Raw genomic sequence first — 111,343 nt, 5'->3', positions numbered from 1 at the left:
CGGAAGGGATGAACAGCGTGAGTGAGGAAGAAACCCGCACCCGCTTGACGGCGTGGGTGCGCGGCCGGGTTCAGGGCGTCGGTTTCCGCTGGTGGACGCGCAGCCGTGCGCTGGAACTCGGGCTCGTCGGGAGCGCCAGCAACCTGGCGGACGGGCGTGTCGAGGTGATAGCGGAGGGTAGTCGTGACCACTGTCAGCGGCTGTTGGCCGCGTTACGATCGGGAGAATCACCCGGAAGTGTGGAGCACGTCGCCGAGCGCTGGTCCGACCCGAAAGGGGGACTCAGCGGGTTCGTCGAGCGGTAGGCCGTCCGGGGCCGGTGTGGCTCGTGGTGTTGCTGAGGCCGCCGGGAGTGTGCTAGGCGCGCCGAGGAGGGGGCGCGTCCGGCGGACCCCGGAGGCCCCCAGGTAGCCTGGGACGATTGAACCGCCCGTACCCGCGGCCAGAGGGGTCAGCAGCACGTGCACCTGAAAAGCCTGACGCTCAAGGGCTTCAAGTCCTTCGCCTCGGCCACCACGCTGCGCTTCGAGCCGGGTATCACCTGCGTGGTCGGGCCGAACGGCTCGGGCAAGTCCAACGTGCTCGACGCACTGCGCTGGGTCATGGGCACCCAGGGCGCCAAGGACCTGCGCGGCGGCAAGATGGAGGACGTCATCTTCGCCGGCACCGCGGGCCGCGCCCCGCTCGGCCGCGCCGAGGTCACCCTCACCATCGACAACGCCGACGGCGCGCTCCCGATCGAGTACTCCGAGGTCTCGATCACCCGCCGGATGTTCCGCGACGGCGCGAGCGAGTACGAGATCAACGGCGACCGTTGCCGCCTGATGGACGTCCAGGAACTGCTGTCGGACTCCGGTATCGGCCGCGAGATGCACGTCATCGTCGGGCAGGGCCAGCTCTCGGCGATCCTCGAGTCGAAGCCCGAGGAGCGCCGCGCCTTCATCGAAGAGGCCGCCGGCGTCCTCAAGCACCGCAAGCGCAAGGAACAGACCCTGCGCAAGCTGGCCAACATGCAGGGCAACCTCGACCGCCTCGGCGACCTGACGACCGAGCTGCGCCGCCAGCTCAAGCCCCTGGGCAAGCAGGCCGAGATCGCCCGCAAGGCCCAGTCGGTGCAGTCCGAGCTGCGCGACTCCCGGCTGCGCCTGCTCGCCGACGACCTGGTCACCCAGCGGGAAGCCATCGCGCGCGAAGAAGCCGACGAGAAGACAGCTCGCGCGCGCCGCGCCGAGGTCGAGCAGACCCTCGAGATCGTCTCCGCCGAAGAAGCCGAGCTGGAGGCCTCGCTCGCCGAGGACGCGCCGCTCCTGCAGACCGCCCAGGAGACCTGGTACAAGCTGTCCGCGCTGGCCGAGCGGCTGCGCGGCACCGTCCGGCTCGCCATCGAGCGCCAGCGCCACCTCTCCGCCGACGTCGCGACGAACACCGGCGGCCGCGACCCCGAAGAGCTCCTCGAAGAGGCCGAGCGCGTCGCCGAGCAGGAAGAAGAGCTCAACGAGGCCGTCATGGAGGCCCGGGAGCTGCTCGCCCAGACCGTGCTGCGCCGCGAGGACCTCGAACAACGCGTCCAGGCCGCCGAGCGGGCGCACTGGGCTGCCGTCCGCGCCATCGCCGACCGCCGCGAGGGCATGGCCAAGCTGACCGGCCAGGTCGAGGCGCTGCGCAGCAAGAACGGCGCCACGACCGACGAGATCGACCGGCTCAGCGTCTCCATCGAGGAAGCCGCCGAGCGCGCCGAGATCGCCGTCGAAGAGCTGGAGCTGGCCAAGGCCGAGGGCGGCGCGGAGGAATCCGACGACGCCGGCCTGATGGACCGCCACGACCGCGCGGTCGAGGCGAACAACGCGGCCAAGGCGCGCGTCGAAGAGCTGGTCAAGGCCGAGCGCGCCGCCGAGCGCGAGATCGCGTCGGAGAAGGCGCGCGTCGAGGCGCTGTCCATGGGCCTGCGGCGCAAGGACGGCGCGGGCGCGCTGCTCGGCGCGTCCCACGAGCTGCCGGGCCTGCTCGGCTCGGTCGCCGCGCTGCTGACCGTCGAGCCGGGGCACGAAGTCGCGCTCGCCGCGGCGCTCGGCCCGGTCGCCGACGCGATCGCCGTCGCGGGCGGCGAAGACGCCTTGCGTGCCCTGAAGTACTTGAAGGACACCGACTCCGGCCGCGCGGGCATCCTGCTCGGCGGGCCCGAGTCCACTGTGGACACCCTCTCGTGGCCGTCGCTGCCGGAAGGCGCGCGCTGGGCCCGTGAGGTCGTCACGGCGCCCGCGCAGCTGCGGCCCGCCGTCGAGCAGGCCCTCGACAGGCTGGCCATCGTCCGCGACCTCGACGCGGCCCGGCACCTGGTCGCGGTGCACCCCGAGGTCCGCGCGGTCACCGCCGAGGGCGACGTCTTCGGCGCCCGCTGGGCGATCGGCGGCTCCGGCAAGCGCGAGAGCGTGATCGAGGTCCAGGCCGCCGTCGACGAGGCGGGGGAGCGGCTCCGCCTGGCCGAACGCTCTCTGGAGCGGTACGCGGCCGAGCTGGAAGGCGCCCGCGCCGAGCAGCAGGCGCGTCGCGAAGAGGTCTCCCAGGCCAAGGACGCCCTCGGCGAGGCCAAGGTCCGGCGCGCCCGGTCCTCGGAGCGGCTCAACCGGCTGCAGCAGGCCGCCCGCCAGGCGCAGGCCGAGGTCGAACGGCTGTCCGGGCAGCGCGCGAAGGTCGAACAGAGCCGCGTCCAGGCGCTCGCCCAGCTCGCCGAGCTGGAGGAACGGCTCGCCGCCGTCGCCGAGCAGCCCGTCGAGGACGACCCGGACACCGCCGAGCGCGACCAGGCCGTCGAAGAACTGGCCGTCGTGCGGCAGGAGGAGATGGAGGCGCGGCTCGCGCAGCGCACCTCCGAAGAGCGCGCCCGCAGCATCGCCGGCAAGGCCGAGGGCCTTCGTCGCGCCGCGCACGCCGAGCAGCAGGCCCGTGAACGCGCCGAGCGTGCCGCCGCGGCCCGCAAACGCGGCGCCGAGATCGCCAACGCCGTCGTCAACGCCGGCGAGATCGCGCTGGAGCGCATCGAGCACTCGGTGCAGCGCGCCGCCACCGAACGCGACCAGGTCCAGGCCCGCCGCCAGAGCCGCGAGCAGGCGCTGACCGGTGTCCGCGCGAAGGTCCGCGAGCTGACCGGCGAGCTGGAGAAGCTGACCGACGCCGTCCACCGCGACGAGGTCCTGCGCGCCGAGCAGCGGCTGCGGCTGGAGACCCTCGAAGCCAAGATCGCCGAGGACTTCGGCATGGGCCTGGAGGACCTCGTCCGCGAGTACGGCCCGGACGTCCCGGTGCCGCCGAGCGCGGGTGAGATGGCCGAGTACGAGGCGGCCAAGGACCGCGGCGAGGACGTGACCCCGCCGCCGCCGATGCCCTACGACCGCGACACCCAGGCCCGCCGCGCCAAGCGCGCCGAGAAGGACCTGTCGCTGCTGGGCAAGGTCAACCCGCTCGCCCTCGAGGAGTTCGCGGCGCTGGAGGAGCGGTACAAGTTCCTCTCCACGCAGCTGGAGGACCTCAAGGACACCCGCAAGGACCTCGAAGCCGTCATCAAGCAGGTCGACGAGAAGATCCTCGAGGTCTTCGCCTCGGCGTACGCGGACGTGGCCCGCGAGTTCGAGACGGTGTTCGGCGTGCTCTTCCCGGGCGGCGAAGGCCGGATGGTCCTCACCGAGCCGGACGACCTGCTGGCCACCGGCGTCGACGTCGAAGCGCGGCCGCCGGGCAAGAAGGTCAAGCGGCTGTCGCTGCTGTCCGGTGGCGAGAAGTCGCTGGTCGCGGTGGGCATGCTGGTGGCGATCTTCCGCGCCCGCCCCTCACCCTTCTACGTCATGGACGAGGTCGAGGCGGCGCTCGACGACACGAACATGCGCCGGCTGATCGGGCTGCTGGAGCAGCTGCGCGACTCGTCGCAGCTGATCATCATCACCCACCAGAAGCCGACCATGGAGATCGCCGACGCCCTCTACGGCGTGAGCATGCAGGGCGACGGCATCACGAAGGTGATCTCGCAGCGGCTGCGCTCGACCGAGGAAGAGCCGGTTCCGGTCAGTTGATCTCGTCCTCGCGCGGTGCGCGGCGGTCTTCGCCGTGCGCGCGGGGCTCGTAGTGGCGCAGGTCGTTGCCCATCCACTGGGCGTCGCCGATCCGCGGCCGGCGTCCGCGTGGCGTGAGCATGCCGCGCTGGACGCCCCGCTTGCGGTCGGACCGGTCCATGGCCAGTGCGATGACGAGCACGACCAGCAGCACCGCGCCGAGACCGATGAAGAACCCCATGTGACCCCCCTGTCCCGCTCCCAGGCTACGGGAGCGGGCGGGGCGTCACATCCGCTTATCCGGCGACCCAGAAGGCGTAGTCCGCCGAGTACCGGACCGCCGTCTGCGCGCCCGCCGTGCACGTCCCGGCCGGGGCGACGCCGCCGCGGGTGTTGAGGCGCTGGACGTAGGTCACCTTGCCGAAGATCCCGTCGCCGGTGTTGAGGTTCGCCTTGAGCAGCAGTTCCGGGATCGCGTCCGTCCGCGGCGAGGAAGCGGCCGCCGCCGCGCCGACCGTGCTGCCGTCCACGATGGACGTCCAGACCGGGCCCTTGCTGTGCAGCGCCACCGGTTTCCCGTGCTTCGACAGCACGGCGGCGGGCTGGATCAGCGTCCACGCGCCGTTCGTGCAGCCGTAGATCTGCACGCCCTCGGCCGCGTAGGCGGCCACCGGCCGGTTGCCCGCGGGGACCTTGATCGCGTCCGGCACCTTGGCGGCCGCCGGGGTGGCCGAAGCCGTCGCCGCGCCGCCGACCAGCAGGGCACCCACCGCGAGCGCCACCGTCATCCGCTTCATGGAATCCACCTTCGAAATCCTCCCGCCGCTTCTCGGCGGGCTCCCGCCCCTCCACACGGGAGCCCGCCGGAAACGGTTCAGGAGGATCAGGCGGCGCGCACCTCGGCGGTCGCGGCTTCCGCTTCGGCCGCCTTCGGGTCCGGCGTCCGGTGCCGCAGTGCCAGCAGGCCGCCGACGACCAGGGTGATGAGCACGCCCATCAGCGTGTACCACGGGTAGGCCAGCGCCACCTTGTCCCCGGCCGCCTTGCTGAAGTCGACGCCGATCAGGCCGCCGGTCTTCGCGTTGAACTTCACCCCGAGGATGACGAACGCCATCACCACGACCGTGACCACGAACGCGACGATCGCGTCCGCCTGCCGCGCCTTCTTGATCAGCAGGCCGAGCAGGAACGACCCCAGCAGCGCACCGTAGGTGTAGCCGGTGATGGCCAGGCCGAGCTCGATCACCGAGTTCTTCGTGGTGGAGAACAGCGACGCGAACACCGCGAACACGACGGCCCAGATCAGGGTCCACATGCGACCGTGCTGCAGGAGCTTCGAGTCTTCCGGCGAGCGCTTGGTGAACCGCTGGTAGAGGTCGGCCACGGTGGACGTCGACAGGGCGTTGAGCGCCGAAGCCAGCGCGCCCATGGTCGAGGCCAGGACACCGGCGATGAGCAGGCCCGAGACACCGACCGGCAGGTCGTCGATGATGAACCGCGAGAACACGTCGTCCGGGCTCTGCAACCCCAGCTGCGCCACGGACTTGCGGCCGTTGAACACCCACAGCATGGCGCCGACCAGCAGGAACAGCGCGAACTGCACGGTGACGATGACGCCGCTGCCGATCAGCGCCTTCTGGCCGTCGCGCAGGCTGCGCGTGGCCAGGAGCCGCTGCGCGATCAGCTGGTCGGCGCCGTGGGACGCCATCGAGAGCGCCGCGCCGCCGAGCACCGCCGTGATGAAGGCGTACGGGCTGGTCAGCAGGTTCTTCGTGAAGTCGACGAGCATGAACTTGCCGTCCGCGGACGCCTGCGTGGCCCAGTCGGCCGGCAGCTTGTTCAGCAGCACGATCGCGGCCACCGCGGCGCCGCCGAGGTAGAGCGACAGCTGGATGACGTCGACCCAGACCACCGCCTTGATCCCGCCGATGTAGGCGTAGACCAGCGTCAGGGCGGTGAGGATGACGACGATCACCCAGTAGTCCAGGTGGATGCCGTAGTGGCCGAGGATCACCTTGATCGGGATCGCGCCGGCGAACAGGCGCACGCCCTCGGCGAGCAGCCGCGTGATCACGAACGTCACCGACGCCGTGCCCTGCAGCCCCGAGCCGAACCGCTTCCCGAGGAACGCGTACGCGCTGACGAGGTTGCCCCGGAAGTACCGCGGCAGCAGCACGAACGCGGCGATCGTCCGGCCGATGATGTAGCCGAAGGCCAGCTGCAGGAACAGGAAGGCGTTGCCGAAGACCAGTCCGGGCGTGCTGATCACGGTGAGCGTCGAGGTCTCCGTGGCCACCACGGACAGCATCACCGCACCCCACGGGAGGCTGCGCTCGCCGACGAAGTAGTCCGCCGCCGACCGTTGTCTCCGGCCGACCAGCACGCCGATCAGCGGCATCGCCGCCAGGTAGATCACGATGATGGCGAGGTCAACACCGCGCATGGATCACTCCTACCGTTCTCCGGCCTTCTCCGCGACTCGCAACCGGGTCACGGTGCCCCCCAGCGGGGCGGGAAGGGTCAGGGGACCGCGGCCCGGGACCAGCGCGCCGAGCACGCGCGGCCCGCGGGCACCGGTCGCCGACGGCACCGTACCGGGCACGCCGCACCAGCTGAGCCAGCCCAGCAACGCGGTCAGGTACGCCTCTTTGCCGGCGCCGGGCAGGCCGAGGTCGTCACTGGTCTTGACCACCGCCGAACCCACGGCGCGGACCAGCGCGGCCATCAGCGCCGGGTTGGCGACGCCCCCGCCGGAGGCGATGACGGTCGTGACACCGTGGCGGCGGCACTGGTCGGCCACGGTGACGGCGGTCAGCTCGGTCAGCGTCGCGAGCAGGTCGCCGGGTTCGACGCCCTCCAGGCCGGCCAGTGCGGTGTCGAGGTAGTCCGCGTTGAAGTGCTCCTTGCCGGTCGACTTCGGCGGCGCGGCGGTGAAGTACGGGTCGGCCAGCAGCCGGCCGAGCAGGTCGGCGCGCACCGACCCGCCGAGGGCGAGCCGGCCGTCGACGTCGCTGCGCTGCCCCGAGACGCGGTGGGCGGCGACGTCGAGCAGGGCGTTGGCGGGCCCGGTGTCGTAGGCGATCACCGGCCGCCCCTCGGCGACGACGGTGATGTTCGCGATGCCGCCGAGGTTCAGCGCGGCGACCGGCCGTCCGGTGTCCTCGGCGAGGCCGCACAGCCACAGCCGGTCGAGCGTGCTCGCCAGGGGCGCGCCGTGGCCGCCCGCGGCGACGTCGCGCGCCCGAAGGTCGGCGACCACCGGCAGCCCGGTGCGTTCGGCGATCCACGCGGGCTGGCCGAGCTGGAGGGTGCCGCGGACGTGGTTGTCCTCGACCCAGTGGAACACCGTCTGGCCGAGCGAGGCGACCAGGTCCGCGCTGCCGCCGAGCTCTTCGACACCGCGCGCGGCCGCGTCGGCGAACGCCTGGCCCACGCCGGTGTCCAGCCGCGTCAGCTCGCCGGCGGTGCACGGGTTCGGCGGCAGCGCGGCGAGCAGGCCCTCGCGCAGGTGATCGGGATAGGGGACGTCGAGCTCGCCGAGCGGCGTCAGCACGACCGTGTCCTCTTCGGCGTGCAGGTCGGCGGCGGCCACGTCGATCCCGTCGAGCGACGTGCCCGAAATCAGGCCGATCACCCGATAGCCGTGACTCGCTCGCATCCCCATCCGGAGGGGTTTAGTGGAGCGTTGCCTGTGACGCAACCCACTTGGTGAAGTCTTGGCCCAATCGGGACCTAGGTGGTGACGAATTGCCTGTGCGGACGGGGTGTCCGGCGCGGGGGAGCGCGGATGAAAGGATGGGCCCGTGTCGAGCACCTGGTTCCTGTTCGTAGTCGTCGCCGTCGTCGTCCTGGTCGCCCTGCTGGTGACCGGCCTGCTGATCGCACGCAGGCGGCGGATCAGCCTGGACGCCCAGCGCGAGGTCGAGGCGAAACCGAAGGGCGGGTCGTACGCGGCCAGCGGGGGCATCGCGCTCGCGCCCGGCGGCACGGCCGAGGCCGAAGCCCCCGAGCACCCGGTCGGGGACCGGCCGGAGACCGACGGCCAGCCCGCGGTGGGCGACGACGCGGCGGTCCCACGCGACTCGGCGCAGCGCACGGTCCGCGACGTCGAGCTGCCGGACGCCGAGGTCGTCGAACCGGCCCCGGTCGCCGAGGAGATCGAGCCGGCGACCGGCCGCATGGAGCGGCTGCGCGGCCGGCTGTCGAAGTCCCGCTCGGTGTTCGGGACGAGCCTGCTGGGCCTGCTCGGCGCGGGTGACCTCGACGAGGACTCCTGGCAGGACGTCGAAGACACGCTGCTGCTGGCCGACCTCGGTGCGGCCACGACGAACCAGATCGTCGAGCGCCTGCGCGACGAGCTGTCCCGGCGCGCGGTGCGGTCGTCGGCCGAGGCGCGCGAGGTGCTGCACGAGGTGCTGACGGCGCAGCTGTCCACCGACGGCCACCGCGCGGTCCGGGCGCTGCCGCACACGGTCGACGGCAAGAAGCAGCCGGCGGTGGTGCTGGTGGCGGGCGTCAACGGCACGGGCAAGACGACGACCACGGGCAAGCTCGCCCGCGTCCTGGTGGCCCAGGGCGGCACGGTCCTGCTGGGCGCGGCGGACACGTTCCGCGCGGCGGCCGCCGACCAGCTCCAGACATGGGCCGAGCGCGTGGGCGCGGAGGTCGTCCGCGGCAAGGAGGGCGCGGACCCGGCGGCGGTGGCGTTCGACGCGGTCAAGCGCGGCGTGGACACCGGTGTCGACGCGGTCCTGGTCGACACGGCGGGCCGCCTGCACACGAAGACGGGCCTGATGGACGAGCTGGGCAAGGTCAAGCGCGTCGTGGAGAAGCAGGCCAAGGTCGACGAGGTCCTGCTGGTCCTGGACGCGACGACGGGCCAGAACGGGCTCATGCAGGCCCGTGTGTTCGCCGAGGTCATCGACGTGACGGGCATCGTGCTGACCAAGCTGGACGGGACGGCCAAGGGCGGGATCGTGTTCCAGGTCCAGAAGGAGCTGGGGGTCCCGGTGAAGCTGGTCGGCCTGGGCGAGGGGCCGGACGACCTGGCCCCGTTCGAGCCGGGCGCCTTCGTGGACGCCCTGCTCGGCTAGGTGATCGGCTGGCGGGCGCAGCTCGGACGGGCTGCTGCCGTCCGGCGTCTTCAGGCCGAGCGCGGTTTCGGCGAGCACCATCGGCACGGTCACACCCGCTGCCCGCTCGCCTTCGCGCGGCGCGGTCCGGAACCCGGGCAGCGCCGCCCGCTGCCCGCGTATCGCACGGTGATGTCGAGGTCGCTCGGTCAGCGGACCTTCGCCGGCGGCTCCAGCCGGAACAACGGCGTCCCGTCCGCCTTCCGCAACCCCAGCTGCAGGATCACCGGCGCCGACGGGCGGTTCGCCGGGATGAGGCACGGGGACGTCCCGCGGGCCGGCACGGTCAGGTGGGACCAGCCGATGCCCTGCAGCGTGCGGCGCGCCGGGTCGAGCACCATCGCCGCGCTGAAGTAGCGGCCGCTGGGGACCGCGATGCGGGCCGTGTGGCCGAGGATCGCCGAGAACGCCGTGCCGGTGCGGCCGCCGTCCTCCTGCATCGTGAGGATCACCGGTGTCCGGCCCTTCGCGGCACCGTGGTGCCGCACGGTGATCTCGACAGTGCCCGCGGCGGTCTTCGCCGGGCCCGGCCAGGCGGGCGACGCGGGCGAGCCGTCGAGCGCGCGGTCGACGAGCCGGTCCAGGAGGTTCGAAGCGGCGCCCTGCGCGAGCCAGGCCAAGGCGCCCGCGTGCGTGTTCATGCGGCCTCCGGCGATATTCGGATGACGGCGGCGGTGCACCCGGCGCAGAATCCGGGAATGCCCGGTTGACGCACGCGTGCCCCTCCTCGTGGAAGACGCCCCGAAGCCGTCATTCGCTACGAGAGAGGACCCATTGTGACCGCCATTCACGGCGATCGAGTGCACTTGCGCCCGATCGGCCCAGCCGACCGCGTCCGGGTGCGCGAAATCCTGGCCACCCCGGAGGTCGCCCGCTGGTGGGGCGACCCGGACCGCGAAACCGAAGGCCTGTACGAAGTCGAAGAGGGCTACACGGTCTACGTGATCGAGTTCGACGGTGACGTCGTCGGCCTGATCCAGAGCTGCGAGGAGCTGGACCCGCAGTACCGCCACGCGGGCATCGACATCTCGCTGCACCCGGACTTCCACGGCCGCGGCCTCGGCACGGACGCGATCCGCGCCCTGGCCCGCCACCTGTTCGAGACCGGCCACCACCGGCTGACGATCGACCCGGCGGCGTCCAACGAGACGGCGATCCGGGTGTACACCAAGGTGGGCTTCCGGCCGGTCGGGATCCTGCGGAACTACGAACGCGCCCCGGACGGCACCTGGCACGACGGGCTGCTGATGGACTTGCTGGAAGGGGAGCTGAGCTGAGTCAGTCCTTGTCGATGACCTGCTGAAGCAACCGGCTCATCTGCTCCATGCCGACGTTGATCTTGGTGAACCCGCTGCGCATCTCGGCCCGGAGGTCGGTGACGTCGGTCTTGAGGTCGGTGACGTCGGTCTTGAGGCCGGTGACGTCGGTCTTGAGGCCGGAGATGTCTTGCCCGTGCTCGATCTGCGTCTCGCGTATCGCGTTGAGCACCTTGGTGTGGCCGTTCAAGGTCTGCTTGAACTCGGAGACGTCGCGGTCTGCCGTGCCAGCGAGTATGCGAGCCGCTGCGGCGTCCTGCCGGGTGTACTGCACCTGCTCCTCCAAGGCGGTCACGCGGGCTTCGAGGTCTTCGAGGCTTGCCATGTCGCCGACTTTACCGGCGCCGGATTCGCCCCCCTCACGGGGGTTACTTTGTGTCACCTTAATTTCACCCACTGTCACACTTGTGCGACGGCCTGGGACAGGCTAGCGCCGAGGGCGTCGGCGACCCGCTGCACCGCCGGGGCGATGTGCGCCACCGCCTCGGCGGTCAGTCGACCGGACGGCCCGGACACCGAAACCGCCGCCGGCACCGGTGCGCCCGGCACCGCCACCGCCACGCACCGCACCCCCAGCTCCTGCTCGGCCTCGTCCAGCGCGTACCCCTGCGAAGCGATCCGCGACAGCTCCACCGCCAGCGCGTCCGGGTCGGTGTACGTGTGCTCCGTGTACGCCGGCATCCCCGTCCGGTCCAGCAGTGACCGGACCTCGGACGACGGCAGGTGGGCCAGCATCGCCTTCCCGACCCCGGTCCCGTGCGGCAGCAACCGCCGTCCGACCTCGGTGAACATGCGCATCGAGTGCTTCGAGGGCACCTGGGCCACGTACACGACCTCGTCGCGCTCCAGGACCGCCAGGTTCGCCGTCTCGCCGACCTCTTCCACCAGCTCGGCCAGCAACGGCCGCGCCCAGGCGCCGAACTGCATGCTCGCGTTCTCGCCCAGCCTGATGAGCCGCGCCCCCAGCGCGTAGCGGCGGTTCGTGTTCTGGCGGACGTACCCCAGGTCGACCAGCGTGCGGATGAGCCGGTGGATCGTCGGCATCGGCAGCCCGGACAGCGTCGCCAGCTCCGACAGGCTCGCCTCGCCGCCGGTGTCCGCGAGGTGTTCCAGCAGCTCGAAGGCACGCTGCAGGGACTGGACGCCGCCGTCGCGACCGTTCTTCTCCGCCGGCACGGTGGCCCTCCTTACGTCGGCGTTGAGCTTCCGCTATGCAGAAACTATAGTCCGGCTGGTAGAAAACCGTAGGGCCGTTATCCAAAGATCCGAACCCTCGAGGTGTTTCCCCATGTCTTCTGAAGTCCAGGTGCTGGGCGACCCGGTCGAGCGCGGCGACGAGATCCTCACGCCGGAGGCGCTCGCCTTCCTCGCCGGCCTCCACGACGCCTTCGCCGGCCGCCGCGACGAGCTGCTCCAGGCGCGCGGCAAGCGCCGCGAGGAGGCCCGGACCACCGGCCGGCTCGACTTCCTGCCGGAGACCAAGGAGATCCGCGAAGGCGACTGGCAGGTCGCCGGCGCGCCGCCCGCGCTCCGCGACCGCCGCGTCGAGATCACCGGGCCGACCGACCGCAAGATGACCATCAACGCGCTCAACTCCGGCGCGAAGGTGTGGCTCGCCGACCTCGAAGACGCCAACACGCCGCACTGGCACAACGTGGTCTCCGGTCAGGTCAACCTCTACGACGCCATCCGCGAGACGATCACCCTGGAGAGCGGCGGCAAGAGCTACGCGCTCTCCGGCGACGTCGAGCACGCCACCATCGTGGTCCGCCCGCGCGGCTGGCACCTGCCCGAGAGCCACCTGAAGTTCGGCGACCGTGAAGGCGTCGGCGCGCTCGTCGACTTCGGCCTGCACTTCTTCCACAACGCCGCCGAACTGCTCAAGCGCGGCAAGGGCCCGTACTACTACCTGCCGAAGATGGAGAGCCACCTCGAAGCGCGGCTCTGGAACGACGTCTTCACCCACGCCGAGAAGGCCCTCGGGATCGAGCACGGCACCGTCCGCGCCACCGTGCTGATCGAGACCATCCCGGCCGCGTTCGAGATGGAAGAGATCCTCTACGAGCTGCGCGAGCACGCCTCCGGCCTCAACGCCGGCCGCTGGGACTACCTGTTCAGCGTCATCAAGTACTTCCGCGACGCGGGCGAGAAGTTCGTGCTGCCGGACCGCAACTCCGTCACCATGACCGCGCCCTTCATGCGCGCCTACACCGAGCTGCTGGTGCGCACCTGCCACAAGCGCGGCGCCTTCGCGATCGGCGGCATGGCCGCGTTCATCCCGAGCAAGGACCCCGAGACCAACAAGGGCGCCTTCGAAAAGGTGCACGCGGACAAGTCCCGCGAGGCCGGCGACGGCTTCGACGGCTCCTGGGTGGCCCACCCGGGCATGGTCGAGCTCTGCAAGGAGGAGTTCGACAAGGTGCTCGGCGACCAGCCCAACCAGCTCGGCCGCACCCGCGACGAGGTCAGCGTCACCGCCGATCAGCTGCTGGACGTCGCTTCGACGCCGGGCAGCGCGACCGCGGCCGGCCTGCGCGCGGCGGTCGACGTCGGTGTCCGCTACATCGCCTCCTGGCTGGGCGGCAACGGCGCGGCGGCCATCCACAACCTGATGGAAGACGCCGCCACCGCCGAGATCTCCCGCTCGCAGATCTGGCAGTGGGTCAAGAACGGGACCACTTTGGACAGTGGCGACACGGTCACGGCGGAGCTGGTCCGCGGTGTGCTGGCCGACGTCCGCGGCGAACTGGCCGGCGAGCTCAAGCCGGAGCTGCTGGAGCCCGCGGTGGAGCTGTTCGAGCAGGTCGCGCTGGCCGACGAGTTCCCGGACTTCCTCACGCTGCCCGCGTACGAGAAGATCAAGTAGTGCGGCTTTCCGAGGACGTCTACGACGCCGCCGACGCGCGCCTGGCTGCGGCCGACGCGCGCGTCGCGGCGTCGTACCCGGGGGAGCGGCCGGGACGCCAGCCCGTGCACACGGTCTACGTCCCGGCGTCGCAGTACAAGACGCGCCTGGTGGCCGACTGGGGCAAGCAGGCGATGCGGGTCTTCATCGAGCACGGCGACCTCCTCGGCGCCGACGCGGACGTCTTCGAACGCGTCCGCGCGAAGCTGCTCACCGAGCCGATCGAGGACCTGCGGATCGACTTCGAGGACGGCTTCGGCCGCGTGCCCGACGACGTCGAGGACGCGGCGGCGGTGGCGGCCGGGCAAACCCTGGCGACGACGGGCGGGACGCCGTTCTGCGGCATCCGCTTCAAGAGCTTCGAAGCGGCGACCCGCCGGCGTGGCATTCGCACCCTGGACCTGTTCCTCGGGTCGTTGCTGGACAACGGGCCGTTGCCGCCCGGTTTCGTCGTCACCCTGCCGAAGGTGACGGCCGTCGAGCAGGTCGCGGTGGCCGCGGAGGTCCTCGCTCGCCTGGAAACCGCGTACGATCTGCCCGAGGCCACGCTGCGCTTCGAGGTCCAGATCGAAACGGCGCAGTCCATTGTGGACGTCGACGGGACGCTGTCGGTGGCGCGGATCGTGCAGGCGGCCGAGGGCCGCTGCTCGGGACTGCACTACGGAACGTACGACTACAGCGCGGGCCTCGGCATCGCGGCGGCGTACCAGAGCATGGAGCACCCGGCGGCCGACCTGGCCAAGGGCCTGATGCAGATCGCGGCGGCGGGCACCGGCGTCCGCCTCTCGGACGGCTCGACGAACCGGCTCCCGATCGGCGACGCCCTGCCCGCGGCGTGGGCTGAACACCTCCGGCTGGTCCGCAGGTCCTTGGAGCGCGGCTTCTACCAGGGCTGGGACCTGCACCCCCACCAGCTGCCGACCCGCTTCGCGGCGACGTACACGTTCTACCGGGCGGGGTTCCCGGAGGCGGTGGCGCGATTGCGCGCGTACGCGGAGAAGACGGCCGGGGGAGTGCTGGACGAACCGGCGACGGCCCAGGCGCTGGCGGTGTACCTGCTGCGCGGGCTGGACTGCGGGGCCTTGGACGAGGGCGAGCTGCCGTTCGGGCGGCCGGAACTGGAGAAATACGCGCGGCGCGAGGTGTAGGAGTCACTCGCCGAGCTGGGCGCGGTCGGCGGCCTCCCGCCCCGCGCCCCACCCTTCGTGGCTGCGCACGGTCACCGATTTGCTCACCACCTCGGGAAACAGCTCGGTGAACGCCGCCGCCACCTGCGCCTCGCGTGATGCCAGTACCGGCACCAGGCCCGGCGCCTCGGCGATCGTCGCCTTCGCCGCCTGCTCGAGCCGCTCGCCGATTCGGGTGGCGTAGGAAACGAGGAACGACTTCCGGAAATCCCGGGACCGGCCCGCCGGGTCGGCGATCATCGCCCGGTTCGCCTGGACGAGCAGCGAAGTCGTGAGCAGCTCGACGGAATCCAGTTCGTCGCCGACGACGGTGACGAAGTCCCAGCGTGCGTCGAAGATCGCCCGGCAGCGGTTGGCCTTCGCCACCACGTGGACCAGCAGCGACTTCGCGTCGGTGTAGGGCGTGTCGAGCCAGATGCGGCGGGCCGCGGGCCGGTCCGGCGCACCGGTGCCCGCCTCCACCAGTGCCCGGTCGAGGGCGTGGCGGGTCATCAGCTCCTGCGCCTTCGCCGAAAGAGCCTCGGCCTCCTCCGGGAATGAGCTCGACTCGGCCTTCGCGAGCAGCGCGCGGACCCGGCTCAGCTTCTTGTCGTCGACGGGGTGGCGTGCCGGTCGCGGCAGCGGGGTGCCCGGCGCGGGCAGCACCACAGTCACCGGGGGCAGCGTCTTCAGCAGGCCGACCGCGTCGATGACCGCCGCCACCGCTTCGGACGGCGTGAGGATGTGCTTCGCCGCCCACTGCGGCAGGTGCGGCTCGGTTTCGTTCCACCAGCGGACCGCGTCGAGCTGGGCCAGCCAGTCCGGGTGCACCGCGGGGAACTGCCCGGCGTAGGCGGCGAGGGCGTCGAGCAGGTACGAGCCGGCGAACTCGTCCAGGCGGCGCCGGGCCACCTGGCGGAGGTCTTCGGGCAGCCAGCCACCCCGGCACGCGCGGCCGATCAGCTGCCCGGCGATCAGATCGGCAGCCGCGGCGAGAGCGGGCGGCAGGGTGAAGTCCGGCGCCAGCCAGTCCGCGTCGCCCGGTACGGCGGCGAACAGCGCCTCGCCGAACTCCTCGGCCGTCGTCGGCGGCGGGCCGACGCGGACCTGCTTCCGCTTGCCCACCCGGTCAGTCTGCCGCAGCGCCCGACGCGGGCGTCGGGTACGTCACTGCGAGCGTTAACACCGCAGGAACATCCGATGCTTAGGGTCCGGCCATGGCCGAGAAGAAGAAGCGCTGGTGGACGTCTGATCATCGCGCCGCTGATCTTCTGCGCCGTGATGACCGGGATCGCCGCCGTCGGCGACCTCAGAGCGGTCGGACGAATCGGACTCAAAGCCGTCTACTTCGGGGTCGTCACGACGTTCGCGCTGCTGTTCACGCTCGTCCTCGCCGCGATTTCCCGGTGCTACGCCGGGGTTTCGGTCTGGAAGTTCCTCCGCTACGCGCGTGAAGAGTTCCTCCTGGCGCTGGGCACGGCCTCGACGGAGTCGGTGATGCCGCGGATCATGGCCAAGCTCACCGACGCCGGCTGCTCCCGCGCGGCGACCGGCCTGGCTCGGCCAGCAGCTGCTGGCGGTACTGATCCTGATGCTGACGTCGAAGGGCATGGCGGGCCTGGCCTGCTGCTGGGAGCGGACCGCCTGATGGACTCGATGCGCGTGTTCGTCAACCTGCTGGGCAACTGCGTGGCGACGTTCGTCGTGGCGAAGTCCGAAGGGCAGCTGGACCGGGCCGAGCTGCGGGAGACCCTCGAAGGGGCGACGCCGGTCGCGGCTTAACGCAGCCGCGGGAGGGCGTCACGCGCGAAGTGGCTCAACGTCCGCAGGTCGTCGACGAACCGCGCCCGGTGGTCCTCGGGCAGCGGCCGGAAGAAGAACTGCTCGACGTTCTCCACGTGCAGCCGGCTGGCCCGCACGGTCGTCTCCTCGCCGAACGAGGTCAGCCGGACGAGCTGGACCCGCTTGTCGCTCGGTGACGCCGTGCGGGTCACCAGCCCGAGCGCCTCCATCCGGTCGACCAGGCGGGTCGCGCCGCCGGTGGTGAGCACCTGCTCCTGGGCGATGGAGCGCATGGTCAGCCCGTCCGCGCCGGTGCGGCCCACGATCAGCAGGACCTCGTACATCAGGTGCGTGATCCCGCATTCGCGTTCCAACGCCCGCCCGAGCAGGTACCCGAGCCGGTGCGCCGCGCCTTGCAGCCGCCCGAAGGCCAGCACGCGGGCGTCGTCCGCCGCCTGCCGGGCCGAGGTGATTTCGGGGTCCACCCGCTCATCCTCCCCCTTGCCCCCGGTCACGCAACGCGAGACGGCGGCCGGTGGGGTGCGAGGTCTTCCCCCTGCGCCGAGCGGGCGAGCGGGCGTTCTAGTCGCCGGCGCGCAAGGCCAGGTACACGTCCAGCTGGTCGGTGAACTCCGTCAGGTCCGCGCCCAGCAGCTCACCCGCCCGCCCGATCCGGTAGCGCAGCGTGTTCACGTGGACGTGCAACGCCTTCGCCGCCCGGGTCGGGGAGCCCGAGCACTCCAGGAACACGCGGACCGTGTGCACCAGGTCCGTGTGCTGCTCCGCGTCGTAGGCCAGCAACGGCCCGAGCACCCGACGGCGCACCGCCGCGCGCACCCCGTCCGGCGCCCCGGCCAGCAGCAGCTCGTGCACCGCCACGTCACCGGTCCGGACCACCGCCACCCGGCCCGGCCGCCGCGCCGCCACCGCCACGGCGTACCGCGCACTTTCCACGGCCTCGTCCACCCGGCCCGGATCGCTGACCCCGCACAGGATCCGCGAAGCCCGCAGCAGCGGCTCCACAATGGACAGGCCGGCCAGCGAAGGCGTGGCCACCGCCGCATACGACGTGTCGCCCGGCGAGTCGAGCAGCGTCGCGTCCGGCAGCAACTCGTCCAGGACGTCCCGGCTCTCGTCGCTGCCTTCGGTCCGCAACCCGACAACGCACACGTCCTCGGGCAGCGACACCTCCGGGCGGGTCATGCGGGCCCGCGTGACCCCGACCAGCCCCGCCACCTCTTCGGCCAGCTCGGCCTGTGCGGTGCTCAACGGCCCTCCGGCCGCGATCAGCCACGGCACCGCGTGCCGCCCCTCGACCGGGAGCACCGTCAGCGGCCCCGGCTCGCGGGCCGCGTACCGGCGGACGACGTCCTCCGGCGGCATCGGCAGCGGGGCCGTCCCCGCGATCAGCCGGCCCAGGCCGGACAGCACCCAGCACGGCAGTCCCAGTTCCGCCGAAGCCCGCTCGACCAGCGTCTCGACCGGCGCCTCCGCCGCGGCCTGCAAACGTTTGCGGGCACTGTCGGACGCGGCCGCCAACGCCAGCACCACCTGCTCGGTGATCACCGAAAAGGACAGGTCGGCGGGCACCTCGAGGAGCGGGATCCGGTGCCGGACGCAGGCGTCGACGACGTCGTCCGGGATGCCGCCCGAGTCCGCGCCGGACGCGGCCAGCGCCGCCGCGCCCGAGCGGGCCAGCGCCGCGACGAACGGCTCGGCGTCACCCGGCTCGTGCCACCAGAGCAGGCCGGACAGCACCAGCTCACCGGCCGAAAGGTACCGTCCGGGGTCGGACAGCTCCGTGACGTAGATGCGCGTCACCGGCCGGTCGAGCAGGTCGGTCCCGGCGCGCGGGCGCAGCCGCAGCCCCGGCAGCCCCAGCAGAGTTTTCACGGTCGTCATGAGGCTTGTAGGAAAGCACAACCGGCCCCGCGTCCGCTGCGGTGCGTTTCATGCGTGGTGCCGTTGCCGCCCGGCCGTGATCCGTCGTCTACTGGTCTATCGCCCTCACGAAGGAGCAGCCCGTGGAGTTCCTGCGTCCCGCGACGCTCGCCGAGGCCCTCGCCCTGAAGGCCGAGCGGCCCGGCGCCGTGCCGATCGCCGGCGGCACCGACGTCATGGTCGAACTCAACTTCGACCACCGGCGCCCGGACGCCCTCCTGGACCTGACCGCGGTCGGGGAGCTGACGGAGTGGTCCACTATGGACGACACGGTCCGGCTCGGCGCCGGCGTCCCGTACTCCCGCGTCATCGCCGAACTGGGTGAATCCGTCCCGGCGCTGGCCATGGCGTCGCGCACGGTCGGGTCCCCGCAGATCCGCAACCGCGGCACGGTCGGCGGCAACCTCGGGGCCGCCTCGCCCGCCGGCGACACCCACCCGGTGCTGCTCGCCCTGGACGCGCGGATCGAGGTGGCCTCCGTCCGGGGGACCCGTGTCCTCCGCGCGGAGGATTTCTACGTCGGCGTGAAACGCCACGCCCTCGAGCCGGACGAGCTGATCACCGCCGTCCACCTGCCCGCGCACGCCGGGCCGCAGCAGTTCGCCAAGGTCGGCACGCGCAACGCCATGGTCATCGCGGTCTGCTCCTTCGCGCTCTCGCTCCGGCAGGGGGAGGTCGGCGCCGCGATCGGGTCCGCCGCCCCGACCCCGCGCCGCGCCCGCGAGGCCGAGGACTTCCTGGCCGCCGAGCTGCCGTGGGGCTCGTCGGAAGCCTTGCCCGACTCGCTGAAGCGGCGCTTCGGCGACCTGGTGGCCGCGGCGACGTCCCCGATCGACGACGTCCGGGGCAGCGCCGCGTATCGGAAGCACGCTCTCGGGGTACTAGCGCGGCGTACGTTGACCTGGGCCTGGGACGAACACCGGACGGGGGAGCGCGCATGCGCCTGAATGTCACGATCAACGGCGAGCCGCGGCAGGCGGACGACGTCTGGGAAGGCGAGAGCCTGCTCTACGTGCTGCGCGAGCGGCTCGGCCTCCCGGGCTCGAAGAACGCCTGCGAGCAGGGCGAATGTGGCTCCTGCACGGTCTACCTCGACGACCTCCCGGTGTGCGCCTGCCTGGTCGCGGCCGGGCAGGCCGAGGGCCGCGTGGTCCGCACGGTCGAGGGACTGGCCGACGGCGACACCCTCCACCCGGTCCAGCAGTCCTTTGTGGACGCGGGCGCGGTCCAGTGCGGATTCTGCACGCCGGGCCTGGTCGTCGCCGCCCACGACCTGCTGAACCGCGTCCCCGACCCGTCCGACGAGGAGATCCGCGAGGCACTGGCCGGCAACCTCTGCCGGTGCACCGGCTACGAAAAAATCCTCGACGCGGTCCGCGCGGCCGCGAAGGGAGGCGTGGCGTGAGGACACTCATCGCGAACGCGGCCATCGCCACGGTCGCCGGCGAGGAGTATGCGAGCGGGCACGTCGTCGTCGAGAACGACCGGATCGCCGCGGTCGGCGAAGGCGTGTATACCGGCGAGTTCGACGAGCGCGTCGACGCCGCGGGCTGCCTGGTCACGCCGGGTTTGATCAACACCCACCACCACCTCTACCAGTGGGCGACCCGCGGCATGGCCGCCGACCACACGCTCTTCGAATGGCTGGTCGCGCTCTACCCGGTCTGGAGCCGCCTCGACGACGAGATCACGCACGCCGCGGGCACCGCAGGGATGGCCCGGCTGGCCCTGACCGGCTGCACCACGGTCGCCGACCACCACTACGTCTTCCCGCGCGACGGCGGCGACCAGGTCGCGGCGCTGGCCGCGGCTCGCCAGCGCATCGGCGTCCGGCTGCACGTGGTCCGCGGGTCGATGGACCGCGGCGAGTCCGACGGCGGCCTGCCGCCGGACAACCTGGTCGAGTCGACCGAGGACGCGCTGGCCGGCACCGAAGCGGCGATCGACCGCTTCCACGACGACTCCGCGGGCGCCCACCTGCAGATCGCCGCGGGTCCCTGCTCGCCGTTCTCGGTCACCGAACGGCTGATGTCCGGTGCGGCCGAGCTGGCCCGGCGCAAGGGCGTCCGCCTGCACACCCACCTCGCCGAAACCATCGACGAGGAGAAGCAGTGCCTCGCCGAGGCCGGCTGCACCCCGGCCGAGTACGCCGACAAGCTCGGCTGGCTCGCCGACGACGTCTGGCTCGCGCACACGATCCACCTCGCGCCCGAGGCGATCCGCCGCTTCGGTGCGACCGGCACCGGCTCGGCGCACTGCCCGACGTCCAACGGCCGCATCGGCGCCGGCATCGCCCCGGTCCGCGACCTCCTCGACGCCGGGGTCGCGGTCGGCCTGGGTGCCGACGGCGCCGCGTCCAACGAATCCGGCGGCCTCGGCGAAGAGCTCCACCAGTCGCTGCTGCAGGCCCGCCAGCGCGGCGGCCCGCGCGGGCTGACCACGCGCGAAGCGCTGTGGATGGGCACGATGGGCGGCGCCCGCTGCCTCGGCCGCGGGGACGACCTCGGCTCGATCGAGCCCGGCAAGCTCGCCGACCTCGCCGTCTGGGACCTGACCGGGCTCAACTACGCCGGCATCGCCGACCCGGTCGCGGCGCTGGTGCTCGGCACCACGCCGCCGCTGCGCCGCCTGTTCGTCGGCGGCAAGGCCGTCGTCGAGGACGGCACCCTGCGCGAAGCCGACGAGTCCGCCATCGCCCGCGAGCTGGCCGCCGCGAGCGCCCGGTTGCGGGAGGGCCGATGACCAGCACGACCTCGGTCACGACGACGACCGCGAACGGCGTCGGCACGTCGCCGCGGCGCCCCGACGGCACGGTGAAGGTCCGCGGCGAGTTCGCCTACTCCTCGGACCTCTGGCACGAGGACATGGTGTGGGGCGTGACGCTGCGCAGCCCGCACCCGTACGCCCGGATCACCGGCATCGACATCGCGGAAGCCCTGGCCGTGCCGGGCGTGTACGCGGTCCTCACCCACGACGACGTCCCGGGCGTGAACCGCTACGGCCTCGAGCACGCCGACCAGCCGGTGCTCGCCTCCGACGTCGTCCGCTACCAGGGCGAACCGGTGGCGCTGGTCGCCGCCGACCACCCGGAGACCGCGCGCCGCGCGATGAAGCGGATCAAGGTCGCCTACGAGGAACTGGAGCCGGTGACGGACTCCGAAGCCGCCGTCGCGGGCGAAGGGCCTTCGCTGCACGGAGGCGGCAACGTCGTCCGGCACGTGAAGATCCGCCGCGGCCCGCAGGACCTCGACGCCGACGTCGTCGTCTCCGGCGTCTACGAGGTCGGCATGCAGGACCAGGCGTTCCTCGGCCCCGAGTCCGGGCTCGCCGTGCCGGACACCGAAGGCGGCGTCGACCTCTACGTCGCCACGCAGTGGCTGCACGTCGACCAGCAGCAGATCGTCGCCGCGCTGGGGTTGCCGCCCGAGAAGGTGCGGCTGACCCTCGGTGGCGTCGGCGGCGCGTTCGGCGGCCGGGAAGACCTGTCGATGCAGGTGCACGCCTGCCTCCTCGCGCTGCACACCGGCAAGCCGGTGAAGATGGTCTACAACCGCGAAGAGTCGTTCTACGGCCACGTCCACCGCCATCCGGCGAAGATGTACTACGAGCACGGCGCCACCCGCGACGGACGGCTCGTCTACGTGAAGACGCGGCTGTACCTCGACGGCGGCGCGTACGCGTCCTCGACCGGCGCGGTGGTCGCGAACGCCGCCACGCTCGGCGTCGGACCGTACAAAGTGGACAGTGTGTCGGTGGACTGCTGGGGCACTTACACCAACAACCCGCCGTGCGGCGCGATGCGCGGCTTCGGCGCGGTGCAAGCCGCGTTCGGCTACGAGTCCCAGATGGACAAGCTCGCTCGTGCGTGCGGCTTGGACCCGGTCGAGATCCGCGTCCGCAACGCGATGAGCGAGGGCGACCTGATGCCGACCGGCCAGGTCGTCGACGCCGAAGCGCCGGTCGCGGAGCTGCTGAACCGGGTGCGGGACATGCCGCTGCCGCCGGACCGGCCGTTCGACCTGCGGCACATGCCGGGCGGGGTGTCCAACACGACCCACGGCGAAGGCGTCGTCCGCGGCGTCGGGTACGCCGTCGGGATCAAGAACGTCTGCTTCTCCGAAGGCTTCGACGACTACTCGACGGCCCGCGTGCGCCTGCAGCTGGTCGGCGGCGAGCCGGCCGCGACCGTGCACACCGCGGCCTGCGAGGTCGGCCAGGGCCTGGTGACGATCATGCAGCAGATCGTCCGCACCGAGCTCGGCGTCGAGCAGGTGACGATCCTGCCGATGGACACCTCGATCGGCAACGGCGGCTCGACGTCGGCGTCGCGTCAGACCTACGTCACCGGCGGCGCGGTACAGGCCGCGTGCGTGGCGGTGCGGGCGCGGCTCCTGTCCCGGTTCGACGCCAGGACGCGGGTCGTCGGCGGCAAGCTCGTCGCGGCCGACGGCCAGGTCCTCGCCGACCTGGTGGACGTCCTCGGCGACGACGTCCACGACGAAACGATCGAGTGGCGGCACCGGCCGACTTCGGCGCTGGACCCGGAGACCGGGCAGGGGACCGCGCACGTGCAGTACGCGTTCGCCGCGCACCGGGCGGTCGTCGACGTCGACACCGAACTCGGCCTGGTCAAGGTGGTCGCGCTGGACTGCGCCCAGGACGTCGGCAAGGCACTGAACCCCCAAGCCGTGCTGGGCCAGATCCAGGGCGGTTCGGCGCAGGGGCTCGGGCTCGCGGTGATGGAGGAGATCCAGACCTCCGGGGGGAAGATCCGGAACCCCTCCTTCACCGACTACCTCATCCCGACGGTGCTGGACATGCCGCCGATGAGCATCGACGTCCTCGAACGCCCGGACCCGCACGCGCCGTACGGCCTGCGCGGGGTCGGCGAGCCGCCGACGATCTCCTCGACCCCGGCGATCGTGGCGGCGATCCGGGCCGCGACCGGGCTCGCGCTCACCCGCGTCCCGGTGCGGCCGGAGCACCTCACCGGGACTTGAGCTCCCAGTTCTGGTTGGCGTCGTCGTTGCAGCCCCAGAGTTCGAGCTGGACGCCGTTGACGTTGCCGGCGGCCTTGTCGCCGCCGGTGACGTCGACGCAGAGGCCGGCCTGGGTGATCGAGCCGTCGGCTTCCAGCTTGAACTTCTGGTTCGCGCCGCCGTGGCAGGTCCAGGCGAGCAGCTTGGTCCCGGCGGTCGTGGCGCCCTTCTCGGCGTCCAGGCACCGGCCGTCGGCCTTGAGCTCGCCGTCGCCGGTGAACGTCCAGGCCTGGTCGGTGCCGCCGTCGCAGTCCCAGATGTCGGCGATGGTGTCGTTGATGTCGATACAGCGCGCCGACGACGCGCCCTGGATCGGCTGGATGGTGCCGATGCTGGAGCCGGACCCCGGTGCGACGCGGTAGATCACGGTGCTGTGCGACGGAACGGCGGCGCTGATCGTGCCGTCGCTGGTGGTGAGTTCCTTCGACCACAGGTTGGTCAGCCGGTAGCTCGCCGCGGCGGGCAGCCCCGCCGCGGCGGCCGTCGTCGAGATGGTCTTCGTGGTGCTGTTTTCGTTGAACAGCACGACCGCGACGGCACCGTCCTGGAGCGGTTTGGCGAGGACGTCCAGGCCGTTCCCGGTGGCGATCCGGGTGGCCTGTTTGCCGAGCGGGTCCTGGTCGACGGCGATGACGTCCGGGTTCAGGTAGGTCGAGAAGGTCGCGACGCCGGCCGAGCGCAGGTCGGCGCCGGCGATCAGCGGCGCGGCCATCGCCGCCCAGAGCGTGAAGTGCGCGCGGTCCTCCTGGAAGTCCATGCCGTCACCGACCTCGAGCATGTCCGGGTCGTTCCAGGCGCCCGGTTTCGCGGCGGAGGCGAGCCCGACGTTCTGGCGGTAGATCCCGTCGACGCTGCCCCAGTTGTTGGTGATGTCCCCGGTGGTGCGCCACAGGTTGCCGACGTCCGCGGCCCAGGTCGCGGGGTCGAAGTAGCCCCATTCGCAGATGCTGTAGGTGATCGGGCGGCCGGTGGCCTGCAGTGCGTCGCGCATCGCCGAGTAGCGCCGGATGTAGTCCTGCTGGGTGGAGCTGTCGTTGTGGCAGTTGTCGTACTTGAGGTAGTCGACGCCCCAGCTCGCGAAGAGGTTCGCGTCGGCCTGTTCGTGCCCGAGGCTGCCGGGGTAGCCCTGGCAGGTCATCGTGCCGGCGTCTTCGTAGATCCCGAACTTCATGCCGCGGGCGTGGATGTAGTCGCCGAGCGCCTTGAGGCCGCTGGGGAACTTGGCGGGGTCGGCGACGAGGTTCCCGCTCGCGTCGCGGGACCAGGTCATCCAGCAGTCGTCGAGGTTGACGTAGGTGTAGCCACGGTCGCGCATCCCGGAGCTCACCATCAGGTCGGTGGTCTGCTTGACCAGGGTCTCGTTGATGTTGCACTCGAAGGTGTTCCAGGTGTTCCAGCCCATCGGCGGGGTGGGGGCGAGGCCGTTTTCGAGGGCTTGGGCGGGGGTGGGGACGGCCGCGACCACGGCTGCGGCGGCGACGACGGCGAGGACACGGCGCATGGCGACTCCAACCGAACGACGGTGTGAGGCAGGAGGACTAGACCAATACGCTGTTGCTTGCTGCGCGGTCAAGCGCCATGTTGGTGATTTGTGTTCGATTACCGACTAAAGTTGCGTGTTCTCCTGGAGAAGCCGCCGCGCGACGTCGACCGTGGCGGCCCCGGCGACGGCCATCGCTTCGATGTCCCGCAGCGAGCGGCAGAGGACGAAGGCGCCTTCGAGGTTGTTGACGGCGGTGATGGTGAGGGTCCGGGCGGCCTCCCGGGTGAGCCCGAACTTCGCGAACTTCTCGGTCCCGGCGTCGATCCAGGCGGTGAAGACGTCGGCGGTGGCCTTCCGCAGCGGCTCGTTGGTGGAGGCGACCTCGAGGGCGACGGTCGCGATCGGGCACCCTTCGACGTAATCGGTGGCTTCGAGCGTCGCGATCCCGGCGGCGAAGAAGGCTTCGATGCCGCTGACGACGTCGTCCGCCGGCGCGATGAAGAGGTCGAAGAGGGCGATGTAGGCGAGCCCGGAGGTCCGGACGACCTCCGCGCCGAGCTGCTCCTTGCCGCCGGGGAAGAAGTGGTAGAGGGACCCGAAGGGCGCGTTCGCCTCGGCGACGATCTGCTTCAGGCCGGTGCCGGCGTAGCCGTTGCGCCGGAAGAGCTCGGCGCCGGCGGCCATGATGCGTTCCTTGGTCCCTGCCATGGCATCGAGGATACGTGCTTGCTAGAGCGTTCTATCCACGCTGTGCGGGTCGGTGCCCACCACCCCGAAGCCGCGATTGTCACTACGGACGGTGGTACCGCGTCAAGGCGGGAAAGCGTGCCTTGACCCGGCACCACCGTCCGCGTGCTGGCTTCGGATCGGGGTGGCCGGGCAGGCCTGGGTGGGGTGCAAGTCCGGCGTCTGCGTGCCGTTCGTGCCGGTGAGGGTGGGGGCGGCGGGCGCGCGTCGGCGGGGCCCGTGGTGTCGCGAATGACTCATTCGGGACGTGGGAGGTCCCGAATGAGTCATTCGCGACCTTCGGGGAGCCCGCCCGGAGCAGGCGGCGAACGTCAGTGGATGTCCCAGGCCGGGCCCGGGTCCTCGGCGTCGTCGCGCAGGATTGTGCCCTCGATCAGGCCGTACGGCCGGTCCGCCGCGTAGAACACTTCGTTGTCGTTCTTCAGCCCGAACGGGCTCAGGTCCACCAGGAAGTGGTGCTTGTTCGGCAAGGACAGCCGCACTTCGGCGACCTCGGGCCGCTTCTCGAGCACCGACTCGCCCATTGCGTACAGCGTCTGCTGCAGCGAAAGGCTGTGCTTGGTCGCGAACGTCTCCAGCATCAGCCGCCGGATCTCGCGGTGGCTCTCCGCCCAGTCGAGGTTCTCGCCCTGGTAGCGCCACTTCGCCGTGACCGCCGTCGCCAGGATCCGGTCGCTCGTCTCGGCCAAGGTCGTGTACCGGTCGCGTGGGAAGCCGTGGAACTCCGAGCCCGTCGACTTCAGCAGTGTCAGGCCGTCGATGCCGGAGACCACCCACGCGCGGTCGCCCTGGACCGTCACCGCCGTCGTGCGGCGCTCGTCGCCGGAGCGGCTGAACGCGTGGTCGTGGGGCTCGCCGGCGACGGCGATCCGGTCCCAGCCGTGCTCCTCGATCTTGATCCGCGCGCCGGTGATGTTCTCCTGCGAGCCGACGAAGTGGCGGGCCAGCCGCAGGCCGAAGTCCTCGATCTCACCGACCGGCGCCTCCTTCGCGAAGGCGTACACCGTGTTCTTCTGCGTGTCGGTTGCCAGCACGCCGGCGTTGTCTCCAGTCAGGTGCGTCGCGGCCAGCTCGCCGCGCAGCGACGTCGACACGGTGAGGTCCTTCAGGCGGTGCACCGGGCCGTCGCGGCGCACCGTCACCAGGCGGACCTCCGCCTTGCCGTACTGGTTGGGGCCCAGGGTGATGGCCACGGTCAGCTCCCTCGGTAGGTCGAATAGGCGAACGGGCTGAGCAGGAGCGGCACGTGGTGGTGCGCGGTGCCGTCGGCGATCCGGAAGGTCAGGGTGACCTCCGGGAAGAAGGCGTCCGGGCCCAGGTAGGCGCCGGTGGCGAAGACCAGCCGGTAGGCGCCCGGCTCAAGGGTGTCCGGGCCGAGGTCGCGGATGCGGCCGTCGTCGTCGGTGCGGCCCTCGGCGATCGGCTTCCCGTCGGCGGTCTCGAAGCGGACGCCGATTCCCGCGGCCGGGCGTCCGGCTGCCGTGTCGAGGACGTGGGTGGTCACGAGGCTCACGCGGTCACCGCTTTCGCGAGTCGGAGTTCGGCGATCTTCAGCAGCTCACGGCCGGCGACGGCGAGCTCGGTGGCCGGGTCGTTGGCCAGCCGTTCGCGCAGGATCTTCAGGAGTTCGCCGCCGCTGCGGCCGCTCGCGCAGACCAGGTAGACGTGCCCGAACTTGGCTTCGTACTCGGCGTTCGCGGCGGCGAACGCATCCGGATTGTCCACACCGGACTGTTCGGAGCGGGCGAAGCCGCCCGCCGGTTTCTCGCCGATCCGCGGGTGCGCGGCCATCGCCTGCCGGATCTCGTCGCTGCTCAACGGCAGGTCGGCGGCGGCCTTCAGCGCGTCGAGGTCGGCGTACGGGCGCCCGGCCGACACGGCGTCGACCCACCGGGGCACGGCGAGGCACTCCGTCAGCAGCGGGCGGACGTCGGTGGTGTTGAACTCGGAGAGCAGCACGGACCGACCGTACGTCGGCACCGGAGTTCCGTCAACATTTTGTTGAAAGCGCTGGTCAGTCCGCTTCCCGGTTGAGGTAGTTGTAGACGGTGAAGCGCGTGACGCCCAGCGCGTCGGCCACCGAAGAGACGGATTTCCGCAGCCCGAAGGCGCCACGTTCGCGCAGCAGCCGCACCGCTCGCTGCTTGCCCGCGCGGTCGAGTTCGCCCAGCTTGGCGCCCAGTTCCCGCTCGACGTCGGCGATCAGCCGGGCCAGCGCGTCGTTCAGCTCGACGACGGGGGCGCTGCCCGGATCGTCGGCCCGGCGCAGCTGCAGCGTGACGCGCGTGGCACCGCCGTCCAAGGCCGCCTTCGCGATCGCCGGGAGAGCTTCGAGCAGCTCCTTCGCCTCGCCGCGGGCGAGCGTGCCGAGCGGGCCGAAATCGGTGTCCAGCCCGGCTTCCTCGGCGGCGTCGCGCGCGGCGACGGCGTGCTCGGGCGGCGAACCCTCGCCGTGGAACGGTTCGCTGGTGAACTCCGCTTCTAGCCGCACGAAGATGACCGTAACGCGCGACGTCCGTCGTTGACGAGCGGCGCGCGCCGTGGTTACTGTCGTTGTGCGAAACCGCCTTTCCGTACTGTGAAATCGGCGGGTCACTCCTCCCGACGAAGGGCTTCGGATGGATCTTGTGGTGCGCGCCGCCCGGGCCGTGACGCCCGAGGGCGAAGCCCCGGTGACCGTCGGCGTCGACGGCGGCCGGATCGTCGCCGTCGAACCCGGGAGCGCCTCGCTGACCGGCGACCGCGTCCTCGACCTCGGCGACGACGTCGTGCTGCTGCCGGGACTGGTCGACACGCACGTCCACGTCAACGACCCCGGCCGCGCCGAATGGGAAGGCTTCGAGACGGCGACCCGTGCGGCCGCGGCGGGCGGGGTGACCACGATCGTGGACATGCCGCTGAACAGCCTGCCGCCGACGGTCGACGTCGCGGCCCTGGAGGTCAAGCGCAAGGCGGCGACCGGCCGGGTGCACGTCGACGTCGGTTTCTGGGGCGGCGCGATCCCGGGCAACGCGGGGGAGCTGCGCGGCCTGCACGACGCCGGGGTGTTCGGCTTCAAGTGCTTCCTGCTCCACTCCGGCGTCGACGAATTCCCGCCGCTCGACCCGGCCGGTCTCGACGAAGCGTTGCGGGAGCTGAGTTCCTTCGACGCGCTGATGATCGTCCACGCCGAAGACGCCCACGAGATCGACGCGGCACCGGAGCCGCACGGCGGTCGCTATGTCGACTTCCTGCACTCGCGGCCGCGGCAGGCGGAGAACCTCGCGATCTCGCACGTCATCGAGGCGGCCCGCCGGAACGACGCGCGGGCGCACATCCTGCATCTGTCCTCTTCGGACGCTCTGCCACTGATCGCTTCCGCGCGCCGCGACGGCGTGGCGCTGACGGCGGAGACCTGCCCGCACTACCTGAGTTTCGTCGCCGAGGAGATCCGCGACGGCGCCACGCAGTTCAAGTGCTGCCCGCCGATCCGCGAGGCGGCCAACCGTGAACTGCTGTGGCAGGGCCTCGCCGACGGGGTGATCGACACGATCGTCAGCGACCATTCGCCGTGCACGCCGGAGCTGAAACGCTTCGACAGCGGCGACTTCGGCCAGGCGTGGGGCGGGATTTCCAGCCTGCAGCTGGGGCTGCCGGCGATCTGGACGCAGGCGCGGCAGCGCGGGTTCGCGCTCACCGACGTCGTCCGCTGGATGGCCGAGCGCCCGGCGGCGCAGGCCGGGATGCGCCGCAAGGGCCACCTGGCGGCCGGGTACGACGCGGACTTCTGCGTGTTCGCGCCGGACGAGGCGTTCGTGGTCGACGTCGCGAAGCTGAAGCACCGCAACCCGGTCAGCGCCTACGACCGGCGGCCGCTCGCCGGCGTCGTGCGCTCGACGTGGCTGCGGGGCACCGAGATCACCGGCGACGAGCCGCGCGGCGCGCTGCTGACCCGGGGGAACTGCTGAAATGGAGGCGCTGGTGTCCGACCGTCCGGAGTGGACAGAACTGCCCGACCTCGCGTCCCGCCGCTTCGGCGGCACGGTGATGTGGGCGACCGACGAGCTGTTCGCCGAAAAGGAGAACCTGGTCAACCCGTGGGTGCCGGCGCACCGCGCGGAGACGTTCGGCCCCAAGGGCCAGGTCTACGACGGCTGGGAGACCCGCCGCCACCGCGAACCGGGCGACGACCAGGCGATCGTCCGCCTCGGCCTGGCCGGCACGATCACCGGCGTCATCGTCGACACGGCGTTCTTCAAGGGCAATTACCCCCCGTTCGTCTCGGTGGAAGCGACGTCGCTCCCGGGCTACCCGTCGGCGGCGGAGGTGGCCGCGGCCGAGTGGGACGTCCTGGTCGACCGCGCGCCGGCCGCGGGCCACACGGAGAACTTCTACGCGGTCAACGGTTCCCGGCGGTACACGCACGTCCGGCTGACGCAGCACCCGGACGGGGGAGTGGCCCGCCTGCGCGTCCACGGCGCACCGATCCCGGACCCGGCGCTGCTGGACGTGGACGCGCTCGACCTGGCGGCGCTCGAGAACGGCGCGATCGTCACGGGCTGCAGCAACCGGTTCTATTCGTCGCCCAACAACATCCTCTCGCCGGGCTTGGCGGCCCACCAGGCGGAGGGCTGGGAGACGGCCCGCCGCCGCGACGCGGGCAACGACTGGGTGACGCTCCGGCTGGCGGGCGCCGGGATCGTCCGGTTCGTGGAGCTGGACACGAGCAACCTGAAGGGCAACGCGCCGGGCTGGGCCTCGGTGAGCGGCCGGGAGACGTACGGCGAGTGGGTCCCGTTGCTGCCGAAGACGCGGTTGCAGCCGGACACCCGGCACCGGTTCGCGCTCCCGGACGGCCCGGAGGTGACGGAGGCCCGCCTCGACATCTACCCGGACGGCGGCCTGGCCCGGTTGCGCCTGTTCGGCCGGCTCACGGAGGCGGGCCGGACGAACCTGAAGGCCCGGTTCGACAAGACGCGATGACCGGACCGCGGGCCGCCGCATCCCGCGGGCGGCTCGCGGTCAGTTCGCGTCGGGGCGGTTGAGGTAGGCGGAGGCCAGCGACAGGACGCAGGCGCAGCCGATGATCGCGCTGACCCACCACGGCATGCCCGCGACGATGCTCCACACGAAGCCGGCGGCCGCGAGGGCGGCCACGAGGAGGTTCCGGAACTGCAGCGGGGTCGGCTTGGCCATGCCGCCAGCCTCTCACGGCCCCTCGCTCGGCCCGTTCTCGCACCCTAGGGTTAATTGCCACATTGGTGAGGCGTTTAAGCCTAGGGTGCGAGAACGGGCGTGTCAGACCTCCGCGCGTTCCCCGGGCTGGAGCAGGACGAGCCGGTCCGCCAGCCCGGCCGCCTCGAACGCCTCCCGCAGCGTCTCCGGCCCCTCGCTGAAGTGCCCCCAGCCCCGGAAGTGCAGCGGGACCACTTTCCGCGCGCCCAGCACCTTCGCCGCCTCGGCCGCGGCCACGCTGGTCAGCGTCAGGGGTGCCCCGTCGAACAGCGGCGTCCGGGCCGCGCCGGCGAACAGCACCGCGATCTCCACCCGGAACCGCGCCGCGATCTCGCGGACCAGGTCGACCGAGGCGTTGTCGCCGCTCACGTACACCGTCGGCAGCCCGTCGCCGGTCAGCACGAAGCCGGTGACGTCGCCGGTGAGCCGCGCGGCCCCGTCCGGCCCGTGCAGCGCCGGGACCGCCGTGACGGTCAGCGGGCCCACCTGCGTCGATTCCCACGGCTCCAGGCCCCGCGCCGCCCCGCCGAGCCGCTCGGCGCCGGTGGGCGTGATCAGCGTCAGCGGCACCGTCGCGAGGTACGCGCGGCCGCGGTCGTCGAGGTTGTCGGGGTGCTGGTCGTGCGAGAGCAGGACGGCGTCCACCACCCCGGCCGCTTCTTCGGTCAGCACCGAATTCTCGGTCTTGACCAGCACGCGCTCACCGATCGGGTGGTCGCCGGGCGCGTCGAAGGTCGGGTCGGTGAGCAGCCGGACGCCGCCCAGCTCCAGCAGGGCGGTCGGGCCGCCGGAGAACGTGATCCCCAAGGTCATACCCGAGCCAACAGCGGCCGCCGCCGGGGTCTTCCCTACGGCGCCGACTGCCGCCGCGAGCTGATCACGCCGGTGTTGAACCCGGCCAGGTGCAGCCCGCCGGCGAAGCGCGCGTGCTCGATCTTCACGCACCGGTTCATCACGACGTCCAGTCCCGCTTCGCGCGCCCGGTCGGCCACCGGTTCGTGCCACAACCCGAGCTGCAGCCACAGCGTCCGCGCGCCGGCGTCGATGACCTCCTCGGCGACCTGCGGCAGGTCGTCGTGCCTGCGGAACACGCTGACCAGGTCCGGTTCGCCCGGGACGTCCTTCAGCGACGCGTACACCGGCTTCCCGAACAGGGTGTCCAGGCGCGGGTTGACGAAGTTGACCTCGTAGCGCGTCGACGAGAGCAGGTAGGTCGCCACGAAGTAGCTGGGTCGCGCCGGGTTGGCCGACGCGCCGACCAGCGTCACCGACCGCGTCCGCCGCAGGATCGCGCGCCGCTCGACGGCGCTGACGTCGTGTGTCACCCGGCCACCGCCTTGCCGAGCGCCTGGTCGAGGTCCCAGAGGATGTCGTCGACGTCTTCCAGCCCGACCGACAGGCGGATCAGGTCGGGCCCGACGCCCGCGGCGGCGAGCTGCTCCTCCGACAGCTGCGCGTGCGTGGTCGAGGCCGGGTGGATGACGAGCGTCCGCGCGTCCCCGACGTTCGCCAGGTGCGACAGCAGCTCCACCGATTCGACGAACTTCTCGCCGGCCGCGCGGCCGCAGTCGATGCCGAAGGAGAACACCGCGCCCGGCCCGGCGGGCAGGTACCGGCGGGCCAGGTCGTGGTGCGGGTGCGACGGCAGCCCGGCGTAGGACACCCAGGCCACGCGCGGGTCGGCTTCGAGGTACTCGGCGACCGCCCGGGCGTTCGCCACGTGCGCGTCCATCCGCTGGGGGAGCGTCTCGACGCCCTGCAGCAGCAGGAAGGCCGAGTGCGGCGAGAGGACCGCGCCGATGTCCCGCAGCTGCTCGGCGCGCAGCCGGGTGCAGAACGCGTACTCGCCGAAGTTCTCCCAGTACCTGAGGCCGCCGTAGCTGTCGACGGTCTCGGTCATCCGCGGGAACTTCCCGTTGCCCCAGTCGAACTTCCCGGACTCGACGACGATCCCGCCGAGCGTGGTGCCGTGCCCGCCGAGGAACTTCGTCGCGGAGTGCAGCACGATGTCGGCGCCGTGCTCGATCGGGCGGCAGAGGTACGGCGTGGCGAGGGTGGCGTCGACGACCAGCGGGATGTCGTGGGCGTGCGCGAGGTCCGCCAGCGCGGCGAGGTCGGCGATGCCGCCGCCGGGGTTCCCGATGACCTCGGTGTAGAGCAGCCGCGTCCGGTCGGTGACGGCGGCGGCGTAGTCGTCGATGCCGCCGCTGACGAAGGTGGTCTCGACGCCGAAGCGCCGGAGCGTGCCGGTGAGCTGGGTGACGGTCCCGCCGTAGAGGCCGCTCGCGGAGACGATGTGGTCGCCGGCCTCGGTGAGCGAGCTGAAGGTGAGGAACTCGGCGGCCTGCCCGCTGGCGGCGGCCACCCCGCCGATGGCCCCTTCGAGGCTGGCGATCCGCTCTTCGAAGGCGGCGACGGTCGGGTTCCCGATCCGGCTGTAGACGTTCCCGTACTTTTGCAGCGCGAAGAGGTTCGCGGCATCGGCGGCGTCTTCGAAGACGAAGCTCGTGGTCTGGTAGATCGGCACGGCCCGCGCCCCGGTCGCCGGGTCGGGCGTGCCGCCCGCGTGCAGGGCGCGGGTGCGGAAGCCCCAGCTGCGTTCACTCATCGCAGCCCACGGTAACCGCAGCATCCCCCGGATGACACGCCCTCTCACGGCGTGGGCGCGGCTACGCTCCACTCTCGTGACGGTGCGCTGGAGCGTGACGATCGACTGCGCGGAACCCCGCGTGCTGGCGAGGTTCTGGGCGGTGGCCCTCGGCTACATCGAGCGCCCGCCCCCGGCGGGGTTCGCGAGCTGGGAGGCGTGGTTCGCCGACAACGGCGTGCCCGAGGACGAGTGGGACGACGGGGCGTACCTGACCGACCCGGAGGGCGTCCTGCCGAGCCTGAGCTTCCTCAAGGTGCCCGAAGCCAAGGTGGCGAAGAACCGCCTCCACCTGGACGTCCAGGCCGGCGGCGGCCGCGAGGTGCCGTGGGAGACCCGCTGGGAGCGGGTGGTGGAGGCGATCGCCCGCCTGACCGCCGCGGGCGCGACCGTCCTGCGCGAGGACAAGCTGGACGGCCGGCCCGACCACTTCGTGCTGGCGGATCCCGAGGGCAACGAGTTCTGCGTGCTCTGACCTGTCGACCCGGGTCTGCGCGTTCGTGTAGGCAGCGCACCCCCTGCACGAAGGAGCTGCCATGGCGTTCACCGCCGAAGAAGTCGACTACCTGCGTTCCCAACCGCTTGCCCGCGTCGCCACGCTCGGCCCGGGTGCGCAACCGGACCTCGTCCCGCTCGCCTTCGAATACGACGGCGAGCACTTCTGGGTCGGGGGCGTCGGTGCGGCCGTCGCGGCGACGCGCAAGTTCCGCAACGTCGCCGCCGGGCGCCGGAAGGTGGCGCTGCTGGTCGACGACCTGGTCTCGCTTCAGCCGTTCGTCGCCCGGGCGATTCGCGTCTACGGCGTCGCGGCCGACCCGGTCGAGCGCACCGGCCTGGTCGGGCCGGGGCTGTATGCGCGGATTACCCCGCGGATCTCTTGGAGCTGGAACATGGCCGGCGAGCCGGTCGGCGAGACCTGGTACGAGCCGCGGAGGGCGGTCCACCGCTGACCGCTCACGTCCACGGCAGCACCTTCCCGAACCGCACCAGCTCGCCGTAGGTCGCCGGGTCCACGTCGGCGAACACCAGGTCCAGCACCGCCCGCGCCGCCTCGTCCGGCGTCTGGGCCTGGCTGAAGTCGCTGAACCACGGCCGCGACGCCCGGGTGTCGATCAACCCCGGGCAGACCGCCGCCACCAGGGTGCCGGCCGCGAGGTCGGCCCCCCGGCGCCGGGCCGCCACCGCGCGGACCGCCGCGACCTGCGCCACCTTCGACGGCACGTTGATCCACTCCGGCCAGCCCGCCTCGGCGGCCGTGCCGTCGTGGATCGCCGCGCGCCAGTCCTCGACCGCCTTCTCCACCTCGTCCAGTGAGACGCCGTCGAAGCGCGCCCGCAGCGGCTCGGGCAGGTGGTCCAGGGTGCCCAGCGAGCTGGCCACGACCAGCAGCCGCCCGCCCGGCCGCAGGACCGGCCCGAACGACCGCAGCACCGCGTGGGTGCCGCCGTTCGCGACGTCGATGAAGACGTCCGCCTGCTCGGCCTGCGGGCGGCCCGGGTCGAGCGGGCCGACGGCGTTCGAGAGCACGATGTCGACCGGCGCGGCGAAGCGAGCCACCGCGGCCGGGTCGGAGACGTCGAGGACGCGCCCCTCGACCCGGCTGCGGGTCGCCGGATCGGCGGCGACCCTCGAAACAGCCGCCGCCACCCGCCCGGCGTCGCGGCCGGTGAGCAGGACGAGGTCTTCGGGAGCGAGGCGGGCGGCGAGCCCGCGGACGAGGGCGAAGCCGAGGCCCTGGTTGGCCCCGGTCACCACGGCAGTGCGTGTCATACCGCCACGCTAGGAGCGCGAACGCCATGCGAAAAGCGAGAATCAAGCATCCCTGGTATGCGTTAACGTCATGGACTTCGGTGACGTCTCCCTGGTCGCCCTGCGCGTGTTCCGCGAGGTCGCCGAGCGCGGCACCCTCACGGCGGCCGCCAAAGCGCTCGGCTACACGCAGTCCGCGGTGTCGCGGCAGATCGCGTCACTCGAACGGGTGGCCCGGACGCCCGTGCTGGAACGCAAGCCCGACGGCGTCCGCCTCACCGCGGCCGGGACCGTCGTGCTGCGCCACGCCGTCGCGGTGCTCGACGAGATCGACGCCGCCGGGCGCGAGCTGGCCGGGCTGCCCGCCGACGCCGGCACGGTCCGCCTGGGCTGGTTCCCCAGCGCGGGCGCGGTCCTGGTGCCCCGCGCGGTCGCCGAACTCCGGCGCACGCACCCCGCCATCACCGTGGCCACCCGGGAAGGCACGACGCCGGTCCTCGTCCGGGCCCTGCGCGCGGGCACGATCGATCTCGCTGTCCTCGGCTCGGTCCCGCCGTTCCGCCCACCGGACGCCGAGACGCCGGCGCTGCACCTGGAGACGCTCGCCGAACGCAGCCTCCGCCTCGCCGTGCCCGCGGGCCACCCGCTGGCCGGCGCCGGCCCGATCGACGTCGCCGAGCTGCGCGGGCAGCGCTGGATCGCCGGGCCGTCGTCGGGGGAGGACACGCTGATGGGTGTCTGGCCGGGCCTCGACGAGCGGCCCGACATCGCCCACACCGCCCGCGACTGGCTGGCCAAGCTGAACCTGGTCGCCGCCGGCTGCGGATTGACGACGTTGCCCGCGTCGCTCGCCGACGCCGTGCCGCCGGGCGTGCGGGTGCTGGACGTGCGCGGCGGCCCGGCGGAGCGGCGGCGGGTGCTGCTCGCGCGCCTCCCGGGTCCGCTGTCCGAGCCCGCGGCCCTGGTGGCCGACGTCCTGCGCCGCACCGCCGGATGACCCGGATCACGTTCATTCCGGTCACATCGCCCGCCGCCGCGGGGTCTACTGCTACGAGCGGCGACGGAAGGGACCAGACACAGTGGACGCGCTGACCGAGCGGTTCGAACGGGAGCGGCCGCGGCTGCGGGCGGTCGCCTACCGCATGCTGGGCTCGGCCGCCGAAGCCGACGACGCCGTCCAGGAGGCGTGGCTGCGGTTCCACCGCACCGACACCGGCGAGATCGACAACCTCCCCGCGTGGCTGACCACGGTGGTCGCCCGCGTGTGCCTGTCCCTCCTGCGCACGCGCCGCAACCACCGCGAAGAGCCCCTGGACGCCCAGCCCGAGCGGGACGACGACCGCCGCGACCCCGGCCAGGAGGCCGAGCTGGCCGACACCGTCGGGCTCGCGCTCCTGGTGGTGCTCGACGCGCTGGGGCCGGCCGAGCGCGTCGCGTTCGTGCTGCACGACATGTTCGCCGTGCCCTTCGACGAGATCGCGCCGGTGATCGGCAAGACCCCGGCCGCCACCCGGCAGCTCGCGAGCCGCGCCCGCCGCCGGGTGAAGGGCGGCGAGGCGGCGGACGCGGACCTGCCCCGGCGGCGCAAGGTCGTCGAAGCGTTCCTGGCGGCCTCGCGCGGCGGCGACTTCGAAGCGCTGCTGTCCCTGCTCGACCCGGACGTGGTGCTGCACGCCGACCGGTTCGTCGGCCCCAGCCCGGCGCCGATCGAGCTGCGCGGTGTCGAGAGCGTCCGCCGCGGCGCGATCCTGGCGTCCGAGCGGGCTCGCGCGAGCGAACTCGCCCTGGTCGACGGTGCTCCCGGCCTGCTCATGGTGCGCGACGGGCGGCCGGCCGTCGTCCTGGCGTTCCGCGTCGACGGCGACCGCATCACCGGCATCGAGGTCATCGCCGATCCCGAGCGGCTGGCGGTGTTGGAACTGGCGGTGCTCTAACCCAGGGCGGCGCGAAGGCGGGCTTCGCGCTCTGACGGCGTCTGGCGCGGGCAGCTCACGCACTTGGGGTTGCCGACTTCGTAGATCAGGCAGCACGAAGCACGCCGTACGGCCGGGGTGCGGCCGACGCGCACGAAACGCGGCTTCGGCAGGCCCAGGCCGATCGCGGCGACGAGGGGTTCGGCGAGGGCCATCGCGCGCTCCGGATCGGGCGTCCACAGCAGCCGGTTGCCGATGGAGTCGGTGGCGATCGCGCCGAGCGCGCGTTCCCGCGCCCCGCTGACGGCCGCGATGGTGCTGATCGCGGTGCCGAGGGCGCCGGTGAGCGCGGCACCCACCGCGGGGAGGCCACCGTCCAGCGGACGGGTCGATCGGGCGCCGAGGAACCGCCCGTCGGCGACGAGATCGAGCTCCACGGCGGCCAAGCTCGGATCGACCGGCGTTCCGGCCACCAGGCCCTCCACGGCCGGGGCCACGAGGACCGACGAGAGCGAGTACCACCAGATCGTGCCGAGCACCTCGGGTCGCGCGCAGCCGTACAGCTTCGCGGCGCCGCCGATGCGGGCCCGCACCCACTCCGCGTCCGCGAGCCGGGTCGCGGACGCGGTCCAGTCGGGCTTCACGCCTTCACCCTTCCAGACTCAGCGCGGCCGGTACGTGGAGACCGTGAACGAGATCGTCACCACCTGGGACTCGCTCAGCGCGTCCAGGCGCTCGCGGCGGCCGTCGCGGTCCAGGTGGAACCCGGCGGGACCCATCTCGACCGCCTGGCGCACCTGCCGCGGCGTCAGCTCGACCTCGCGCCGGACCTCCGTGCGGCCGGTGCGTGTGAAGTGCTCGCCGAGCGTGGCGTCCAGGCGTTCGTCCTTGCGCTCGTCGACGGCCAGCACGAGGTCGCCCAGCTCGCGGAGGTGGTCCGGGGCCGGCGCGGCGACGACCAGCAGGCCGCCGGGCTGCAGCACGCGGTGGAACTCCGGCCCGTTGCGCGGCGCGAAGACGTTCAGCACGACCGACGCCACGCCGTCGCCCACCGGCCACGGCTCCCACAGGTTCCACACCGCCGCGCCCAGCCGCGAGTGGGCCCGCGCCGCTCGCCGCAGCGCGACGGCCGAGACGTCCAGCGCGAGGCCGAACGCCTCCGACCCGTCCAGCACCCGTGCGAGGTAGTACCCCGTGCCCGCGCCGGCGTCGACGACCAGCCCGCCGGCCCCGGCGCAGACGCGGGCCAGCTCGTCGGCGAGGGGTTCGTACGCGCCCGAGGCGAGGAAGTCCGCGCGCGCCGCGACCATCGGTGCGGTGTCCGCCGTCCCGGCCGGGATTCGCGCGTGCAACAGGTTCACGTAACCCTGCCGGGCTAGATCGAAAGAGTGGCGATTCCCGCAACGCAGCGTGCGTCCCGCTGCGCCGATCGGGTCACCGCACACCGAACACCGCAGGGCCGCGACGACCGGGGGTGGCAGTGGGTCATTCCCGTGGTCGGCCGGTGTCATGGGGATATTCGACCACGACGTTTCGCAACCGGACACTCCAGGAGGGGTCGCGGGAAACCTGGCCGTAACAACCGGGCGCGGACAGTTCACGCGGGCGAAACCTCGCGCGCCGCCCCGTGAAACACCGCGCGCCAAAACTGCCAACGCACGAACCCAGGGCACGGGAGGACGATGTGCTGAACGCAGGAGACACCGCGTGGGTATTGGCCAGCGCCGCGCTGGTCATGCTCATGACCCCAGGACTGGCGTTCTTCTATGGCGGCATGGTCCGCGCGAAGAGCGTCCTGAACATGCTGATGATGAACTTCATCGCGCTGGCCGTGGTGGGGGTGCTGTGGGCCCTGTACGGCTTCTCGATGTCGTTCGGCGACGACGCTTTCGGAGGTTTCCTCGGTAACTTCCACTTCGCGGGCCTCGAAAACACCTTCGGGAAGCTCGCCGGGTTCGCGGTCGCCGCCACCGACACCACGCCGGCGGTCGCCTGGCCCGGTTCGGACGCGCTGCCGGTGCTCGCGTTCGTGATGTTCCAGCTGATGTTCGCGATCATCACGCCCGCGCTGATCTCCGGCGCCATCGCCGACCGCGCGAAGTTCTGGGGCTGGACGCTGTTCGTCGTCATCTGGGTGACGGTCGTGTACTTCCCGGTCGCGCACTGGGTGTTCTCCTTCAACGGCTTCATCGGCGAGAACGCCGTCGGCGGCTGGATCGCCAACAACCTCAAGGCACTCGACTTCGCCGGTGGCACCGCGGTCCACATCAACGCCGGTGCCGCGGGTCTCGCCCTCGCCATCGTGCTCGGCAAGCGCAAGGGCTGGCCGAAGGACACCGGGCGTCCGCACAACGTCCCGTTCGTGCTCCTCGGCGCCTCGCTGCTGTGGTTCGGCTGGTACGGCTTCAACGCCGGGTCCGCCCTGGCCGCCAACGACCTCGCGGCCGTCGCGTTCACCAACACCACCGTCGCCACCGCCGCCGCCGTTCTCGGCTGGCTGCTGGTGGAGCAGCTCAAGTTCGGCAAGCCGACCACCCTCGGCGCGGCCTCCGGCGCGGTCGCCGGCCTGGTCGCCATCACCCCGGCGTGTGGTTTCGTGAGCCCGATCGGGGCCATCGCGATCGGCCTCATCGCCGGTGCGGTCTGCGCGCTCGCCATCTCGCTCAAGTTCAAGTTCGGCTTCGACGACTCCCTCGACGTCGTCGGCGTCCACCTGGTCGGTGGCATCGTCGGCACGCTGCTGATCGGCTTCTTCGGCACCACCAGCGTCAACTCCCTCGGTGCGGACGGCCTGTTCTACGGCGGCGGGTTCACCCAGCTGGGTCGCCAGGCCGCTGCCGCCGGTGCGGTGCTCGCGTACTCCTTCGTGCTGTCCTTCATCATCGGCTTCGTGATCAAGAAGGCCGGCGGCTTCCGCGTCAGCACCGAGGACGAGGTCAGCGGCATCGACGAAGCTCAGCACGCGGAAAGCGCGTACGACTTCACCGGATCCGGCGGTGGCCTCGGCCAGCCGACCACCATCCCGGTGAAGTCCGCCACCCCGGCCGCGAAACTCGAGGAGAGCAAGGCATGAAGCTCATCACGGCGATTGTCAAGCCGTTCACGCTCGACGACGTCCGCTCCGCGCTGGAGCAGCTGGGCGTGCTGGGCATGACGGTCAGCGAAGTCCAGGGCTACGGCCGGCAGAAGGGCCACACCGAGGTCTACCGCGGCGCGGAGTACTCGGTGGACTTCGTGGCCAAGCTGAAGGTCGAGGTCGTCACCGACGACACCAACGTGGAGAAGGTCCTCGAGGCCATCACCACGGCCGCGCACACCGGCAAGATCGGTGACGGCAAGGTGTGGGTGACGCCGGTGGAGACCGTCATCCGGGTACGGACCGGCGAGCGCGGCACGGACGCCCTATAAGGCGTCTGGGATGGCCGACGGGGGCGAACTGGTCAAGGCCACCGAGCGACTGCTCGAGGGCAGGCACGGGAGGCTGGGGGCGTCCGCTTTGCGGGCGGCCCTGGTCGACCTCTACGAGTTCTGGCTGGGCAGGGGAGCCTCGGCGGCCGGCGTCGACACCGCGGAACCGGGTGTCGCGCTGGTCGCCGTGGGCGGGCTCGGCCGCCGGGAGCTGGTGCCGTTCTCCGATCTCGACCTGCTGCTGGTGCACAACGGCAACAGCGGCGTCGGCGAGATCGCGGACGCGCTCTGGTATCCCTTGTGGGACGCGAAAGTCGGGCTCGACCACTCGGTCCGCACGCCGGGTGAGGCGCTGAAGGTCGCTTCGGAGGACCTGCGCGTGGCCATGGGCCTGCTCGACGCCCGGCACCTCGCCGGGGACGCCGAGCTGAGCGGCCGCCTGGTGTCCGCGGCGCGCGACCAGTGGCGCCGCACGGCGCGCAAGCAGATCCCGGACCTGACGGCGTCGGTCCGGCAGCGCTGGGCCCGCAGCGGCGAAATCGCGCAGTCCGCCGAACCGGACCTCAAGCACGGCCGGGGCGGATTGCGGGACTTCGCCGTCCTGGAAGCCCTCGCCGCGGCGCAGCTCACCGCGCGTCCGGGCGAGGAACTCCTGGAAGCGAAGGGACTCCTCCTCGACGTCCGCACGGAGCTGCGGCGTGAGATCCGGCGCGAACGGGACGTCCTGTCCGCGCCGGAGGCCGAACTGGTCGCGGCCGAGCTCGGCTTCGGCGACCGGTTCACGTTGGCCCGCAAGCTGTCCGGAGCGGGCCGCACGATCGCGTACGCCCTGGACGTGGCACTGCGGTCTACTGTGGAGCCACCTCGCTCGCGCTTCGGGCGACGTCCGTCGCGGACGCCGCTCGCGGAAAACGTGGTGCTGCACGGCAACGAGGTGGCACTGGCCCGCGACGCCGTGCCGGCCCGGGACCCGGCGCTGCTGCTGCGCGTCGCGGCGGCGTCGGCGCGCACGGGCAAGCCGATCGCGCTCGGCACGCTCAAAGCGCTGGCCGAGTCGGCCCCGGAGCTGCGCGCCCCGTGGCCGGCCGAGGCGCTCAACGCGCTGGTCGAGCTGCTGGGCGCGGGCGAAGGCCTGGTCGACGCGGTCGAGTCCCTGGACCGGACGGGCCTGTGGTCCCGCCTGTTCCCGGAGTGGGGCGCGGTCCGCGACCTGCCGCCGCGCTCGCCGGTGCACCAGTGGACGGTCGACCGGCACCTGGTCCGCACGTGCGTCGAGGCGGCCAAGCTGACGACCACGGTGTCCCGCCCGGACCTGCTGCTGATCGGCGCGCTCCTGCACGACATCGGCAAGGGCCGCGACGCCGATCATTCGGAGCTGGGCGCCAAGATCTCGGCCCAGGTCGCGACCAGGCTGGGCCTCACCCCGGCCGACGTCGCCACGGTGTCGGCCGTGGTCCGCCACCACCTCCTGCTGCCGCACACGGCAACCCGGCGCGACATCAGCGAGCCGGCCACGGTGGCCCGGGTGGTGAAAACCCTGGACAGCGACCTCGTCCTGGTCGAGCTGTTGCACGCCCTGACCCAGGCCGACTCGCTGGCAACGGGCCCCGGGGTGTGGACGGACTGGAAGGCACGCCTGCTGGCGGAGCTGGTCTCGGGCTGCGAAGAAGTGCTGCACGGCAAGGGTTTCACGGCCCCTTCGCCGATGGACGACGAACAACGCGAGCTCGTCGCGTCGGCGGTGGCCTCGGGCACGGGCGAGATCCGGATCAGCTCCCACGGAAAGGTGGTCACGGTCCTGCTGGCGGTCCCGGCCAGGGCAGAGCTCCTGGCCCCGGCGGCGGGCGTGCTGGCCCTGAACTCCCTGGAGGTCCACTCGGCGATCCTGCGAGGCCACAACGGCGGCCGCGCGGGAGTGTTCACGGCCTCGCCGAAGTTCGGGTCGCTCCCGGACGCGACGTTGCTGCGGGAGCAGTTCGCCCGGGCGGTGGCGGGCACGTTGCCACTGACCCAGCGCCTGGCGGCGAAGGAGCGTGACTACGGCTCGCCGGCCCCGGTGGCGCCCAAGGTGCTCTGGTTCGACGACGAGACATCGGGCCCGGACACGGTGGTGCTGGAACTGCGCGCGGCCGACCGGATCGGGTTGTTGTTCCGCGTGGCGGGAGCACTGCGCCGCTGCGACGCGGAGGTCCGCTGGGCCAAGGCGTCGACCCTGGGCGGAGCGGTGGTGGACTCGTTCGCGGTGACCCCCCGGAGCGGCCGCATCGAGCCGGGGTGGCGGCGCGAGGTGGAGCAGGCCGTCCTGGCCGCGGCGTCCTGAGGGTGTTGTTCGAAGCTGCGGGCGGCCGCAGCTTCGAACAATGCGGTAATTGATGTAACAAGTGGTCCAGCCGCCGCGAGTTCAGTCGCATGGCCGGGACCAAAAAGTGGTCGACGGACAGCAACGTTCATCGACGACGTGCTCGTCCCGTTCTCGGACGCCTTCGAAGTGGTCACCCGGGCGACCTACGCCGGCGGACCGGATGCCGAAGCGATCAACCGGCTGCTGGGCTGCCTGAACCAGCTGGGCAACACGGACTGGATCCCGCCGGCGATCAGCTACTTCAGCCGCCCGACGGCCGGTTCGGCGTCCCTTCTGCGGTTCCTGACCGACCTCGAACGGCTCGCCGGGAGCATGCTCATCCGCCGTGTGGACATCACCCGTCGGGTCGAGCGCTCCCCGGCCGAGCAGGGCGAGACCCTCGGCAAGCTGGACGCCGAGATCTACACCGTTCTGCGGGTCCGCTCCTACGTCTTGCAACGCCTGAATTCCGCGCTGTCGGACGGCGGGGCCGGTTATGACCACTACCCGATGATCAGCGTCGAGCACGTCCTGCCGCAGAACCCGGCCGACGGCAGTGAGTGGACCACGGCATTCACCGCACGGGAGCGGGCGTACTGGGTGCACCGCCTCGCCAACCTGGTCCTCCTCTCGAAGAGGAAGAACTCCGCGGCGGGCAACCTCGGATTCACCGCGAAGAAGACCAAGTACTTCGAGCCGACGAGCTGGCCGCCGTTCGTGCTGACGTCCCAGGTGCTCGCGAGCGACGTCTGGACCCCCGCCGTGCTGGAAGAGCGTCAGGAACTCCTGCTGAAGGTGCTCGGCGCCCTCTGGCGGCTGGAACCGGCGGCGTCCTAGGCGATCGCCGTGCCGTCGACCACCTGGTTGCGGCCCGCGTCCTTGGCTCGGTAGAGGGCCTTGTCCGCGGCCTGCAGCAGGCGGTCGACGGCCGTTCCGCCGTCCGGGTAGGTGGCGACGCCGATGGAGGCGGACAGGCCGCCGATCGCGCGGGTGCCCGTGCCGTCCTCGTACTCGACGCGCAGGGACTCGATCGCCGAGCGGATGCGCTCGGCCACCGCCAGGACCGCCGCCGGCCCGATGTCCGGCAGCAGGACGACGAACTCCTCGCCGCCGAAGCGGCCGACCGAGTCGTAGTCGCGGACGGCGCTCTTGATCGTCGCCGCGACCGCGCGCAGCACCGTGTCGCCCGCCAGGTGGCCGTGCTCGTCGTTGATCAGCTTGAAGTAGTCCAGGTCGATCATCAGCACGCCGAACGTGCTGCGCGTGCTCCGCTGGGCGCGGGCCAGTTCGCGTGACGCGAGCAGGTGCCACCCGGTCGTGTTGAACAGGCCGGTCTTCTCGTCGGTCGTCGCGGCGATCTCCAGCTGCTTGATCAGCACCGCCCGGTGCAGCACCAGCAGCGGCGGCACGATCGCGACGGCGAGCGCGGGCAGCGTCGCCAGCGTTAACGCCGTGAGCAGGCCCAGGCAGAGCGTCGCGACCTCGAGGAGGTTGTCGCCGAGGCCGCCGAAGAACGCCTTGATCGTGCGCTTGGTGATCGTCAGCGCCGGGACGATGGTGATCGCCGCGACCAGGAAGTACGTGACGGCGGCCAGCGTGATGGCCGTGACGCCGCGCCAGCCCGCCGTCAGCGCCGCGTACATGTCCGGGACACCGAGGCGGCCCAAGACGAGTTCGGCCGAGTAGCAGGTGATGACGACCAGCGTCGCGTTCAGCGTCGTCCGGAACGGCGGGACGCGCTTGATCCGCGCGAGGCTGCGCGTCGCCAGGTGCAGGTAGAGGACGGCGATCAGCGCGGTGACCAGCGCGGGCGGCAGGAGCAGCACGCCGGCGAACGTCCAGACCGACGTCAGGTTGATGTGCGGGGTGTCGGACACCAGACGTCGGACGCGTTCGATCTTCCGGCCCAGCTCGGCCTGCAGCACGCCGAGGCCCGCGAGGACGCCGAAGACGGCCACGTCCCACCCGCGCGCGGGGACTTCCACGGCGCTCCAGGTGGTGGCCACGAGCGCCACGGACTCGACGAGGAAGCAGTAGAAGATCAGCGACCCGCGCTGCCGCCAGAGGGTCCAGTGAGCAGGGTTCAGCGCCCCACGGATCCGTCCCGCGCGGGGTTGGGCCGGACGGGCGCCGTCCATACTCAAGGCGGTGCAACTCCCCTGGGTGATCCGACGATCCGCATCCACCCCACCACACCGGGCGGCCGCGATCGATGATTGCCACACGTTCGGAGCAGTGAAGGGAGGCCGCCGCCATGCGCAACCGCGAGTCCTGAGGCCCCCGAGTCCCGAAGTCCGCGCGAACCGCCGGAGGGAGGCCGTCATGCGCAACCGCGAATCCTGAGCCGCTGTGCCCCTCGTCCGCCCGTGTTCGAGAGGAGCTGTCGTGCGCAATCGCGAGTCCTGAATCGACGCGATCCCTGTCCACCCGTGCCCGGAGGGAGAGCCGCCGTGCGCAACCGCGAGTCCTGAGCTTCGCCGTGACCCCCGTCCGCCTGTGCTCGAGAGGAGAGCTGTCGTGCGTAACCGCGAGTCCTGAGACCTGCCGTGACCCCGTCCACCTGCTTGAGAGGAGCCGTCGTGCGCAACCGCGAGTCCTGAACCGAAGCCCAGCCCACCCGAGCCGGAAGGAGAAGCGCCGTGCGCAACCGCGAGTCCTGACCCAGCCGTGCACCCCGTCCGTTCCCGTCCGAGAGAGGAATCGTCACCATGCGCAACCGTGAGTCGTGAATTCGCGCCGGAGGAGGATCCGGCCGGCCCTCATCCGCGGGCCCGGGTGGGACCGCTCAGGCGGTCGCGCCGCCGTCGACGACCAGGTCGTGCCCCACGGTGAACGCGGCTTCGTCCGAAGCCAGCCACAGCACCGCGGCGGCCACTTCGGCGGTGGCACCCACCCGGCCCAGCGGAATCGCGCCCTTGAGCCGCTCGGCGCGATCGGCGTCCGTCTCGCCGGGACGCCGGGACATATCCGTGTCGGTCGCGCCCGGGCTGACGGCGTTGATGCGGACACCGTCGGCGATGTGGTCGCGCGCCGCCGTCCTGGTCAGCGCGCTCACCGCGGCCTTCGACGCCGCGTAGACCGCCATGTTCGGCAGCCGGCCGTGCGCGCCGATGTTCGACGCCATGTTGACGATCGCGCCGCCGCCGTGCGCCCGCATGTGCGCGACCTCGTGCTTCAGGCACAGCCACGTCCCGGTGACGTTCGTGCCCAGCACCGCCCCGAAGTCGTCCTCGCCGAGGTCCGCGGCCGGGGCCGGCGACCCGAGGATGCCCGCGTTGTTGAACGCGACGTCCAGCCCGCCGTGCCGCGCGACGACCGTCTCCACCATCCGCGCCACGTCCGCGGAGTCGGTCACGTCGACCGTCACCGCGCTCGCGTCACCGCCGATGTCCCACACCGCCGACTCGAGCCGCTGCCCGTCGCGCCCGGCCACGACCACCGTCGCGCCTTCGTCCGCGAATGCCCGCGCCGTCGCCCGTCCGATACCCGAGCCGCCGCCTGTCACCAGGACGACCTTGCCCGCAAAACGTGCCCCCATTGTGGTCCTTCTTTCTGGTCTGATCAGTCTTGAATGAGCAGGCGCAGCGCCTGGGAGACGGCCGCGTTCACCCGGCTCGCCGCGTCGGTGCCCTTGCCCAGGACGCGCAGTCCCTGCAGCACGGTGAGCAAGAAACGCGCCAGCGTCGCCGGGTCGCTGCCGGCGGGGAGCTCGTCCTGGGCCTTCGCGCGTTCCAGCGCCATCGTGAGGGCGACCTCGAGGGTGTCCCAGCTGCGTTCCACCACCCGCGCGACTTCGGGATCGTGGGGGAGCAGCTCGATCGCCGCGTTGACGACGAAGCAGCCCATTCTCGTTTCGTCACCCAGGATTTCCGCGGTGTACCCGTCGAACAGCCGGCGCACGGCGGCCACTCCGGAACCCGGCTCCGACAGCTGGGCCATCACCCGTGCGTCGGTCCGTTCGGCGTAGCGCTTCAACGCCGTGACGTAGAGGTCGTGCTTCGTGCCGAAGGTCGCGTACAGGCTCGCCTTGGCGACGCCGAGGTGTGTGACGAGGTCGCTGACCGACGTCGCCTCGTACCCCTGCCGCCGGAAGAGCATGAGCGCGCCGTCGCAGGCTTCGCCGACGTCGAACTCCTTGTCCCGGGACATGATCGAAAGCCTAGCCGTATCGAGAACGCTCGGTCAAATATGCGGACGGCGGTGTGTCGCGTCCGGTCACGGCGCGTGCGGTGGCACTATGGCTGCTTCGACCGGCCCGAGGGGGTGAGCGATGCAGGATCGGCTGACGCTGCCGCCGACCGTCGTCGCCACCCACCTGCGGTCCTGCGCCGAGGAACTCGCCGCCGGACTGCGCTGCGGCGGCCCGGGTGCGACGACGGCCGAGCTCACCGACGTCGTCGCCCAGCTGGTCGCCGGGCAGGAGGCCATTTCCCACGCGCTCGCCGGCCTCGCCGCCCGGGTCGAAGGCGGTTCGGCCGCCCTCGCCGCGGCGCCGCCACTGGACGTCGAGGTGGTCACCGAGGTGCTTCGCGCGGCCGCGATCGCTTCCCGGTGCTCGGCGGAGGCGCTCGACGAGGTCACCCCGTCGTTCGAATGTGTGAGCGAATCCGTCTCGCCTGACACCCGTTTGTAGCTGTCGATCCGCCGCGGCCGCTGTCTAGCCTGGGAGCTGCGGAGGTGGCACGGATGCGCGCAGTGTGGACCGGCACGATCGGGTTCGGCGGTTACGCCATCCCGGTGAAGGCGTACAGCGCCACCGAGGAGCGGGAAATCCCGCTGCACCAGGTGCACGAGCCAGACGGCGGCCGTATCCGGGTCAAGCGCGTGTGCGAGGTCGACGGCGCCGAGGTACCGCCCGAGGAGATGGTCCGCGGCTACCCCGTCCCCGGCGGCGACGTCGTCCTGCTGTCCGACCACGAGCTCGCGTCGCTCCCGATGGCGGGCCGCACGATCGCCATCCGCGGGTTCGCGCCGGCCCCCGACGTCGATCCGCTCTGGTTCGCCAAGAGCTACTACCTCGAACCCGAACCCGCGGGCACGAAGCCGTACGTGCTCTTCAGCGAGGCACTCCAGCAGTCGGGCCGGCTCGCGCTGGTCACCGTCGCGCTCCGCCGCCGCGAGACGCTCGGCGCGCTGCGCGTCCACGACCAGGTGATCGTGCTGGAGACGATGCGCTGGCCCGACGAGGTGCGCACCCCCGACTTCCCGTTCCAGCACGCCGACGTCGACATCCGCCCCGGCGAGCTGCGGCGCGCGGTGAACCTGATCGAAGAGCTGACCGGCGAGTTCGACCCCGGCCGCTACCCCGACCGTTACCGCGAGGCCTTCGAAGCGTTGGTCCAGGCGAAGATCGACGGCGCCGAGATCGTCCAGCCGACGGCCGCGGAGCAGGCCGAGGGAGTAACCCGCCTGCTGGCGGCGTTGCAGGAGAGCGCCGCCGAAGCGGAGGACGCGCGCAACGCGGCCGTCACCAAGGCCAAGGCGGCTGCTTCGAGGGCCGCGAAGGCGCGTACGACGGCGAAGCGAGCCGCGACGCGCAGCCGTGGCCGCGCGAAGACGACTTGAGTATTACTACCCACGGGTAATTGAGGGTTCTCACACTCAACCCGCCACCCCTCGGCGCGGCAGACTTCCTTCTGCCAGCGAGTACCGGATCGCCGGCGAGGGGGGAAGTCCGGACGGCCCCTGGGGAGGTGAGCCGTCCAGACGCCAGGGTTCCGGGGCGGGCCGGAGGAGGAGCGGCCCGTTTCCGGAACCCGTCCCGCACCGCGGGGAGGCGGCGCGGGAGACCAAGGGGGTGTCCGAAGGCTGCCGTGGAGGGATCGAGGGGTCTCCACGGCAGCTTTCAGGCGTCCGCGACCTGCGGCTTACACTCGTCGCCTCGTCGCGTGGGAGGTTTGATGACGTCCTCTGTCTACCTGCTCGGTTCGGGTTTCAGCCGCGCCATCGATGAATGCATGCCGACGTTGACCGAGCTGTCGGATGCGATCCGGAGTGATCTGAATTCACGCGGCCTGCCGCCATTACCGGGGCAAGATTCGCCCTTGGCGAAAGACTTCGAGCAGTGGCTGAGCTATCTGATCGAAGAGCCGCCGTGGTTGTCCGGAGGTCAAAGGCTGCGAAATCGCGGCGCGTTCAGTGATGTTGCCGAAAGTCTGCATTCCGTTTTGTCGGCACTGCAGACACACGTGCTCGGCGATCGGCCGCCAGCCTGGTTGCTGCAGCTTGTGCGGTACTGGCAGGCAATGGGGACGACGGTGATCACATTCAACTATGACTTGCTGGTCGAAGCGGCATGGTTGACCATAGCTGCGGAGCATAGCTGGAGTGATCTCTACAGCGTCCCGATCGCCCCTATTGCCTCCCGAGTGGGTGCTGTCCTATTCGGCGAAGGGAACCCTGGCGGGATGCGTCTGATGAAGCTTCACGGTTCCCTGAACTGGCGCTACTCGGGCCCATCGAGTCCTGCCGGAGATCAGGTCTTCGATGTCGGGTTTCTTCCGTGGGGACAGGGGACTTCTACGTTTTACGAAGATGAAGAAACGCTCACCGCAGACAAAGTTCCGTTGATCGTTCCGCCAGCAGCGATCAAGAGCCCGTACTACGTGAACAACACGATGGGAGCACTCTGGCGCCAGGCGGCGGAGGCACTCCGCCGAGCTGATGAGCTCGTGATCATGGGATTCAGTCTTCCGCCGTCAGATCAGATCGTCAGTTCGATGCTGGCGACCGAGCTGAATGATCAAGCCGTGATCGTCGCCGTCGACTTCGGCAAAGCAGTCGTAGACAATCTGAAGCGCATCATCGACGAAGAGCGGATTGTGACCGATTACGCCGGACGGGGTAACTCCGCGATACCGGATTGGGTCGAGGCCATGGCTAATTTTGGTGACTGACGTCAGGCGTCCGCGACCCGGATCAGCAGGTCGGCGGCCAGCCGGAGCAGCTGCTGCTCGGTCGGCGAGAGCGTCGACTCGATGGCCCCGGCCAGCCAGCGTTCGCGTTGGGTGCTGTACCGGCGCAGGACGGCCAGGCCCTCGTCGGTGATGCTGACCCGCGAACGGCGCCCGTCGTCGGGGTCCGGCGTCCGCTCGATGTGGCCGCGGAGGTCGAGCGACGCCAGAATGCGGGTGAGCGACTGCGGCTGCAGCCGTTCCGCTTCGGCCAGCTCGGTGGGCGTCTGCGTGCCCGCGCGGTAGAGCCGGCTCAGCACCGCGAGCACGGCCGGTCCGGGGATGTGCCGGTCCGCCTCCGCGCGCATCCGCCAGTTCAGCCGTCCGACGCCTTCGCGCACCCGCCGGGACAGGTCGGCGAGTTCGGCGTCGGCGGTGACCCGCGCGGCGGTCTCGTCAAGGGTCCGGGCCGGTTCCGTGTGCATGGACCCACATTAGGTGTTCCCGCGGACCAGCCGGGCATAACGCCCACCGCGCGTCAGCAGCTCGTCGTGCGTCCCGCGTTCCACGATCCGGCCCTCGTGCAGCACCACGATCTGGTCCGCGTGCTCCACAGTGGACAGCCGGTGCGCGATCGTCAGCGTCGTGCGGCCCGCGGCGAGCCTGTCCAGCTCGGCCTGCACCGAGCGTTCGGTGCGGGTGTCGAGCGCGCTGGTCGCCTCGTCGAGGATGAGCACCGGTGGGCTGCGCAGCATCACCCGGGCGATCGCGATCCGCTGCTTCTCGCCGCCGGAGAAGCGGTAGCCGCGCTGGCCGACGACGGTGTCGTACCCCTCCGGCAGCCCGGCCAAGGTGTCGTGGATGTGCGCGGCCTTCGCCGCCCGTTCGATCTCGTCGTCCGTCGCGTCCGGCTTGGCGAAGCGCAGGTTCTCCCGCACCGTGTCGTGGAAGAGGTAGGTCTCCTGCGACACCAGCCCCACGCCGGCCGCGAGCGAAGCCAGCGTGACGTCCCGGACATCGGTGCCGTCGATCGTCACGGAGCCGCCGCTTACCTCGTACAACCGGGCGACGAGGTAGGCGAGCGTCGTCTTGCCCGAGCCCGTCGAACCGACCAGTGCCGTCGTGGTCCCGGCCGGCACGTCGAGGTCGATGTCCCGCAGCGTCGGCGGGCCGTCTTCGGCGTAGCGGAACGAGACGCCCCGCATCGAGACGTCGCCGCGGCGCACCTCCAGCTCCCGCGCGCCGGGCTTGTCCGCGATCTCCGCCGGCAGGTCCAGGACCTCGAAGATGCGGCCGAACAGCGCTTTCGACGTCGCCACGTTCTGGCCGATGGTCTGCATCGCGCTCGCCGGCGCGACCAGCCGGTTGAGCATGCTGGTGAACGCCACGACGGTGCCGAGCGAGATCGGCGACGCCCCGCCCGCCAGCGCCAGCCCGGCGATCCAGTAGACCAGCGCCGGGATCACCGTCAGGCTCATCGCCCGCGACGCGATCTGCCAGCGGCCGGCCAGTGCGGCCGCTCGTTCCAGCGAAGCGATCTCCCGCGACTCCGCCGCGAAACGCTCGCGCATCGCCTGCTCGTTGCCCATGGTCTTGGCGAGCAGCACCCCGGTGACCGACAGGGATTCTTCGACCATCGTGGTCAGCCGGGCCATCCGGCGGGTCCGGCCGCGGGCCAGGGTCCGCCGCTTCTTGCCCAGCCGCAGCGTGAACAGCAGGAACAACGGCACGACGATCAACGACAGCGCCGCGAGCTGCCAATCCAGCAGGACCAGGGCTACCGCGATGGCGATCGTCGTGGTCGCGTTCTGGACCATCGACCCGGCCGTCGTGGTGATCACGTTGTCCACCCCGCCGATGTCGTTGAACACCCGCGAGAGCACTTCGCCGCTCTTCGTCCGCGTGAAGAAGCCGAGCGACATCCGCTGGAAGTGGCCGTACACCGAGACGCGCAGCTCGTTCATGACCCGCTGCCCGATGGTGTTGGACAGCCCGGTGGTGGCGACGCCGAGGGAGCCGCTGCCGACCGCGCAGACGATCATCCCGGCCGCCAGGAGGCTGATCAGGAGCGTGTCGCGGTGCGGCAGGGCGTCGTCGAGGATCTCGCGCAGCAGGAACGGCGACACCACGCCGAGGCCCGCCTGCACGACGATCAGCGCGAACAGCGCGGCGAGCGGCCCCCGGTGCGGGCGGAACAGCCCGGCGATCCGCCGCAGCGGAACGGGTGCGTCGGCGTCGGCGGCCGGTTCACTCAGGACAGCGGTCATGCACCTATGTTTACCAAAATCCGCCGTCGGCGCCACCGATTTCCGCGAAGTCACACGAAAGTGGACCCGCACACTGTTTAACGTATGCGTACGAACGCGCGCACACCCGCGAAGAGAAGGAGCGGGAGCGACTACCCTCGACAGAGCCGGCCGCGTCCGGCGCGCCACCATCGACCCAGCTGGAGCGTGCACACCCGTGTTCGACACCCTCTCCGATCGGCTCACCGCCGCCCTGCAGACGCTCACGCGCAAGGGCAGGCTGTCCGACGCCGACATCGACGCCACCGCGCGCGAGATCCGCATCGCGCTGCTGGAGGCCGACGTCGCCCTCGGCGTGGTCAAGACCTTCATCGCGAGGATCAAGGAGCGGGCGAAGGGCGCCGAGGTCTCCCAGGCGCTCAACCCCGCACAGCAGGTCGTCAAGATCGTCAACGAGGAGCTCGTCGGGATCCTCGGCGGCGAGACGCGCCGGCTGAACCTGGCCAAGACCCCGCCGACCGTGATCATGCTCGCCGGTCTGCAGGGTGCCGGTAAGACGACGCTCGCCGGCAAGCTCGCGATGTGGCTGAAGAAGCAGGGCCACGCGCCGATGCTGGTCGCCTGCGACCTCCAGCGCCCGAACGCCGTCACGCAGCTGCAGGTCGTCGGCGAGCGCGCCGGCGTCGTCACCTTCGCGCCCGAGCCCGGCAACGGCGTCGGTGACCCGGTCGACGTCGCCCGCCGCGCCATCGCCGAGGCCAAGCACGCGCAGCACGACGTCGTCGTGGTGGACACCGCGGGCCGCCTGGGTGTCGACGAAGAGCTGATGAAGCAGGCCGCGGACATCCGCGACGCGGTCGAGCCGGACGAGGTCCTGTTCGTCGTCGACGCGATGATCGGCCAGGACGCCGTGACCACGGCCGAGGCGTTCCGCGACGGCGTCGGCTTCACCGGTGTCGTGCTCACGAAGCTCGACGGCGACGCGCGCGGTGGTGCCGCGCTGTCCGTCCGCGAGGTCACCGGCCAGCCGATCCTCTTCGCCTCCAACGGCGAGAAGCTCGAGGACTTCGACACCTTCCACCCGGACCGGATGGCGTCGCGGATCCTCGGCATGGGTGACGTGCTCACCCTCATCGAGCAGGCCGAGCAGGCCTTCGACCAGAAGCAGGCCGAGAAGGCCGCGGAGAAGCTCTCCAGCGGCCAGCTCACCCTGGAGGACTTCCTCGAGCAGATGCTCGCGGTCCGCAAGATGGGCCCGATCGGCAACCTGCTCGGCATGCTCCCGGGCGCCGGCCAGATGAAGGACCAGCTGGCCCAGGTCGACGACAAGCACCTGGACAAGCTGCAGGCGATCATCCGTGGCATGACCCCGGCCGAGCGCGAAGACCCGAAGATGATCAACGGGTCCCGGCGGCTGCGCATCGCCAACGGCTCCGGCGTCACCGTTCGCGAGGTCAACGACCTGGTCAACCGGTTCTTCGAGGCCCGCAAGATGATGGCCCAGATGGCCGGCCGGTTCGGCTTCGGCGGCGGGGGCGGCTCGAAGTCCCGCAAGGGCAAGAAGGGCAAGAAGGGCCGCGGGCCCACGCCCCCCAAGGTCCGCGGCGGCTTCCCCGGCGGCATGCCGATGCTGCCCCCGGGTGGCGGCATGCCGGGCGGGATGCCCGACCTGTCGCAGCTCGGCGGCATGAACGACGTCCCGGGCTTCGACCCGTCGAAGTTCAAGCTGCCGAAGAACCCCAAGGACAATTGAGCACCGCGCTGCACGCCGCCGGGGTGATCCTGCCCGGCGGCGAGCCGGGGGAGCTGTGGATCACCGGCGGCCGGATCTCGTTCGAGCCGGTGCCGGACGCCGAGACCCTGGGCCGGGACGTCTTCCTCGTGCCCGGCCTGGTCGACGCGCATTGCCACCCCGGCATCGGCGTCGGCGGGCCCGTGTCGCTCGAAGAGGCGGCCGAGCAGGCGATCACCGACCGCAACGCCGGGACGCTGCTCATCCGCGACTGCGGCCTGCCCATCGACGTCCGGCCGCTGCAGCAACGCGCCGACCTGCCCACGATCATCCGTGCCGGTCGGCACCTCGCCCTGGTCAAGCGCTATATCCCCGGCCTCGGCATCGAGCTGGAGGACCCGTCGCAGCTGCCGGACGCGGTCGCCGAGCAAGCTCGCGACGGCGACGGGTGGGTGAAACTCGTCGGCGACTGGATCGACCGCGGCGTGGGCGACCTCGCGCCGCTGTGGCCGGACGACGTCCTGGCCGAAGCCGTCAAGGTGGCGCACGAGAACGGCGCCCGCGTCACCGCGCACGTGTTCGGCGAAGCGGCGTTGCCGGGGCTGATCGCGTCCGGCATCGACTGCCTCGAGCACGGCACCGGGCTGAGCGCCGACCAGCTGGCCGAGCTGGCACGGCACGACGTCGCCCTGGTCCCGACGCTGATCAACATCGAGAACTTCCCGGGCATCGCGGACAAGGCGGGCAAGTACCCGACGTACGCCGCGCACATGCGCGCGCTGCACGTCGGCGTGGGCGAGATGGTCGCTTCGGCCATCGAAGCCGGCGTACGCGTCTTCGCGGGCAGCGACGCCGGTGGCATGGTCGAGCACGGCAGGCTCGTCGACGAGATCGAGGCGCTCCACCGCGCCGGCATGACCCGCGAGCAGGCCCTCGCGAGCGCGTCTTGGGCCGCCCGCGACTGGCTCGGCCACCCCGGCATCGCCGACGGCGCCCCCGCCGACCTGCTTGTCTACCCGAGCGATCCGCGCGAAGACCTGGGTGTCCTCCGGCATCCGTTGCACATCGTGCTCGGCGGCGTCGTCCACGCGTAGACCCCGCTGATTCCGTTGCGGGGTCGGCACTTTAGCGTGGGAGACGTGACGGACGACGACGGCGCACGGCGCGTGCTGGGAGCGCACTGGTGTTTCGTGGCGTTCTTCGCGGGCATCGCCGGTTACTACCTGGCCAACCTGATCATCGCCGCGGCGGTCAACCGCAACGTCGGCGAGTTCGACCCTCTCGAGCTGCACGACATCGGCCCACTCCTGCTCCTGGCCTTCGTGCCGAACCTCCTGCTCGGCCTCGGCCCGGCGGTGGGCTCGTGGCGGTGGGGACAGGGGCTGCGCGCCGACTTCGGCCTCAAGCCGACCTGGCGCGACGTCCGGATCGGCCTCGCCTGCGGGGTGCTCGCGCTGGTCGTCGGCTACCTGCTCAACCTGATGCTGATCGCGGTCTACGGCGCCGACGACGTCTCCGACAGCCCGCTGACCGACCTCGCCGACACCTTCGACGGCGACACGGTGTGGCTGGTGCTCGCGGCGGTGATCGTCATCGCCGGCGCGCCGATCACCGAAGAACTGCTGGTCCGCGGCACGTTGTGGAACGCGCTGTCGGTCCACCGGATCCCGCCGTGGGTGGTGCTCGTGCTCACCTCGCTCGTGTTCGCCCAGCTGCACGGCGAGCCGACCCGCACCATCGCCCTGTTCGGCCAGGGCATCGCGATGGGACTGGCCCGGCACCTGTCCGGCCGGGTCAGCGCCGGGGTGATCGCCCACGCGGCCAACAACCTGCCGCCCGCGGTGCTCCTGTTCGTCGCGCACTGACCGTTGCGAAGTTCGATGGACAGTAGCTGGACGGATACTGTGAGATCACATCGCGGCGGCTAGGCTCGACCTCTGGAGCCGACCGACGCGGAGGGCAAGGCGTGACCACTTCCCAGCCCCGGGACCCGGCTGCCGACGCCACGCCGTTCCCCGAGCCCGAGGAGCCCGCCGCGACCGCCTTCCTGCCGCCGGCGCCGCGGCACCGGTGGGGCTTCGGCGCCTTCCTGCTCGTCGAGGCCGTGCTGCTGGCCTCGGCGGCCTTCGTGTCCGTCCTCGTCGGCGACACCGGTCCCGGCCCGCTGCCGATGCGCGTCGTGCTGCTCGGCACCATGCTGCCGACGATGATCGCGGCCGGCGTCGCGGTGCTGATCACCTTCGTCCGCGGCAACGGGCCCGTGTCCGACCTGCGGCTCGAGTGGCGCTGGGCCGACGTGAAGACCGGGTTGCGCTACGGCTGCGTCGGGCTCGTCTTCACCACCCTCGCCGCCTACCTGTGGACGCAGCTCGTCGGCGACGCGAACGCGACTTCGGCGATCAGCGCGCTGGTCGAAGACCGCCGGATGTCGATCTCCGCGGCCCTGGTGATGTTCGTCTACCTCTGGCTGCTCGGCCCGATCTGCGAGGAGATCATCTACCGCGGCCTGCTCTGGGGTGCCGCGGAACAGCTGCAGTGGCGCAGCGAGCGCTGGGGCCGGGTCGCGGCCTTCCTGCTGTCGACGGCGGTCTTCGCGGCCAGTCACCTCGAGCCCCTGCGGACGACGTTGCTGCTGGTCATCGCGGTGCCGATCGGCCTGGTGCGGCTGGTCACCGGCCGGCTGCCGGGCAGCATCGTCGCGCACCAGGTGAACAACTTCCTCCCGGCGCTGACCATCCTGCTCGGGGCCCTCGGGGTGGCCTCTTTCTAGGTGCGCGGGTGCCGTCTGGCAGAATGGGTCACTGCCTGCTTCCGCCGGACCCTCTCACCGTGCGAAAGCTCCTGACCTTCGGGTGCCCGCGTCCGTGTCCCCACTCGGCCCGCGTGCGCCCAGCCCAGCACCAGAGAGATTCGAGGAGAACCCACACCCGTGGCCGTCAAGATCAAGCTGCAGCGCCTCGGCAAGATCCGTGCGCCGTACTACCGCATCATCGTCGCCGACGCGCGCACCCGCCGGGACGGCAAGGCCATCGAGACGATCGGCAAGTACCACCCGAAGGAAGAGCCGAGCCTGATCGAGGTCGTCTCCGAGCGCGCCCAGTACTGGCTGGGTGTCGGCGCGCAGCCGACCGAGCCGGTCCAGCGCCTGCTGGAGATCACCGGTGACTGGCAGAAGTTCAAGGGCCTGCCGGGCGCCGAGGGCACCCTGAAGGTGGCCGAGCCGAAGCCGTCCAAGCAGGACCTGTTCAACGCGGCGCTGGCCGCGGCCGGCGAGGAGCCCTCCACCGAGGCCACCACGCCGAAGAAGAAGTCCACCCCGAAGAAGGCCGAGGCCGAGAAGGCGGAGGCCGCTGAGGGCGAGAAGTCCGAGTGAGTTTCCTCGCGGACTCCCTCGAGCACCTGGTGCGCGGGATCGTCGACAACCCGGACGAGGTCCGGGTCGAGCTGCTGACCACGCGCCGTGGCCGCACGCTCGAGGTGCACGTGCACCCCGACGACCTCGGCAAGGTGATCGGCCGGGGTGGTCGCACGGCGACCGCCCTGCGCACCGTCATGGGCGGCATCGGTGGCCGCGGCGTCCGCGTGGACGTCGTCGACACCGACCGCTGAGCCTTCACGGAAAACGGTCAGGATGGACGTCGTAGTCGGCCGCATCGCGAAGGCGCACGGCATCCGCGGGGAACTCGCGGTGGACGTGCGCACGGACTCGCCGGAAGAGCGGTTCAAGATCGGTGCGGCCGTCACGACGAAGCTGCGTGACGGCAGCAAGAGGGAACTCACCATCGCAGCCGCCCGCGAACACAGCGGGCGGCTGCTGGTGCGTTTCGAGGAGGTCCTGACCCGCGACGTCGCCGAGACGCTGCGGGGCGCGCTGCTGGTGGCCGACACGGCCACGCTGCCGCCCACGTCGGACCCGGACGAGTTCTACGACCACGAGCTGGCCGGCCTGCGGGCCGAGCTCGCCGACGGCACGGTCGTCGGCAAGGTCGTCGAGGTCGTCCACTCGCCGGCGGGGGAGCTCCTGGAGCTCGACGTCGAGGGCCGTGACGTGCTGGTGCCGTTCGTCCGCGCGATCGTCCCCACGGTGGACGTCGCCGGCGGCCGGGTCGTGCTCGACCCGCCGGAAGGGCTCCTGGACGCCTGACATGCGGATCGACGTCGTCACGATCTTCCCCGAGTACCTCGACCCGCTGCGCGCCGCGCTGCTGGGCCGGGCGATCGACCGCGGCCTCATCGAGGTCGGCGTGCACGACCTGCGCGACTGGACGCACGACGTGCACCGCGCGGTCGACGACGCGCCGTACGGCGGCGGCCCCGGCATGGTGATGAAGCCGCAGATCTGGGGCCCGGCACTCGACGACGTCTGCACGTCCGAGACGCGGCTCGTCGTCCCGACGCCGGCCGGGCGGCCGTTCACGCAGGAGCTGGCCCACGCCTACGCGTCGGAGAAGCACCTCGTGTTCGCCTGCGGCCGGTACGAGGGCATCGACCAGCGGGTCGTCGACGACGCGGCCCGCCGGATGCCGGTCGACGAGGTGTCGATCGGCGACTACGTGCTGGTCGGCGGCGAGGCGGCGGTGCTGGTCATGGTCGAGGCCGTCGTCCGGCTGCTGCCCGGCGTGCTCGGCAACGCGCGTTCGGCCGCGGAGGACTCGTTCTCCGACGGCCTGCTCGAAGGGCCCAGCTACACGCGCCCGGAGGTGTGGCGGGACCTCGCCGTGCCGGACGTGCTGCGGTCGGGCAACCACGCGTTGATCGACCGCTGGCGGCGTGACCAGGCCCTCGAGCGCACGGCCCGGCGCCGCCCCGATCTCCTGGCGGCGCTGCCGGAAGGTAGTCTCGACAAGCACGATCGCGGGGTCCTCGAGGGCTTGGACCCCGAGCAGGCCGAGGGCCGGTTCTCCCGGCCCGATCCCGGTCTGTAATACTTGACAGGTTGGCGTGAGTGGACCTCCTCGTCCACGAGCCCGCCATCAGCCCCCCGGGTCGCCCGCAGCGGCACCGTTGCGCGCCCGGGATCTGTACGCAAGCCATACCGAAGACGAGGACGGACCACCGATGAACACCCTGGACGCGCTGGACAAGCAGTCGCTGCGTTCCGACATCCCGGACTTCCGCCCGGGCGACACGCTCAAGGTGAGTGTCCGCGTCATCGAGGGCAACCGCGAGCGCAACCAGGTCTTCCAGGGCGTGGTCATCCGCCGTCAGGGCGGTGGCATCCGGGAGACCTTCACCGTGCGCAAGGTTTCGTTCGGGGTCGGCGTCGAGCGCACCTTCCCGGTGCACTCGCCGAACATCGCCTCGATCGAGGTCTTCAAGCGCGGTGACGTCCGCCGGGCGAAGCTGTACTACCTCCGTGACCTGCGCGGCAAGGCCGCCAAGATCAAGGAGCGTCGCGAGAACCGCGAGACGGCGTCGGCTAACTGAGTCACCACCCCGTTACCGGTAGCCTGACGACGTGGCCGAACCCGTGTCCCAGAACGCTCCCGAGGATGACCCCGATCGCTCCGAGGAGGACAAGCCCAGGCTGTCCCGCTCCGAGGAGCGCGGGGGATCCCGCCGGCGGCGAGCCAAGCCCGCCAAGAAACGGTCGTTCTGGAAGGAACTGCCGATCCTGCTCGTGATCGCCCTGGTGCTCACGATCCTGATCCAGACATTCCTCGCGAAGGTCTTCATGATCCCTTCGGGTTCCATGGAGGCCACCCTGCACGGGTGCCCCGGGTGCACCGGGGACCGGATCCTCGTCGACCGGGTCACCTACGACTTCACCGAGCCCGCTCCGGGTGACGTGATCGTGTTCAAGGGCCCGCAGGCCTGGATCAACAACGAGATCGCGCCGCAGGAGTCGGGCAACATCATCGTCCAGGGGCTGCGTGGTCTCGGCTCGCTGGTCGGGTTCGCCCCGCCGGACGAGCGCGACTTCGTCAAGCGGGTGATCGCCGTCGGCGGCCAGACCGTCCAGTGCTGCGACCCGCAGGGCCGCATGATCGTGGACGGCAAGGCGCTCGACGAGCCGTACATCCACTGGGAAGACCCGGCCGTCCAGGAGCAGAAGACCTTCGAGCCGGTCAAGGTCCCCGCCGGGATGCTCTGGGTCCAGGGCGACAACCGCAACAACTCCGACGACTCCCGGTTCCAGGGTGGCGGCGGCGTGAACGGCGCGGTCCCGGTGGAGAACGTCATCGGCAAGGCGCGGATCATCGTCCTGCCGCCGAGCCGGTGGGGCGGCATCTCCGACCACAACCCGCAGGAAGCGGCGCAGCCGGTGGCCTTGGGTGCACCGGCCTGGCAGAGCGGGCTCCCGCTCGGCGCCGGGATCGCGGCGGCGTGGCCGGCCTTGTTCCTCGGTCGCAAGCTCAAGTCCGGACTGCGCCGGGCGGCCGGGCGGAAACCCTAGCCCCTTGCCGGCAGACGGGTGATCCAGCCTTGACACTTCCCGTTCCCCTGACGGCGGCCGAGCCGATCCGGCCGCCGCGAGCCGTGGTGCGCGGCGACCTCTTCTGGGGTCTGCAGGGCACACTCGACCGCCGTGGCCTCGGCCCGGTCGCCGGCGTGGACGAAGCCGGCGCCGGTGCGTGCGCGGGGCCGCTGGTGGTCGCGGCCTGCGTGCTCAAGCAGGGCGACGCGGCGAAGCTGACCGAGCTGACGGACTCGAAGATGATGACGGCCAAGGCGCGCGACCGGGTCTACGACCTGGTCCTCGCCCGGGCCGTCGACTACTCGGTGATCGTCATCCCGACCGAAGAGGTCGATCTCTACGGCATCCGGGTGATGAACCTGGAGGGTATGCGCCGCGCCGCGGCGGCCCTGCGTGTACATCCGGGGTACATCCTGACCGACGGCTTCCGCGTCCCGGGCCTGACGGCCCCGAACGCGGCGGTCATCAAGGGTGACCGTTCGGTGGCCTGCATCGCGGCCGCGTCGGTGCTGGCCAAGGTGACGCGAGACCGCATCATGGCGGGCTACCACGACGACTTCCCGCACTACGGGTTCGACGTCCACAAGGGGTACAGCACGTCCGACCACGTGGCGGCGCTGCGCGAACACGGTCCCAGCGACGTCCACCGCTGGTCGTACACGAACGTGGCCACGGTGGCCGTCAAGCACGGCCTGCGGCCCGCGCGGCCGGTCCTGCTGACGTACGCGGCACTGGAGAAGGCCATGGAGAACGGCGACGGCGCGAGCCTGACGGCCGTCCTCGACGAAGCTTTGGAACCACAACTCAGCCTGCCGCTGCATGCCCCGGCCGCGGCTGTGGGTCACAATGAACGCTCCGCCGGCGGAGCAGCGGCACGATCCCGAGGAGGGGCGCGGATTTCATGAGCGCAGAGGATCTCGAGAAGTACGAGACCGAGATGGAGCTCTCGCTGTACCGCGAGTACCGCGACATAGTCGGCCAGTTCTCGTACGTGGTGGAGACCGAGCGTCGGTTCTACCTGGCGAACGCGGTGGACGTCCAGGTCCGCGACGGCGGCGGCGAGGTGTACTTCGAGGTCCGCATGTCCGACGCGTGGGTCTGGGACATGTACCGCCCGGCCCGCTTCGTCAAGCACGTCCGGGTCATCACGTTCAAGGACGTCAACGTGGAGGAGCTGGACAAGCCGGACCTCCGTCTTCCGGAAGACGGGCCGTTCTCGGGCTAGTCCCACTCGGAGCCGACCGCGCCGGCTCACCCCGCTGGGTGAGCCGGCGCGGTTCTTTTTGCGACCTCAGGGCGTGACGTGCGGGCCGGTTGTCCACAACACCCCGGTTGTCCACAGCTGCCCGATCCGGGTCTGGTGAGCCCCGGCCACCCGCTGGCATCGTCGAAGACACGCACCGTGATCACCGGGACCGCCCCGGTGACGGCTGCGCACCGACGAGGGGGCGAACACGATGACGGGCACCGACGAGCTCGCGAGACACCGCCGCGACCTGGGCGCCTGGGGCGAGAACATCGCCCTCGGCTACCTCCGGGAACGCGGCCTCGTCCTGCTGGCTCGCAACTGGCGCTGCCGCGAAGGCGAGCTGGACCTCGTCTTCACCGACCGCACCCGCGTCATCGTGTGCGAGGTGAAAACCCGCTCCGGCACCGAATTCGGCTTGCCGACGGAGACGGTCACGGAGGAGAAGGCCGGCCGCGTCCGCCGGGCGGCCCAACGCTGGCTCCGCGAGTTCCGCCTCGGCTGGTGCCCCGTCCGCTACGACGTGATCACCGTCCTGGCGGAGCCGGGCACCCGCCCGCGGCTGCAGCACATCGAGGCGGCGTTCTGATGCCCATCGCCAAGGCGTGGTCGGCCGGTCTTGTCGGGATCAACGGCCGGGTGATCGAAATCGAAGCCGACCTCGGCGGCGGGTTGAGCCGGATCACGCTCGTCGGCCTGCCCGACGCGGGGCTGCGCGAGGCGAAGGACCGCGTCCGGTCCGCCGTCCGCAATTCCGGGCAGCCCTGGCCCGACGGCAAGGTCACGCTCGGCCTGTCCCCGGCGAACCTGCCCAAGATGGGGTCGGCCTTCGACCTCGGCATCGCGGCAGCCGTGCTCGCGGCGTCCGGTGCGGTCCCGGCCACCCGGCTGCTCGGCACGGTGCTGCTCGGCGAACTGGCCCTGGACGGCCGCATCCGCGCGGTCCGTGGCATCCTCCCGGGCCTCCTGGCAGCCCGGGAGGCGGGATACGGGCGAGCCGTGGTGCCGACGGACTCCCTCGTCGAGGCGGCGCTCGTGGACGGCATGGACGTCGCGGGCGCGCCCCATCTGCGGGACTTCGTGGCCTGGCTGAAGCGCGAAGCCGAGCTGGCCCACCCGGAGCCGCCCGGGCCGGTGACTCCGCCGGAAGTGCCGGACCTCGCGGACGTCGTCGGCCAGCCGGAGGCCCGCTGGGCACTGGAGGTCGCCGCGGCGGGCGGGCACCACCTGCTCCTGACCGGGCCGCCGGGCGTGGGCAAAACGATGCTGGCGAAGCGGCTGCCGGGCCTCCTCCCGCACCTGACACCGGAGGAGTCGTTGGAGGTCACCGCGGTCCACTCGGTCGACGGCTCGCTGTCGAAGTCCTCGCCGCTGGTCACGGTTCCCCCGTTCGTCGCCCCGCACTATTCGATTTCGGTGCCGGCTCTGATCGGCGGCGGCAGCGGAGTCGCCTGCCCGGGTGCGATCAGCCGGGCCCACCGCGGCGTCCTGTTCCTGGACGAGGTCTGCGAGTTCGGCGGTCAGTGCCTCGAATCGCTCCGGACGGTCCTCGAAGAGGGCGAGGTGCGCATTTCCCGGGTCAAGGGCTCGGTCACCTACCCCGCGCGGTTCCAGCTGGTCCTCGCGACCAACCCGTGTGCGTGCGCGCCGCCGAAGGACGCGGACTGCGTCTGCTCGCCAAGCGCCCGCCGCCGCTACCTCGCCAAGCTTTCCGGCCCGCTCCTCGACCGCGTCGACCTGACGGTCAGGCTGCGCCCCCTGAGCGCGATCAGCGCGCACGACGCCAGCGCGGCGGAGCCATCGGAAGCCGTGCGCGAGCGCGTTCTCGCGGCCCGCGAGCGAGCAGCCCAACGCTGGGGCGAACACGGCTGGCTGTCGAACTCGGAGGTACCGGGACCGGCGCTGCGCCGCAAGTTCGCCCTGCCGCCGAACGCCACGGCGGTCCTGGACCGAGCCATGGACCGAGGAGCCCTGAGCGGCCGCGGAGCCGACCGTTGCTTGCGAATCGCCTGGACCCTGGCCGACCTGGACGGCGAACCCCGCCCGGGCGCCGAACAGGTCGGAGCGGCCCTGGCCTTCCGAGAGCGGGTGGCGGCATGAGCGGGGCTTACCTGCTGCAGGCGGCCAAGCCACCGGTACCTGCCATCCTGGCCGCGCACGTGCTTTCGGCTTTCCGAGAGCAGTGGCCATCAGCGCCCGGTGGCGCCACCGCTCACCACGAGCAGACACGGATATCGCCTGCGGGCAAGCAAGTGCCCGAGCCACGAGCGCTCACCGTGGCCGCCTTCGCCAGGGGGCGCGTCCTCGTGGCTTGTCGGGAACGAGCGGTCGAGCGTCTGACAGCCACCCTCGTCGTCGCTCGCCCGCTGTCACCTTTCCGACCGGGGGGAGGCCTGGGCGCCGACAAGCTGCGGTGGGCGCGGGCGTACCTGCCGCCCGTGGCCCGGCCACTGGCCCCTGCCGTGGTCGCCATTGCAGCCGCCGGCTTGCTGTCGGCTTTTTCAACGGCCGAAAGCAAGCGGGCCGATGAGTCGCGCCGGGCGCGGGCGTACCTGCGGCTGATTCCCGAGCCACCGTCGTCCGCCATGGCTGCCCTCGTTGCTCGGCGCGAGCTGATGACTTCCCGGGACCAGACAGTCGAGCCGCTGCGGGTGCCCGGGTCGGCTTTCGTCGTTGAGCGCGGGCTGGCCGCCTTTCAGGCGGTCGAGTCCGGCAATGCGTTCAGCGAAGGTCGCGTGCCGATGCCGGCAGTTCGAGAGCGGGTGGCGGCATGAGCGCCGACGAGTTGCGGCAGGCCCGTGCCTACCTGCTGCGGGTGGCCGAGCCACCGGCGCCCGCCGTCGTCGCCTTCGTCAGCGCACACGGGCCGATAGCGGCAGCCGCGCGTATCCGGCGTGGCGACTGCCCGGACGAAGTGCTCAAGGTGACCGAGGCACGAAGCGGCTACGACCTCGTCAGCCAGGACTTCGCCCGAGCCGCCGAGGCCGGCGCTCGCCTGGTCGTGCCCGAGGACGACGAGTGGCCCGCCTGGCCGCTGCACGCCATCGATGTCGCGGCTCAGTGTGGCGTCGCCGAAGCCGTGCAGCCACTGGCCCTGTGGGTTGTCGGCGACGTTGCGCTCGGCACCGCCGCCGATCGGGCCGTGGCCATTGTCGGTGCTCGCGCCGCGACCGACTACGGCGAACACCACGCCGCCGAATTCGCGTACGGGCTGGCCGGCCGGAACGTGCCCGTGTTCTCCGGGGCCGCCTACGGCATCGACGGGGCAGCGCACCGCGGTGCGCTCGCCGCCGAAGGCATCACCGCGGCCGTGCTGGGATGCGCCGTCGACGCCGGCTATCCGGCCGGGCACGTCGGGATGCTGAAACGGGTCGTCCGCTCCGGTGGCGCGGTGATCAGCGAGTACCCGCCCGGCACTCCGCCGGCGCGGCACCGCTTCCTCGTCCGCAACCGGCTCATCGCCGCCCTCACCGAGGGCACCTTGGTGGTCGAGGCGGGGCGGCGCAGCGGGGCCCGCAACACTGCCGGCACCGCCGGCGCCTTCGGGAAGGTGGTGATGGCGTTGCCGGGACCGGTGTCGTCGGGGATGTCCGTCGGCTGTCACGAACTGATCCGCGACGCCAAAGCGACGCTGGTCTCGACCGTCGACGAAGTCCTCGAGACCGTCGGACACTTCGGCATCGCCGAGGAGCCCGTCGCGGGCCGGCTGAGACGGCGCACTGACCGGCTGGGGCCGGAGGCATTGCGCGCCTTCGAGGCACTGGTCGTGCGCGCCGACCGGTCCGATGCCGAGGTCGCGGCCGAATCCGGGCTCCCGTTGCGGCGGGTGCGGGCGCTGCTTCCCGAGCTGGAGATCGACGGATTCGCCGTCCGCGGGGAGTCCGGCTGGCGACGACGGAAGGAAAGCGCATGACGACGACGAAATCCGGGCGGAATCGTCGACGTCGTTCGGCCGGTCCGGTGGGGCCGCGTGGCGATCCTTGACCGAAGGCGGTTGTTCGCGCAGCGTGACATCCATGCCGCCACCACGCTCCGGCCGGGCCCGCCGTCCCGATCTGCGCGCGCTCCGGGCCGCCCTGCCCGAGCCCGTTCGAGCCGTCGTCACCTCCTACGAACGGCACCTGGGGCTCGAACGCGGCCTGTCCACGCACACTGTCCGGGCGTACGTCGGCGATGCGGTGTCACTGCTGGGGTTCGTCGTGGACGGTGGCGGTGACGTCGCGGAGCTGGACCTTGCGCGGCTGCGCGCGTGGCTCGCTGCCCAGCAATCCGGCGGGGCCGGCCGGACGACGCTCGCCCGGCGGGCGGCGTCGGCCCGGACGTTCACCGCCTGGGCGCACCGGACCGGCGTCCTGGCCACCGACCCGGGCGGGCGGCTCGCGGCGCCGCGGGCGCACCGGACCCTGCCGGGAGTGCTGCGTGCCGGACAGGCGGGAGAGGTCATGCAGGCGTCGGCCGCCGGGGCGGCGCAGCGCGATCCGGTCGCCCTGCGTGATCGCGCGATCGTCGAGCTGCTCTACGCCACCGGCATCCGCGTGTCCGAGTTGTGTGGACTGGACGTCGGCGGGGCCGACTTCTCCCGTCGTGTCGTGACGGTGCTGGGGAAGGGTGGCAAGGAACGCGTCGTCCCGTTCGGCGTTCCGGCAGCGGAGGCGCTCACGGACTGGATCGACGAGGGGCGGCCGAAGATCATCGCCGAAAGCGGTGGTGAGAGCGCCGAGCCCGCGCTTTTCCTGGGTGTCCGGGGCAAACGCGTCGACCCGCGGGCGGTGCGGCGCGTCGTGCACGACGCCGTCACGGCGGTGCCCGGAGCACTCGACATGGGGCCCCACGGCCTGCGGCATTCCGCCGCGACACATCTGCTCGAAGGGGGTGCCGATCTCAGGAGCGTTCAGGAACTGCTTGGTCACGCTACGCTTGCCACGACGCAGCTCTACACTCATGTGACCGTCGACCGGTTGAAAGCGATCCATGACCGAGCGCACCCCAGGGCCTGAGGCGGTCCGGGGAGGCTCGCCGGGGTCGTCACCAGCGGGCCCGGCGGCGCACGCGCATCCGCACGAGCACGGAGACGACACTGAGCCGCATGCCGAGAACGACTGTGCAATGACCGCAGGCCCGCACGTGACCGAAGCCGCCGGAGTGACCACTCACGGTGAGGCTGCCGCGCCCGCGGAGACCCGGGCCGGCTACGACGTCGACGCCGGGATCGCGGCTCTGTGGCAGCAGTTCGCCGACAGCCCGGACCAGGCGTCGCGCGATCGGCTCGTGCTGCACTACGCCCCGCTCGTCAAGTACGTCGCCGGCCGGGTCGGCACCGGGCTGCCCACCCACATCGACGTCGGCGATCTCGTCCAGTCGGGCATCTTCGGGCTCGTCGACGCGATCGAGAAGTTCGACCCCGAGCGCGGCCTGCGCTTCGAGACGTATGCGATGCAGCGCATCCGCGGCGCGATCCTCGACGACCTCCGTTCTCAGGACTGGGTGCCGCGTGCCGTGCGCAGCAAGGCCAAGGAGGCCGAGCGCGCGATGGAACGCCTCGGCGCTCGCCTGCACCGCACGCCGACCGACGCGGAGCTCGCCGCCGAACTCGGCATCGGCCTCGACGACCTGCGCGACTTCTACGGCCAGCTGCAGCTCACCAGCGTCGTCGCGCTGGAGGACCTGGTAGCCGCCGGCAAGGACAGTGGCTCGCTGGTCGACACGCTGCCCGACGACGACGCCGTCGACCCGGTCGCGGTGCTCGTCGACCAGGACAACCGCCGTCAGCTCGCCCAGGCGATCGCGCAGCTCACCGAGCGGGACAAGATCGTCGTCAGCCTCTATTACTTCGAGAGCCTGACCCTCGCCGAGATCGGCAAGGTCCTCGGCGTCACGGAGTCGCGGGTGAGCCAGCTGCACACGCGGGCGGTCATGCGGCTGCGCGCCAAGCTGGTCGAGCAGACCGGCAGCTGATCACCGATCACCTCCCCACGGCTTGAGCCGGTATTCGCCCACCTCACCGGTCAGCGCGAGGGGATCGATGTATTCCTCGCCCCGCCGGACGCCCCAGTGCAGGCACGCGGCCACCGCGCAGCCGGGATGCCCGGCGAGGACGGTGCCGAGCACCTGGCCGCGGTAGACCTGGTCACCCACGGCCACTTTCGACACGACGGGCTCGTAGGTGGTGCGCAGGCCGCCGTCGTGATCGACGGACAGCACGGGCCGCCCGCCCACCAGGCCGGCGAAGACGACGACGCCTTGGTCGGCGGCCAGCACGTCTTGCCCGGGTACGGCGGCCAGGTCGACCCCGCGATGTCCTGGACCGAAGGGCGTTTCGGGTGCGTCGAAGTACTTGGTGATCACCGGAACGGGTGACAGGGGCCACGAGAACCGCGGTTGTCGCGCGGTGAGAGAACGACCGGTCGCGACCGACGGCGGCGGGACGGCCATGATCGCGATCGCCCACGGCACGGCCGGGTCCCGCACGGCCGCAGGGGCAGCTGCGCGCACCGCTGGAGAGGGGCGCGCGGTGCTTGCGGGCCGATCTGCGCCGGGCGGTGCCGCTCCGGTTGACCATCCGGCCGGTTCTGCTGCAGGTGGAGTGAGGTCGCTCGCCTGGACCGTGGCCGGCCTGGCGAGCCGACCCGTCCCAGGCTTGGCCGCGGCTGCCATGCCCAGTCGGCCGCCCGGGTGCGGTGGTGGCATGAGGCTGGTCCGGGGTGCCGCCGCGGCGATTCGGGTGCCAGGCGGTCGTGGTTCCTGGCGGCTCGTCCGCGCCGCGGTGAGTCGGGCATGGGGCGCCAGTGGATCCGGGCCGGTCGTGCGTGGTGCCGCCGCGGTGAGGTGGGCGTCGGGCGGTTGTGATGCCAGGCCGCTGGTGCGCGATTCCGCCTCGGCGAGCTGGGCGCCCGGCGGTGAGGGTGTCGACTTGGCGGGCAGGGCGCCTGAGGGTGGCGCCAGGCCGCTCGCCCACGGCGCCGCCACCGCGCGCTGCGGCCGGGATCGGCCCACGCCGGCCGCCTCTATCCGCAGCGTCGCCGATGCTGTCACCTCACCTCCCGAAGCCGCCGCTCCCGGCGCCCGGACACCCACCTCTCCGCCGACGAATACCCCTCCCAAAACCGCCATCACCAGGGCAAACGCGCCCAAGAACCACCCCGGCGGACACCGCCGGACCTGCATGATCGACTCCATGGCTCCAGCGTGCGGCACTCGGGCGCGCCGTGGGGGGCGCGAGCCGAATCTGTGGATAACCGGACCCGATGTGGACAACCGGGTCGCGCAGCGGCCGCCGGTGGGGGCGGGGGTGGTGGGAGGGGGTAGAATCTTCTGCGCAGTCCGTTTCAGCGGGCTGACTTCGCGTGCACGTGCGCGTTCCCCCTTCTGGAAACAGCCGAGGGAGCGCACGGGGTCCGGCGGTCCTCGGGGGTCCTCCACTCCCGGGGTCCGGACGCCGGCGCGGGCACCAGGGCGAACGGCCACCCGGCCGCGAGCGACAAACCGAGCAGCGCGTCCAGCGGAAGCAAGGCGCGCACTACACAGAAGAGGTGTGATTCCGGCAATGGCCGTCGTCACCATGAAGCAGCTGCTCGACAGCGGCGTGCACTTCGGGCACCAGACCCGCCGGTGGAACCCGAAGATGAAGCGCTACATCTTCACCGAGCGCAACGGCATCTACATCATCGACCTGCAGCAGACGCTGACCTACATCGACCGTGCGTACGAGTTCATCAAGGAAACCGTCGCGCACGGCGGCACCATCATGTTCGTCGGCACCAAGAAGCAGGCTCAGGAAGCCATCGCCAACGAGGCCGCGCGCGTGGGCATGCCCTACGTCAACCAGCGCTGGCTCGGCGGCATGCTGACCAACTTCCAGACCGTGCACAAGCGCCTCCTCCGCCTCAAGGAGCTCGAGGCCCAGGAGCAGACCGGTGGCTTCACCGGCCTCACCAAGCGCGAGATCCTGACGCTGACCCGCGAGAAGGAAAAGCTCGAGAAGACCCTCGGCGGTATCCGCGACATGGCCAAGGTGCCGAGCGCGGTGTGGATCGTCGACACCAAGAAGGAGCACATCGCCGTCGGCGAGGCTCGGAAGCTGAACATCCCGGTCGTCGCGATCCTGGACACCAACTGCGACCCGGACGAGGTCGACTACCCGATCCCGGGCAACGACGACGCCATCCGGTCCGCCGCGCTGCTGACCAAGGTCGTCGCCGAGGCCGCGGCCGCCGGTCTGATGGCGCGCTCCAGCCGCAACGGTGCGTCCGCCGACGCGAAGCCGGAGCCGGGCGTCGCCTCCGACGAGCCGCTGGCCGAGTGGGAGAAGGAGCTGCTCGCCGGCTCCGAGACCGCCGCCGCCGACGCGACCGAGGCCGCTGCCGCGACCGAGGCCGCCACCGAGCAGGCGACCGCCTCCTCCTGAGGCTCCACCGCCCGTGCGGCCGCGCCCCCGGGGCCCGGCCGCACGGGTGTAGCAACCCACAGATTTCCTGCAAAGGACGGATTTACCAGAATGGCGAACTACACCGCCGCTGACGTGAAGCGCCTGCGCGAGATGACCGGCGCCGGCATGATGGACTGCAAGAAGGCCCTCGAGGAGAACGGCGGCGACTTCGACAAGGCCGTCGAGTTCCTGCGGATCAAGGGCGCCAAGGACGTCGGCAAGCGCGCCGAGCGCGCCACCGCCGAGGGCCTGGTCACCGGCGACGGCGGCGTCCTCATCGAGCTCGACTCCGAGACCGACTTCGTCGCGAAGAACGCCGACTTCCAGGCGCTCGCCGCGAAGATCGTCGAGGTCGCGAAGTCGCTCAAGACCTCCGACGTCGAGGCGCTCAAGGGTGCCGAGCTCGACGGCAAGACCGTCAACGAGGTCGTCCAGGAGCTGTCCGCCCGCATCGGCGAGAAGCTCGAGCTGCGCCGCGTCGTGGCCTTCGAGGGCCAGACCGCGACCTACCTGCACCGCCGCGGCTCCGACCTGCCGCCGGCCGTCGGTGTGCTCGTCGAGTTCACCGGTGACGACGCCGAGGCCGCCCGCGGGGCTGCCATGCAGGTCGCCGCGCTGCGCGCGAAGTACCTGACCCGCGACGAGGTGCCGGCCGACATCGTCGAGAACGAGCGCCGCATCGCCGAGCAGACCGCCCGCGAAGAAGGCAAGCCGGAGCAGGCCATGCCGAAGATCATCGAGGGCAAGGTCAACGCCTACTACAAGGACAACGTGCTGCTCGAGCAGCCGTCGGTCAAGGACAACAAGAAGACCGTGAAGGCCCTGCTGGACGAGGCCGGCGTGACGCTGACCAAGTTCGCGCGCTTCGAGGTCGGCCAGGCCTGAGGCCAGGTCCGGGCGTAGGTTTCACCCAGTGCCCCGTCTCCGTCCAATCGGGGACGGGGCACTGTCAGGTCTGGATATGACAAAAACAGGTCGAGAGGCCTAGGAGGCGACATAGATGGGTGACCGGGTCGAAGGTGGCTACCGGCGGGTGCTGCTGAAACTGGGCGGCGAGATGTTCGGCGGTGGTTCGATCGGCGTCGATCCCGACGTCGTGCACTCGGTCGCGCAGCAGATCGCCGACGTCGCCCGCACCGGTGTCCAGGTCGCGGTCGTGATCGGCGGCGGCAACTACTTCCGGGGCGCCGAACTGTCGCAGCGCGGCATGGACCGCGACCGCGCCGACTACATGGCGATGCTGGGCACCGTGATGAACTGCCTGGCGCTGCAGGACTTCCTGGAGAAGGAGGGCCTGCCCACCCGCGTGCAGACCGCCATCACGATGGGCCAGGTCGCCGAGCCCTACATCCCGCGCCGCGCCGAGCGGCACCTGGAGAAGGGCCGCGTCGTGATCTTCGGCGCCGGGGTCGGCATGCCGTACTTCTCGACCGACACCGCGGCCGCGCAGCGGGCGCTCGAGCTGGGCTGCGAAGCCGTGCTGATGGCGAAGGCCGTCGACGGCGTCTACACCGCGGACCCGAAGGCCGACCCCACCGCCGAGATGTTCCGCGAGATCACCCACCGCGAGGTGCTGGAGCGGGACCTCAAGGTCGCCGACGCGACGGCGTTCAGCCTCTGCATGGACAACAACATGCCGATCATCGTGTTCAACCTGCTCACCGAGGGGAACATCGCCCGCGCGGTGAGTGGTGAAAGAATCGGCACGTTGGTCAGCACCCCCACTGCCGGGGTGCCGGCCTAGACCTGCTGGGATCAGCAAGCGCCACCCATCACAACTACGGGAGTGACCGTGATCGACGAGACCCTCCTCGATGCCGAGGAGAAGATGGAAAAAGCGGTGTCCGTCGCCAAGGACGAGCTGCAGTCGGTTCGCACCGGCCGGGCTTCGTCGGCGATGTTCTCGCGGATCGTCGTCGAGTACTACGGCTCGCCGACCCCGCTGAACCAGCTGGCCAGCGTGAACGTGCCGGAAGCCCGGATGGCGCTCATCAAGCCGTACGACCAGTCGCAGCTCGGCGCGATCGAGAAGGCGATCCGGGAGTCGGACCTCGGGGTCAACCCGAGCAACGACGGGCAGGTCATCCGCATCGTCATCCCGCAGCTCACCGAGGAGCGGCGCAAGGAAATGGTGAAGGTCGCGAAGGGCAAGGGCGAGGACGCCCGCGTCTCGATCCGCAGCGTCCGCCGCAAGGCCAAGGACGAGCTGGACCGCATCGCCAAGGACGGCGAGGCCGGTGAAGACGACGTCGCGCGCGCGGAGAAGGAGCTGCAGAACCTGACCGACACCTACGTGCACAAGGTCGACGAGCTGGTCAAGCACAAGGAAGCCGAGCTGCTCGAGGTCTGATGGCACAGGTGAGCGAGGAACGCGAGGACCGGGTGGACGCCACCGGAGCACACCCGGCGGCCGCGCCCGGGACGCCGGAGCCGGGCGAAGCCGGCACCCCGGCCACGCCGGACTTCCCGGGCGAGGGCGGGGCTTCGGCGACCTCGGAAACCGGCCGGGCCACGGGGACGCCGGTCGTGCCGGAGACCTCGGAGGCCGGCGAAGCGGCCCGGTTGTCGGCCGCCGGGACCACCGCTGCGGAAGCGCCTGCTGCCGCGGCCCAGGGCACTCCTGCGGACCCGGAGACGGGTGCGTCGGACACGCCGGCGCCGCCGGAGGCGGTCAAGAAGGCCTCCAAGGCCGGGCGGAACCTGCCCGCGGCCATCGGGGTCGCCCTTCTGCTCGGCGCCGCGATCATCGTTTCGCTGCTCACCGTTCGCTATCTCTTCATCGGGATCATCGCGATCGCGATCGCGGTCGGCACCTTCGAATTCGCCGGGGTGCTGCGCCGGGTCGCCGACATCCGGGTCGCGATGATCCCGGTGCTCGTCGGCGGGCAGGCGATGATCTGGCTCGCCTGGCCGTTCGGTCGCGAAGGCGCGCTCACCGCGTTCGTCCTCACCGTCCTCGCCTGCCTGCTCTGGCGGCTGCCCGGCGGCGCGAAGGGCTACCTGCGCGACATCAGCGCGTCCACCTTCGCCGCCGCGTACCTGCCGCTCTTCGGGGCCTTCGCGGCGATGCTCGTGCCGCCGGAGGACGGCGTCGGGCGGGTGCTCACCTTCCTGATCGGCGTCGTCGCGTCGGACACCGGTGGCTACATCGCCGGCGTTCTCGGCGGCAAGCACCCGATGGCGCCGACCATCAGCCCGAAGAAGACCTGGGAAGGCTTCGCCGGCTCGGTGATCGGCGGGGTCGTCGCCGGGGCGCTCACCCTCAGCCTGCTGCTCGACGGCCACGTCTGGCAGGGCGTGATCTTCGGTGTCGCCATCGTGCTGACCGCGACGCTGGGCGATCTCGTAGAGTCGCTGATCAAGCGCGACCTCGGCGTCAAGGACATGGGCACGCTGCTGCCCGGGCACGGCGGGATCATGGACCGGCTCGACTCGCTGCTGCCGTCGGCCGTCGTGTCCTGGCTGCTGCTTTCGGCGTTCGTTCCGGTCTAGTCGTCGTAGGGGTCGTCGACCTCCGCGCGGCCCCAGCCTTCGGTGACGCGCGAGTGGTCGATCACCGCGAACACCGCTCCCTCGGGGTCGGCGAGGATCGCCATCCGGCCGAACGGCGTGTCGTACGGCTGGATCACCACCGTGCCGCCGTGCATGATCGCTTCGCCCGCCACCGCGTCGACTCCGCGGGCCGGGTCGATGTCGAAGTACACGAGCCAGTGCGGCGGGGTGTCGAGGCTGTACTCCGAACCCATCACGTACCGGTACAGCACCGGCTCGTGCTCGATGAGCCATTCGACGTAGTCCAGCATCTCGCCGTCGCCGATCTGATGGCTGCCGTAGGTGAACAGCTTGGTGTAGAAGTGATCCGCCGCGACGCCGTCGTGGGTGTTGAGGTCCGCGCCGCTGAAGGTGTTCGGGATGCCGGTGACGAACTCCCAGTTCGGCGGCACCTCCCAGAACACCACCGGCGCGCCGCACGCGTCGAGGGCGTGCATGATCGTGCCGCGGTCCGGGATCGCCACCGGCCCGAGCGTGATCCGCCCGCCGAGGTGCTCCACCCACTCGGCCGCGCTCGCGGTGTGCGGCACGGAAATGTGCGGCATCCACCCCAGCGGCGCACCCTGGGCCGCGCGGTAGAGCCCGCCGACCGGGAGGCCGTTGAGCGCGCCGATGGCGTAGCGGCCGTCGGACGTCGCGGGGTCTCGCTGAGTGGTGTACTCCCAGCCGAAGAGGGCACCGTAGAATCTTTCCGCCACGGCCTGCTCCCGGCAGGCCAGCTCGATCCAGCACGGAATTCCGGCCGGGACCGGGGACGGGGTACTGGACGGGCCGATTGCCATGGGTGCTCCTCCCGATACCCACCGGATTCTAGGCGTGATCCGTGAGTTTTCCGCCAAGAATTCGCCACCGTGCGGGCACGGCCCGGCGACGAGGACCCGGAAGGAGCAGCGGGGGTGCGGTGGTCGTCGCGGCGCACGGAGGTCGTGCCGAGCCCCAACATCTGGTACTACCAGGCCGATTACGAGCTGGAGAACCGCGCGCAGGACAGCGGCGGGGAGATCTGGCGGGTGCTGCGGGAGGAGCACGACTGGACCGGCCTGGACGTGCTGGACGTCGGCTGTGGTGACGGGTTTCACTTGCCGCGCTTCGCCCGGGACGCGCGCTCGGTGCTCGGAGTGGAGCCGCACGAGCCGTTGGTGCGAAGCGCGCTGAAGCGCATCGAGGGACTGTCGAACGTGGACGTCCGGATGGGCCGCGCGCAGCGGCTGCCGGTCCGCAGCGCGAGTGTCGACATCGTCCATGCGCGCACGGCGTACTTCTTCGGGCCCGGCTGCGAGCCCGGGCTGGCGGAGGCGGAACGGGTGCTGCGGCCGGGCGGCGCCATCCTGATCGTCGACCTGGACGTCACCAGCGAGCCCTACGGCCGCTGGATGCGCGCCGACCTACCGCACTACGACCCGGGCGCCGTGGAACGGTTCTTCGCCCGGGCCGGGTTCGGCTGCCGCCGCGTCGCGACCGAATGGCGTTTCGCGACCGCCGCGGACCTCGAAGCCGTGCTGAAGATCGAGTTCAGCCGGCCGGTCGCCGAACAGGCGATCGCGGAGTCCTTGCAGCGTAACGGGAATCGCGCCGAGGACCTGACGCTGCCGGTGGGCTACCGCGTCCACGCGCGGGTCAAGCCCACCGGCCTCGTCCTGCCTGGTCACTCCGCCTTCTCCGGCGAAGCGGACTCGTCCTCGTCTTCGCCGAGGATGCCGTAGAGCGAGCGCCGGGCGTCGTTGAGCACCTCGGCCGCGCGGGCCTGCTGGCTCTCGGACCCCGCGCGCATGATCTGCACGACGGCGGCGGCCAGGTTCTTGCCCGCCTTCGCGAGCCCGACCTCGACCGGGTCGACGTCCTGCGCGATCTGCTCCCACGGCGGGGTGCTGTCCTGCTCTTCCGCGGCGGCGCGGCCGGCGTCGGTCAGCTCGAACAGCTTCTTGCCGTTCTCGTCCTTGCTGATCACCAGGCCTTCGTCGGCCAGCATCTGCAGGGTCGGGTAGACCGAGCCCGGGCTCGGGCGCCAGAAGCCGCCGGAGCGTTCGCCGATCTCGCGGATGATCTCGTAGCCGTGCCGGGGCTGCTCGGCGAGCAGCGCCAGGATCGCGGCGCGGACGTCACCGCGGCGGCTGCGCCGTCCGCCGTGACCCCGCCGGTGCGGGCCGTGGCCGCGACCGCGTCCACCGGGGCCGAAGCCCGGGGGGAACTCGCCGAAACCACCGAAGGGCCCGAAGGGTGCGCGCCCACGTTCGTGGGCGAAGGGGTGTCGTTGCCTACGCATGTCATGTTCCTTTCTCGAACTGTTGCGACACGTTCACGATATATCGGAAACAGTCGGCTGGCAACCGGTCTTCGGTGACGCCGGTCACCTGGGAAGATCGGCGTGTGCCGGAAACCATCGACGAGATCGACGCGCGCCTGCTCCAGGCGCTGGGGGAGGACCCGCGGTCCACGGCGGTCGCGCTGGCCGAGCGGCTGGGCCTGTCCCGCAACACGGTGCAGGCCCGGCTCGTGCGGCTGGAGCAGCGCGGCGTCCTGAGGTCGTTCGAGCGCCGGATCGACCCGGCGCGGCTGGGCTACCCGCTGCGGGCGTTCGTCAACGCGCAGGTCGACCAGCGGCGCCTCGCCGAGATCGGCACCGCCCTCGCCGCGATCCCCGAGGTCACCGAGGTGTGCGGGCTGACCGGGGCGAGCGACCTGATGGTGCAGGTGGTCGCCGTCGACGCCGACGACCTCTACCGGATCGCCGGCCACATCCTGGCCTCGCCCGGCGTGGAGCGGACGAACATCTCCCTCGTCATGCGCGAGCTCGTCCCGTACCGGCTGGCGCCCCTGCTGGAGCGCGTGCATTCTGCGCAGCCGGAGGCCTGAGCCCCCGGGATCCGGTGCGCATTCTGCGCACTTGCGGCGGCATCGGTTGTGCGATGCGTCCACCAGTGCTGTCCTGGTGTGCGCTTCCTGCACGAAAGGTGTCGACGATGACCCATGCCCCCGTGACCGCCCCGGCGCTCACCGCGATCGAGCAGCGGGTCCTCTGGCTCGCCACCGCGATCGTGCACCAGGCCAACCGGGTCCGGCCGAACCCGTCCGGGCTCAAGGTGGGCGGGCACCAGGCGTCGTGCGCGTCGCTGGTCTCGATCATGACGTCGCTGTGGTTCCGGCACCTGCGCCCCGAAGACCGCGTCTCGGTGAAGCCGCACGCGTCGCCGGTGCTCCACGCGATCAACTACCTGCTCGGCGAGCTGGACGAGGCCTACCTGCCGACCCTGCGCGAGTTCGGCGGCCTGCAGAGCTACCCGAGCCGCGCGAAGGACCCCGACCCCGTCGACTACTCGACCGGCTCGGTCGGCATCGGCGCCACCGCCCCGATCTGGGGTGCGCTGGCCCGCCGCTACCTGACGACCCGGGGTTCGGCGGCCGGCACCGGACGGCAGTACTCGCTCGTCGGTGACGCCGAGCTCGACGAAGGCGCGATCTGGGAGGCCATCCTCGACCCGGCCGTCGCGGAGCTCGGCGAGATCGTCTGGATCGTCGACCTCAACCGCCAGTCGCTCGACCGGGTGGTCCCGAACATCGCGGCCGGACGGCTGCAGGGCATGTTCGACGCCGCCGGCTGGCAGGTGCTGACCCTGAAGTACGGGCGGCTGCTGGAGGAGCTGTTCACCCGGCCCGGCGGCGCCGAGCTGCGCGCCCGCATCGACGGCATGCCGAACCCCGAGTACCAGCGGCTGCTGCGCTGCGACGCCGCCCAGCTGCGCGACCGGCTGCCCGCGGGGAACGCCGCATTGAGTGAGCTGGTCGCCTCGCTGGACGACGAGACGCTGCTGGCCGCGATCCGGAACCTCGGCGGTCACGACCTCGGCTCGCTCGACGAGGTTTTCGCGTCCATATCGGACGACCGGCCGACGGTGATCTTCTGCTACACCGTCAAGGGCCGCGGCCTGCCCACGCAGGGGCACCCGCAGAACCACTCCTCGCTGCTGACCGTGGCCCAGATGGAAGAGCTGGCCGCTTCGCTGGGTACGGACCTCGCTTCGCCGTGGGAGGGCTTCGCTGCCGGGTCGCCCGAAGCCGCGTTGTGCGCTGAAGTCGCTTCGCGCCTTCGCCGTCCGGACGTTCCTTCGGCGCCTTCGCTGGACCTGCCGGTCGACATCGGACGTACACCGTCCGGGACCGCGACGACGCAGGCAGCGCTGGGGCGAGTGCTGCTCGACCTGACGCGCGAAGCGCCCGAAGCGGCGAAGCGCGTGGTGACGGTCAGCCCCGACGTCAGCTCGACGACCAACCTCGGCGGCTGGGTCAACAAGGTCGGCGTGTGGTCGGCCACCGAGCGCCGCGACTGGTTCGAGGACGACCCCGAGACGATCATGCACTGGCGGGAGAAGCCGACCGGCCAGCACGTCGAGCTGGGCATCGCCGAGACGAACCTGGTCGGCCTTCTCGGCGAGCTGGGCGCGACCTGGAGCCGCTGGGGCGAGCCGCTGCTGCCCATCGGCGTCATGTACGACCCGTTCGTCGAGCGCGCGCTGGAGCCGTGGTCGTTCGGCATCTACGCGGGCGGGCAGTCGATCCTGATCGGGACGCCGTCCGGTGTCACGCTCGCTCCGGAAGGCGGCGCGCACCAGTCGATCACCACGCCGTCGATCGGTATCGAGCAGCCCGGCTGCGTCAGCTACGAACCGGCGTTCGCGATCGACACCGAGTGGACGCTGCTGGCCGCGCTCGGCCGGCTCGGCAAGCCGGGCGGGACGTCGTCCTACTTCCGGCTCTCGACGCGCCCGGTCGACCAGACCCTCGCCGCGGTGCCCGCCGACCCGGCCGCGCGCGAACGTCGTCGCCGTCAGGTCGTGGCGGGCGCGTACCTGCTGCGGCGCGCCGCTTCACCTGCCGTCACGCTCGCCGCGATGGGCGCGCTGGTGCCGGACACCTTGGCGGCGGCCGAGCGGCTGGCCCAGGTCGGCGTCGAGGCGGACGTCGTCTGCGTGACCAGCCCGGGACTGCTGTTCGAGGCCGTGCAAGCCCGGTCCGGCCGGGGCGGCGCCGAGTCGTGGATCCTGGACCAGGTCTTCCCGGCTTCGCGGGCCAAGCCGCTGGTCACGGTGCTCGACGGGCACCCGCACACGCTGGCGTTCCTGGCCGGGATCAACCGGGTCCCGTCGGTGGCGCTCGGCGTCACCGGCTTCGGGCAGTCGGGGTCGCTGGAGGACGTCTACCGCCACCACGGCATCGACACGGACGCGATCATCCGGGCCGCGCTCGACGCCGTCAGCTGAAGGTGGCGCCGGCGAGCAGGGTGTCCATCTTGGCGTCCCAGCCGGGGAAGGACCCGTACTGGACGACCAGGACCTTGCTCGTCGGCAGCCACCACATCCGGACCTGGTTGTTCTGCGCCGAGTTCTCGCAGGTGACCTGCCAGCGGCCGTACTCGGCCTTCTTGGGCCCGATCGGCGCGAAGCCGGAGTCGAGGAGCTTGCTGTCCTTGGCTCCCGAGGCCTTTCCGGGCGGCGAAGCGGGCGTGATGCAGGTCGGCAGGTCGGTGCCGGTGTACCAGCCGAAGGGCCGCTTCGTGCTCGGCGGGTTGATCGGGGCGTCGGGGTCCGCCTTGCGCAGGTCCAGGACCCGCGCTTCGCAGACCGCGGTGCCTTCGGCGATGCAGCCGTCGAGCAGGCCGTCCGGGCTGTGCTCGGTGTAGGTCGCGCCCGCGGGCAGGGGCAGGTGCAGGGCGCCCACGTTCGCCTGCGGCCCGCTCGGCTTCTCGGGCCCGTTCTCCGCCGGGGTGCTGCAGGCGGCGACGCCCAGGGTGAGGGCGACAACCAGGACAAGGTGCCGGAGGGACACGCGCTCACCTCTCTCGTCGGACGCGGTGCACGGTGGATCATCCCTGTGGGTGACCCGGCCCCGCCGACCGGGGGCGGTCCGTGACCTGGGGTACACCTGGTGGGGGCGCCACGGGCGACCCCGGCGCGCGCGTGGGAGACTGGTCCGGTTATGACTGCCCTTCCCCTCGTCTTCGACGCTCCCAAGCGCGGCCTGCCGCCGCGCCACCTCGCCGACCTCTCGGTGTCCGAGCGTGCGGACGCCGTCGCCGAGCTGGGGGAGAAGCCGTTCCGCGCGAAGCAGCTGTCGAACCACTACTTCTCCCGCCTGACGGTGGACCCGGAGGAGATGACGGACATCCCGGCGGCTTCGCGCGCGCGGCTCGTCGAGTCGCTGATGCCGACGCTGCTCACGGAGGTCCGCGCCCTGGCGGCCGACAACGGCGCGACGCGCAAGACGCTGTGGCGCGCCCACGACGGCACGCTCCTGGAGAGCGTCCTGATGCGGTACCCGGACCGCGCGACGCTGTGCATTTCGAGCCAGGCGGGCTGCGGCATGGCCTGCCCGTTCTGTGCGACGGGCCAGGGCGGCCTGGACCGCAACCTGTCGACGGCGGAGATCGTCGACCAGGTCCGTTCCGCGGCGGCGGTCATGCGCGACGGCACGATGCCCGGTGGCCCCGGCCGGCTGTCGAACATCGTCTTCATGGGCATGGGCGAGCCGCTGGCCAATTACAAGCGGGTGGTGGCCGCGGTGCGGCGGATCACCGATCCCGCTCCCGGTGGGCTGGGGATCGGGCAGCGTTCGGTGACGGTGTCGACGGTGGGCCTGGCGCCGGCGATCCGCAAGCTGGCGGACGAGAAGATGCAGGTGCGGCTGGCGGTGTCGCTGCACACGCCGGACGACGAGCTGCGGGACACGCTGGTGCCGGTGAACAACCGGTGGTCGGTGGACGAGGTGCTCTCGGCCGCGCGGTACTACGCCGATACTTCCGGGCGGCGGGTGTCGATCGAGTACGCGCTGATCCGGGACATCAACGACCAGCCGTGGCGGGCCGAGCTGCTCGCGAAGCGGTTGAGGCAGCACCTGGGTCAGCTGGTGCACGTGAACGTGATCCCGCTGAACCCGACGCCGGGCAGCAAGTGGGATGCGTCGCCGAAGCCGGTCGAGCGGGAGTTCGTGCGGCTGGTGAACGCCGGGGGAGTAGCGTGCACGGTGCGTGACACGCGCGGCCAGGAGATCGCCGCCGCCTGCGGGCAGCTTGCTGCCGAAGGCTGAGTTTTCGTTTCGGTTATGGAGAAATCGTCGTGATGTATGCGCCCAGCCTGCTGGACCCGGCTGCGGAATCGTTGAAACTGTCGGACTTCACCGGCGCCACGGACGTCGCCCGCCAGGCGCGGACGCTGCTCGGTGAGCGGTTCAGCTCGGTGACGTTCATGTACGTCCTGATGCGGGCGTACGAGGTCGAGTACAACGCGGCGCGCGACGCTTCGCGGTGGCACGAGTTCCACGGCGGCCCGCGGGCGCTTTCGGACGCCGATCTGGAGAAGCTGCTCGCTCCGTGGCTTGACCGCTGACCGGCACGAATGGCGGCAGACACCCCGCGGCCGCGGTGTTAGAACGGTAGGCATGCCGCATCGGATTGCTCGATACGCCACGGTCGCCGTCGGGGTTGTCGCACTGAGCGGTGCCGGGGTTGCTCCCGCGCACGCCGTCAGTGGCCCGATCCAGAGCTTCACCTTCAGCGGGACCACGCTGACCGCGGTCAACCAGTATTCCTACTTCCCGCTCGGGCCCATCATCCCGTTGCCCGTCTCGATTTCGCGGCCGGCCGACGGTGGCGCGCAGGTCGTGGCCAGTGGCAAGGGGGTCGTGCAGTACGCGTGCCAAGGGACGGCGATCACCACCTACACCGCCAACGGCGCGGAACTCACCGTGCCGTGCGGCTGACCGGGGACGCCAGGGACTCCGACAGCGTGACCAGCTCCCGGGCGTCCTCGTCCAGGCTGCCGCCGTCCGGGATGGCGATCGGCATCGGCTCCTCCGGGACCTGCTCGCCCCGGGCGTGGGCGGTCAATGCCTCCGTCAGCCGATCCGGCAGCGGGCCTTCCGAGCACGCGACGTACGGGCTGATCCGGACCAGCCCGTCGCGGCATTCGATCACCCTCCGGTAATACCGGCGGTGGACGCCGAGGAGGCTCAGCGTGTCCCAGCGGCCCAGCGGGGTTCGGCTCAGTGCGTCCTCGGGGAACGCCTCGTGCAGATTTGTCCACAATGGACGGAGGCGGTGGTACGTGCGCAGGTGCTGCCACCACACCCTGGCCGCCGCCAGGCGGGTGGCGACGCCGGGGTAGGACAAGCCCACCACGAGCAGGATCGCGCTCGGGAACACCAGGAACACCGTGCCCTGGACCAGCAGCCAGGGGATCGCCGCGCCCGTCCAGCGGACCAGGACCACCGCGATCAGGGTCGCTCCGCCCAGCGCGCCGATCGCGAAACCCACCGACGCCACCGACAAACCCCGCGCCAGCCGCGGTGCCGCCCCGCGCGCGTAGCGACGCGCGAAGAAGCAGGCGCTCGCGATGCCGTACGTGAGGTACAGATCCGCCGCGAGGTAGAAGACCGACACCGCGGCCCGGGGGTACTGCGCGGGCGGGACGTCCGGCATCAGCACCGTCACCGCCGCCATCACCAGGATCGCCGTGGCCAGCGGGATCAGTTCCAGCAGCGCGCGGCGCCGGGCCCGGTCAGCCGGGAGGGCCGAGAACAGGAAGAAACACGCCAGGGAAAAGACCAGCCCGCACAGGAAGATGTGCTGGAACAGCAGCGGCACGATCCGCCCCGGATCCGGCTGGTTGACGTCGCCCGCCAGCAGGCCCAGCGGGTACGCGGCCGCGAAGCAGGCCAGGCACGCGGTGACCATCCAGCGCGCGATGTCGCCCGGTGCGCGCGTCAGCTGGTAGATCTTCCACAGCAGCGCCGGGAACAGGATGACGCCCTGGAGCACGATCAGCGTGACCTTGCTGTTCACAGCCAGCCCAGCCGTTCGTCGAGCGCCGCGTCGATCCGCCGGGCGGCGCCCTCGTCCGACGACGGCGGTGCCACCCGGTCGAGGACCGAGGCCCACTCCAGGATGATCGTCGCCACCGTCTCGGCCTCCCGCTCGTGGTCGGTGTCGTAGGACGTGCGGAGCAGGGCTCGCCGGACCGCCTCCGGTTCCAGGCCCGGCGCCAGCCGGCCGACCAGGTCGGGGTTCTCCGCGGTGGCGCCGTGACCGGCCAGCATGTGGCCCAGCTCGTGCAGGATGATGTGGCGCTGGTGGGCCCTGCTCGTGTCCTGCTGGTAGACGATGTAGTCGGCCTGGGCGGTGGCGATCCAGGCCCCGAACGGCCCCGGCACCGGGATCCGGTGCGGCAGCAGCCGGATCGGGCGGCCGCGCTGCTCGCCGACGCTGCGGCACAGCTCGAGGACGTCCAGCGGGGGCCGGATGCCCAGTTCGTTCAGCAGCCGCCTGCAGCGGCGCCGCAACTCGCGTTCCTTCACCAGCCGCCTTGCCATCGCCGTCGGAGCACACGGACGGTAGCCCGTTCCACCCTTACGGTAGACGACGGCACCCCGGACGATCATCGCCCGCCCTGGGGACCCGGAGCCGTCAGCCGTTCTCCAGCGCGATCTCACACAGCGACGCGCGCAACGGTGAACTGCCGCTCACCGGGTCGCTCGGTCCTTGGGCCAGCACGAGGTTGAGGTTGGCGCTGCCCTCGCCGGTGACCGGGTAGCCCGGCTCGCCGAGGCCCGCCGCCGGCTGCCACCAGCCGTGCTGGCCGCACACCACGCCCGGGTCGAGGTTGACGTTGAACTTCGCCCGCGCGCGGACGTTGCCCCGGGGCGTCTCCAGCCGCACCCAGTCGCCGGCGGTGATGCCGCGGGCCGCCGCCGTGTCCGGGTGCAGCTCCACCTGGGGGTCGGGGGCGGACTTGCGCAGGCTCGGGATCGCGCGGTGCTGGGTCTCGCAGAAGAACAGCGACTTGGCGCAGGTCAGGACCAGCGGGTAGCGGGCCGCCAGGTCCGGCCGGGACAGCGGGCCGATCGACGGCTCGTCGTAGGTCGGCAGCGGCGGATACCCCTTCCGGAGCAGCGTTTCGGAGTACAGCTCGACGACGCCGGAGGGCGTCCGGAACCCCTGCCGTTCGTACTTGCGGTGGACCGTCCGCAGCGGCAGGCGGATGCCCTCGGGGGCGGCCCGCAGCTGTTCGAGGCTCAGGCCGCTCGGGGCGAGCCGGTGGCGCCAGGCCGCCTCGATGTCGCCGTCGAAGAAGTGCTCGCCCAGCCCGAGCGCGACGGCGAGGTCGAAGATGATCCGCAGGTCCGGACGCGCTTCGCCGCGCGGGGCGACCAGCGGACGCCGCAGCTGGACGGTGGCTTGCGCGTCCTGGCCGGTCTCGAACCCGATCCGCAGCGCCTCGGCTTCCCACGCGCTCGTCGCCGGCAGCACGATGTCGGCCTGCTCCGCGGTCGGGCTCATGAACAGGTCCGTGTGCACGAAGAAGTCCAGTGCGCGCAGGGCGTCCCGGCCACGCGCGCTGTCGCCGTGGGCCAGCACCAGGTTGGCGCCGAAGTTGACCAGCGCCCGGGCCCGGTACGGGACGCCGTCCAGTGCCGCCCGGTAGAAGTCCTCGCCGGTGACGTACTCGAACCGCGCCGGGCCGAGCGGCCGTTCGCCGACGCCGATGGCCTTGGCCCGCTGCCCGTCCGGCAGCAGCGCCGCTCCGTCGACCGGGTTCGCCGGCACGGGCGTGAACAGCACGTTCCCGCCGGGCACGTCGAGGCAGCCGGTGAGGGCGTACAGCTGGCCGATCGCCCGGACGGTCTGCGTGGCGTTGCTGTGCTGCTCCAGCCCGCTCCAGGTGTAGAACGCGACCGGGCGCGCCTCCCACAGCAGCCGGGCCGTGGCGGTGATCCGGTCCGCGGGGACGCCGGTGATCCGCTCGGCGACGTCCGGGGCGAACCGGGCGCACTCTTCGGCGATGAGGTCCCAGACCCGGCGGGTCGCCACCCCGGCCGGCACCGGTGTGCCGGGGGCCAGCAGCTCGCCGGTGTCGGTCCGGACCGACCACGGCGCGTTGGTCCACCGTTCGACGAAGTCGGGGTCGTACCAGCCGTTTTCGATCATCTCGTGGGTGATCGCCAGCGCGAGAGCGGCGTCCGTGCCGGGCCGGACGCGCAGCCAGTGGTCGGCCTTGCTGGCCAGGCCGGCCCGGCGCGGGTCCACAACGACGAGCTTCGCGCCCCGCCGCAGCGCCGCCGTGGTCGCGGTGGCGTGCGCGAGCCGGGACACCGACGGGTTGTACCCCCAGTAGAGGACGCAGCCGGCGTGGTCGAGATCGGGCAGGTAGGCGCCGGGCACCGGCTCGCCCCAGGTGTAGGTGGTGGCCAGATGGCGTCCCCAGCCGCACAGTTCCATGTAGCTGACCAGGTTCGGGCTTCCGAAGGCCCGCCGGAGCCGGGTCAGCCAGTCGACCGAATCGGACATCGCCGACGTCGACGGCGAGGCACTGCCGAACACGACGGCTTCCGGCCCGGACCCGGCGGCGATCGCCGTCAGCCGCGTCGCGACGGTGGCCAGGGCCTCGTCCCAGCCGATGCGCTCCCAGCCGGGGTCGGCCGCGCCCTTCGGAGCGGTCCGCCGCAGGGGGTGCAGCAGCCGGCCGGGGTGCTCGACGATCTCCGGCGCGGCCTTGCCCTTGACGCAGAGGGCCTGCCCGGTGGGGTGGCCGGGCAGCGGGCGCAGGGCGAGCAGGCGTCCGTCCTCGACGGTGGCGGTGGCCCCGCACCGGGACACGCACAGCGGGCAGAAGGTCGCCACTTCGGTCGCCATCGGCGCACCTTTCGATACGTCCGTCCGGAGCATTCATCGTGGCACCGGCGCACCCGGGTGGCGCACTACAAGTTGATAAAGGACTTTTCGTGGGGAATTCGCCGGTTTTAATTCGGTGGCGTGGCCGGGGGCGACGGAGTTGAGTCCGTGCCCATGGTGCAGGTGCACGGAACGTGCGACGAGCGGTTCGGAGAGGTGCGCGACGCGCTCGCGGAGTCCTTGGCCAAGGACGACGTCGGCGCTTCGGTCGCGGTCGCCTTCCGCGGCGAGCTGGTGGCCGACCTGTGGGGCGGGTACGCCGACGCCGGCCGGACCGTGGCCTGGGAAGAAGACACGATCACCAACGTCTGGTCCACGACCAAGACGATGATCGCGTTGTGCGCCTTGATCCTCGCCGATCGCGGCGAGCTCGACCTCGACGCGCCGCTCGTCCGGTACTGGCCGGAGTTCGGCGCCGCGGACGTCCGCGTGCGGCACGTTCTGTCGCACACGGCGGGGCTGCCGGTCTGGGACACGCCGATCACGCTCGAAGACATCGGTGACCCGGGCAAAGTCACCACGCTGCTGGCCGCGCAGAAACCACGGTGGACACCCGGGGAAATCGGCTGCTACCACGCGCTCACGCAGGGGTTCCTGCTCGGGGAGATCGTCCGCCGGATCACCGGGAAGACGATCGGCGCGTTCTTCGCCGCGGAAGTCGCCGGGCCGCTGGGCGCCGATTTCCACATCGGACTGCCCGACCGCCACCACCACCGCGTGGCGCCGTCCCTCGCGCCGCCCGGCGGGCTGACCGTGCCGCCGCCCACCGAGCTCTTCGACGCCGCCCCCAATCCCGAGTTCGTGCCCGAGGACACGAACACCGCGGCCTGGCGCCGTGCGGAAATCCCGTCGGGGGCCGGTTACGGCAATGCCCGGTCCGTCGCCCGGGTCCAGTCGGTCCTGTCGGCCGGCGGGGCCGTCGACGGCGTCCGGCTGCTCTCGCGGGCCGGGTGTGAGCGGGCACTGGAGGAGCAGTACCACGGTCTCGACTACGGCTTCGGCGTCCCGATGCGGTACGGCCTGGGCTACGGCATCAGCGGCCGGAACTGCTTCTGGGGCGGCATGGGCGGTTCGCTGGTGTTCAACGACCTCGACGCCGGCCTCACCGTCGCCTACGCGATGAACCAGATGCTCGACGCCATCGTCGGCGACGGCCGCGGCATGACCATGGTCGGCGCGGCGTACAGCGGCCTGGGGTAGGCGTCAGCGCGGCCGGCCCGGCGCCCAGAGGCCGTCCGCGTCACCCGCCTCCAGGCGGCCCCGGTACACCCCGATCTTCCGGTCGATCAGCTTCAGGTTCTCCTCCAGCTCCGCCAGCCTCGCCAGCACGTCGGCGCGGTGTTCCTCCAGCAGGGCCAGGCGTTCCTGCTCGTTGCCGCGGCCGGCGGCGACGAGGTCCGCGTACCGGCGGATCGTCTTGATCGGCATGCCCGTCGCGCGGAGCTTGGTGCAGATCTTGATCCAGTCCAGGTCCAGTTTGTGGTAGCGGCGCCGGCCGCCGCTCGTGCGGTCGACCCGGGTCACCACGAGGCCCGCTCGTTCGTAGTAGCGCAGCGTGTGGGCGCTGACCCCGGTCCGGCGGGCCGCGTCCGCGATCGACAGGCCCTCCGCGGGGATCGGGTTGACTTCGAGCACGCTCTAAATCCTAGCGTCGAAGGCATGACCACCAACCGTCCCGGGCTCGTGCTCGCCATCTGCTGCGCCAGCATCGTCGTCGTGGTGATGGACATCTCCATCGTCACCGTCGCCCTGCCCGCCATCCGCCATGACCTGGGCGCTTCCGTCTCCGGACTGCAGTGGACCGTCGACGCCTACACGCTCGTGCTGGCGGCCTTCCTCGTGCTCGCCGGGTCCGCCGCCGACCGGTTCGGCCGCCGCCGCGTCTTCCGGTGGGGGCTCGCCCTCTTCGGCCTCGGGTCGCTGCTGTGCAGCCTGGCCCCGGGCATCGGCTGGCTGATCGCGGCCCGCGCGCTGCAGGCCGCCGGCGGCACCATGCTCAACCCGGTCGCGATGGCCATCGTCGCCACCACCTTCCCCGCGCCGGCCGAGCGCGCTCGCGCCATCGGCGTGTTCGGTTCGATGTCGGGCCTGGCGCTCGCGCTCGGGCCGATCCTCGGCGGCGCGCTCGTCGACGGCTTCGGCTGGCGGGCCGTCTTCTGGGTCAACGTCCCGATCATCGCCGCCGCGCTCGTCGCGACGACGCTGTTCGTGCCCGAGTCGCGTGCGCCGCGGGCCCGCCGGTTCGACCCGGTGGGGCAGGTGCTCGTGCTGCTGGTGCTCGGCAGCGTCGTCTCCGCGCTGATCGAGTCGCCGCGGCTGGGCTGGACGTCACCGTGGAGCGTCGGCCTGCTGGTCCTCGCCGGGCTCGGCGTCCTGGGCATCCTCGCCTACGAACCGCGCCGCACCGATCCGCTGCTCGAACTGCGCCTGTTCCGCAGCCTCTCGTTCAGCGCGGCGATCGTCATGGCCCTGTTCGCGCTGTGCGGGTTCGGCGCCTTCCTGTTCGTCACGACGCAGTACCTGCAGGACGTCCGGGGCCTGACCCCGCTGAGAGCGGGCCTGTGCCTGCTGCCGGTCGGCGTACTGGTCCTGGTCCTGTCCCCGCGGACCGGACGGTTCGTCGGCACGCGCGGGCCGCGGTGGCCGCTGGTGGTCGCCGGTGCCGCCCTCGCCGTGGGCGGCGTCGTCTCGGCGTTCCTCGGCCCGGCCACGCCGCTGCCCGCCGTGCTCGCGAGTTTCCTGCTGTTCGGCGTGTTCCTCGGCACGGTGAACCCGCCGATCACGAACACCGCCGTCTCCGGCATGCCGGGGTCGATGGCCGGGGTGGCCGCGTCGCTGGCCTCCGCCGGACGGCAGACCGGGACCACCCTCGGCGTCGCGCTTTCGAGCGCGGGACACGGCGTGTGGTGGCTGGTCGCCGGGCTCGGAGCCGGTCTGGTCGTCCTGGCGCTGCTGAGCACCGGACGCCGGGCGGCCGCGACGGCCGGCCGGGCGGCGGCGCTGTTCGACGAGCTCAGCCTCCCGCGACCGACGGGATGATCGACGCGCACCCTCCTGGTGATGCAGGTCACAGGTACGCTGCCGGAAAAATCTCCCCGGGGAAATGTCGAACGCCGGTCGCGGCCGTTCGACGCGGGGGTGAAGGCCGGTCACCGCGTCCGGGAACGCACCGGACCCCGGCCGAGGGAACACCAGGGAGCACACCATGCGGTTTCTCATGATGCACCGGGTCGACGAGCAGGACCCGAAGAGCTGGAACCCGAGCCAGGAGTTCATCGAGCAGATGGGCGGGTTCATCCAGGAGGCGGCGGAGAAGGGCATCCTGATCACCGCGGAGGGCGTCCACCCGACGGAGAAGGGCTCGCTGGTCCGCAAGCCGCGCGGGGCCGCGATCCGCGTGACCGACGGGCCGTTCGCCGAGGCCAAGGAGGTCATCGGCGGGTTCGCGCTGATCAACGCGGCGGACCGGGCGGAGGCCGTCGAGTTCGCCAAGCGCTACGTCGAGCTGTTCGACCAGGACATCGAGGTGGAGGTCCGCCAGGTCGTCGAGTTCGACGAGCTGCCGACGCAGGACTGACGTCCGTCCGGTGGCGCTAGGCTGGCCGGGACAAACGACTCCGGGGGGGTGAGCGGATGTTCCTGGTCACCGGCGCCACCGGCAACGTCGGCGCGGAAGTGGTTTCGGCACTCGCGGCGGTGGGCGCCCCGGTCCGGGCGCTGGTGCGCCGGCCGGACGTCGTCCTCCCGGACGGGGTCGAAGCCGCCGTGGGCGATCTCGGCTCGCCCGGAAGCCTCACGGACGCGCTCAAGGGGGTCGAGGGCGTCTTCCTGCTGTCCGGCTACGAGGACATGTCCGGCCTGCTGCGGGACGCCGGGGTGCGGCGGATCGTGCTGCTGTCCGGGGGCTCGGCGGCGTTGGAGGACTTGGACAACGCCGTCTCCCGGTACATGACGCTGTCCGAGCGCGCGGCGCGGGAATCGGGCCTGGACTGGACGTTCCTGCGGCCGCGCGCGTTCATGTCGAACGCCCTGCGCTGGCTGCCGCAGCTGCGCGCGGGCGACACGGTCCGCGTCCAGTTCCCCGACGTCCCGGTGGCGTGCATCGACCCGGCGGACATCGCGGCGGTGGCGGCGCTCGCTCTGGCCGGCGGGCACGAAGGGCTGGTGCACGAACTGACCGGGCCGGTGGCGATGCGGCCCGCGGAGCAGGTCGCGGTCCTGGCCTCGGTGCTGGGACGGGACCTGCTGACCGTCGAGCTGTCGGACGACGAGACACGGGTGGAGCTCGAAGCGGGCATGCCGCGCGAGTACGTCGACGCGTTCTGGAACTTCTACGTCGACGGGACCTTGGACGAGGCCACGGTGCACCCGACGGTTTCGGAGGTGACCGGGCGGCCGGCGCGGACGTTCGAGGAGTGGGCCGAGGCGCACGCGGGCGTCTTCCGCTGACCCGGTGGGGAGAGCAGCGTAAACGGTGACCGGGTGGCCTGCGTACTTCTGGGTCCTCCCCGCCGGCCGGGTGTTGCTCGGCCCGGTGCTCGCCTGGTCGAAACGGCTCGGCGAGGACCGGGCCGACCCGATGGCCGCGCGGTTGCTGGCCGGGCACCCCGTCCACGTCGACCGGATCAAGAAGCTGCAGGACCGCGGCTTCAGAGCGTGAGCACGACCTTGCCGGCCGAGTGTCCCTTGTGGACGTAGTCGATCGCGGCCGCGGCGTCCGCGAGCGGGTAGGTGCGATCCAGCACGGGCGTGAGGCCGCCGGCTCCGATCGTTTCGCGCAGCACTTCGAGGTCCGCGCCGCGGACCGCGGAGACGAGGCCGCGCAGCCGGTGGCCCACGAACAGGCTCAGCAGCGCCGCGCCGGCGACCCGCTGGGTGCCGCCCAGCCACCGGCCGCCGGTCTCGCTGCCGACGAGCACCAGCGTGCCGCGCGGCGTCAGCGCCCGGCGCAAGTGCCTGAGCCGGCGCGCGCCCGCGGTGTCCAGCACGAGGTCGTACCGCCGACCGGTGAAGTCTTCGCGCGTGTAGTCGACGACGTGGTCGGCGCCGAGCTCGCGGACCAGGTCCGTCTTGCCGGTGCTGCACACCGCGGTCACTTCGGCGCCGAAGGTCTTGGCCAGCTGCACCGCGAACGACCCGACGCCACCCGCGGCGCCGATCACCAGGACGGACTGGCCCGGCCGGACCCGGCCCGCGTCGCGCAGGCCCTGCAGGGCGGTGCACCCGGAGATCGCGACGGCTCCCGCCTGCTCGAACGAGAGCCGGGCCGGTTTCGCCGCGACCCGATCGGCCTTCGCGACGGCGTACTCGGCGAACGCGCCGGTGCACTCGCCGAACACCTCGGCGCCGGGGCGAAACTTCGTGACGCCGTCCCCGGTCTCCTCGATCGTGCCCGCGAAGTCGAGGCCGCGCACGGGGTTCTTCGGCCTGCGGACACCGAAACCGAGCAGGCGCACCAGGTACGGCTGCCCGGTGGTCAGGTGCCAGACGCCCGGGTCGACGCCGGCCGCGTGCACGCGCACGAGGACCTCGCCGGGCCCGGGCGCCGGTCTTTCGATGTCGCGCGGTTCGAGAACGCCGAGATTTCCGTAGCGGTCCTGGACGATGGCTTTCACGACGACTCCTCCGGGTACTGGAACACTTCTTCGAGCGGGACTCCGAACACGTGCGCGATCTGGAACGCCATTTCGAGCGAGGGCGAGTAGCGGCCCTGCTCGATGGCGATGACGGTCTGGCGGGTGACCCCGAGCCGGGTGGCGAGCTCGGCCTGGGTCATCTGGCCGTGCGCGAACCGGAGGGCGCGCAGCGAGTTCGTGACGCGGGTCGGTTTCACCACGGCTGGAAACCCCGCCGGTAGGCGAAGATCCGGGTGATCGACCCGAGGACCGCCGACAGCGTGAAGGCCAGGTAGATGACGTTGGCGATCCAGAAGTGCGGCGCCTCGGCCATCGCCAGCAGCAGCGCGGCGACGGCGCCGATCACGACGAACGAGTGGCCGACGTGCTCGCCCAGCCGGCCGATTTCGACGTCGCGCTGATCCTTCGCGCCGTCCTTCGACACGATCGCGACGACGATGCTCAGCACGATCGTCGCGACGATGGACGTGCCGACCGTCCAGAGCAGCGCCGCGACGTACGGGACCTCGGCCAGCGGCCGCCCGCCGGCCCGGCCGAGGACCAGCACGAGGTACACCGCGTAGCTCACCACCGCGGCGATCCCCAGGATCCAGGCGTTCTTTTCTTCGTGGGTCACCTCGCCAAGGTAAAACAAACCAGACATCGTGTCAAAGTTTCTTGACATGAGAAAATTCCGGCGCAGGGTGTCCAACGGGCCGGCCGTCGTTCGTAGTGCTGGCGTACGGCAACCGAGCCACAGGAGGAACCGTGAAGTACCTGATGCTGATCAACGCCGCTCTCGACGCCGACGGCGCGCCCACCGGCTGCAGCACGCCGGACGACTGGATGCTGTTCGACAAGTCCCTGAAGGAAGCCGGCGTCCACGTCGGCGGCGATTCGGTCGCCGACTTCACGACGGCGGCCACGGTCCGGGTCGACGAGCGCGGCGAGCGGCTGGTCACCGACGGCCCGTTCGCCGAGTCCCGCGAGGTGCTCGGCGGCTACTTCGTCGTCGACGTGCCGGACCTCGACGTCGCGCTCGACTGGGCGGCGCGCTGCCCGGGCTCCCGCGACGGCGGGTCGATCGTGGTCCGGCCGCTGGCCGGCTACGAGGGCTGACGGCGGTGGCGGGCGAGGCGCCCCGGCTCACCCTCGAGGCGGTGTTCCGGGAGGAGCGCGGGCTGCTGCTGGCCGCGCTCGCCCGCCGGTTCGGCGACCTCGACCTCGCCGAGGAGGTGACGTCGGAGGCGATCGAGGAGGCGCTGGTGCACTGGCCGGCCGAGGGCGTGCCGCCGAAGCCGGGCGCTTGGCTGATGACGACGGCCAGGCGCAAGGCGGTCGATCGCCTGCGCCGCGACCAGGCCTACGCGGCCCGGCTCGCGGTGCTGCAGGTCGAGGCCGAGCGCACGGCGCCCGCCCCGCCCTCGCCGTCGGGTGGATTGCCGGACGAGCGGCTCCAGTTGTTTTTCACGTGCGCGCACCCGGCGTTGCCGGCGGAGGACCGGGCGGCGCTGACGTTGCGCTGCCTCGCCGGGCTGACGACCCCGGAGGTGGCGCGCGCGTTCCTGGTGCCGAGCGCGACGATGGGCAAGAGGATCGTCCGGGCGAAGAACCGGATCCGCACGCTGCGGATCCCGTTCCGCGTCCCGGACGCCGCCGAGCTCCCCGGCCGGCTGCCGGGCGTGCTGCAGGTGGTGTACTCGATCTTCACGGAGGGCTACGCGGCCAGCTCGGGCCCGGACCTCCAGCGGCTCGACCTGGCGGAGGAGGCCATCCGCCTGGCCCGCATCCTCCGGCGGTTGCTGCCGGGGGAGCGGGAGGTCACGGGCCTGCTGGCGCTGATGGTGCTGGTCCACGCCCGCCGGGAAGCCCGAACGGGCCCGGACGGCGACCTGGTGTTGCTGGACGACCAGGACCGCAGCCGCTGGGACCGCTCGATGATCACCGAGGGGACGGCGCTGGTGGAGCAGGCGCTGACGGGAGGCCCACCGGGCTGGTACGGAGTCCAGGCGGCGATCGCGGCCCTCCACGACGAGGCGGCGGACGTGGCGAGCACGGACTGGCCGCAGATCGTGGCGTTGTACGACGTGCTGGGCAGGCTGGCGCCGTCGCCGGTGGTGGAGCTGAACCGAGCGGTGGCGGTGGCGATGAGGGACGGTCCGGAGGCGGGACTGGCGTTGTTGGAGGGGCTGGCGGAGGAGCCGCGATTGCGGGGATACAGCCCGTTTCCGGCGGCGCGAGGGGATTTGCTGAGCCGGCTCGGTCGGGTCGAGGAGGCGGCTTCGGCGTACCGGGAGGCCTTGGAGCTGGCGGGGACCGAGCCGGAGCGGGTCCATTTGCGGGGGCGGCTGGCGGAAGTGGAGGGGTAGGGGGAGGGGTGGTGGGCGCTGCCGCTCGCTTGGGCGGCTCGGCTTCCGCCGCTGCGGGGTTCGTTTGCGGGGCGGTTGGCGGAGGTCGAGGGGTAAGAGGCGCGGGGTGGGGGGCGCTGCCGCCGCCGCGGGCGCTGCTGCTACCTCCGCTGCCGCTGCCGCTGCCGCTGCCGCTGCCGCTGCCGCTGCCGCCGCCTGCTCCGCCGCCGCAGCTCGTTGCCGCTTGCTCCGCTGCTCCCGCCGCCGCCGCCGCTGCTGCCGCCGCGGCAGCTCCCGCTGCTCCCGCCGCTGCTGGCTGCCGCCGCTGCCGCCTCCGCTGCCTCTGCAGCGGCTCGCGCCGCTGACCGGCCGAAATTGTCGGTGGCCCCCGGTAAGCTGGATACCGGGGGCCGGAGGCCTACCCCGCCGCCCGGAGGGCCGCCACGGCTGGGGCGAACATCGTTGCCTTGATCGCGCCCAGCGTTCCGCGGTCCTTGCCCGCCAGTTCCTCCACCCGCTCCTGGGCCACCTTCAGCACGTCACCCTCGGCCGCGACCTCGTCCACCAGTCCGATCTCCGCCGCCGCCGGTCCGCCGAAGCGGCGGCCGGTCGTCATCGAGGCGATCGCCGCCGAGGGGGTCAGCTTTCCCTGGATCAACGCCGCCATGCCCGGGGTGAACGGGATGTTGATGTCCGCCTCCGGGAAGCAGAAATAACCCCGGTCGCTGCGCATCACGCGGAAGTCGTGGGCCATCGCCAGCATTGCGCCCGCGCCGAACGCGTGGCCGTTGATCGCCGCCACCGTCGGGACCGGCAGGGTCAGCACCCGCGCGAACAGCTCCTGGACCTCCGCGACGTACTCCGAGGCCCGGTCACCGTTCGCCGTCAGCCATTCGAGGTCCAGGCCGTTCGAATAGAACTTGCCGCTGCCGGTCGTCACCAAGGGGCCTTCGACGCCGTCCAAAAAGGAATGCACGCGCTGGAGCCAGTCCGGGGAGAACCGGTTTTCGCCGGCGCCCAGGTCGAGTACGGAAACGGTCACGGTCGGTCCTTTTCTCGAGGGGGCACGGTCAGCACGGCCCGCACCGCGGCGGCCAGCCTTTCCCGCACCAGCTGATCGGTGATGTCACGCCGGAAGAACGCCGTCGGCAGGTCGACGACGCACGTCGTGATCACGTCGACGGCCAGCCCGTCCCCGCGGTCCCACAGGTGCCGGGCCAGCCGCACCAGCAGCGCGACCAGGCGCTTGTCCACCGCGTGCAGCGCCTCCGCCAGCTCGTCGGGCAGCTCCGGCCCGAACAGCCGGTCGCCGCGCACCGACAGCAGCATCCGCGCGCCGTCGGGGCGCAGCAACGCGAACTCCGCCGGCGTGTCCGCGGCCGCGACGACCGCCTCCACCGGCGAAGGAGCCTGATCCACCCGGGACGTCTGCAGGTCGAGGAACGCCGTGGCCGCGCGTAGCCAGACCTGAGCCTTCACCGCACTGAGCGACCCGAAAGCGTGGTAAATCGTCCCGTTCGGGACGCCCGCGGCCGTCGCCAGGCCACGGACCGTCACTTCCGTCGAGGAGGCGACGAGCCGCTCGGCGACGTCGAGGAGCGCGTCGAGGTCGTGGACGCGAGGGCGGGGCATGCCGCGACCGTAACAGAGCACGCGCTCCAAAACCAGGGCGGTAGGCTGCCGCCGTGGAGATCTGGATCAACCCGGCTTGCTCGAAGTGCCGGTCCGCGGTGTCGATGCTCGACGAGGCCGGCGCCGAATACACCGTGCGCCGCTACCTCGAGGACCCGCCGACGGCCGCCGAGCTCGAAGCCGTCCTGAAGCGCCTCGGCCTCGAACCGTGGGACATCACGCGCACCGCCGAGCCCGTCGCGAAGGAACTCGGCCTCAAGACCTGGGGCCGCACTCCCGCGGACCGGCCGAAGTGGATCGACGCGCTCGCCGCGCACCCGAAGCTGATCCAGCGGCCGATCATCACGGCGGACGACGGCACGACGGTCGTCGCCCGCGATCCCGAGACCGTGCGGTCGGTCCTTTAAGGAATCGCGTCGGTCGTCGACAGGAGCGGGACGTCCAGGGGCACCGTCTCCGGGTACTTGATCCCGGCGCCGGTGTTGAGCACGACGACGTCTTCGCCGCCCTCGAGCCACCCCGACTCGCGTAGGTGCCTCAGCGCGGCGAAGCACGCTCCGCCCTCCGGACAGACGAAGGTGCCTTCGTACGACGTCAGGTCCCGTTGCGCCTTGAGAAGCTCTTCGTCGGTGACGGCGATCGCGGTGCCGCCGGTCGCGTACACGGCGTCGAGCACGAGGAAGTCGCCCAGCGCCTTGGGGACCGTGATACCGAAGGCGACCGTGCGGGCGTCCGGGAACGGCGTGCTTTCCCGCTCACCGCGCGAAAACGCCGTGACGATCGGCGCGCACCCGGTGGCCTGCACGGCGACGAGCCGGGGCAGCGGCCCGGAAACCCAGCCGAGCTCCCGCATTTCCAGCAGCGCCTTGTAGATCCCGATGATGCCGACGCCGCCGCCGGTGGGGTAGAGGATGACGTCGGGCAGCCGCCAGCCGAACTGCTCGGCGATCTCGTACCCCATCGTCTTCTTGCCCTCGATGCGGTACGGCTCCTTCAACGTCGAGACGTCCTGCACGCCGGGCCGCCGCCCGACCGCCGCGGCGACGAGCTTGCCCGCGTCGCCGATGAGACCGTCCACCCGGTACAGCTCGGCGCCCGCCGCGACGCACTCGCGCATGGTGATCGCCGGGGCGTCGTCCGGCATCGCGACCAGGCTCGACAACCCCGCGCGCGCCGCGTACAACGCCCACGCCGCGCCGGCGTTGCCGTTCGTCGGCATCGCGATCCCGCGCACACCCAGCTCGGCCGCCCGCGAGACGCCGACCGCGGCGCCACGCGCCTTGAACGTGCCGGTCGGGACCAGGCCTTCGTCCTTCATCCACAAGCGTGACAGCCCCAGCTCACGGCCGTAGCACGGCAGCCGCAGCAACGGCGTCATGCCTTCGCCGAGGCTGACGACATGCTCGGCCGAGCGCACCGGCAGCACCTCGTGGTAGCGCCACAGCGTCGGCTCGCGCCCGGCGATCTCCTTCGGCGTCACGGCTTCGCGGACCCCGTCGAGGTCGTAGCGCGCGAGCAGCGGCGCGCCCGCCCGGGACAGGCCTTGGACGGCGTCGGCGTCCAGGCGGTCGCCGGTCCGCGAGCACTCGAGGTGGCTGAGGAACGAGTACGGCACAACGCCGATCCTAGGTCCTAAAGTGAGCACATGGACGCGCTGCGGGTGTGCCTGTACGTCTTCGCCGGTGTGACGCTCGGTACCTGGGTGGTCTCGGTGCTGACCAGGGAGTACTCCTGGGTCGACCGGATCTGGTCGATCGTGCCGGTGGCCTACGTGGGGATCTTCGCCGGTGCCGCCGGGTTCGCCGACGCGCGGCTGGACGTGATGTTCGCGCTGGTCGCGCTGTGGGGCGCGCGGCTGACCTTCAACTTCGCCCGCAAGGGCGGGTACGCGCCCGGCGGTGAGGACTACCGGTGGGCCGTGCTGCGCGAGCGGATGGCGCCGTGGCAGTTCCAGCTGTTCAACTTCTTCTTCATCTCGCTGTACCAGAACGTGATCCTGCTGCTGATCACGCTCCCCGCCCTGACCGCGCTGGAGCACCCCGGCGGCTTCGGGGCCGCGGACGTCGTCGTCGCGCTGATCTTCGCCGCCTTCCTGGTCGGGGAGACGATCGCCGACCAGCAGCAATGGGCGTTCCACCGCGAGAAGCACGCCGGGCGGGCGCCGACGCGGTTCCTGCAGGACGGGCTGTTCCGCTACTCGCGGCACCCGAACTTCTTCTTCGAGCAGGCGCAGTGGTGGGCGATCGCCGCGTTCGGCGTCGTCGCCGGCGGTCTGCAGTGGACAGTCGTCGGTGCGGTCCTGCTGACGCTGCTGTTCGTGGGCTCGACGCGGTTCACCGAGAGCATCACGAAGTCGCGGTACCCCGAATACGCGGACTACCAGCGGCGGACGTCGGCCGTGGTCCCGTGGCCGGTCCGCGGATGACGGTCGTCGCCGCGCTGCAGATCGCGACCGGCGTCCCGCTCGAGCGGGTCCTGGCGTTCGAGGACGAGATCCGGGGCGCCGACCTGGTGGTGCTGCCTGAGGCCGTGCTCGGCGGCTACCCGGGCCGGACGCCGTTCGTGGAGTACTTCCACGCGGCCGTGACGGTGCCCGGCCCCGAAGTCGCCGAGCTGGCCGGGCTCGCGGCGCGGACCGGCGCGAGCCTGGTCGTGGGCGTCATCGAGCGCGCCGGCTCGACCCTGTACAGCACGGTCGTTTTCCTCGACCCGGCACTCGGCCTGGTGGGCCAACACCGCAAGCTGGTCCCGACCGCCCGCGAACGCCTGGTCTGGGGCCGCGGCGACGGCTCGATGCTCCCGGTCGTCCCGACGGCGGCGGGCCGCGCCGGCGCGGCGATCTGCTGGGAGAACCACATGCCCCTGCTGCGGGCCGCGATGTACGCGAAGGGCGTCGAAATCTGGTGCGCCCCGACGGCGGACGATCGCGACGTCTGGCAGGCGTCGATGCGCCACGTCGCCGACGAGGGCCGGTGTTTCGTGGTTTCGGCGTGCCCGTACGAGGGGGAGGGCGACGACCCGTTCCGCGGCGGCAGCGTGATCGTCGGCCCGCTGGGGGACGTCCTGGCGGGCCCGTTGCGCGGCACCGAAGGCCTGATCACGGCGGAGATCGACCTGGCCGAGATCGTGGCCGCGCGGCACAGCCTCGACGTCTCGGGCCACTACGCGCGGCCGGACGTCTTCTCGCTGACGGTCGACGAGCGACCCCAGGACGGCGTCACCTTCCTGAAATGACGCCGTCCTGCGGGACTCACACCGCCAGCCGGCCGCCGTCCACCGGGAGGATCGCGCCCTGGACGAAGCTCGCGTCGCCCGCCGCCAGGAACGCGATCGCCGCCGCGATCTCCTCCGGGGCCGCCACGCGCCCGGCCGGGCCCGCGGCCGCCAGCTCGTCCAGGCCGTCGCCGAAGACCGCCGTGCCTTCGGTGCGGGTCGGGCCCGGGCTGACCGCGTTGACCCGCACGCCCGACGGCCCGAACTCCGCCGCCCACGCCTTCGTCATCAGCTCGATCGCCGACTTCGACGCGCCGTACACCGCCATGCCCGCCATGCCGCGCACCGCGACCATCGTGGACACGTTCACGATCGCGCCGTGGCCGCGCGCCGCCATCTCCGGCCCCAGCGCGGCGACGAGGAAGAACGGCACCTTCACGTTCGTCGTGAAGACCGCGTCGAAGTCCGCCTCGGCGAAGGACCCGGTCGGTCCGGTCGGGAAGATCCCGGCGTTGTTGACCAGCACGTCGATCGGCCCGGCCAGCTCCCGCGCCCGGTCCGCGAGGGCGCGCGCCGACGCGGCGTCGACGAGGTCGGCCGCGACGAAGTCGGCTTTCCCGCCCGCCGCGCGGATGGTCTCGACGGCTTCGGCGCCGCGCCCGGCGTCCCGGCCGGACAGCACCACGTGCGCGCCGAGCCCGGCCAGTGCGGCGGCCGTCGCACGGCCGATCCCGCTCGTGCCGCCGGTCACCAGTGCGGTCGACCCGGACAGTTCTGCAGTCATCGTTCAGCTCCTCCGCAACCCGGGTCTTTTCCCGGTCGCAGGGTTCAAGCGAGACCGCCCGGAAGGACTTCCGGCTGCGTGTTCGGCCCTCCTTATACCTCCGATCCGTTCCGCCGATGGTCTTCCAGCGCCGCGACGAACTCGGCGACGTCCCGCCGCCGCGACGCCGCCGGCCACACGGCCCAGGTCCGCCGGACGATCGGCGTGCCGGCCAGCGGCACCCACCGGACCGTGTCCGGCAGCGGGTAGGGCCATTCGGGCGGCGCGAACGCGTACGCCCCGCCCGCGCTGACCGCCGGGATCTTCAGCTCGACGATCAGCCGCTGCTCCTCCGGCACCTCCGGCCCGACGTCGAGGCCGTGACTGCGCAGGATCGCGGCCAGCTCGTCGTACCAGGCCGGGCTGCCCGCGCGCGGGAACGCGAACCACTCCAGCCCGGCCAGGTCCTCCAGCCGGACCGGTGCGCCCAGCTTCTCGGCGACCTCGGTGGCCAGCAGGACACCGACGTCCTCGGTCACCACGAGCGTCGCGTCCAGATCGGGCCCGGGCGGGCGCTCGCGGACCAGCCCGACGTCCAGCTCGCCGGCCCGCAGCGCCGCCACCTGCGCCACCGACGACAGGTGCCGCGCCTGCACCCGCGTGTCCGGCAGCCGCGCGAGCGCCGCCGGCAGCAGCTCCGGCGGCAGTTCCAGCGGGACGCCGACGCGCAGCACGCCGCCGCCGTCCGCGGTGTGCCGGGCCATGGCCGCGAGGGCCTGGTCGTGGCGCGCCAGCACGGCGCGGGCCTCGCCGAGCAGCGTCGTCCCGGCGTCGGTGACCTGCACGCCGGTGCTGGTGCGCACCAGCAGCCGGACGCCGAGCCGCCGTTCGAGGGCCGTGATCGTCTGGGACAGCGCCGGCTGGCTCACGTGCAGCTGCCGGGCCGCCTTCGACATCGCGCCCGCCTCGACGACCGCGACGAACGCCCGCAGCTCCCGGATCTCCATCAGGCGGCCCACCGGATCGGCAGCGACTTGAGGCCGTTCTGGAAGTTCGACCGCAGCCGCACGGGCGGTCCCGCCAGGGAAACCTGGCCGAGCCGGTCGAGCACCGCTTCGAACATCGCCCGCAGCTGCACCCGCGCGAGGTGCGCGCCGAGGCAGAAGTGCGGACCGTGGCCGAAGGTCAGGTGGTCGTTCGGGGTCCGGCCGATGTCGAACGTGTCCGGCTCCGGGAACACCGCAGGATCCCGGTTGGCCGCCGAGAACCAGACCACCACCTTGTCCCCGGCGGCAATGTCCACATCGGACAACCGGACGTCGGTGACGGCCGTGCGCCGGAAGTGCATGACCGGCGTCCACCACCGCAGCATCTCTTCGACCGCCGAGGGCAGCAGCGAGCGGTCGGCCAGCAGGCGGCGGTATTCCGCGGGGTGCGAGAGGAGCGCGAGCAGCCCGCCCGGCAGGCCGTTGCGGAGGGTTTCGTTGCCCGCGACGGAAAACAGCCAGAACAGGTTCTCGAACTCGGCGAGCGAGACGCGGCCGCCGTCGGCCCCGACGTGCTGCATCAGGTTGCTCATGACGTCGTCGCCCGGGTGCGAACGCTTGTACTCGCCCAAAGCGTTCGCGTACGCGTAGAGATCCGGCATGCCCGCGCGCGTCCGCGGATCGGGCATCGACCCGTCCGGCCCCGGCGACGGCCGGACGGCGAGCGCGGCCCGGGCCAGCTCGCTCACTTCGGAAACGGAGACCGTCGAGCTCACCGCGTACTCGGCGTCCTGGTAGCCGATCACGCGATTGCTCCAGTCGTACATCAGCCGCCGGTCCTGCTCCGGCACGCCGAACACCTCGGCCAGCGTCAGCAGCGGGAGATCGGCCGCCACCGCGGCGAAGTCGCACCGGCCAGCGGAGGCGACCGCGTCGACGAGGTCCCGCGCCCAGGCCTCGATCCGCGAGGTCAGCTTCGCGATCGCCCGCGGGGTGAACGCCTTGGTGAGCAGCCCGCGCAGCCGGCCGTGCTCCGGCGGGTCCATGTTCAGCATCATCCTGCGCACGTACGCGAGGTCGGCCGCGTCCCGGATCTGCGTCCCGCCCAGCTGCGAAGAGAACACTCCCGGGTCGCGCAGCACCCGCCGCACCTCGGCGTGCCCGAGCACGGCCCAGAAGTCGTCGACGCGCACCACCGGGCCGGCGCGCCGCAGCCGCGCCAGCTCGTCATACGGGACCCCTCGCACGTAGGTGTCCGGATCGGTGATCGTCACGGGCCCGACCCTAGCCGCGGCCACCGACAATTTGGGAGGCTGCGCAGATGGACACGCTCAACATGCGCATCGGCGGCAAGGGCGAACCGGCCGTCCTCCTGCTGCACGGCCTCGGCGCGACCGGCGCCGTCTGGAACCACCTCGCCGTCCAGCTCGACCGGCGCGTCCTGGTGCCCGACCTGCCCGGCCACGGCCCGTCCGCACCACTGCCGCACTACAGCTTCGCCACGCTCGCCGAAGCGGTCGCGCGGGCGCTGCCGGACGGCGGGCCGCTGATCGTCGCCGGGCATTCGCTCGGCGGGGTGCTCGCGCTGGAACTGGCGTCCGATCGCCACGACGTCGAGGTGGCCGGCGTGCTGGCCCTCGGCGTCAAGGTCGAGTGGAGCCAGGACGACCTGAACCGCGCGGCGTCGTTCGCGGCCCGGCCGCCGCGGGTGTTCGCGACGCAGGAGGAGGCCGATCAGGCGTACCTGAAGGTGTCCGGGCTGCTCGGGATCGCGCCGGCCGACCCGGCCGGGCTTCGCGAGACCGAGGGAGGTTGGCGCCTCGCGATGGACCCGGCCGCGTTCGGCCTCGGCGCGCCGGACATGCCGGCCCTGCTGGCCGGGGCGCGCTGCCCGGTCGTGCTCGCCGCGGGGGAAAACGACCCGATGAGCCGTCCGGAGCAGCTGCGGGCGCTCGATCCCGGCGCCGTCACGCTCGCCGGTCTCGGGCACAACGCCCACGTCGAGGACCCGGCCGCCGTGCGGGCCCTGCTCGAGCGCTTCGGCGTCTGAAGGAGCGGGTGCAGCCGTCGTACCCCACTCGACGGCTGCTCCGCCAACCCCTCGCCACCATCGGACGCGAAAAGCCTAGGAAAGCGCGGTGGACGAGCGCCTGTACTCCCGCTCCGCGCCGTCGTCACGGTCCGTACCTGCGGAAACGGTTATCTTCGCCGATCGGTGGTACATCTCGGGCGGCACGATCGTGATGCTGGAGAGGTACGTTCCGCTCGGGGGACGCAGGAGAGGACGCCTGTGGACGAAGGCCCGTCGTTCGCCGGATGGCTGCGCGACCGGCGTGCGCTCGCCGGTCTCACCCAGGCCCAGCTCGCCGAGCGTGCGGGGTTGAGCCTGCGCGCGGTGCGCAACGCCGAGCTGGGCAGCGTCCGGCGGCCCCGGCCGGAGACGGCCCGCAAGCTGCGGGAAGCGCTGGCCGAAGCCCCGCCGGAACCCGTGCGGCTCGGCGTGCTGGGCCCGCTGACGGTGACGCGCGGCGCCGAGGCCGTGGAGATCGGCGCGGAGAAGCAGCGACTCCTGCTGGCGCTGCTGGCCCTGCAACCGAACCGGACGGTCCGGCGCGAGGACCTCGTCGACGTCATCTGGGACGAGCCGCCGTCGACGTGCCTGGAGCTGCTCCACACCTACGTCGCCCGGCTGCGGCGGGCGCTGCGGCCCGCCGACCTGATCGCCACGGACAAGGGCGGCTACCGGCTGGCCGTCGGCGAGGACGAGCTCGACCTGCTGCGTTTCGAAGCGCTGCTGGAACGGGACGCCCTGAAGGAGGCCCTGGAACTCTGGCGCGGCCCGGCGCTCGCCGACGTCGAACGGCTGCGCCAGCACCCCGCCCGGCTCGCGCTGGCGATGCGGCGCGCGAAGGCCGTGCTGGCCTACGCCGTGGACGCCGACCCCGAAGACGCGGCGGTGCAGCTGCGGGTGCTGACCGCCGAGGAGCCGCTGAACGAGTCCGCGCACGCCAAGCTGATGCTGGCCCTCGCCGCATCCGGGCGCCAGGCCGCCGCCCTGGACGTCTTCGACGAGGTGCGCCGGCGCCTGGCCGGTGAGCTCGGCCTGGAACCCGGTCCCGAGCTGCGGGCGGCCCACCAGCAGGTGCTGCGGCAGGACTTCGCCGCTCCGGAGCCGCCCGCGCGGGTGCCGGCCCAGCTACCCGCCGACGTCCCCGGGTTCCGCGGCCGCGCCGCGCAGCTGGCCGAGCTGGACGCGCTGCTGCGGCGCGACGAAGGCGACACCGGCGCGCGCATCGCCGTCCTCTCCGGCACCGGCGGGGTCGGCAAGACCGCGCTCGCGGTCCGCTGGGCCCAGCGCGTGCCCGCGGAGTTCCCGGACGGCCAGCTCTACCTCGACCTGCACGGCTACGGCACGGTCCGGCCGGTGGACCCGGGCGACGCGCTGTCGGGCTTCCTGCGTGCCCTCGGCGTCGACGGCGCGGACATCCCCGCCGAGCCGGACGAGCGCGCCGCGAAGTTCCGGACCGCGCTCACCGGGCGGCGGATGCTGCTGGTGCTGGACAACGCCAACGCGGTCGGGCAGGTCCGCCCGCTGCTGCCCGGCTCGCCGACCTGTCTGGTGCTGGTGACCAGCCGGGACGCGCTGCCCGGGCTGGTCGCCCGCCACGGCGCCCGCCGCGTGCTCGTCGACCTGCTCACCGAGACCGAGGCCCGCGATCTGCTGCGCGCGCTGCTCGGCCGGCGCGTCGACGACGAACCGGAGGCCACCGCGGCGCTGATCGGGTACGCGGCGCGGCTGCCGCTGGCGCTGCGGCTGGTCGCGGAGCTGGCGCTGAGCCGGCCGGGGGAGCGGCTCGCCGCGCTCGCGGCCGAGCTGGCCGACGAACGGCGCCGGCTCGACCTGCTCGACGGCGGCGGTGACGAGCTGACGGCGGTCCGCGCGGTGTTTTCGTGGTCCTACCGCAACCTCGCGCCCGACGCGGCGCGCGTGTTCCGGCTCTGCGGCCTGCACCCGGGCCGCGACCTGACGCCGCCCGCGCTGGCCGCACTCGCCGGCGTCCCCTTGCCGGAGGCCGAAAGGCTGGCGGGCACCCTGGTGCGCGCCCACCTCGCCCAGCAGACCGGCGACGACCGCGTCCAGCTGCACGACCTGCTGCGCGTCTACGCGGCCGAGCTCGCGGCCGAGGACGCCGAGGAGAGCCACGAGGCGCAACAACGGCTGTTCGACTTCTACGTCACCTCGGCCGGGCAGGCGATGGACGTCGTCCTGCCGCAGGAACGGCACCTGCGGCCGCGCGTGCCCGACCCGGAGATCAAGGTGCTCGACGCGCCGGCGTGGCTGGAGGCCGAGCGGCGCAACCTCCTGGCGGTCGCCGCGCACGCGACCCGGCACGGCTGGCCGGAGCACCTGCGGCTGCTGTCCGGGATCCTGTGGCACTACCTCGACGTCGGCGGCTACCACGAGGAAGCGCTGGTCCTGCACACGCACGCGTCGGCGCTGGCCCACCACACCGGCGACCGGGCCGCCGAGGCCGAGCCGCTCATCCTGATCGCGCTGGGCCACTGGCGGGTCGGCCGGTCACCGGAGGCCTTGCGGTACCTGGAGGAGGCGCTCGTCCTGGCCCGGGAAACCGGCGACTGGCGCACCGAAATCCACTCGGTCAACACCCTGGGGCTCGTGTGCCGCGCGCTGGGCCGGTTCGCCGACGGGATCCGGTACTCGACCGAGGCCCTCGCCCTGGCGAGGAAGACGGGCGACCGCACCAGCGAAGGCCTGGTCCTGGTGGTACTCGGCTGTTCCAGCCGCGGCATCGGCCGCTACGGCGAAGCGATCGGCTACCTGGAAGAGGCCCTCGCCCTGGCGCGCGACATCGCCGACCGCACGAGCGAGGGCTACGCGCTGGTCAACCTGGGCGACGCGCTGTCCGCGCTGGGCCGGCACGACGAAGCCGTCCAGGCCCTGGAAGAAGGGCTGACGCACCTGCGCGCGATGGGCGTCCGGGTGAGCGAGGGGTACGCCCTGAGCATCCTCGGCGACATCGAGCACGCACGCGGCCGGTACGCCGAAGCCGCGGAACACCTGGAACGGGCCCTGGAAATCGCGCAGGAGACGGGAAGCCCGCCCAACCGCTGCATCTCGCTGAAGCACCTGGGCGACGTCCGCCTGGCGCAGGGGCGGCACTCGGAAGCGGCCCAGCACCTCGAAGAAGCGCTGAGCCTGGCCCGCGAATGCGGCGATCGGGGCGTGGAATCCCGCGTCCTCAACAGCCTCGGCAGCCTCTCCGCCGCGCGCGGCGCCACCGCGGACGCGTTGCGGTACCACCGTGAAGCCCTGGCCGTGGCGAAGGAAACGGGCTGCCGTCCGGAACAGGGCCGGGCCCACTGCGGGCTCGGCGAAGTCCACAGTGGACTCGGTGACGCGGAGGCCGCCCGCTCGCAGTGGGAGCGGGCGCTGGCCTGCTACGCCGGGGAATGCGTGCCCGGCGCGATCCGGGTCCGGAACCACCTGACGGCCCTGGAGCGCGTCGCGCGGTGATCGGGTTCGCGGGCGGCCAGGTCGGCTTCGAGCCGCTGGAGGTCCCGGTCGACGACGTCGGTGCTGCCCGCGAGCCGGGCCCGGGGCTTCACGGCCTGCACCCGGTGGCCTTGAAGAACGTGTAGTGGAAGGTGCCGTCTTCGCGGGTCGTCCGGTGCAGATCGGCGACGCCCCGGTCCCAGCGGCCCTGGGTGATCAGCCCGCGGCTGACGGCGGTTTCGCCGACGCCGTCGACCATCGCGGTGAACGTGTCGCGGGTGAAGCCGGTGACCAGGCCGGGCCGCGAGGCGTCGGCGTAGACCGTCCGCGGTTCGACCTCGACGTCGCCGAACCCGGCGCCGGTCAGCAGCGGGTGGAGGCGGCGGCCGATGAGCGCGTCGCCGCCGGCGTCGGCCTGGAGCCGGATCAGGCAGTCGATGGCGGCCTGGGCGTGCTCGCTACGCGGGTGGAAGAACGCCGAGCCGTGGTCGCCCTCGATCACGGTGATCGTGCCGCCGGGGCGCAGCAGCGTCTTCAGGTGCGCGAGGGCTTTCTCCGGCTCTGGCAGGTGTTCGAGGACGAAGCAGACGAAGACGTGGTCGTATTCGCCGTCGAGGTCGAACAGGTCGGCCTGCCGGAAGTCGACGCCCTCGACCCGGGTCCGGGCCTGGCGCAGGGACGTTGCGGAGACGTCGACGGCGGTCAGGTGCGCGTCCGGGCTGCGGGCCGCGAGGTGGACGGTCTGGGCGCCGACCCCGCAGCCGGCTTCGAGCACGCGGCTGCCGGCGGGGTAGGCCGTCCCGGCGTGCAGGAGGTCGGCGAGGGTGTCGGCCTGGTCGCCGAGGCGGCGGGCTTCGGGTTCGGTGTATCCGTGCACGTAAGCGGTGTCCATGCGTCCAGCGTGCTGCGACAATGGCCCGATGGACAGAGCCAAAACAGCGCCCTCGGAGGGGTCCATAGGTTCGGACTTCCTCCAGCTGGACGTCCGGTCGGCGCCGCCGGGCGGGCTCGCGGACTGGCTCGCCGGGCAGCTGCGTTCCGCGGTCGCCGACGGCCGGTTGCCGGTGGGCGGACGGCTGCCCGCGTCCCGGGTGCTGGCCGCCGACCTGCGCGTCTCGCGGGGGGTGGTCACCGAGGCCTACCAGCGGCTGATCGACGACGGCCACGCCGCGGGCCGCGGCCGGGCGGGCACGGTCATCGTCGCCGCGCCCGTCCTGCCGCCGTCCCCTTCGCCGGACCGCCTCTCCTCGGACGTGATCACGGCTTCGCCGGGCGTGGAGGTGTTCGACGCGGTCCGCGCGACCCCGGCCCGGATCGACCTCAGCCCGGGCGTCCCGGACCTGACGGCGTTCCCGCGGGCGGCGTGGCTGCGGGCGGAGCGGGCGGTGCTGGACGAGCTGGAGCCGTCCCACTTCGGCTACGGCGACCCGCGCGGCGCACCCTCGATGCGGCTGGCGGTGTCGCGCTGGCTGGCCCGCAACCGCGGGATCCGCGTCGATCCGGGCGAGATCGTCGTGGTGGCCGGGGTCGCGCAGGCGTTGACGCTGGTCGGCGAGGTGCTGCGGCAGCACGGCGTGACTTCGGTGGCGGTCGAGGACCCCAGTTCGCTGGGGGCGCGGCAGCACCTGCACCACTGCGGCCTGGCGACCCCGCCGGTCCCGGTCGACGACGACGGCCTGCGCGTCTCGGCGTTGACGGCGCCGGCTGTGCTGCTGACACCGGCGCACCAGTTCCCGATGGGCGTGGTGCTGGGCGGCGAGCGCCGTCGTGAGCTGATGCGCTGGGCGTCTTCCGGCGGCATCGTCCTCGAAGACGACTACGACGCCGAGCACCGCTACGACCGGGCGCCGGTGCCGGCGGTCCGGTCGATGGTGCCGGAGGTCTGCTACATGGGCAGCGTGTCGAAGCTGCTGGCGCCGGCGTTGCGGGTGGGCTGGCTGCTGGCGCCGCCGCGGTTCTTCGCCGATCTCGTGGCGGCGAAGCGGTTCGCGGACCTGGGCAATCCGGTGCTGGCCCAGCTGGTCCTGGCGCGCTTGATGGAGACGGGGGAACTGGAGCGGCAGCTGCGGGTGGTGCGGGGGCGGCACCGGCGTCGGCGGGACGCGATGATCCGGGCTCTGTCGGCGTCGCTGCCCTCGGCCGTCGTCCACGGCGCGGCCGCGGGCCTGCACCTGACGGTGACCTTCGACGCCGACGTGGACGACGTCGCGGTGGCGGCGGCCGCGCTGGCGGAGGGGGTGAAGGTCCAGCCGCTGTCGTGGCACCGGCAGCTCCCGGGGCGGCCGGGCCTGGTGCTGGGGTATGCGGCGCGGACGGCGTCGGAGATCGAGGAAGGCGTGGCCGTTCTGGGCACTCTGGTAAAGAGTCCCTAAAGGACAGTCAAGCGGCTGTGATCATGCTCTCCCATGCATTTCGCCCGGTTGGTTGCCATACGCAAGCAACTTGCTTAGCCTAGCTAAGGGACTTTGCGAGCAGAAGGGTTGCACAGTGGCGGAACGCCGGACGTATTCGATCGCGGAACTGGGGCCGCGGTACAAGTGGATCGCGCTGTCCAACACGACGCTGGGCATGCTGATCGCCACGATCAACTCCTCGATCGTGCTGATCGCGCTGCCCGACATCTTCAAGGGCATCGGCATCAACCCCCTGGAACCGGCCAACACGAGCTACCTGCTGTGGATGATCATGGGCTTCCTCGTGGTCACCGCGGTGCTGGTGGTGAGCTTCGGCAGGCTCGGCGACATGTACGGCCGCGCGAGGATGTACAACCTCGGCTTCGCGGTGTTCACGGTGTCGTCGATCATGCTGGCCATCACCTGGTTCGACGGCGACGCGGCCGCGTTGTGGCTGATCGGCTGGCGGATCGTGCAGGGCGTCGGCGGCGCCTTCCTGATGGCGAACAGCTCGGCGATCCTCACCGACGCCTTCCCGGCCAACCAGCGCGGCCTCGCGCTCGGCATGAACGGCGTCGCGGCGATCGCGGGCTCGTTCCTCGGCCTGGTCGTCGGCGGCGTGCTCGCGCCGGTCGACTGGAACCTGATCTTCCTGGTGTCGGTGCCGTTCGGCGTGATCGGCACGGTCTGGGCGTACCTCAAGCTGCACGACACCGGCGTCCGCAAGCACGCGCGGATGGACTGGTGGGGCAACATCACCTTCGCCGTCGGCCTGATCGCGGTGCTGATCGGCATCACCTACGGCATCCAGCCGTACGGCTCGTCCCCGACCGGCTGGGGCAGCCCGTTCGTGCTGACCTGCCTGATCGGCGGCCTCGCGGTGCTGGTGGCGTTCGTGGTCATCGAGTCGAAGGTGGACAACCCGCTGTTCCGCCTGTCGCTGTTCCGCATCCGCTCGTTCACCTGGGGCAACGTCGCCAACCTGACGGCCTCCCTCGGCCGCGGCGGGCTGCAGTTCATCCTGATCATCTGGCTGCAGGGCATCTGGCTCCCGCAGCACGGCTACACGTTCGAGCAGACCCCGTTGTGGGCGGGCATCTACATGCTCCCGATGACGATCGGCTTCCTGGTCTCGGCACCGGCGTCGGGCGTGCTGTCCGACCGCATCGGCAGCCGCCTGCTCGCCTCGGGCGGCCTGCTCATCACGGCGGTGACGTTCCTGCTGCTGATCCTGCTGCCGGTGAACTTCGACTACTGGGCGTTCGCGGCGATCCTGCTGATCAACGGCATCGGCATGGGCATGTTCGCTTCCCCGAACCGCGCCGAAGTGATGAACAGCCTCCCGGCGGACGCCCGCGGCTCGGGCGCGGGCATGATGACGACGTTCCAGAACGCGGCGATGGTCCTGTCGATCGGCTTCTTCTTCAGCTTGATCATCGCGGGCCTGTCGTCGAGCCTCCCGTCGACGATGAGCGCGGGCCTGATCGAACACGGCGTTCCCGCGTCGTCGGCGGCCCAGATCGCCAACCTCCCGGCGGTGGCGGTGCTGTTCGCGGCGTTCCTGGGCTACAACCCGATCCAGCAGTTGCTGGGCGGTCAGCTGTCGTCCCTGCCGCCGGACCAGGCGTCGTTCCTGACGGGCCGGAGCTTCTTCCCGAACCTGATCTCGGGCCCGTTCCAGTCGGGTCTGGCGGTGGCGTTCGGCTTCGCGATCGTGGTGTGCTTGATCGGCGCGGTGGCGTCGCTGCTGACGAAGGACGCCAGGCCGAAGAACGGCGAGTCGGTGGGGGAGGAACTGGCCGCGGTGGCGGGGGAGTCGAGCGGCGGGCCGAGCGAATTGGTGTCGCCGTCGAGCGAACGCTGAGCGACGTGATCGAGGGGCCGGGGTCGTACCCCGGCCCCTTTCAGCGAACTCGATGAAGAGCGGTACGAGGTGCGCAAGGTGGACGTCTACCGAGACGGCCGGGCCGAGTGGGCGGATGGGAGCCGGGAAACGGACGCGATCGGCCTGGGGCAGCTGCCGTTCCCGGCGGCGGCCGAGATCAGCGCCCAGCCGGAGTTCCACGCGGAGGTCATCACGGCCGCGGAGTTCGAGGCCGTTGGGGCGCGTGCCCGCGGGTGACCTACCAGCCGACCGTGGCGCGCTGGATCTTCACCGGCTTTGCCGGCGCCCCGTCCAGCGGCCCGTTCGGGTCGGTCGGGATGATCCCGTCCGCCACCATCCGATCAAGAGCGGACATCCCCCGGATCACCCGCCCCATCACCGAGTAGTTGGCCGGGATGTTCGCGAACGAGTGCACGATGAAGAACTCCGACCCATTGGTCCCCGGCCCCTGGTTCCCCATCGCGATCGTCCCCCGCGGGTACGTCTCCGAACCCGAGACCTCGTCCGGGAACTTGTACCCCGGCCCACCCTTCTCCACCTCGTAGATGTCCCCGCACTGAAGAACACCAAGACGAGCGGAGTCGGACAGCCGCCAGCACTGCGACCGGTCGTAGAACCGCTGCAAAACCAGCGAGACCATGTTGTGCACCGCACAAGGCGCAGCCCCGCCGCGGTCCAGCCGTACGGTCACCGGCCCGTAGTTGAACCGGAACGTCACGTCGACAGTCCCGCGCGTCAACGCCACCGGAGCGGGACGCACCACAGGACGAGCCGCCGGGTTCGAGGGCGTCGGCGTGAACGAACACCGGACCAACGGCACCGACGCCGATGCCGGGGCAGGAGCCACCAGCAGCGCGCCCAGTACACCGACAAGAGAAAGTCCCCAGCGCAGCTTCATGCCGGGGACGTTAGCGAAAAACCGACTACTTGCGCCAGGCCGTGCGCTGCTTGCGGATGTCCAGCACCAGCAGCAGGATCAGGAACAACGACAGCCCCACCAGCCACACGTTCTCGGTGTTGTTCTCGTGGTTGCCCTTGATCATCACCAGCAGGACGATCGCGCTGACCCAGCCGGCGATGCGGGTGGCCTTCGGGAACGAGCCGTGCCAGCCCCAGGCCGCGGACGGCTCGTCGCGCGGGTCGACCTCGGGCCGCCTCTTCTCGACCGCCTTGCCTGCCACGATGAACTCCTCAAACCCCGTGAACCTCGGACCCGCCGATGATCCCACACCTCCGGGTGCGCCGCGGAGACGCCCCGCGCGACAATGACCGGCGATGACTACCTCGCGAAGCGTTCTCGTGCTCGGCTCGACCGGGTCCATCGGCGTGCAGGCCCTCGACGTCGCCGCGCGCAACCCGCACCTGTTCCGGGTGGCCGGGATCGCCGCCGGTGGAGCCGATCCGGCCGCTCTCGCCGCGCAGGCGATCGCCCACGGCGTCGAAGCCGTCGCCGTGACCAAGGCCACGGCCGCCGAGGACGTCCAGCTCGCGCTGTACGCCGAGGCGCAGAAGCGCGGGTACGCGCAGGGTGACTTCAAGCTCCCGCGGCTGTTCGCCGGCTCCGACGCCGTCACCGAGCTGATCGAGGCCGTCGAAGTCGACACCGTCCTCAACGCCCTGCCCGGCTCCCGCGGCCTCGAGCCCACGCTCAAGGCCCTGGCCACCGGCGCCACGCTCGCGCTCGCGAACAAGGAGTCGCTCATCGCCGGCGGGCCGCTGGTGCTCGCCGCCGCGAAGCCCGGGCAGCTCGTGCCCGTCGACTCCGAACACTCCGCCATCGCGCAGGCGCTGCGGGCCGGCCGCCAGGACGAAGTCGCCCGGCTCGTCCTCACCGCGTCCGGCGGCCCGTTCCGCGGCCGCAAGCGCGCCGAACTGGCGGACGTCACCGTCGAGCAGGCGATGGCGCACCCGACCTGGTCCATGGGCCCGCTGATCACCA

Annotated in this window: 116 protein-coding genes and 1 pseudogene (1 of these 117 cut by a window edge); 69 read left to right on the top strand and 48 right to left on the bottom strand. The window is 71.7% G+C overall.

From position 1 onward, the window contains the following. Positions 1-8: 8 nt before the first annotated feature. Both H5965_RS31920 and smc read left to right on the top strand, forming a co-directional pair. Positions 9-305 carry an acylphosphatase gene (locus tag H5965_RS31920; RefSeq protein WP_310974762.1) on the top strand — a complete coding sequence of 99 codons (297 nt, stop codon included), beginning with the start codon at positions 9-11 and terminating at the stop codon, positions 303-305. 156 nt (positions 306-461) lie between these two features. Further along, positions 462-4,064: a chromosome segregation protein SMC gene (gene smc, locus H5965_RS31915; RefSeq protein ID WP_310974492.1), complete on the top strand. Its 3,603-nt coding sequence runs from the start codon at positions 462-464 to the stop codon at positions 4,062-4,064. Here smc and H5965_RS31910 read toward each other — a convergent pair. The 4 genes from H5965_RS31910 to H5965_RS31895 form a co-directional block, all read right to left on the bottom strand. After that, positions 4,057-4,284, bottom strand: a complete 228-nt coding sequence (locus H5965_RS31910; protein ID WP_310974491.1) for a hypothetical protein — start codon at positions 4,282-4,284, stop codon at positions 4,057-4,059. The two genes, smc and H5965_RS31910, sit on opposite strands and share 8 nt — an antisense overlap. A 55-nt stretch (positions 4,285-4,339) precedes the next feature. Beyond that, positions 4,340-4,840: a DUF3455 domain-containing protein gene (locus H5965_RS31905; protein ID WP_310974490.1), complete on the bottom strand. Its 501-nt coding sequence runs from the start codon at positions 4,838-4,840 to the stop codon at positions 4,340-4,342. An 86-nt stretch (positions 4,841-4,926) separates the two neighbouring features. Beyond that, a complete protein-coding gene (locus tag H5965_RS31900) occupies positions 4,927-6,486 on the bottom strand; it encodes a sodium:solute symporter (RefSeq protein ID WP_310974489.1) in 1,560 nt (519 codons plus the stop codon). A 9-nt stretch (positions 6,487-6,495) separates the two neighbouring features. Beyond that, positions 6,496-7,707 carry an anhydro-N-acetylmuramic acid kinase gene (locus H5965_RS31895; RefSeq protein ID WP_310974488.1) on the bottom strand — a complete coding sequence of 404 codons (1,212 nt, stop codon included), beginning with the start codon at positions 7,705-7,707 and terminating at the stop codon, positions 6,496-6,498. 139 nt (positions 7,708-7,846) lie between these two features. Here H5965_RS31895 and ftsY point away from each other — a divergent pair, with 139 nt between their 5' ends. Next, complete coding sequence (gene ftsY / locus H5965_RS31890; protein ID WP_310974487.1) at positions 7,847-9,136, top strand: signal recognition particle-docking protein FtsY; 1,290 nt, start codon at positions 7,847-7,849, stop codon at positions 9,134-9,136. Positions 9,137-9,324: 188 nt separating this feature from the next. On the opposite strand, the gene H5965_RS31885 is transcribed toward ftsY, so the two are convergent. Further along, a complete protein-coding gene (locus H5965_RS31885; RefSeq protein WP_310974486.1) occupies positions 9,325-9,816 on the bottom strand; it encodes a hypothetical protein in 492 nt (163 codons plus the stop codon). 135 nt (positions 9,817-9,951) lie between these two features. Here H5965_RS31885 and H5965_RS31880 point away from each other — a divergent pair, with 135 nt between their 5' ends. Beyond that, positions 9,952-10,452: a GNAT family protein gene (locus H5965_RS31880; RefSeq protein WP_310974485.1), complete on the top strand. Its 501-nt coding sequence runs from the start codon at positions 9,952-9,954 to the stop codon at positions 10,450-10,452. A gap of 1 nt (position 10,453) precedes the next feature. On the opposite strand, the gene H5965_RS31875 is transcribed toward H5965_RS31880, so the two are convergent. Further along, positions 10,454-10,816: a hypothetical protein gene (locus tag H5965_RS31875; RefSeq protein WP_310974484.1), complete on the bottom strand. Its 363-nt coding sequence runs from the start codon at positions 10,814-10,816 to the stop codon at positions 10,454-10,456. Between the two features lie 74 nt (positions 10,817-10,890). Next, positions 10,891-11,667, bottom strand: coding sequence for an IclR family transcriptional regulator (locus H5965_RS31870; protein ID WP_310974483.1), 777 nt, complete (start codon positions 11,665-11,667; stop codon positions 10,891-10,893). 112 nt (positions 11,668-11,779) lie between these two features. Between H5965_RS31870 and aceB the strand changes: the two genes are divergently transcribed. Together aceB and H5965_RS31860 are read left to right on the top strand one after the other, a co-directional pair. Next, complete coding sequence (aceB, locus tag H5965_RS31865) at positions 11,780-13,357, top strand: malate synthase A (protein WP_310974482.1); 1,578 nt, start codon at positions 11,780-11,782, stop codon at positions 13,355-13,357. Further along, positions 13,357-14,544 (top strand): DUF6986 family protein, encoded by a 1,188-nt coding sequence (locus tag H5965_RS31860; RefSeq protein ID WP_310974481.1) that lies wholly within the window; start codon positions 13,357-13,359, stop codon positions 14,542-14,544. Before aceB ends, H5965_RS31860 begins: the two co-directional genes overlap by 1 nt. Positions 14,545-14,547: 3 nt before the next feature. Here H5965_RS31860 and H5965_RS31855 read toward each other — a convergent pair whose 3' ends face one another. Next, positions 14,548-15,687 (bottom strand): DUF2786 domain-containing protein, encoded by a 1,140-nt coding sequence (locus H5965_RS31855; RefSeq protein ID WP_310974480.1) that lies wholly within the window; start codon positions 15,685-15,687, stop codon positions 14,548-14,550. Positions 15,688-15,762: 75 nt separating this feature from the next. On the opposite strand from H5965_RS31855, the gene H5965_RS31850 reads away from it, so the two are divergent. Further along, positions 15,763-16,344 (top strand): cation:dicarboxylate symporter family transporter, encoded by a 582-nt coding sequence (locus tag H5965_RS31850; protein WP_396136966.1) that lies wholly within the window; start codon positions 15,763-15,765, stop codon positions 16,342-16,344. Here the strand turns inward: H5965_RS31850 and H5965_RS31845 are convergent. Further along, a complete protein-coding gene (locus H5965_RS31845) occupies positions 16,341-16,829 on the bottom strand; it encodes a MarR family transcriptional regulator (RefSeq protein WP_310974479.1) in 489 nt (162 codons plus the stop codon). The two genes, H5965_RS31850 and H5965_RS31845, sit on opposite strands and share 4 nt — an antisense overlap. A gap of 97 nt (positions 16,830-16,926) precedes the next feature. Continuing rightward, a complete protein-coding gene (locus tag H5965_RS31840; protein ID WP_310974478.1) occupies positions 16,927-18,246 on the bottom strand; it encodes a PucR family transcriptional regulator in 1,320 nt (439 codons plus the stop codon). Positions 18,247-18,368: 122 nt separating this feature from the next. Between H5965_RS31840 and H5965_RS31835 the strand changes: the two genes are divergently transcribed. Genes H5965_RS31835 through pucD form a run of 4 tightly spaced genes read left to right on the top strand, consistent with a single transcriptional unit; the run spans position 18,369 to position 23,285 of the window. After that, positions 18,369-19,232, top strand: a complete 864-nt coding sequence (locus H5965_RS31835; RefSeq protein WP_310974477.1) for a xanthine dehydrogenase family protein subunit M — start codon at positions 18,369-18,371, stop codon at positions 19,230-19,232. Continuing rightward, positions 19,223-19,690, top strand: a complete 468-nt coding sequence (locus tag H5965_RS31830; protein WP_310974476.1) for a 2Fe-2S iron-sulfur cluster-binding protein — start codon at positions 19,223-19,225, stop codon at positions 19,688-19,690. Before H5965_RS31835 ends, H5965_RS31830 begins: the two co-directional genes overlap by 10 nt. Next, a complete protein-coding gene (locus H5965_RS31825) occupies positions 19,687-21,027 on the top strand; it encodes an 8-oxoguanine deaminase (RefSeq protein WP_310974475.1) in 1,341 nt (446 codons plus the stop codon). Before H5965_RS31830 ends, H5965_RS31825 begins: the two co-directional genes overlap by 4 nt. Then, on the top strand, positions 21,024-23,285 hold the full coding sequence (gene pucD / locus H5965_RS31820) for a xanthine dehydrogenase subunit D (protein WP_310974474.1): 2,262 nt from the start codon (positions 21,024-21,026) through the stop codon (positions 23,283-23,285). The genes H5965_RS31825 and pucD overlap by 4 nt, the downstream gene beginning before the upstream one ends. Here pucD and H5965_RS31815 read toward each other — a convergent pair. The 6 genes from H5965_RS31815 to H5965_RS31790 form a co-directional block, all read right to left on the bottom strand. Next, entirely contained in the window at positions 23,272-24,825 is a 1,554-nt protein-coding gene (locus tag H5965_RS31815) for a ricin-type beta-trefoil lectin domain protein (RefSeq protein WP_310974473.1), read from the bottom strand. The two genes, pucD and H5965_RS31815, sit on opposite strands and share 14 nt — an antisense overlap. A gap of 105 nt (positions 24,826-24,930) precedes the next feature. Continuing rightward, the gene (locus H5965_RS31810) at positions 24,931-25,491 is read right to left on the bottom strand and encodes a TetR/AcrR family transcriptional regulator (protein ID WP_310974760.1); all 561 of its coding nucleotides are present in this window, start codon (positions 25,489-25,491) and stop codon (positions 24,931-24,933) included. Positions 25,492-25,865: 374 nt separating this feature from the next. Continuing rightward, on the bottom strand, positions 25,866-26,747 hold the full coding sequence (gene pucL, locus H5965_RS31805; RefSeq protein ID WP_310974472.1) for a factor-independent urate hydroxylase: 882 nt from the start codon (positions 26,745-26,747) through the stop codon (positions 25,866-25,868). Positions 26,748-26,749: 2 nt separating this feature from the next. Then, the gene (gene uraH, locus H5965_RS31800; RefSeq protein ID WP_310974471.1) at positions 26,750-27,067 is read right to left on the bottom strand and encodes a hydroxyisourate hydrolase; all 318 of its coding nucleotides are present in this window, start codon (positions 27,065-27,067) and stop codon (positions 26,750-26,752) included. Beyond that, a complete protein-coding gene (locus H5965_RS31795; RefSeq protein WP_310974470.1) occupies positions 27,064-27,513 on the bottom strand; it encodes a 2-oxo-4-hydroxy-4-carboxy-5-ureidoimidazoline decarboxylase in 450 nt (149 codons plus the stop codon). Before H5965_RS31795 ends, uraH begins: the two co-directional genes overlap by 4 nt. 55 nt (positions 27,514-27,568) lie before the next feature. Then, a complete protein-coding gene (locus H5965_RS31790) occupies positions 27,569-28,045 on the bottom strand; it encodes a helix-turn-helix domain-containing protein (RefSeq protein WP_310974469.1) in 477 nt (158 codons plus the stop codon). Positions 28,046-28,172: 127 nt separating this feature from the next. Between H5965_RS31790 and allB the strand changes: the two genes are divergently transcribed. Both allB and alc read left to right on the top strand, forming a co-directional pair. Then, positions 28,173-29,501 carry an allantoinase AllB gene (allB, locus tag H5965_RS31785; RefSeq protein WP_310974468.1) on the top strand — a complete coding sequence of 443 codons (1,329 nt, stop codon included), beginning with the start codon at positions 28,173-28,175 and terminating at the stop codon, positions 29,499-29,501. 1 nt (position 29,502) lies between these two features. Further along, on the top strand, positions 29,503-30,516 hold the full coding sequence (gene alc, locus H5965_RS31780) for an allantoicase (protein WP_310974467.1): 1,014 nt from the start codon (positions 29,503-29,505) through the stop codon (positions 30,514-30,516). A 39-nt stretch (positions 30,517-30,555) separates the two neighbouring features. Here alc and H5965_RS31775 read toward each other — a convergent pair whose 3' ends face one another. From H5965_RS31775 to H5965_RS31760, 4 genes are all read right to left on the bottom strand, one after another. Further along, positions 30,556-30,729: a hypothetical protein gene (locus H5965_RS31775; protein ID WP_310974466.1), complete on the bottom strand. Its 174-nt coding sequence runs from the start codon at positions 30,727-30,729 to the stop codon at positions 30,556-30,558. 102 nt (positions 30,730-30,831) lie between these two features. Continuing rightward, entirely contained in the window at positions 30,832-31,581 is a 750-nt protein-coding gene (locus tag H5965_RS31770) for an MBL fold metallo-hydrolase (RefSeq protein WP_310974465.1), read from the bottom strand. A 35-nt stretch (positions 31,582-31,616) separates the two neighbouring features. Continuing rightward, positions 31,617-32,093, bottom strand: a complete 477-nt coding sequence (locus H5965_RS31765; protein WP_310974464.1) for a CoA-binding protein — start codon at positions 32,091-32,093, stop codon at positions 31,617-31,619. Then, positions 32,090-33,376, bottom strand: a complete 1,287-nt coding sequence (locus H5965_RS31760) for an O-acetylhomoserine aminocarboxypropyltransferase/cysteine synthase family protein (protein WP_310974463.1) — start codon at positions 33,374-33,376, stop codon at positions 32,090-32,092. The genes H5965_RS31765 and H5965_RS31760 overlap by 4 nt, the downstream gene beginning before the upstream one ends. A 94-nt stretch (positions 33,377-33,470) precedes the next feature. Here H5965_RS31760 and H5965_RS31755 point away from each other — a divergent pair, with 94 nt between their 5' ends. Then, positions 33,471-33,890, top strand: coding sequence for a VOC family protein (locus H5965_RS31755; protein ID WP_310974759.1), 420 nt, complete (start codon positions 33,471-33,473; stop codon positions 33,888-33,890). Between the two features lie 61 nt (positions 33,891-33,951). After that, complete coding sequence (locus H5965_RS31750; RefSeq protein WP_310974462.1) at positions 33,952-34,365, top strand: PPOX class F420-dependent oxidoreductase; 414 nt, start codon at positions 33,952-33,954, stop codon at positions 34,363-34,365. A 4-nt stretch (positions 34,366-34,369) separates the two neighbouring features. On the opposite strand, the gene H5965_RS31745 is transcribed toward H5965_RS31750, so the two are convergent. Then, positions 34,370-35,185 carry an SDR family NAD(P)-dependent oxidoreductase gene (locus tag H5965_RS31745; RefSeq protein ID WP_310974461.1) on the bottom strand — a complete coding sequence of 272 codons (816 nt, stop codon included), beginning with the start codon at positions 35,183-35,185 and terminating at the stop codon, positions 34,370-34,372. Between the two features lie 70 nt (positions 35,186-35,255). On the opposite strand from H5965_RS31745, the gene H5965_RS31740 reads away from it, so the two are divergent. After that, positions 35,256-36,161, top strand: coding sequence for a LysR family transcriptional regulator (locus H5965_RS31740; protein ID WP_310974460.1), 906 nt, complete (start codon positions 35,256-35,258; stop codon positions 36,159-36,161). An 82-nt stretch (positions 36,162-36,243) separates the two neighbouring features. Beyond that, positions 36,244-37,098 (top strand): sigma-70 family RNA polymerase sigma factor, encoded by an 855-nt coding sequence (locus H5965_RS31735; protein ID WP_310974459.1) that lies wholly within the window; start codon positions 36,244-36,246, stop codon positions 37,096-37,098. On the opposite strand, the gene H5965_RS31730 is transcribed toward H5965_RS31735, so the two are convergent. Together H5965_RS31730 and H5965_RS31725 are read right to left on the bottom strand one after the other, a co-directional pair. Continuing rightward, positions 37,095-37,721, bottom strand: coding sequence for a (2Fe-2S)-binding protein (locus tag H5965_RS31730; protein WP_310974458.1), 627 nt, complete (start codon positions 37,719-37,721; stop codon positions 37,095-37,097). The two genes, H5965_RS31735 and H5965_RS31730, sit on opposite strands and share 4 nt — an antisense overlap. A gap of 18 nt (positions 37,722-37,739) precedes the next feature. Continuing rightward, on the bottom strand, positions 37,740-38,588 hold the full coding sequence (locus H5965_RS31725; protein WP_396136965.1) for a putative RNA methyltransferase: 849 nt from the start codon (positions 38,586-38,588) through the stop codon (positions 37,740-37,742). Positions 38,589-38,761: 173 nt separating this feature from the next. On the opposite strand from H5965_RS31725, the gene H5965_RS31720 reads away from it, so the two are divergent. The 4 genes from H5965_RS31720 to H5965_RS31705 all read left to right on the top strand — a co-directional run bounded on the left by H5965_RS31720 (position 38,762) and on the right by H5965_RS31705 (position 43,663). Further along, entirely contained in the window at positions 38,762-40,150 is a 1,389-nt protein-coding gene (locus H5965_RS31720) for an ammonium transporter (protein WP_310974456.1), read from the top strand. Beyond that, a complete protein-coding gene (locus tag H5965_RS31715; protein WP_013223833.1) occupies positions 40,147-40,485 on the top strand; it encodes a P-II family nitrogen regulator in 339 nt (112 codons plus the stop codon). The genes H5965_RS31720 and H5965_RS31715 overlap by 4 nt, the downstream gene beginning before the upstream one ends. A gap of 10 nt (positions 40,486-40,495) precedes the next feature. After that, complete coding sequence (locus H5965_RS31710) at positions 40,496-42,805, top strand: [protein-PII] uridylyltransferase (RefSeq protein ID WP_310974455.1); 2,310 nt, start codon at positions 40,496-40,498, stop codon at positions 42,803-42,805. A 138-nt stretch (positions 42,806-42,943) separates the two neighbouring features. After that, positions 42,944-43,663 (top strand): HNH endonuclease family protein, encoded by a 720-nt coding sequence (locus H5965_RS31705; protein ID WP_310974454.1) that lies wholly within the window; start codon positions 42,944-42,946, stop codon positions 43,661-43,663. On the opposite strand, the gene H5965_RS31700 is transcribed toward H5965_RS31705, so the two are convergent. The 3 genes from H5965_RS31700 to H5965_RS31690 form a co-directional block, all read right to left on the bottom strand. Beyond that, positions 43,660-44,964, bottom strand: a complete 1,305-nt coding sequence (locus H5965_RS31700) for a GGDEF domain-containing protein (RefSeq protein WP_310974453.1) — start codon at positions 44,962-44,964, stop codon at positions 43,660-43,662. The genes H5965_RS31705 and H5965_RS31700 overlap by 4 nt on opposite strands. Positions 44,965-45,611: 647 nt before the next feature. After that, positions 45,612-46,364 (bottom strand): glucose 1-dehydrogenase, encoded by a 753-nt coding sequence (locus H5965_RS31695; RefSeq protein WP_310974452.1) that lies wholly within the window; start codon positions 46,362-46,364, stop codon positions 45,612-45,614. A 23-nt stretch (positions 46,365-46,387) separates the two neighbouring features. After that, positions 46,388-46,975: a TetR/AcrR family transcriptional regulator gene (locus tag H5965_RS31690; protein WP_310974451.1), complete on the bottom strand. Its 588-nt coding sequence runs from the start codon at positions 46,973-46,975 to the stop codon at positions 46,388-46,390. Positions 46,976-47,096: 121 nt separating this feature from the next. Here H5965_RS31690 and H5965_RS31685 point away from each other — a divergent pair, with 121 nt between their 5' ends. The 3 genes from H5965_RS31685 (at position 47,097) to H5965_RS31675 (ending at position 49,722) form a co-directional block, all read left to right on the top strand. After that, positions 47,097-47,459, top strand: coding sequence for a hypothetical protein (locus tag H5965_RS31685; protein WP_013223841.1), 363 nt, complete (start codon positions 47,097-47,099; stop codon positions 47,457-47,459). Between the two features lie 53 nt (positions 47,460-47,512). Then, complete coding sequence (locus H5965_RS31680; protein WP_310974450.1) at positions 47,513-48,391, top strand: Ku protein; 879 nt, start codon at positions 47,513-47,515, stop codon at positions 48,389-48,391. Positions 48,392-48,726: 335 nt separating this feature from the next. Next, the gene (locus H5965_RS31675) at positions 48,727-49,722 is read left to right on the top strand and encodes a hypothetical protein (RefSeq protein ID WP_310974449.1); all 996 of its coding nucleotides are present in this window, start codon (positions 48,727-48,729) and stop codon (positions 49,720-49,722) included. Positions 49,723-49,724: 2 nt separating this feature from the next. Here the strand turns inward: H5965_RS31675 and H5965_RS31670 are convergent, their stop codons facing one another. Together H5965_RS31670 and H5965_RS31665 are read right to left on the bottom strand one after the other, a co-directional pair. Beyond that, positions 49,725-50,204: a MarR family transcriptional regulator gene (locus tag H5965_RS31670; protein ID WP_310974448.1), complete on the bottom strand. Its 480-nt coding sequence runs from the start codon at positions 50,202-50,204 to the stop codon at positions 49,725-49,727. A gap of 9 nt (positions 50,205-50,213) precedes the next feature. Continuing rightward, complete coding sequence (locus H5965_RS31665) at positions 50,214-51,986, bottom strand: ABC transporter ATP-binding protein (RefSeq protein ID WP_310974447.1); 1,773 nt, start codon at positions 51,984-51,986, stop codon at positions 50,214-50,216. A 196-nt stretch (positions 51,987-52,182) separates the two neighbouring features. On the opposite strand from H5965_RS31665, the gene ffh reads away from it, so the two are divergent. The 18 genes from ffh to H5965_RS31575 all read left to right on the top strand — a co-directional run bounded on the left by ffh (position 52,183) and on the right by H5965_RS31575 (position 67,316). After that, a complete protein-coding gene (ffh, locus tag H5965_RS31660) occupies positions 52,183-53,718 on the top strand; it encodes a signal recognition particle protein (RefSeq protein ID WP_310974446.1) in 1,536 nt (511 codons plus the stop codon). After that, on the top strand, positions 53,715-54,791 hold the full coding sequence (locus tag H5965_RS31655; protein ID WP_310974445.1) for an amidohydrolase family protein: 1,077 nt from the start codon (positions 53,715-53,717) through the stop codon (positions 54,789-54,791). The genes ffh and H5965_RS31655 overlap by 4 nt, the downstream gene beginning before the upstream one ends. A 45-nt stretch (positions 54,792-54,836) precedes the next feature. Then, the gene (locus H5965_RS31650) at positions 54,837-55,562 is read left to right on the top strand and encodes a type II CAAX endopeptidase family protein (protein WP_310974444.1); all 726 of its coding nucleotides are present in this window, start codon (positions 54,837-54,839) and stop codon (positions 55,560-55,562) included. Between the two features lie 101 nt (positions 55,563-55,663). Next, entirely contained in the window at positions 55,664-56,467 is an 804-nt protein-coding gene (locus tag H5965_RS31645; RefSeq protein WP_310974443.1) for a type II CAAX endopeptidase family protein, read from the top strand. A gap of 159 nt (positions 56,468-56,626) precedes the next feature. Next, positions 56,627-57,070 (top strand): 30S ribosomal protein S16, encoded by a 444-nt coding sequence (gene rpsP / locus H5965_RS31640; protein ID WP_086838910.1) that lies wholly within the window; start codon positions 56,627-56,629, stop codon positions 57,068-57,070. Beyond that, a complete protein-coding gene (locus H5965_RS31635) occupies positions 57,067-57,306 on the top strand; it encodes an RNA-binding protein (RefSeq protein ID WP_003103110.1) in 240 nt (79 codons plus the stop codon). Before rpsP ends, H5965_RS31635 begins: the two co-directional genes overlap by 4 nt. Positions 57,307-57,328: 22 nt before the next feature. After that, positions 57,329-57,841 carry a ribosome maturation factor RimM gene (gene rimM / locus H5965_RS31630; RefSeq protein ID WP_310974442.1) on the top strand — a complete coding sequence of 171 codons (513 nt, stop codon included), beginning with the start codon at positions 57,329-57,331 and terminating at the stop codon, positions 57,839-57,841. A gap of 1 nt (position 57,842) precedes the next feature. Next, positions 57,843-58,622 carry a tRNA (guanosine(37)-N1)-methyltransferase TrmD gene (gene trmD, locus H5965_RS31625; RefSeq protein WP_310974441.1) on the top strand — a complete coding sequence of 260 codons (780 nt, stop codon included), beginning with the start codon at positions 57,843-57,845 and terminating at the stop codon, positions 58,620-58,622. Positions 58,623-58,755: 133 nt separating this feature from the next. Next, on the top strand, positions 58,756-59,124 hold the full coding sequence (gene rplS / locus H5965_RS31620; protein WP_072480952.1) for a 50S ribosomal protein L19: 369 nt from the start codon (positions 58,756-58,758) through the stop codon (positions 59,122-59,124). 31 nt (positions 59,125-59,155) lie between these two features. Then, positions 59,156-60,094: a signal peptidase I gene (gene lepB / locus H5965_RS31615; protein ID WP_310974440.1), complete on the top strand. Its 939-nt coding sequence runs from the start codon at positions 59,156-59,158 to the stop codon at positions 60,092-60,094. A gap of 83 nt (positions 60,095-60,177) precedes the next feature. Continuing rightward, positions 60,178-61,020 (top strand): ribonuclease HII, encoded by an 843-nt coding sequence (locus H5965_RS31610; protein WP_310974758.1) that lies wholly within the window; start codon positions 60,178-60,180, stop codon positions 61,018-61,020. Then, entirely contained in the window at positions 61,017-61,340 is a 324-nt protein-coding gene (locus H5965_RS31605; protein WP_003096226.1) for a DUF2469 domain-containing protein, read from the top strand. Before H5965_RS31610 ends, H5965_RS31605 begins: the two co-directional genes overlap by 4 nt. 232 nt (positions 61,341-61,572) lie before the next feature. Continuing rightward, positions 61,573-61,950 carry a YraN family protein gene (locus tag H5965_RS31600; RefSeq protein WP_310974439.1) on the top strand — a complete coding sequence of 126 codons (378 nt, stop codon included), beginning with the start codon at positions 61,573-61,575 and terminating at the stop codon, positions 61,948-61,950. Next, a complete protein-coding gene (locus H5965_RS31595) occupies positions 61,950-63,461 on the top strand; it encodes a YifB family Mg chelatase-like AAA ATPase (protein WP_310974438.1) in 1,512 nt (503 codons plus the stop codon). Before H5965_RS31600 ends, H5965_RS31595 begins: the two co-directional genes overlap by 1 nt. Then, positions 63,458-64,135, top strand: coding sequence for a hypothetical protein (locus tag H5965_RS31590; RefSeq protein WP_310974437.1), 678 nt, complete (start codon positions 63,458-63,460; stop codon positions 64,133-64,135). Before H5965_RS31595 ends, H5965_RS31590 begins: the two co-directional genes overlap by 4 nt. Continuing rightward, positions 64,132-65,274, top strand: a complete 1,143-nt coding sequence (dprA, locus tag H5965_RS31585; protein WP_310974436.1) for a DNA-processing protein DprA — start codon at positions 64,132-64,134, stop codon at positions 65,272-65,274. Before H5965_RS31590 ends, dprA begins: the two co-directional genes overlap by 4 nt. A 103-nt stretch (positions 65,275-65,377) precedes the next feature. Then, positions 65,378-66,358, top strand: coding sequence for a tyrosine recombinase XerC (locus H5965_RS31580; RefSeq protein WP_310974435.1), 981 nt, complete (start codon positions 65,378-65,380; stop codon positions 66,356-66,358). Positions 66,359-66,467: 109 nt separating this feature from the next. Next, positions 66,468-67,316: a FliA/WhiG family RNA polymerase sigma factor gene (locus H5965_RS31575; protein WP_086845360.1), complete on the top strand. Its 849-nt coding sequence runs from the start codon at positions 66,468-66,470 to the stop codon at positions 67,314-67,316. On the opposite strand, the gene H5965_RS31570 is transcribed toward H5965_RS31575, so the two are convergent. Then, the gene (locus H5965_RS31570) at positions 67,317-67,793 is read right to left on the bottom strand and encodes a M23 family metallopeptidase (RefSeq protein ID WP_310974757.1); all 477 of its coding nucleotides are present in this window, start codon (positions 67,791-67,793) and stop codon (positions 67,317-67,319) included. It lies immediately after the preceding gene. 1,111 nt (positions 67,794-68,904) lie between these two features. On the opposite strand from H5965_RS31570, the gene rpsB reads away from it, so the two are divergent. The 5 genes from rpsB to H5965_RS31545 all read left to right on the top strand — a co-directional run bounded on the left by rpsB (position 68,905) and on the right by H5965_RS31545 (position 73,278). Continuing rightward, positions 68,905-69,765 carry a 30S ribosomal protein S2 gene (rpsB, locus tag H5965_RS31565; RefSeq protein ID WP_310974434.1) on the top strand — a complete coding sequence of 287 codons (861 nt, stop codon included), beginning with the start codon at positions 68,905-68,907 and terminating at the stop codon, positions 69,763-69,765. A gap of 90 nt (positions 69,766-69,855) precedes the next feature. Continuing rightward, positions 69,856-70,671 carry a translation elongation factor Ts gene (tsf, locus tag H5965_RS31560; protein ID WP_310974433.1) on the top strand — a complete coding sequence of 272 codons (816 nt, stop codon included), beginning with the start codon at positions 69,856-69,858 and terminating at the stop codon, positions 70,669-70,671. Between the two features lie 115 nt (positions 70,672-70,786). Further along, positions 70,787-71,530: a UMP kinase gene (gene pyrH / locus H5965_RS31555; protein WP_013223864.1), complete on the top strand. Its 744-nt coding sequence runs from the start codon at positions 70,787-70,789 to the stop codon at positions 71,528-71,530. A 48-nt stretch (positions 71,531-71,578) separates the two neighbouring features. Then, complete coding sequence (gene frr, locus H5965_RS31550) at positions 71,579-72,136, top strand: ribosome recycling factor (protein WP_003065592.1); 558 nt, start codon at positions 71,579-71,581, stop codon at positions 72,134-72,136. Next, positions 72,136-73,278: a phosphatidate cytidylyltransferase gene (locus H5965_RS31545; protein WP_310974432.1), complete on the top strand. Its 1,143-nt coding sequence runs from the start codon at positions 72,136-72,138 to the stop codon at positions 73,276-73,278. Before frr ends, H5965_RS31545 begins: the two co-directional genes overlap by 1 nt. On the opposite strand, the gene H5965_RS31540 is transcribed toward H5965_RS31545, so the two are convergent. Next, a complete protein-coding gene (locus tag H5965_RS31540; RefSeq protein ID WP_310974431.1) occupies positions 73,275-74,120 on the bottom strand; it encodes a VOC family protein in 846 nt (281 codons plus the stop codon). The two genes, H5965_RS31545 and H5965_RS31540, sit on opposite strands and share 4 nt — an antisense overlap. Positions 74,121-74,234: 114 nt before the next feature. On the opposite strand from H5965_RS31540, the gene H5965_RS31535 reads away from it, so the two are divergent. Continuing rightward, positions 74,235-75,041 (top strand): class I SAM-dependent methyltransferase, encoded by an 807-nt coding sequence (locus tag H5965_RS31535; protein ID WP_310974756.1) that lies wholly within the window; start codon positions 74,235-74,237, stop codon positions 75,039-75,041. Here the strand turns inward: H5965_RS31535 and H5965_RS31530 are convergent. Beyond that, a complete protein-coding gene (locus tag H5965_RS31530; RefSeq protein ID WP_310974430.1) occupies positions 74,984-75,601 on the bottom strand; it encodes a PadR family transcriptional regulator in 618 nt (205 codons plus the stop codon). The genes H5965_RS31535 and H5965_RS31530 overlap by 58 nt on opposite strands. Before the next feature lie 104 nt (positions 75,602-75,705). Between H5965_RS31530 and H5965_RS31525 the strand changes: the two genes are divergently transcribed. Further along, entirely contained in the window at positions 75,706-76,191 is a 486-nt protein-coding gene (locus tag H5965_RS31525) for an Lrp/AsnC family transcriptional regulator (protein WP_310974429.1), read from the top strand. Positions 76,192-76,298: 107 nt separating this feature from the next. Next, positions 76,299-78,593, top strand: a complete 2,295-nt coding sequence (locus H5965_RS31520) for a transketolase-like TK C-terminal-containing protein (RefSeq protein ID WP_310974428.1) — start codon at positions 76,299-76,301, stop codon at positions 78,591-78,593. Here the strand turns inward: H5965_RS31520 and H5965_RS31515 are convergent. Further along, complete coding sequence (locus tag H5965_RS31515; RefSeq protein ID WP_310974427.1) at positions 78,586-79,158, bottom strand: hypothetical protein; 573 nt, start codon at positions 79,156-79,158, stop codon at positions 78,586-78,588. The two genes, H5965_RS31520 and H5965_RS31515, sit on opposite strands and share 8 nt — an antisense overlap. 150 nt (positions 79,159-79,308) lie before the next feature. Between H5965_RS31515 and rlmN the strand changes: the two genes are divergently transcribed. The 3 genes from rlmN to H5965_RS31500 are packed head-to-tail and all read left to right on the top strand — an operon-like array spanning position 79,309 to position 81,087. Then, positions 79,309-80,415 carry a 23S rRNA (adenine(2503)-C(2))-methyltransferase RlmN gene (gene rlmN, locus H5965_RS31510; RefSeq protein ID WP_310974426.1) on the top strand — a complete coding sequence of 369 codons (1,107 nt, stop codon included), beginning with the start codon at positions 79,309-79,311 and terminating at the stop codon, positions 80,413-80,415. Positions 80,416-80,447: 32 nt separating this feature from the next. Further along, positions 80,448-80,714 (top strand): hypothetical protein, encoded by a 267-nt coding sequence (locus H5965_RS31505; RefSeq protein ID WP_310974425.1) that lies wholly within the window; start codon positions 80,448-80,450, stop codon positions 80,712-80,714. Positions 80,715-80,766: 52 nt separating this feature from the next. Next, a complete protein-coding gene (locus tag H5965_RS31500; RefSeq protein WP_310974424.1) occupies positions 80,767-81,087 on the top strand; it encodes a hypothetical protein in 321 nt (106 codons plus the stop codon). On the opposite strand, the gene H5965_RS31495 is transcribed toward H5965_RS31500, so the two are convergent. From H5965_RS31495 to H5965_RS31485, 3 genes are all read right to left on the bottom strand, one after another. After that, on the bottom strand, positions 81,068-82,168 hold the full coding sequence (locus tag H5965_RS31495; protein WP_310974423.1) for an MAB_1171c family putative transporter: 1,101 nt from the start codon (positions 82,166-82,168) through the stop codon (positions 81,068-81,070). The two genes, H5965_RS31500 and H5965_RS31495, sit on opposite strands and share 20 nt — an antisense overlap. Next, positions 82,165-82,680, bottom strand: a complete 516-nt coding sequence (locus H5965_RS31490; protein ID WP_310974755.1) for a hypothetical protein — start codon at positions 82,678-82,680, stop codon at positions 82,165-82,167. Before H5965_RS31490 ends, H5965_RS31495 begins: the two co-directional genes overlap by 4 nt. A 109-nt stretch (positions 82,681-82,789) precedes the next feature. Next, positions 82,790-85,015, bottom strand: coding sequence for a molybdopterin-dependent oxidoreductase (locus tag H5965_RS31485; RefSeq protein WP_310974422.1), 2,226 nt, complete (start codon positions 85,013-85,015; stop codon positions 82,790-82,792). A gap of 153 nt (positions 85,016-85,168) precedes the next feature. Here H5965_RS31485 and H5965_RS31480 point away from each other — a divergent pair, with 153 nt between their 5' ends. After that, the gene (locus H5965_RS31480; RefSeq protein WP_310974754.1) at positions 85,169-86,254 is read left to right on the top strand and encodes a serine hydrolase domain-containing protein; all 1,086 of its coding nucleotides are present in this window, start codon (positions 85,169-85,171) and stop codon (positions 86,252-86,254) included. A gap of 3 nt (positions 86,255-86,257) precedes the next feature. On the opposite strand, the gene H5965_RS31475 is transcribed toward H5965_RS31480, so the two are convergent. Continuing rightward, on the bottom strand, positions 86,258-86,689 hold the full coding sequence (locus H5965_RS31475) for a MerR family transcriptional regulator (RefSeq protein ID WP_310974421.1): 432 nt from the start codon (positions 86,687-86,689) through the stop codon (positions 86,258-86,260). A 24-nt stretch (positions 86,690-86,713) separates the two neighbouring features. Here H5965_RS31475 and H5965_RS31470 point away from each other — a divergent pair, with 24 nt between their 5' ends. The 4 genes from H5965_RS31470 (at position 86,714) to H5965_RS31455 (ending at position 89,714) form a co-directional block, all read left to right on the top strand. Further along, positions 86,714-88,093: an MFS transporter gene (locus H5965_RS31470; RefSeq protein WP_310974420.1), complete on the top strand. Its 1,380-nt coding sequence runs from the start codon at positions 86,714-86,716 to the stop codon at positions 88,091-88,093. 166 nt (positions 88,094-88,259) lie between these two features. Then, positions 88,260-88,631, top strand: a complete 372-nt coding sequence (locus H5965_RS31465; protein ID WP_310974419.1) for a YciI family protein — start codon at positions 88,260-88,262, stop codon at positions 88,629-88,631. A gap of 56 nt (positions 88,632-88,687) precedes the next feature. Beyond that, complete coding sequence (locus H5965_RS31460) at positions 88,688-89,503, top strand: NAD(P)H-binding protein (RefSeq protein WP_310974418.1); 816 nt, start codon at positions 88,688-88,690, stop codon at positions 89,501-89,503. Positions 89,504-89,528: 25 nt separating this feature from the next. Continuing rightward, positions 89,529-89,714, top strand: a complete 186-nt coding sequence (locus H5965_RS31455; protein WP_310974417.1) for a hypothetical protein — start codon at positions 89,529-89,531, stop codon at positions 89,712-89,714. Here the strand turns inward: H5965_RS31455 and H5965_RS31450 are convergent. The 3 genes from H5965_RS31450 to H5965_RS31440 are packed head-to-tail and all read right to left on the bottom strand — an operon-like array spanning position 89,704 to position 91,333. Beyond that, positions 89,704-90,669 carry an NAD(P)-dependent alcohol dehydrogenase gene (locus tag H5965_RS31450; protein ID WP_310974416.1) on the bottom strand — a complete coding sequence of 322 codons (966 nt, stop codon included), beginning with the start codon at positions 90,667-90,669 and terminating at the stop codon, positions 89,704-89,706. The two genes, H5965_RS31455 and H5965_RS31450, sit on opposite strands and share 11 nt — an antisense overlap. Next, positions 90,666-90,890, bottom strand: a complete 225-nt coding sequence (locus H5965_RS31445) for a helix-turn-helix transcriptional regulator (protein WP_310974415.1) — start codon at positions 90,888-90,890, stop codon at positions 90,666-90,668. The genes H5965_RS31450 and H5965_RS31445 overlap by 4 nt, the downstream gene beginning before the upstream one ends. After that, positions 90,884-91,333, bottom strand: a complete 450-nt coding sequence (locus H5965_RS31440) for a hypothetical protein (protein ID WP_310974414.1) — start codon at positions 91,331-91,333, stop codon at positions 90,884-90,886. The genes H5965_RS31445 and H5965_RS31440 overlap by 7 nt, the downstream gene beginning before the upstream one ends. A gap of 104 nt (positions 91,334-91,437) precedes the next feature. Here H5965_RS31440 and H5965_RS31435 point away from each other — a divergent pair, with 104 nt between their 5' ends. Both H5965_RS31435 and H5965_RS31430 read left to right on the top strand, forming a co-directional pair. After that, positions 91,438-91,788, top strand: a complete 351-nt coding sequence (locus H5965_RS31435) for a YciI family protein (RefSeq protein WP_310974413.1) — start codon at positions 91,438-91,440, stop codon at positions 91,786-91,788. 5 nt (positions 91,789-91,793) lie between these two features. Further along, complete coding sequence (locus H5965_RS31430; RefSeq protein WP_310974412.1) at positions 91,794-93,038, top strand: RNA polymerase sigma factor; 1,245 nt, start codon at positions 91,794-91,796, stop codon at positions 93,036-93,038. Between the two features lie 397 nt (positions 93,039-93,435). On the opposite strand, the gene H5965_RS31425 is transcribed toward H5965_RS31430, so the two are convergent. Together H5965_RS31425 and H5965_RS31420 are read right to left on the bottom strand one after the other, a co-directional pair. Then, positions 93,436-94,059, bottom strand: coding sequence for an enoyl-CoA hydratase/isomerase family protein (locus H5965_RS31425; protein WP_310974411.1), 624 nt, complete (start codon positions 94,057-94,059; stop codon positions 93,436-93,438). After that, the gene (locus H5965_RS31420) at positions 94,056-94,649 is read right to left on the bottom strand and encodes a TetR/AcrR family transcriptional regulator (RefSeq protein WP_310974410.1); all 594 of its coding nucleotides are present in this window, start codon (positions 94,647-94,649) and stop codon (positions 94,056-94,058) included. Before H5965_RS31420 ends, H5965_RS31425 begins: the two co-directional genes overlap by 4 nt. Before the next feature lie 53 nt (positions 94,650-94,702). On the opposite strand from H5965_RS31420, the gene H5965_RS31415 reads away from it, so the two are divergent. Continuing rightward, positions 94,703-95,056, top strand: a complete 354-nt coding sequence (locus H5965_RS31415) for an arsenate reductase family protein (protein WP_310974409.1) — start codon at positions 94,703-94,705, stop codon at positions 95,054-95,056. Here the strand turns inward: H5965_RS31415 and H5965_RS31410 are convergent. After that, on the bottom strand, positions 95,053-96,264 hold the full coding sequence (locus tag H5965_RS31410) for a threonine synthase (RefSeq protein WP_310974408.1): 1,212 nt from the start codon (positions 96,262-96,264) through the stop codon (positions 95,053-95,055). The genes H5965_RS31415 and H5965_RS31410 overlap by 4 nt on opposite strands. 30 nt (positions 96,265-96,294) lie before the next feature. On the opposite strand from H5965_RS31410, the gene H5965_RS31405 reads away from it, so the two are divergent. Both H5965_RS31405 and H5965_RS31400 read left to right on the top strand, forming a co-directional pair. Then, positions 96,295-97,074 carry a DUF1295 domain-containing protein gene (locus tag H5965_RS31405; RefSeq protein ID WP_310974407.1) on the top strand — a complete coding sequence of 260 codons (780 nt, stop codon included), beginning with the start codon at positions 96,295-96,297 and terminating at the stop codon, positions 97,072-97,074. After that, entirely contained in the window at positions 97,071-97,883 is an 813-nt protein-coding gene (locus H5965_RS31400; protein WP_310974406.1) for a carbon-nitrogen hydrolase family protein, read from the top strand. Before H5965_RS31405 ends, H5965_RS31400 begins: the two co-directional genes overlap by 4 nt. A 16-nt stretch (positions 97,884-97,899) precedes the next feature. On the opposite strand, the gene H5965_RS31395 is transcribed toward H5965_RS31400, so the two are convergent. The 3 genes from H5965_RS31395 to H5965_RS31385 form a co-directional block, all read right to left on the bottom strand. Then, positions 97,900-98,646, bottom strand: a complete 747-nt coding sequence (locus H5965_RS31395) for an SDR family oxidoreductase (RefSeq protein ID WP_310974405.1) — start codon at positions 98,644-98,646, stop codon at positions 97,900-97,902. 92 nt (positions 98,647-98,738) lie between these two features. Beyond that, complete coding sequence (locus tag H5965_RS31390) at positions 98,739-99,632, bottom strand: LysR family transcriptional regulator (RefSeq protein WP_310974404.1); 894 nt, start codon at positions 99,630-99,632, stop codon at positions 98,739-98,741. Next, positions 99,632-100,885: a cytochrome P450 gene (locus H5965_RS31385; RefSeq protein WP_310974403.1), complete on the bottom strand. Its 1,254-nt coding sequence runs from the start codon at positions 100,883-100,885 to the stop codon at positions 99,632-99,634. The genes H5965_RS31390 and H5965_RS31385 overlap by 1 nt, the downstream gene beginning before the upstream one ends. A 47-nt stretch (positions 100,886-100,932) precedes the next feature. Between H5965_RS31385 and H5965_RS31380 the strand changes: the two genes are divergently transcribed. Next, the gene (locus H5965_RS31380; protein ID WP_310974402.1) at positions 100,933-101,661 is read left to right on the top strand and encodes an alpha/beta fold hydrolase; all 729 of its coding nucleotides are present in this window, start codon (positions 100,933-100,935) and stop codon (positions 101,659-101,661) included. 240 nt (positions 101,662-101,901) lie between these two features. Then, entirely contained in the window at positions 101,902-105,147 is a 3,246-nt protein-coding gene (locus H5965_RS31375; RefSeq protein WP_310974401.1) for a tetratricopeptide repeat protein, read from the top strand. An 88-nt stretch (positions 105,148-105,235) separates the two neighbouring features. Here the strand turns inward: H5965_RS31375 and H5965_RS31370 are convergent, their stop codons facing one another. Next, positions 105,236-106,018: an L-histidine N(alpha)-methyltransferase gene (locus H5965_RS31370; RefSeq protein ID WP_310974400.1), complete on the bottom strand. Its 783-nt coding sequence runs from the start codon at positions 106,016-106,018 to the stop codon at positions 105,236-105,238. 28 nt (positions 106,019-106,046) lie between these two features. Between H5965_RS31370 and H5965_RS31365 the strand changes: the two genes are divergently transcribed. The 3 genes and pseudogenes from H5965_RS31365 to H5965_RS31355 form a co-directional block, all read left to right on the top strand. Continuing rightward, on the top strand, positions 106,047-107,498 hold the full coding sequence (locus tag H5965_RS31365; RefSeq protein WP_310974399.1) for a PLP-dependent aminotransferase family protein: 1,452 nt from the start codon (positions 106,047-106,049) through the stop codon (positions 107,496-107,498). A gap of 115 nt (positions 107,499-107,613) precedes the next feature. After that, a complete protein-coding gene (locus tag H5965_RS31360) occupies positions 107,614-109,383 on the top strand; it encodes an MFS transporter (RefSeq protein WP_310974398.1) in 1,770 nt (589 codons plus the stop codon). A gap of 51 nt (positions 109,384-109,434) precedes the next feature. Beyond that, a pseudogene (locus tag H5965_RS31355) lies at positions 109,435-109,641 on the top strand (DUF6881 domain-containing protein); the annotation flags it as partial. 1 nt (position 109,642) lies between these two features. Here H5965_RS31355 and H5965_RS31350 read toward each other — a convergent pair. Together H5965_RS31350 and H5965_RS31345 are read right to left on the bottom strand one after the other, a co-directional pair. Beyond that, positions 109,643-110,302 carry a peptidylprolyl isomerase gene (locus H5965_RS31350; protein ID WP_310974396.1) on the bottom strand — a complete coding sequence of 220 codons (660 nt, stop codon included), beginning with the start codon at positions 110,300-110,302 and terminating at the stop codon, positions 109,643-109,645. Between the two features lie 25 nt (positions 110,303-110,327). After that, positions 110,328-110,585: a DUF2631 domain-containing protein gene (locus tag H5965_RS31345; protein ID WP_310974395.1), complete on the bottom strand. Its 258-nt coding sequence runs from the start codon at positions 110,583-110,585 to the stop codon at positions 110,328-110,330. 94 nt (positions 110,586-110,679) lie between these two features. Between H5965_RS31345 and dxr the strand changes: the two genes are divergently transcribed. Beyond that, positions 110,680-111,343, top strand: the 5' portion of a protein-coding gene (gene dxr / locus H5965_RS31340) for a 1-deoxy-D-xylulose-5-phosphate reductoisomerase (RefSeq protein WP_310974393.1). It continues 539 nt past the right edge of the window; 664 of the gene's 1,203 nt are visible here — the first part of the coding sequence; it begins with the start codon at positions 110,680-110,682; its stop codon lies beyond the right edge, outside the window.

Origin of the sequence: Amycolatopsis sp. 505, assembly GCF_031625235.1 — a bacterium.
In the GTDB taxonomy this organism is placed as follows: domain Bacteria; phylum Actinomycetota; class Actinomycetes; order Mycobacteriales; family Pseudonocardiaceae; genus Amycolatopsis.
This window is presented reverse-complemented; position numbering and strand designations above follow the sequence as displayed.

Bases quoted from the DNA above. Each gene is read 5' to 3' on its own strand.
- H5965_RS31920 (WP_310974762.1), top strand. From the start codon at position 9: ATGAACAGCGTGAGTGAGGAAGAAACCCGCACCCGCTTGACGGCGTGG.
- H5965_RS31910 (WP_310974491.1), bottom strand. From the start codon at position 4,284: ATGGGGTTCTTCATCGGTCTCGGCGCGGTGCTGCTGGTCGTGCTCGTC.
- H5965_RS31905 (WP_310974490.1), bottom strand. From the start codon at position 4,840: ATGAAGCGGATGACGGTGGCGCTCGCGGTGGGTGCCCTGCTGGTCGGC.
- H5965_RS31900 (WP_310974489.1), bottom strand. From the start codon at position 6,486: ATGCGCGGTGTTGACCTCGCCATCATCGTGATCTACCTGGCGGCGATG.
- H5965_RS31895 (WP_310974488.1), bottom strand. From the start codon at position 7,707: ATGGGGATGCGAGCGAGTCACGGCTATCGGGTGATCGGCCTGATTTCG.
- H5965_RS31885 (WP_310974486.1), bottom strand. From the start codon at position 9,816: ATGAACACGCACGCGGGCGCCTTGGCCTGGCTCGCGCAGGGCGCCGCT.
- H5965_RS31875 (WP_310974484.1), bottom strand. From the start codon at position 10,816: ATGGCAAGCCTCGAAGACCTCGAAGCCCGCGTGACCGCCTTGGAGGAG.
- aceB (WP_310974482.1), top strand. From the start codon at position 11,780: ATGTCTTCTGAAGTCCAGGTGCTGGGCGACCCGGTCGAGCGCGGCGAC.
- H5965_RS31850 (WP_396136966.1), top strand. From the start codon at position 15,763: ATGCTTAGGGTCCGGCCATGGCCGAGAAGAAGAAGCGCTGGTGGACGT.
- H5965_RS31840 (WP_310974478.1), bottom strand. From the start codon at position 18,246: ATGACGACCGTGAAAACTCTGCTGGGGCTGCCGGGGCTGCGGCTGCGC.
- H5965_RS31830 (WP_310974476.1), top strand. From the start codon at position 19,223: ATGCGCCTGAATGTCACGATCAACGGCGAGCCGCGGCAGGCGGACGAC.
- pucD (WP_310974474.1), top strand. From the start codon at position 21,024: ATGACCAGCACGACCTCGGTCACGACGACGACCGCGAACGGCGTCGGC.
- H5965_RS31815 (WP_310974473.1), bottom strand. From the start codon at position 24,825: ATGCGCCGTGTCCTCGCCGTCGTCGCCGCCGCAGCCGTGGTCGCGGCC.
- H5965_RS31810 (WP_310974760.1), bottom strand. From the start codon at position 25,491: ATGGCCGCCGGCGCCGAGCTCTTCCGGCGCAACGGCTACGCCGGCACC.
- allB (WP_310974468.1), top strand. From the start codon at position 28,173: ATGGATCTTGTGGTGCGCGCCGCCCGGGCCGTGACGCCCGAGGGCGAA.
- alc (WP_310974467.1), top strand. From the start codon at position 29,503: ATGGAGGCGCTGGTGTCCGACCGTCCGGAGTGGACAGAACTGCCCGAC.
- H5965_RS31775 (WP_310974466.1), bottom strand. From the start codon at position 30,729: ATGGCCAAGCCGACCCCGCTGCAGTTCCGGAACCTCCTCGTGGCCGCC.
- H5965_RS31770 (WP_310974465.1), bottom strand. From the start codon at position 31,581: ATGACCTTGGGGATCACGTTCTCCGGCGGCCCGACCGCCCTGCTGGAG.
- H5965_RS31760 (WP_310974463.1), bottom strand. From the start codon at position 33,376: ATGAGTGAACGCAGCTGGGGCTTCCGCACCCGCGCCCTGCACGCGGGC.
- H5965_RS31750 (WP_310974462.1), top strand. From the start codon at position 33,952: ATGGCGTTCACCGCCGAAGAAGTCGACTACCTGCGTTCCCAACCGCTT.
- H5965_RS31745 (WP_310974461.1), bottom strand. From the start codon at position 35,185: ATGACACGCACTGCCGTGGTGACCGGGGCCAACCAGGGCCTCGGCTTC.
- H5965_RS31740 (WP_310974460.1), top strand. From the start codon at position 35,256: ATGGACTTCGGTGACGTCTCCCTGGTCGCCCTGCGCGTGTTCCGCGAG.
- H5965_RS31725 (WP_396136965.1), bottom strand. From the start codon at position 38,588: ATGACACCGGCCGACCACGGGAATGACCCACTGCCACCCCCGGTCGTC.
- H5965_RS31715 (WP_013223833.1), top strand. From the start codon at position 40,147: ATGAAGCTCATCACGGCGATTGTCAAGCCGTTCACGCTCGACGACGTC.
- H5965_RS31710 (WP_310974455.1), top strand. From the start codon at position 40,496: ATGGCCGACGGGGGCGAACTGGTCAAGGCCACCGAGCGACTGCTCGAG.
- H5965_RS31700 (WP_310974453.1), bottom strand. From the start codon at position 44,964: ATGGACGGCGCCCGTCCGGCCCAACCCCGCGCGGGACGGATCCGTGGG.
- H5965_RS31695 (WP_310974452.1), bottom strand. From the start codon at position 46,364: ATGGGGGCACGTTTTGCGGGCAAGGTCGTCCTGGTGACAGGCGGCGGC.
- H5965_RS31690 (WP_310974451.1), bottom strand. From the start codon at position 46,975: ATGTCCCGGGACAAGGAGTTCGACGTCGGCGAAGCCTGCGACGGCGCG.
- H5965_RS31685 (WP_013223841.1), top strand. From the start codon at position 47,097: ATGCAGGATCGGCTGACGCTGCCGCCGACCGTCGTCGCCACCCACCTG.
- H5965_RS31680 (WP_310974450.1), top strand. From the start codon at position 47,513: ATGCGCGCAGTGTGGACCGGCACGATCGGGTTCGGCGGTTACGCCATC.
- H5965_RS31675 (WP_310974449.1), top strand. From the start codon at position 48,727: ATGACGTCCTCTGTCTACCTGCTCGGTTCGGGTTTCAGCCGCGCCATC.
- H5965_RS31670 (WP_310974448.1), bottom strand. From the start codon at position 50,204: ATGCACACGGAACCGGCCCGGACCCTTGACGAGACCGCCGCGCGGGTC.
- H5965_RS31665 (WP_310974447.1), bottom strand. From the start codon at position 51,986: ATGACCGCTGTCCTGAGTGAACCGGCCGCCGACGCCGACGCACCCGTT.
- rimM (WP_310974442.1), top strand. From the start codon at position 57,329: ATGGACGTCGTAGTCGGCCGCATCGCGAAGGCGCACGGCATCCGCGGG.
- trmD (WP_310974441.1), top strand. From the start codon at position 57,843: ATGCGGATCGACGTCGTCACGATCTTCCCCGAGTACCTCGACCCGCTG.
- rplS (WP_072480952.1), top strand. From the start codon at position 58,756: ATGAACACCCTGGACGCGCTGGACAAGCAGTCGCTGCGTTCCGACATC.
- H5965_RS31605 (WP_003096226.1), top strand. From the start codon at position 61,017: ATGAGCGCAGAGGATCTCGAGAAGTACGAGACCGAGATGGAGCTCTCG.
- H5965_RS31600 (WP_310974439.1), top strand. From the start codon at position 61,573: ATGACGGGCACCGACGAGCTCGCGAGACACCGCCGCGACCTGGGCGCC.
- H5965_RS31595 (WP_310974438.1), top strand. From the start codon at position 61,950: ATGCCCATCGCCAAGGCGTGGTCGGCCGGTCTTGTCGGGATCAACGGC.
- H5965_RS31590 (WP_310974437.1), top strand. From the start codon at position 63,458: ATGAGCGGGGCTTACCTGCTGCAGGCGGCCAAGCCACCGGTACCTGCC.
- dprA (WP_310974436.1), top strand. From the start codon at position 64,132: ATGAGCGCCGACGAGTTGCGGCAGGCCCGTGCCTACCTGCTGCGGGTG.
- H5965_RS31580 (WP_310974435.1), top strand. From the start codon at position 65,378: ATGCCGCCACCACGCTCCGGCCGGGCCCGCCGTCCCGATCTGCGCGCG.
- H5965_RS31575 (WP_086845360.1), top strand. From the start codon at position 66,468: ATGACCGCAGGCCCGCACGTGACCGAAGCCGCCGGAGTGACCACTCAC.
- H5965_RS31570 (WP_310974757.1), bottom strand. From the start codon at position 67,793: ATGGCCGTCCCGCCGCCGTCGGTCGCGACCGGTCGTTCTCTCACCGCG.
- rpsB (WP_310974434.1), top strand. From the start codon at position 68,905: ATGGCCGTCGTCACCATGAAGCAGCTGCTCGACAGCGGCGTGCACTTC.
- tsf (WP_310974433.1), top strand. From the start codon at position 69,856: ATGGCGAACTACACCGCCGCTGACGTGAAGCGCCTGCGCGAGATGACC.
- pyrH (WP_013223864.1), top strand. From the start codon at position 70,787: ATGGGTGACCGGGTCGAAGGTGGCTACCGGCGGGTGCTGCTGAAACTG.
- H5965_RS31545 (WP_310974432.1), top strand. From the start codon at position 72,136: ATGGCACAGGTGAGCGAGGAACGCGAGGACCGGGTGGACGCCACCGGA.
- H5965_RS31540 (WP_310974431.1), bottom strand. From the start codon at position 74,120: ATGGCAATCGGCCCGTCCAGTACCCCGTCCCCGGTCCCGGCCGGAATT.
- H5965_RS31530 (WP_310974430.1), bottom strand. From the start codon at position 75,601: ATGCGTAGGCAACGACACCCCTTCGCCCACGAACGTGGGCGCGCACCC.
- H5965_RS31520 (WP_310974428.1), top strand. From the start codon at position 76,299: ATGACCCATGCCCCCGTGACCGCCCCGGCGCTCACCGCGATCGAGCAG.
- rlmN (WP_310974426.1), top strand. From the start codon at position 79,309: ATGACTGCCCTTCCCCTCGTCTTCGACGCTCCCAAGCGCGGCCTGCCG.
- H5965_RS31505 (WP_310974425.1), top strand. From the start codon at position 80,448: ATGTATGCGCCCAGCCTGCTGGACCCGGCTGCGGAATCGTTGAAACTG.
- H5965_RS31500 (WP_310974424.1), top strand. From the start codon at position 80,767: ATGCCGCATCGGATTGCTCGATACGCCACGGTCGCCGTCGGGGTTGTC.
- H5965_RS31485 (WP_310974422.1), bottom strand. From the start codon at position 85,015: ATGGCGACCGAAGTGGCGACCTTCTGCCCGCTGTGCGTGTCCCGGTGC.
- H5965_RS31480 (WP_310974754.1), top strand. From the start codon at position 85,169: ATGGTGCAGGTGCACGGAACGTGCGACGAGCGGTTCGGAGAGGTGCGC.
- H5965_RS31470 (WP_310974420.1), top strand. From the start codon at position 86,714: ATGACCACCAACCGTCCCGGGCTCGTGCTCGCCATCTGCTGCGCCAGC.
- H5965_RS31465 (WP_310974419.1), top strand. From the start codon at position 88,260: ATGCGGTTTCTCATGATGCACCGGGTCGACGAGCAGGACCCGAAGAGC.
- H5965_RS31460 (WP_310974418.1), top strand. From the start codon at position 88,688: ATGTTCCTGGTCACCGGCGCCACCGGCAACGTCGGCGCGGAAGTGGTT.
- H5965_RS31440 (WP_310974414.1), bottom strand. From the start codon at position 91,333: ATGTCTGGTTTGTTTTACCTTGGCGAGGTGACCCACGAAGAAAAGAAC.
- H5965_RS31420 (WP_310974410.1), bottom strand. From the start codon at position 94,649: ATGCCCCGCCCTCGCGTCCACGACCTCGACGCGCTCCTCGACGTCGCC.
- H5965_RS31405 (WP_310974407.1), top strand. From the start codon at position 96,295: ATGGACGCGCTGCGGGTGTGCCTGTACGTCTTCGCCGGTGTGACGCTC.
- H5965_RS31400 (WP_310974406.1), top strand. From the start codon at position 97,071: ATGACGGTCGTCGCCGCGCTGCAGATCGCGACCGGCGTCCCGCTCGAG.
- H5965_RS31395 (WP_310974405.1), bottom strand. From the start codon at position 98,646: ATGACTGCAGAACTGTCCGGGTCGACCGCACTGGTGACCGGCGGCACG.
- H5965_RS31390 (WP_310974404.1), bottom strand. From the start codon at position 99,632: ATGGAGATCCGGGAGCTGCGGGCGTTCGTCGCGGTCGTCGAGGCGGGC.
- H5965_RS31380 (WP_310974402.1), top strand. From the start codon at position 100,933: ATGGACACGCTCAACATGCGCATCGGCGGCAAGGGCGAACCGGCCGTC.
- H5965_RS31370 (WP_310974400.1), bottom strand. From the start codon at position 106,018: ATGGACACCGCTTACGTGCACGGATACACCGAACCCGAAGCCCGCCGC.
- H5965_RS31365 (WP_310974399.1), top strand. From the start codon at position 106,047: ATGGACAGAGCCAAAACAGCGCCCTCGGAGGGGTCCATAGGTTCGGAC.
- H5965_RS31350 (WP_310974396.1), bottom strand. From the start codon at position 110,302: ATGAAGCTGCGCTGGGGACTTTCTCTTGTCGGTGTACTGGGCGCGCTG.